This window comes from Arthrobacter sp. NPDC057259, assembly GCF_042668995.1.
GTDB lineage: Bacteria > Actinomycetota > Actinomycetes > Actinomycetales > Micrococcaceae > Arthrobacter.
Genome location: NZ_JBHUYA010000001.1, coordinates 113535 through 225858, shown reverse-complemented (window position 1 = coordinate 225858; position 112324 = coordinate 113535). Strand labels below are relative to the sequence as shown.

The 112324-nt window shown below is 70.4% G+C and carries 101 protein-coding genes and 4 tRNA genes (2 of these 105 only partly in view); 35 read left to right on the top strand and 70 right to left on the bottom strand.

Annotated features, from left to right (window positions below; all coding sequences use genetic code 11):
* Together ACFUCU_RS01035 and ACFUCU_RS01030 are read left to right on the top strand one after the other, a co-directional pair.
* Nucleotides 1-1448, top strand: the 3' portion of a protein-coding gene (locus ACFUCU_RS01035; RefSeq protein WP_377970102.1) for an alpha/beta fold hydrolase. 1228 nt of this gene lie to the left of the window's left edge; the window shows 1448 of its 2676 coding nt (coding positions 1229-2676); its start codon lies off the left edge, out of view; the stop codon is at nucleotides 1446-1448.
* Nucleotides 1445-2473 carry an NAD-dependent epimerase/dehydratase family protein gene (locus ACFUCU_RS01030; RefSeq protein ID WP_377970100.1) on the top strand — a complete coding sequence of 343 codons (1029 nt, stop codon included), beginning with the start codon at nucleotides 1445-1447 and terminating at the stop codon, nucleotides 2471-2473. Before ACFUCU_RS01035 ends, ACFUCU_RS01030 begins: the two co-directional genes overlap by 4 nt.
* Here the strand turns inward: ACFUCU_RS01030 and mutM are convergent.
* From mutM to coaD, 5 genes are all read right to left on the bottom strand, one after another.
* The gene (gene mutM, locus ACFUCU_RS01025; RefSeq protein WP_377970098.1) at nucleotides 2409-3398 is read right to left on the bottom strand and encodes a bifunctional DNA-formamidopyrimidine glycosylase/DNA-(apurinic or apyrimidinic site) lyase; all 990 of its coding nucleotides are present in this window, start codon (nucleotides 3396-3398) and stop codon (nucleotides 2409-2411) included. The two genes, ACFUCU_RS01030 and mutM, sit on opposite strands and share 65 nt — an antisense overlap.
* An 8-nt stretch (nucleotides 3399-3406) precedes the next feature.
* Nucleotides 3407-4156 (bottom strand): ribonuclease III, encoded by a 750-nt coding sequence (gene rnc / locus ACFUCU_RS01020; RefSeq protein WP_377970097.1) that lies wholly within the window; start codon nucleotides 4154-4156, stop codon nucleotides 3407-3409.
* 21 nt (nucleotides 4157-4177) lie between these two features.
* Nucleotides 4178-4381, bottom strand: a complete 204-nt coding sequence (gene rpmF, locus ACFUCU_RS01015; protein ID WP_056738282.1) for a 50S ribosomal protein L32 — start codon at nucleotides 4379-4381, stop codon at nucleotides 4178-4180.
* A 36-nt stretch (nucleotides 4382-4417) separates the two neighbouring features.
* Nucleotides 4418-4942 (bottom strand): DUF177 domain-containing protein, encoded by a 525-nt coding sequence (locus tag ACFUCU_RS01010; protein ID WP_290257876.1) that lies wholly within the window; start codon nucleotides 4940-4942, stop codon nucleotides 4418-4420.
* Nucleotides 4943-5025: 83 nt separating this feature from the next.
* A complete protein-coding gene (gene coaD, locus ACFUCU_RS01005) occupies nucleotides 5026-5505 on the bottom strand; it encodes a pantetheine-phosphate adenylyltransferase (protein ID WP_290257515.1) in 480 nt (159 codons plus the stop codon).
* A gap of 48 nt (nucleotides 5506-5553) precedes the next feature.
* Between coaD and ACFUCU_RS01000 the strand changes: the two genes are divergently transcribed.
* Genes ACFUCU_RS01000 through ACFUCU_RS00990 form a run of 3 tightly spaced genes read left to right on the top strand, consistent with a single transcriptional unit; the run spans nucleotide 5554 to nucleotide 8494 of the window.
* On the top strand, nucleotides 5554-6501 hold the full coding sequence (locus tag ACFUCU_RS01000; RefSeq protein ID WP_377970094.1) for an SDR family NAD(P)-dependent oxidoreductase: 948 nt from the start codon (nucleotides 5554-5556) through the stop codon (nucleotides 6499-6501).
* Nucleotides 6498-7709, top strand: a complete 1212-nt coding sequence (locus tag ACFUCU_RS00995; protein ID WP_377970092.1) for an aminotransferase class I/II-fold pyridoxal phosphate-dependent enzyme — start codon at nucleotides 6498-6500, stop codon at nucleotides 7707-7709. The genes ACFUCU_RS01000 and ACFUCU_RS00995 overlap by 4 nt, the downstream gene beginning before the upstream one ends.
* Complete coding sequence (locus ACFUCU_RS00990) at nucleotides 7706-8494, top strand: spermidine synthase (RefSeq protein ID WP_377970091.1); 789 nt, start codon at nucleotides 7706-7708, stop codon at nucleotides 8492-8494. Before ACFUCU_RS00995 ends, ACFUCU_RS00990 begins: the two co-directional genes overlap by 4 nt.
* A 28-nt stretch (nucleotides 8495-8522) precedes the next feature.
* On the opposite strand, the gene ACFUCU_RS00985 is transcribed toward ACFUCU_RS00990, so the two are convergent.
* Nucleotides 8523-9008, bottom strand: coding sequence for a MarR family winged helix-turn-helix transcriptional regulator (locus ACFUCU_RS00985; protein ID WP_377970090.1), 486 nt, complete (start codon nucleotides 9006-9008; stop codon nucleotides 8523-8525).
* Between the two features lie 230 nt (nucleotides 9009-9238).
* Between ACFUCU_RS00985 and ACFUCU_RS00980 the strand changes: the two genes are divergently transcribed.
* On the top strand, nucleotides 9239-10216 hold the full coding sequence (locus ACFUCU_RS00980; protein ID WP_377970089.1) for an ABC transporter substrate-binding protein: 978 nt from the start codon (nucleotides 9239-9241) through the stop codon (nucleotides 10214-10216).
* A gap of 3 nt (nucleotides 10217-10219) precedes the next feature.
* On the opposite strand, the gene rsmD is transcribed toward ACFUCU_RS00980, so the two are convergent.
* The 4 genes from rsmD to ACFUCU_RS00960 are packed head-to-tail and all read right to left on the bottom strand — an operon-like array spanning nucleotide 10220 to nucleotide 15216.
* A complete protein-coding gene (rsmD, locus tag ACFUCU_RS00975) occupies nucleotides 10220-10822 on the bottom strand; it encodes a 16S rRNA (guanine(966)-N(2))-methyltransferase RsmD (RefSeq protein WP_377970087.1) in 603 nt (200 codons plus the stop codon).
* 18 nt (nucleotides 10823-10840) lie between these two features.
* Nucleotides 10841-13102 (bottom strand): ATP-dependent DNA helicase RecG, encoded by a 2262-nt coding sequence (locus ACFUCU_RS00970; protein ID WP_377970085.1) that lies wholly within the window; start codon nucleotides 13100-13102, stop codon nucleotides 10841-10843.
* A complete protein-coding gene (locus tag ACFUCU_RS00965; RefSeq protein WP_377970083.1) occupies nucleotides 13092-14162 on the bottom strand; it encodes a DAK2 domain-containing protein in 1071 nt (356 codons plus the stop codon). The genes ACFUCU_RS00970 and ACFUCU_RS00965 overlap by 11 nt, the downstream gene beginning before the upstream one ends.
* A 22-nt stretch (nucleotides 14163-14184) precedes the next feature.
* Nucleotides 14185-15216: a thiamine-phosphate kinase gene (locus tag ACFUCU_RS00960; RefSeq protein WP_377970082.1), complete on the bottom strand. Its 1032-nt coding sequence runs from the start codon at nucleotides 15214-15216 to the stop codon at nucleotides 14185-14187.
* Nucleotides 15217-15287: 71 nt separating this feature from the next.
* Between ACFUCU_RS00960 and ACFUCU_RS00955 the strand changes: the two genes are divergently transcribed.
* Complete coding sequence (locus tag ACFUCU_RS00955) at nucleotides 15288-15791, top strand: DUF3515 domain-containing protein (protein WP_290257506.1); 504 nt, start codon at nucleotides 15288-15290, stop codon at nucleotides 15789-15791.
* A gap of 24 nt (nucleotides 15792-15815) precedes the next feature.
* On the opposite strand, the gene ACFUCU_RS00950 is transcribed toward ACFUCU_RS00955, so the two are convergent.
* The 5 genes from ACFUCU_RS00950 to ACFUCU_RS00930 form a co-directional block, all read right to left on the bottom strand.
* The gene (locus tag ACFUCU_RS00950) at nucleotides 15816-16934 is read right to left on the bottom strand and encodes a D-alanine--D-alanine ligase family protein (protein WP_377970780.1); all 1119 of its coding nucleotides are present in this window, start codon (nucleotides 16932-16934) and stop codon (nucleotides 15816-15818) included.
* A gap of 62 nt (nucleotides 16935-16996) precedes the next feature.
* A complete protein-coding gene (locus tag ACFUCU_RS00945; protein WP_377970080.1) occupies nucleotides 16997-18055 on the bottom strand; it encodes an NAD(P)H-dependent glycerol-3-phosphate dehydrogenase in 1059 nt (352 codons plus the stop codon).
* Complete coding sequence (locus ACFUCU_RS00940; RefSeq protein WP_377970078.1) at nucleotides 18052-18876, bottom strand: lysophospholipid acyltransferase family protein; 825 nt, start codon at nucleotides 18874-18876, stop codon at nucleotides 18052-18054. The genes ACFUCU_RS00945 and ACFUCU_RS00940 overlap by 4 nt, the downstream gene beginning before the upstream one ends.
* Nucleotides 18877-18884: 8 nt before the next feature.
* The gene (gene murA, locus ACFUCU_RS00935) at nucleotides 18885-20210 is read right to left on the bottom strand and encodes a UDP-N-acetylglucosamine 1-carboxyvinyltransferase (protein ID WP_290257501.1); all 1326 of its coding nucleotides are present in this window, start codon (nucleotides 20208-20210) and stop codon (nucleotides 18885-18887) included.
* 135 nt (nucleotides 20211-20345) lie between these two features.
* Entirely contained in the window at nucleotides 20346-21758 is a 1413-nt protein-coding gene (locus ACFUCU_RS00930; protein ID WP_377970076.1) for a PLP-dependent aminotransferase family protein, read from the bottom strand.
* On the opposite strand from ACFUCU_RS00930, the gene ACFUCU_RS00925 reads away from it, so the two are divergent.
* Complete coding sequence (locus ACFUCU_RS00925) at nucleotides 21757-22677, top strand: DMT family transporter (protein WP_377970075.1); 921 nt, start codon at nucleotides 21757-21759, stop codon at nucleotides 22675-22677. The genes ACFUCU_RS00930 and ACFUCU_RS00925 overlap by 2 nt on opposite strands.
* A gap of 119 nt (nucleotides 22678-22796) precedes the next feature.
* A complete protein-coding gene (locus ACFUCU_RS00920; protein ID WP_377970074.1) occupies nucleotides 22797-24206 on the top strand; it encodes an HNH endonuclease in 1410 nt (469 codons plus the stop codon).
* Between the two features lie 106 nt (nucleotides 24207-24312).
* On the opposite strand, the gene leuD is transcribed toward ACFUCU_RS00920, so the two are convergent.
* Nucleotides 24313-24915: a 3-isopropylmalate dehydratase small subunit gene (gene leuD, locus ACFUCU_RS00915; RefSeq protein ID WP_377970073.1), complete on the bottom strand. Its 603-nt coding sequence runs from the start codon at nucleotides 24913-24915 to the stop codon at nucleotides 24313-24315.
* A 9-nt stretch (nucleotides 24916-24924) separates the two neighbouring features.
* Nucleotides 24925-26379 (bottom strand): 3-isopropylmalate dehydratase large subunit, encoded by a 1455-nt coding sequence (gene leuC / locus ACFUCU_RS00910; RefSeq protein WP_377970071.1) that lies wholly within the window; start codon nucleotides 26377-26379, stop codon nucleotides 24925-24927.
* A gap of 145 nt (nucleotides 26380-26524) precedes the next feature.
* Between leuC and ACFUCU_RS00905 the strand changes: the two genes are divergently transcribed.
* Together ACFUCU_RS00905 and ACFUCU_RS00900 are read left to right on the top strand one after the other, a co-directional pair.
* Entirely contained in the window at nucleotides 26525-27244 is a 720-nt protein-coding gene (locus ACFUCU_RS00905; protein ID WP_290257495.1) for an IclR family transcriptional regulator, read from the top strand.
* 38 nt (nucleotides 27245-27282) lie between these two features.
* Nucleotides 27283-27834: a DUF1697 domain-containing protein gene (locus ACFUCU_RS00900; RefSeq protein WP_377970069.1), complete on the top strand. Its 552-nt coding sequence runs from the start codon at nucleotides 27283-27285 to the stop codon at nucleotides 27832-27834.
* Here the strand turns inward: ACFUCU_RS00900 and ACFUCU_RS00895 are convergent.
* The 4 genes from ACFUCU_RS00895 to ACFUCU_RS00880 all read right to left on the bottom strand — a co-directional run bounded on the left by ACFUCU_RS00895 (nucleotide 27831) and on the right by ACFUCU_RS00880 (nucleotide 31587).
* Nucleotides 27831-29447, bottom strand: a complete 1617-nt coding sequence (locus tag ACFUCU_RS00895) for a GTPase (protein ID WP_377970068.1) — start codon at nucleotides 29445-29447, stop codon at nucleotides 27831-27833. The genes ACFUCU_RS00900 and ACFUCU_RS00895 overlap by 4 nt on opposite strands.
* Nucleotides 29444-31294 (bottom strand): dynamin family protein, encoded by a 1851-nt coding sequence (locus ACFUCU_RS00890; protein ID WP_377970067.1) that lies wholly within the window; start codon nucleotides 31292-31294, stop codon nucleotides 29444-29446. Before ACFUCU_RS00890 ends, ACFUCU_RS00895 begins: the two co-directional genes overlap by 4 nt.
* Before the next feature lie 40 nt (nucleotides 31295-31334).
* Nucleotides 31335-31407 (bottom strand) — tRNA-Glu (locus ACFUCU_RS00885).
* Between the two features lie 108 nt (nucleotides 31408-31515).
* Nucleotides 31516-31587: transfer RNA gene (locus ACFUCU_RS00880), tRNA-Gln, on the bottom strand.
* Nucleotides 31588-31931: 344 nt separating this feature from the next.
* Here ACFUCU_RS00880 and ACFUCU_RS00875 point away from each other — a divergent pair.
* The gene (locus ACFUCU_RS00875) at nucleotides 31932-33362 is read left to right on the top strand and encodes a hypothetical protein (protein WP_377970065.1); all 1431 of its coding nucleotides are present in this window, start codon (nucleotides 31932-31934) and stop codon (nucleotides 33360-33362) included.
* A 44-nt stretch (nucleotides 33363-33406) separates the two neighbouring features.
* Here the strand turns inward: ACFUCU_RS00875 and ACFUCU_RS00870 are convergent, their stop codons facing one another.
* The 15 genes from ACFUCU_RS00870 to ACFUCU_RS00800 all read right to left on the bottom strand — a co-directional run bounded on the left by ACFUCU_RS00870 (nucleotide 33407) and on the right by ACFUCU_RS00800 (nucleotide 53589).
* On the bottom strand, nucleotides 33407-34153 hold the full coding sequence (locus ACFUCU_RS00870) for an HAD family hydrolase (RefSeq protein ID WP_377970063.1): 747 nt from the start codon (nucleotides 34151-34153) through the stop codon (nucleotides 33407-33409).
* Nucleotides 34154-34155: 2 nt separating this feature from the next.
* Nucleotides 34156-35703, bottom strand: coding sequence for a glutamate--tRNA ligase (gltX, locus tag ACFUCU_RS00865; RefSeq protein ID WP_377970061.1), 1548 nt, complete (start codon nucleotides 35701-35703; stop codon nucleotides 34156-34158).
* A gap of 105 nt (nucleotides 35704-35808) precedes the next feature.
* The gene (locus tag ACFUCU_RS00860; protein WP_290257489.1) at nucleotides 35809-36585 is read right to left on the bottom strand and encodes a fumarylacetoacetate hydrolase family protein; all 777 of its coding nucleotides are present in this window, start codon (nucleotides 36583-36585) and stop codon (nucleotides 35809-35811) included.
* Nucleotides 36586-36595: 10 nt separating this feature from the next.
* Nucleotides 36596-37381 carry an MBL fold metallo-hydrolase gene (locus ACFUCU_RS00855; protein ID WP_364134908.1) on the bottom strand — a complete coding sequence of 262 codons (786 nt, stop codon included), beginning with the start codon at nucleotides 37379-37381 and terminating at the stop codon, nucleotides 36596-36598.
* Between the two features lie 47 nt (nucleotides 37382-37428).
* Nucleotides 37429-38541: a branched-chain amino acid aminotransferase gene (locus ACFUCU_RS00850; protein ID WP_377970060.1), complete on the bottom strand. Its 1113-nt coding sequence runs from the start codon at nucleotides 38539-38541 to the stop codon at nucleotides 37429-37431.
* 96 nt (nucleotides 38542-38637) lie between these two features.
* The gene (locus ACFUCU_RS00845) at nucleotides 38638-39690 is read right to left on the bottom strand and encodes a 3-isopropylmalate dehydrogenase (protein WP_377970059.1); all 1053 of its coding nucleotides are present in this window, start codon (nucleotides 39688-39690) and stop codon (nucleotides 38638-38640) included.
* A 103-nt stretch (nucleotides 39691-39793) separates the two neighbouring features.
* Complete coding sequence (metG, locus tag ACFUCU_RS00840; RefSeq protein WP_377970058.1) at nucleotides 39794-41353, bottom strand: methionine--tRNA ligase; 1560 nt, start codon at nucleotides 41351-41353, stop codon at nucleotides 39794-39796.
* Between the two features lie 9 nt (nucleotides 41354-41362).
* The gene (locus ACFUCU_RS00835) at nucleotides 41363-42133 is read right to left on the bottom strand and encodes an ABC transporter ATP-binding protein (protein ID WP_377970056.1); all 771 of its coding nucleotides are present in this window, start codon (nucleotides 42131-42133) and stop codon (nucleotides 41363-41365) included.
* Complete coding sequence (locus ACFUCU_RS00830) at nucleotides 42130-44919, bottom strand: ABC transporter permease (RefSeq protein ID WP_377970054.1); 2790 nt, start codon at nucleotides 44917-44919, stop codon at nucleotides 42130-42132. The genes ACFUCU_RS00835 and ACFUCU_RS00830 overlap by 4 nt, the downstream gene beginning before the upstream one ends.
* Before the next feature lie 215 nt (nucleotides 44920-45134).
* Entirely contained in the window at nucleotides 45135-46730 is a 1596-nt protein-coding gene (serA, locus tag ACFUCU_RS00825; RefSeq protein WP_377970052.1) for a phosphoglycerate dehydrogenase, read from the bottom strand.
* A 138-nt stretch (nucleotides 46731-46868) separates the two neighbouring features.
* Nucleotides 46869-47894 carry a ketol-acid reductoisomerase gene (gene ilvC / locus ACFUCU_RS00820; RefSeq protein ID WP_290257480.1) on the bottom strand — a complete coding sequence of 342 codons (1026 nt, stop codon included), beginning with the start codon at nucleotides 47892-47894 and terminating at the stop codon, nucleotides 46869-46871.
* 79 nt (nucleotides 47895-47973) lie between these two features.
* The gene (gene ilvN / locus ACFUCU_RS00815; RefSeq protein ID WP_290257479.1) at nucleotides 47974-48486 is read right to left on the bottom strand and encodes an acetolactate synthase small subunit; all 513 of its coding nucleotides are present in this window, start codon (nucleotides 48484-48486) and stop codon (nucleotides 47974-47976) included.
* A gap of 2 nt (nucleotides 48487-48488) precedes the next feature.
* Nucleotides 48489-50390: an acetolactate synthase large subunit gene (locus tag ACFUCU_RS00810; protein WP_377970049.1), complete on the bottom strand. Its 1902-nt coding sequence runs from the start codon at nucleotides 50388-50390 to the stop codon at nucleotides 48489-48491.
* A gap of 412 nt (nucleotides 50391-50802) precedes the next feature.
* Entirely contained in the window at nucleotides 50803-52521 is a 1719-nt protein-coding gene (ilvD, locus tag ACFUCU_RS00805) for a dihydroxy-acid dehydratase (RefSeq protein ID WP_377970047.1), read from the bottom strand.
* A 99-nt stretch (nucleotides 52522-52620) separates the two neighbouring features.
* Complete coding sequence (locus ACFUCU_RS00800; RefSeq protein WP_377970045.1) at nucleotides 52621-53589, bottom strand: LysR family transcriptional regulator; 969 nt, start codon at nucleotides 53587-53589, stop codon at nucleotides 52621-52623.
* A gap of 105 nt (nucleotides 53590-53694) precedes the next feature.
* On the opposite strand from ACFUCU_RS00800, the gene ACFUCU_RS00795 reads away from it, so the two are divergent.
* Together ACFUCU_RS00795 and ACFUCU_RS00790 are read left to right on the top strand one after the other, a co-directional pair.
* Nucleotides 53695-54513, top strand: coding sequence for a hypothetical protein (locus ACFUCU_RS00795; RefSeq protein ID WP_377970044.1), 819 nt, complete (start codon nucleotides 53695-53697; stop codon nucleotides 54511-54513).
* A gap of 256 nt (nucleotides 54514-54769) precedes the next feature.
* Nucleotides 54770-54842 (top strand) — tRNA-Lys (locus ACFUCU_RS00790).
* 128 nt (nucleotides 54843-54970) lie between these two features.
* On the opposite strand, the gene ACFUCU_RS00785 is transcribed toward ACFUCU_RS00790, so the two are convergent.
* The 3 genes from ACFUCU_RS00785 to ACFUCU_RS00775 form a co-directional block, all read right to left on the bottom strand.
* On the bottom strand, nucleotides 54971-55540 hold the full coding sequence (locus ACFUCU_RS00785; RefSeq protein WP_377970042.1) for a hypothetical protein: 570 nt from the start codon (nucleotides 55538-55540) through the stop codon (nucleotides 54971-54973).
* Nucleotides 55541-55559: 19 nt separating this feature from the next.
* Nucleotides 55560-55694 (bottom strand): hypothetical protein, encoded by a 135-nt coding sequence (locus ACFUCU_RS00780; RefSeq protein ID WP_290257472.1) that lies wholly within the window; start codon nucleotides 55692-55694, stop codon nucleotides 55560-55562.
* Between the two features lie 100 nt (nucleotides 55695-55794).
* Nucleotides 55795-56289 carry a MarR family winged helix-turn-helix transcriptional regulator gene (locus ACFUCU_RS00775; protein ID WP_290257470.1) on the bottom strand — a complete coding sequence of 165 codons (495 nt, stop codon included), beginning with the start codon at nucleotides 56287-56289 and terminating at the stop codon, nucleotides 55795-55797.
* Between the two features lie 109 nt (nucleotides 56290-56398).
* Here ACFUCU_RS00775 and bcp point away from each other — a divergent pair, with 109 nt between their 5' ends.
* The 6 genes from bcp to ACFUCU_RS00745 all read left to right on the top strand — a co-directional run bounded on the left by bcp (nucleotide 56399) and on the right by ACFUCU_RS00745 (nucleotide 64722).
* The gene (bcp, locus tag ACFUCU_RS00770) at nucleotides 56399-56872 is read left to right on the top strand and encodes a thioredoxin-dependent thiol peroxidase (protein WP_377970040.1); all 474 of its coding nucleotides are present in this window, start codon (nucleotides 56399-56401) and stop codon (nucleotides 56870-56872) included.
* 54 nt (nucleotides 56873-56926) lie between these two features.
* A tRNA-Leu gene (locus ACFUCU_RS00765) sits at nucleotides 56927-57008 on the top strand.
* A 198-nt stretch (nucleotides 57009-57206) separates the two neighbouring features.
* Complete coding sequence (locus ACFUCU_RS00760; RefSeq protein WP_377970038.1) at nucleotides 57207-57902, top strand: fasciclin domain-containing protein; 696 nt, start codon at nucleotides 57207-57209, stop codon at nucleotides 57900-57902.
* Between the two features lie 274 nt (nucleotides 57903-58176).
* The gene (locus ACFUCU_RS00755; protein WP_377970037.1) at nucleotides 58177-59823 is read left to right on the top strand and encodes an ABC transporter substrate-binding protein; all 1647 of its coding nucleotides are present in this window, start codon (nucleotides 58177-58179) and stop codon (nucleotides 59821-59823) included.
* A gap of 78 nt (nucleotides 59824-59901) precedes the next feature.
* Entirely contained in the window at nucleotides 59902-61404 is a 1503-nt protein-coding gene (locus ACFUCU_RS00750; protein WP_364134866.1) for a malate:quinone oxidoreductase, read from the top strand.
* Between the two features lie 81 nt (nucleotides 61405-61485).
* Nucleotides 61486-64722, top strand: a complete 3237-nt coding sequence (locus tag ACFUCU_RS00745) for an efflux RND transporter permease subunit (protein WP_377970036.1) — start codon at nucleotides 61486-61488, stop codon at nucleotides 64720-64722.
* Here ACFUCU_RS00745 and ACFUCU_RS00740 read toward each other — a convergent pair whose 3' ends face one another.
* Nucleotides 64723-66180: an MFS transporter gene (locus tag ACFUCU_RS00740; RefSeq protein ID WP_377970035.1), complete on the bottom strand. Its 1458-nt coding sequence runs from the start codon at nucleotides 66178-66180 to the stop codon at nucleotides 64723-64725.
* A gap of 197 nt (nucleotides 66181-66377) precedes the next feature.
* Here ACFUCU_RS00740 and ACFUCU_RS00735 point away from each other — a divergent pair, with 197 nt between their 5' ends.
* Nucleotides 66378-67481, top strand: coding sequence for an LLM class flavin-dependent oxidoreductase (locus ACFUCU_RS00735; RefSeq protein ID WP_377970034.1), 1104 nt, complete (start codon nucleotides 66378-66380; stop codon nucleotides 67479-67481).
* Nucleotides 67481-67987, top strand: coding sequence for a MarR family winged helix-turn-helix transcriptional regulator (locus ACFUCU_RS00730; protein WP_377970778.1), 507 nt, complete (start codon nucleotides 67481-67483; stop codon nucleotides 67985-67987). The genes ACFUCU_RS00735 and ACFUCU_RS00730 overlap by 1 nt, the downstream gene beginning before the upstream one ends.
* Here the strand turns inward: ACFUCU_RS00730 and ACFUCU_RS00725 are convergent.
* The 3 genes from ACFUCU_RS00725 to ACFUCU_RS00715 all read right to left on the bottom strand — a co-directional run bounded on the left by ACFUCU_RS00725 (nucleotide 67984) and on the right by ACFUCU_RS00715 (nucleotide 71116).
* On the bottom strand, nucleotides 67984-68790 hold the full coding sequence (locus tag ACFUCU_RS00725; protein WP_377970032.1) for a transglutaminase family protein: 807 nt from the start codon (nucleotides 68788-68790) through the stop codon (nucleotides 67984-67986). The two genes, ACFUCU_RS00730 and ACFUCU_RS00725, sit on opposite strands and share 4 nt — an antisense overlap.
* A gap of 79 nt (nucleotides 68791-68869) precedes the next feature.
* Nucleotides 68870-69697, bottom strand: coding sequence for a hypothetical protein (locus ACFUCU_RS00720; protein ID WP_377970030.1), 828 nt, complete (start codon nucleotides 69695-69697; stop codon nucleotides 68870-68872).
* Nucleotides 69698-69727: 30 nt separating this feature from the next.
* Nucleotides 69728-71116 carry a M20/M25/M40 family metallo-hydrolase gene (locus ACFUCU_RS00715; protein WP_377970029.1) on the bottom strand — a complete coding sequence of 463 codons (1389 nt, stop codon included), beginning with the start codon at nucleotides 71114-71116 and terminating at the stop codon, nucleotides 69728-69730.
* Nucleotides 71117-71298: 182 nt separating this feature from the next.
* Here ACFUCU_RS00715 and ACFUCU_RS00710 point away from each other — a divergent pair, with 182 nt between their 5' ends.
* Together ACFUCU_RS00710 and ACFUCU_RS00705 are read left to right on the top strand one after the other, a co-directional pair.
* Complete coding sequence (locus ACFUCU_RS00710) at nucleotides 71299-71916, top strand: DUF1684 domain-containing protein (RefSeq protein WP_377970776.1); 618 nt, start codon at nucleotides 71299-71301, stop codon at nucleotides 71914-71916.
* Nucleotides 71917-71920: 4 nt separating this feature from the next.
* Nucleotides 71921-72406, top strand: coding sequence for a GtrA family protein (locus ACFUCU_RS00705; RefSeq protein ID WP_290257458.1), 486 nt, complete (start codon nucleotides 71921-71923; stop codon nucleotides 72404-72406).
* Nucleotides 72407-72431: 25 nt separating this feature from the next.
* Here the strand turns inward: ACFUCU_RS00705 and ACFUCU_RS00700 are convergent, their stop codons facing one another.
* The 6 genes from ACFUCU_RS00700 to ACFUCU_RS00675 all read right to left on the bottom strand — a co-directional run bounded on the left by ACFUCU_RS00700 (nucleotide 72432) and on the right by ACFUCU_RS00675 (nucleotide 79063).
* Nucleotides 72432-73586: a cysteine desulfurase family protein gene (locus tag ACFUCU_RS00700; protein WP_377970028.1), complete on the bottom strand. Its 1155-nt coding sequence runs from the start codon at nucleotides 73584-73586 to the stop codon at nucleotides 72432-72434.
* Nucleotides 73583-74608, bottom strand: a complete 1026-nt coding sequence (gene nadC / locus ACFUCU_RS00695) for a carboxylating nicotinate-nucleotide diphosphorylase (protein WP_377970027.1) — start codon at nucleotides 74606-74608, stop codon at nucleotides 73583-73585. Before nadC ends, ACFUCU_RS00700 begins: the two co-directional genes overlap by 4 nt.
* On the bottom strand, nucleotides 74605-76425 hold the full coding sequence (locus tag ACFUCU_RS00690) for an L-aspartate oxidase (RefSeq protein WP_377970025.1): 1821 nt from the start codon (nucleotides 76423-76425) through the stop codon (nucleotides 74605-74607). The genes nadC and ACFUCU_RS00690 overlap by 4 nt, the downstream gene beginning before the upstream one ends.
* Nucleotides 76422-77735: a quinolinate synthase NadA gene (gene nadA, locus ACFUCU_RS00685; protein ID WP_377970024.1), complete on the bottom strand. Its 1314-nt coding sequence runs from the start codon at nucleotides 77733-77735 to the stop codon at nucleotides 76422-76424. The genes ACFUCU_RS00690 and nadA overlap by 4 nt, the downstream gene beginning before the upstream one ends.
* Nucleotides 77732-78442 carry an NUDIX domain-containing protein gene (locus ACFUCU_RS00680; RefSeq protein ID WP_290257453.1) on the bottom strand — a complete coding sequence of 237 codons (711 nt, stop codon included), beginning with the start codon at nucleotides 78440-78442 and terminating at the stop codon, nucleotides 77732-77734. The genes nadA and ACFUCU_RS00680 overlap by 4 nt, the downstream gene beginning before the upstream one ends.
* Before the next feature lie 147 nt (nucleotides 78443-78589).
* Nucleotides 78590-79063, bottom strand: coding sequence for an Lrp/AsnC family transcriptional regulator (locus ACFUCU_RS00675; RefSeq protein ID WP_364134833.1), 474 nt, complete (start codon nucleotides 79061-79063; stop codon nucleotides 78590-78592).
* Between the two features lie 172 nt (nucleotides 79064-79235).
* Here ACFUCU_RS00675 and ACFUCU_RS00670 point away from each other — a divergent pair, with 172 nt between their 5' ends.
* The 5 genes from ACFUCU_RS00670 (at nucleotide 79236) to ACFUCU_RS00650 (ending at nucleotide 83954) form a co-directional block, all read left to right on the top strand.
* A complete protein-coding gene (locus ACFUCU_RS00670; RefSeq protein ID WP_377970022.1) occupies nucleotides 79236-80615 on the top strand; it encodes an amino acid permease in 1380 nt (459 codons plus the stop codon).
* Nucleotides 80616-80741: 126 nt separating this feature from the next.
* Entirely contained in the window at nucleotides 80742-81779 is a 1038-nt protein-coding gene (locus ACFUCU_RS00665) for a thiamine pyrophosphate-dependent enzyme (RefSeq protein ID WP_377970021.1), read from the top strand.
* On the top strand, nucleotides 81772-82800 hold the full coding sequence (locus ACFUCU_RS00660; RefSeq protein WP_364134825.1) for an alpha-ketoacid dehydrogenase subunit beta: 1029 nt from the start codon (nucleotides 81772-81774) through the stop codon (nucleotides 82798-82800). Before ACFUCU_RS00665 ends, ACFUCU_RS00660 begins: the two co-directional genes overlap by 8 nt.
* The gene (locus ACFUCU_RS00655) at nucleotides 82793-83122 is read left to right on the top strand and encodes a biotin/lipoyl-containing protein (RefSeq protein WP_290257447.1); all 330 of its coding nucleotides are present in this window, start codon (nucleotides 82793-82795) and stop codon (nucleotides 83120-83122) included. The genes ACFUCU_RS00660 and ACFUCU_RS00655 overlap by 8 nt, the downstream gene beginning before the upstream one ends.
* 4 nt (nucleotides 83123-83126) lie before the next feature.
* Complete coding sequence (locus ACFUCU_RS00650; protein WP_364134822.1) at nucleotides 83127-83954, top strand: alpha/beta fold hydrolase; 828 nt, start codon at nucleotides 83127-83129, stop codon at nucleotides 83952-83954.
* A 13-nt stretch (nucleotides 83955-83967) separates the two neighbouring features.
* Here the strand turns inward: ACFUCU_RS00650 and ACFUCU_RS00645 are convergent, their stop codons facing one another.
* The 3 genes from ACFUCU_RS00645 to ACFUCU_RS00635 form a co-directional block, all read right to left on the bottom strand.
* Complete coding sequence (locus tag ACFUCU_RS00645) at nucleotides 83968-84483, bottom strand: hypothetical protein (protein ID WP_290257444.1); 516 nt, start codon at nucleotides 84481-84483, stop codon at nucleotides 83968-83970.
* Nucleotides 84480-85838, bottom strand: a complete 1359-nt coding sequence (locus tag ACFUCU_RS00640; RefSeq protein WP_377970018.1) for a WXG100 family type VII secretion target — start codon at nucleotides 85836-85838, stop codon at nucleotides 84480-84482. The genes ACFUCU_RS00645 and ACFUCU_RS00640 overlap by 4 nt, the downstream gene beginning before the upstream one ends.
* A gap of 244 nt (nucleotides 85839-86082) precedes the next feature.
* Nucleotides 86083-87417, bottom strand: a complete 1335-nt coding sequence (locus ACFUCU_RS00635) for an MFS transporter (RefSeq protein ID WP_377970016.1) — start codon at nucleotides 87415-87417, stop codon at nucleotides 86083-86085.
* A gap of 339 nt (nucleotides 87418-87756) precedes the next feature.
* On the opposite strand from ACFUCU_RS00635, the gene ACFUCU_RS00630 reads away from it, so the two are divergent.
* Nucleotides 87757-88470: an IclR family transcriptional regulator gene (locus ACFUCU_RS00630; RefSeq protein ID WP_377970014.1), complete on the top strand. Its 714-nt coding sequence runs from the start codon at nucleotides 87757-87759 to the stop codon at nucleotides 88468-88470.
* A gap of 4 nt (nucleotides 88471-88474) precedes the next feature.
* On the opposite strand, the gene ACFUCU_RS00625 is transcribed toward ACFUCU_RS00630, so the two are convergent.
* From ACFUCU_RS00625 to ACFUCU_RS00610, 4 genes are all read right to left on the bottom strand, one after another.
* Nucleotides 88475-89791, bottom strand: coding sequence for an MFS transporter (locus ACFUCU_RS00625; RefSeq protein ID WP_377970012.1), 1317 nt, complete (start codon nucleotides 89789-89791; stop codon nucleotides 88475-88477).
* 136 nt (nucleotides 89792-89927) lie between these two features.
* Nucleotides 89928-92987 (bottom strand): AAA family ATPase, encoded by a 3060-nt coding sequence (locus ACFUCU_RS00620; RefSeq protein ID WP_377970010.1) that lies wholly within the window; start codon nucleotides 92985-92987, stop codon nucleotides 89928-89930.
* Complete coding sequence (locus ACFUCU_RS00615; protein WP_377970009.1) at nucleotides 92984-94156, bottom strand: exonuclease SbcCD subunit D; 1173 nt, start codon at nucleotides 94154-94156, stop codon at nucleotides 92984-92986. Before ACFUCU_RS00615 ends, ACFUCU_RS00620 begins: the two co-directional genes overlap by 4 nt.
* Before the next feature lie 77 nt (nucleotides 94157-94233).
* A complete protein-coding gene (locus ACFUCU_RS00610) occupies nucleotides 94234-95241 on the bottom strand; it encodes an MIP/aquaporin family protein (RefSeq protein ID WP_377970007.1) in 1008 nt (335 codons plus the stop codon).
* 162 nt (nucleotides 95242-95403) lie between these two features.
* Between ACFUCU_RS00610 and ACFUCU_RS00605 the strand changes: the two genes are divergently transcribed.
* Nucleotides 95404-96444, top strand: coding sequence for an ADP-ribosylglycohydrolase family protein (locus tag ACFUCU_RS00605; protein WP_377970006.1), 1041 nt, complete (start codon nucleotides 95404-95406; stop codon nucleotides 96442-96444).
* Here ACFUCU_RS00605 and ACFUCU_RS00600 read toward each other — a convergent pair.
* Complete coding sequence (locus ACFUCU_RS00600) at nucleotides 96431-97021, bottom strand: DUF4395 domain-containing protein (protein ID WP_377970004.1); 591 nt, start codon at nucleotides 97019-97021, stop codon at nucleotides 96431-96433. The two genes, ACFUCU_RS00605 and ACFUCU_RS00600, sit on opposite strands and share 14 nt — an antisense overlap.
* Before the next feature lie 76 nt (nucleotides 97022-97097).
* Complete coding sequence (locus tag ACFUCU_RS00595; protein ID WP_377970003.1) at nucleotides 97098-98117, bottom strand: exonuclease domain-containing protein; 1020 nt, start codon at nucleotides 98115-98117, stop codon at nucleotides 97098-97100.
* A gap of 68 nt (nucleotides 98118-98185) precedes the next feature.
* Here ACFUCU_RS00595 and ACFUCU_RS00590 point away from each other — a divergent pair, with 68 nt between their 5' ends.
* Nucleotides 98186-98953, top strand: a complete 768-nt coding sequence (locus ACFUCU_RS00590) for a VTT domain-containing protein (RefSeq protein ID WP_290257868.1) — start codon at nucleotides 98186-98188, stop codon at nucleotides 98951-98953.
* A gap of 90 nt (nucleotides 98954-99043) precedes the next feature.
* Here the strand turns inward: ACFUCU_RS00590 and rdgB are convergent, their stop codons facing one another.
* The 7 genes from rdgB to clpS all read right to left on the bottom strand — a co-directional run bounded on the left by rdgB (nucleotide 99044) and on the right by clpS (nucleotide 103861).
* Entirely contained in the window at nucleotides 99044-99694 is a 651-nt protein-coding gene (gene rdgB, locus ACFUCU_RS00585) for an RdgB/HAM1 family non-canonical purine NTP pyrophosphatase (RefSeq protein ID WP_364134790.1), read from the bottom strand.
* Nucleotides 99691-100449, bottom strand: a complete 759-nt coding sequence (rph, locus tag ACFUCU_RS00580; RefSeq protein ID WP_290257430.1) for a ribonuclease PH — start codon at nucleotides 100447-100449, stop codon at nucleotides 99691-99693. The genes rdgB and rph overlap by 4 nt, the downstream gene beginning before the upstream one ends.
* Nucleotides 100450-100482: 33 nt before the next feature.
* Nucleotides 100483-101280, bottom strand: a complete 798-nt coding sequence (locus ACFUCU_RS00575) for an MBL fold metallo-hydrolase (RefSeq protein WP_377970000.1) — start codon at nucleotides 101278-101280, stop codon at nucleotides 100483-100485.
* Nucleotides 101277-102266 (bottom strand): glutamate racemase, encoded by a 990-nt coding sequence (gene murI, locus ACFUCU_RS00570; protein WP_377969998.1) that lies wholly within the window; start codon nucleotides 102264-102266, stop codon nucleotides 101277-101279. Before murI ends, ACFUCU_RS00575 begins: the two co-directional genes overlap by 4 nt.
* Before the next feature lie 71 nt (nucleotides 102267-102337).
* The gene (locus ACFUCU_RS00565; RefSeq protein ID WP_290257427.1) at nucleotides 102338-102892 is read right to left on the bottom strand and encodes a DUF2231 domain-containing protein; all 555 of its coding nucleotides are present in this window, start codon (nucleotides 102890-102892) and stop codon (nucleotides 102338-102340) included.
* Nucleotides 102893-102942: 50 nt separating this feature from the next.
* Nucleotides 102943-103503, bottom strand: a complete 561-nt coding sequence (locus ACFUCU_RS00560; RefSeq protein ID WP_290257426.1) for a DUF2017 domain-containing protein — start codon at nucleotides 103501-103503, stop codon at nucleotides 102943-102945.
* Nucleotides 103496-103861 carry an ATP-dependent Clp protease adapter ClpS gene (gene clpS / locus ACFUCU_RS00555; RefSeq protein WP_290257425.1) on the bottom strand — a complete coding sequence of 122 codons (366 nt, stop codon included), beginning with the start codon at nucleotides 103859-103861 and terminating at the stop codon, nucleotides 103496-103498. The genes ACFUCU_RS00560 and clpS overlap by 8 nt, the downstream gene beginning before the upstream one ends.
* A gap of 239 nt (nucleotides 103862-104100) precedes the next feature.
* Here clpS and ACFUCU_RS00550 point away from each other — a divergent pair, with 239 nt between their 5' ends.
* The 3 genes from ACFUCU_RS00550 (at nucleotide 104101) to ACFUCU_RS00540 (ending at nucleotide 106516) form a co-directional block, all read left to right on the top strand.
* Nucleotides 104101-105429: a nicotinate phosphoribosyltransferase gene (locus ACFUCU_RS00550; protein WP_290257424.1), complete on the top strand. Its 1329-nt coding sequence runs from the start codon at nucleotides 104101-104103 to the stop codon at nucleotides 105427-105429.
* A complete protein-coding gene (locus ACFUCU_RS00545) occupies nucleotides 105430-106068 on the top strand; it encodes an isochorismatase family protein (RefSeq protein WP_377969996.1) in 639 nt (212 codons plus the stop codon).
* Nucleotides 106069-106150: 82 nt separating this feature from the next.
* On the top strand, nucleotides 106151-106516 hold the full coding sequence (locus tag ACFUCU_RS00540; RefSeq protein WP_377969994.1) for a hypothetical protein: 366 nt from the start codon (nucleotides 106151-106153) through the stop codon (nucleotides 106514-106516).
* 115 nt (nucleotides 106517-106631) lie between these two features.
* Here the strand turns inward: ACFUCU_RS00540 and ACFUCU_RS00535 are convergent, their stop codons facing one another.
* The 5 genes from ACFUCU_RS00535 to ACFUCU_RS00515 all read right to left on the bottom strand — a co-directional run.
* Nucleotides 106632-108416: a DEAD/DEAH box helicase gene (locus ACFUCU_RS00535; RefSeq protein WP_377969992.1), complete on the bottom strand. Its 1785-nt coding sequence runs from the start codon at nucleotides 108414-108416 to the stop codon at nucleotides 106632-106634.
* 97 nt (nucleotides 108417-108513) lie between these two features.
* Complete coding sequence (locus tag ACFUCU_RS00530) at nucleotides 108514-108861, bottom strand: DUF3039 domain-containing protein (protein WP_290257420.1); 348 nt, start codon at nucleotides 108859-108861, stop codon at nucleotides 108514-108516.
* A 21-nt stretch (nucleotides 108862-108882) separates the two neighbouring features.
* Complete coding sequence (locus ACFUCU_RS00525; protein WP_377969991.1) at nucleotides 108883-109983, bottom strand: NADH:flavin oxidoreductase/NADH oxidase; 1101 nt, start codon at nucleotides 109981-109983, stop codon at nucleotides 108883-108885.
* The gene (locus tag ACFUCU_RS00520; protein ID WP_377969989.1) at nucleotides 109983-110981 is read right to left on the bottom strand and encodes a co-chaperone YbbN; all 999 of its coding nucleotides are present in this window, start codon (nucleotides 110979-110981) and stop codon (nucleotides 109983-109985) included. The genes ACFUCU_RS00525 and ACFUCU_RS00520 overlap by 1 nt, the downstream gene beginning before the upstream one ends.
* A 34-nt stretch (nucleotides 110982-111015) precedes the next feature.
* Nucleotides 111016-112324, bottom strand: the 3' portion of a protein-coding gene (locus ACFUCU_RS00515; RefSeq protein ID WP_377969987.1) for a hypothetical protein. The gene runs 545 nt beyond the window's last position; 1309 of the gene's 1854 nt are visible here — the last part of the coding sequence; its start codon lies off the right edge, out of view — the gene reads right to left on this strand; its stop codon occupies nucleotides 111016-111018.

The following is a 112324-nucleotide window of genomic DNA, read 5'->3' as shown; positions in this document are numbered from 1 at the left end:
ACGCCTGCCTCCGCGTGGGCGCCGTCGTGGTCGTGGCCGACGCCGGGCTCGGGCTCCGCGGCCTGAGCCGCGCCGTGCGGGGAGCCACCCCGGACGTGCTGATCGGCATCGACAAGGCCCTCGCCGCGGCCGCCGCCCTCGGCTGGGAGGCCCGGCGCTTCAGCGTCCGCGACCTCCCGGCGGCCCGCCGCCGGATCCTCGGCGTCGAAACCTCCCTCGAACGCCTCGGTGACACCGGCGCGGCGGCCGACGCCGGCCTGCCGCCCGTCCCGGCGGCCGACGCCCCCGCCGCCGTGCTGTTCACCTCCGGGTCCACCGGCCCGGCCAAGGGCGTTCAGTACACGCACCGGCAACTCGCCGCCATGCGGGACACCCTCGCCGCCACCCTGGACCTCCGCCCCGGCACACGCCTGGTGGCCGGCTTCGCGCCGTTCGCCCTGCTGGGCCCCGCCCTCGGCGCCGTGTCCGTCACCCCGGACATGGACGTGACCCGGCCCCGCACCCTGACGGCCCGGGCCCTGGCCGATGCGGCCGCCGCGATCGGCGCCACGGTGGTCTTCGCCTCCCCCGCCGCGCTGCGCAACGTCCTGGCCACCCGGGACACCCTCACCCCGGAGGGCCGGCAGGCCCTCGCCGCCGTGGAGCTGCTGCTCTCCGCCGGGGCCCCGGTACCGCGAAGCCTGCTCGAGGACCTTCAGGACCTGGTCCCCGCAGCCGGACTCCACACCCCCTACGGGATGACCGAGGCCCTTCCCGTGACGGACATCAACCTGGCGCAGATCCGGGAGGCCGCGGCCGACGCCGCCTCAGGGACGGTGCCCGGCGCCGGAAACGGCATCTGCGTGGGCCGGGCGGTGCACGGGGCCGAGCTGGCGGTGGCCCCGCTCGCCGCGGACGGCACCGCGCCGGCCAACCGGCCGGTCACGGACGCGGGAGTGACCGGGGAAATCCTGGTCCGCGCCGCGCACGTCAAGGACTCCTACGACCGGCTGTGGCTGACCCAGCGCGAGAGCGCCCGGACGGCGGGCTGGCACCGCACCGGCGACGTCGGGCACCTCGACGCCGCCGGACGGCTCTGGGTGGAGGGCCGGCTGGCGCACGTGGTCACCGCCCCGGGCGGCGTCGTCACACCCGTCGGAGCCGAGCAGGCCATCGAGGCATTGTCCGGGGTCGGACTCGCCGCCGTCGTCGGCGTAGGGCCGGCCGGCACCCAGGCGGTCGCCGCAGTCGTCGAGACCGTTCCGGCCGTCCGCAAGGCGGGACCGGCCGAGCCCGGGCTCGCCGGCCGGGTCCGCGCCGCCGCACGGCGGGCCGGCGTCGAGGTCTCCGCCGTCCTGACCGTCCCGGCCCACCCCACCGACATCCGCCACAACGCCAAGATCGACCGGACCCGGCTGGCCCGCTGGGCGGGCTCCGTGCTGGCCGGCGGCCGGCCCGGCACGCCGTGAGGATACTGGTCACCGGCGCCAGCGGGCTGCTCGGCGGCGCCGTCGCCCGGCTGCTGATGGAGCAGGGCCACGAGGTCACCACTTTCCAGCGCCGGCCCTCCGGGGTTCCGGGAGCCGCGGACCTGCAAGGTTCCGTGACGGACGACGCCGCCATGCGCAGTGCCGTCGCAGGCATGGACGGCGTCATCCACCTCGCCGCGAAGGTCTCCTTCACCGGCCGTCCCGAAGACTTCGATGCGGTCAACATCGCCGGCGCCGCCCGGCTCCTGGCGGCCGCCCGTGACGCCGGCGTGCGGGACCTGGTGTTCGTCTCCTCCCCGTCGGTAGCCAATTCCGGGCAGGCGATCGCGGGGCTCGACGCCGAACCGGCGGACCCGGCCCGGGCGCACGGGGACTACTCCCGCACGAAGGCAGCCGCCGAACTGCTGGCCCTCACCGCGGACGCACCCGGTTTCCGGGTCACCGCCGTGCGGCCGCACATCGTCTGGGGACCCGGCGACACCCAGTTGGTCGAACGGGTCCTGGAACGCGCCGCACAGGGCAGGCTGCCGCTGCTGGACGCCGGCGGCGCCCTGATCGACACGACATACATCGACAACGCGGCGGCCGCCATTGTGGCAGCGCTGCACCGCATGGACCGGGTCCACGGGCTTGCGCTGGTGGTCAGCAACGGCGAGCCACGGCCGGTGGGTGAGCTGCTGGCCGGAATCTGCGCCGCGGGCGGCGTGCCCGCGCCGGCGTGGTCCGTGCCGGGACGTGTGGCCCGGGCCGTGGGGTCACTGGTGGAGAAGGCCTGGCTCCGGTCCGGCCGGGTGGAGGAGCCGCCGATGACCCGGTTCCTGGCCGAGCAGCTGTCCACGGCGCACTGGTTCGACCAGCGCCGGACCCGGGAACTCCTGGACTGGACCCCCGCGGTCAGCCTGGACGAGGGGCTGGCCCGGCTGGCGGCGCACTACGGTGCTACCAGCGGCCGTTCCGCGGACGCGGCTGGCACACCGGGCAGGTGTGCGCCGAGCGGTTCATGAACTGCTCGCGCTTGATCAGGCTGACGATCCCGTTCGCGGCGCAGCGCCGGCACTCCTGGCCCTCCCGGCCGTAGGCGTTCAGGGACCGTTCGAAGTAGCCGGAGGAACCGTTGACGTTCACATAGAGCGAATCGAAGCTGGTGCCGCCGGCGGCCAGGGCGTCGGTCATGACCTGCCGGGCAGCGTCGAGGACGCGTTCGGCGTCGGCGCGGCGCATCCGGTCCGTGGCGCGGGCGTAGTGCAGCTTGGCCAGCCACAGCGCCTCATCCGCGTAGATGTTCCCGATGCCAGAGACCAGGCCCTGGTCCAGCAGGGCGCGTTTCAGACCGGTCCGGCGCGCCCGGAGGCGGCGGTAGAACAGGTCGAAGGAAAAGTGCGGGTCCAGCGGATCGCGGGCGATGTGCGAGGCTTCCTCGGCGATCAGCGGCAGCGGGGTCTCGGCCAGGCCGCCCGGGCCACCGTCCGCGGTGGCGATTAGCGAGGTCAGGAACAGGCCGCCGAAGATCCGCTGGTCCACGAACCTGAGCTGCTCCGGCATGCCCGCCGCCGGGCTGAGCCGCAGCCGGATCTTCAGGTGCTTCTCGTCCGGAACCTCGGCGTCCTGCATCAGGAGCTGCCCGGACATGCCCAGGTGTGCCATCAGGGCGACGTTCGCGGCGCCGCCGGAGGCATCGGCGCCACCGGCCGTTGAGGCGCCGCCGGACGCCTCAGCGGAGGCGTCCGCGAGCGGCAGCCAGAGGAATTTGCCGCGGCGGACCACGTCCAGGACGCGGGCGCCCTGCAGGTTGCCGATGAAGTCAGCGGGGCCGAGGGCGTGCCGGCGGACGGACCGCGGGTCCAGCACCTCGACGCGGGTGATGGTCCGGCCGCGGACCCAGCTCACCAGGCCGCGCCGGACCACCTCAACCTCGGGCAACTCGGGCAAGGGCGTTCCTAGCTGCCGGCCGGGGCGGCGGCGGAATCGCGGCGGCCCGCAACGTCAGCGGCGTCGCCGTCGGACTCCGCGGGGGCGGACAGCCGGCGCCACGCGTCGGCGGCGGCTTCCTGTTCCGCTTCCTTCTTGGAGTTGCCGGTGCCGGTGCCGTAGTCGGTGCCGCCGATGCGCAGCACGGCCTCGAAGGTCCGTGCGTGGTCCGGGCCGGACCCCTCGACGGCGTAGTTGATGGTGCCGAGCTGCCGGCTGGCGGCGAGCTCCTGGATGCTGGTCTTCCAGTCGGTGCCCGCGCCCAGAGCGGCCGCGTCCTTCAGCAGCGGACCCACCAGCCGCATGACCAGCTGCCGGGCCGTCTCCAGGTCATTGGAGAGGTAGGTGGCGCCGATCAGCGCCTCCATGGTGTCCGCGAGGATGGAGGCCTTGTTCTTGCCCTGGGTGAGCTTCTCGCCCTGGCCAAGGTAGATGTAGTCGCCCAAGTTGATGCTGCGGCCGATGCCGGCCAGCGCCCGGGTGCTGACGACGGCGGAGCGCCGCTTGGCCAGGTCACCTTCGGGAAGGTCCGGGTTGTCACGGTAGAGCGCGTCCGTGACCGAGAACCCCAGGATCGAGTCGCCCAGGAATTCGAGCCGCTCGTTGGTGGGGATGCCGCCGTTTTCGTAGGCGTAGGAACGATGGGTCAGAGCAAGACGAAGCGTCCCGGCGTCAATAGAGACACCGAGACGCTTCAGAAGCTCTTCAGTTGAAGACATCTTAGTCAGCCTGTTGGCGGATTAGACGTCTGCGACCTTGCGGCCCTTGTACTCAAGGAACAGCGCGGTGCCAGCCGAGTCGGTAACGACCTTTGCCTGGTGAGGCAGGCTGTAAACAACCTGGCCGTTTTCCACGGTCTTCACCAGGTGGGGGGCGGTTGCCTTCCACTGGGAGCGGCGGGCGCGGGTATTCGAGCGAGACATTTTCCGCTTGGGAACAGCCACGGCTAACTCATTTCTCTCTAGTCCAACACTTACAAATCAGTTTTGCCGGTCAGGCTTAGCCAGGTCGGCTAGGGCAGCCCAGCGAGGATCCAGGACCTCGTGGTGGTGCCCCGGCTCGTCTTCCAGGCGAACTCCGCATTCGGAGCAGAGGCCCTGGCAGTCTTCCCGGCACACCGGCTGGAACGGCAGCATGGTGACAACTGCGTCCCGCAACACCGGTTCAAGATCGATTAGATCGTGCTCGACTCGACGTTGCTCTTCTTCGTCTTCTCCGTCCGAGAATTCAGCATCCTCGTAGAAGAAAAGTTCTTGCACATTGACCTCTTGGTCATACGCAAGGGGATCCAGGCATCGACCGCATTCGCCGGTTACTTCGACGAACGCGGTGCCCGATACCAGAATTCCTTCGTGTACGGCCTCCAGGCGCAGATCCAGCTCGACATCCGAGCCTTCCTGCACACCAATGAGCGCCACGCCGAGATCACCCGGCGCGGGTACATGTTCTTTCAGTGTCCGCATGCTTCCCGGACTGCGTCCGAGGTCCTTGACGTCGAACGCCAGGGGCGAACTTGCATCTCGCTTAATGAGAACTCCTGTAGAACATATGACCGACGTACTATCTTAGCCTGATTCTTCGAGCGGACTCAAACCGCCCCGCCGGACCCCAGACGCCGCAGAACCGACTTCGGCACGAACTCCGAGACGTCGCCGCCGAGGGTGTGGACTTCCTTGATCAGGGTGGAGGACAGGTGCAGGTAGTGCCCCTCGGCGGGGAGGAAGACCGTCTCGACGCCGGTGAGCTGGCGGTTCATGGTGGCCATGGGCAGCTCGTAGTCAAAGTCGGAGGAGGAACGCAGCCCCTTGACGATCGCGGAGGCACCCCGCCGGCGGCAGTACTCGGCCAGCAACCCCTCCCCCACGGGCTCGACCACGATTCCGCGCAGCGAGGCCAGCGTCTCCCGGGCCATGCCGATCCGTTCCTCGAGGGTGAAGCGGTACTTCTTGGCGTAGTTGGTGGAGACCGCGACGATGACCTCATCGAACAGGCTCGCGGCCCGTGCAATGACCTCCAGGTGGCCGTTGTGGATGGGGTCGAAGGAGCCTGGGCACACCGCGCGTCTCATCCTCCGAACCTACCGCATGGGGCTTGCGGGCCGGGATAGCATGGCGGCATGTCAGCATCGAAGAGTTCTTCTTCTGCCGCGCCTGTGTCCGCGCCGTTCAGCGTTTCGGGAGGGACCGTCCTGGTGACCGGTGCCGCGATGGGCATGGGCCGGCTGTACGCCCTGCGCGCTGCCGGAGAGGGTGCCGCCGTCGTCATCCTCTGGGACGTCGACGCCGCGGGCCTGGCCTCGACCGCCGCGGAGGTCACCGCCCTGGGCGCGCGCGCCGTCGTCCGCCAGGTGGACCTGGCCAGCCGGGAGGCAATCGCCGACGCCGCCGCCGAGGCCGCCGCGGAGGGCCCCCTGACCCTGCTGGTCAACAACGCCGGGATTGTCCGCGGCGCCCTGTTCTGGGAGCACGACCCGGCCCGGGACATTGCCCTGACCATGGACATCAACGCCCTCGCCCCGATGTACGTCGCCCACGCCTTCCTGCCGGCGATGATGTCCGACGCCGGCCGTCCGCGCCGCATCCTGAACATCGCCTCCGCGGCCGGCACCGTCTCCAACCCGCGGATGAGTGTCTACGCGGCCTCCAAGTGGGCGGTGATCGGCTGGAGCGACTCGCTGCGGCTCGAACTCGAGCAGCAGGGCTTCGACCACCTCAAGGTCACCACCTTCTGCCCCAGCTACATCTCCACCGGCATGTTCGCCGGCGCCCGCGGACCGCTGTTCACGCCCCTGATGACCCCCGAGGATGCCATCAACCGCGCCTGGAATGCCATGCAGGAGGGCCGGCCGCAGCTGATCGCCCCGGCGACGGCGCAGCTGGGCAAGGTGCTGCGCGGGCTGCTGCCGGTGCGCGCCTGGGACTTCGTGGGCGGCAGGATCTTCGGTATCTACACCACCATGGACAAGTTCACGGGCCGGACCGGTACCCCCTCCGGCACTGCGGCCTGTACCCCCTCCGGCACGGCGGCGAACCAGTCACCGGACACGACGGCGGGCACGCCGTGACGCAGGTCCCGAATCCGGCACCCTGGCAGCGGACGGCCACCGGAGCGAACCTGCTCGGCGCCGACGGGACCTTGGGCGTCACCATCTTCGAGGAAATGACCACCCTGGCGCTCTCCACCGGCGCCATCAACCTGGGCCAGGGCTTCCCGGACGAGGACGGCCCGGCCGAGATCAAGGACGCCGCCCAGGCCGCCATCGCCGCCGGAGCCAACCAGTACGCCCCGGGCAAGGGGATCATCGAGCTGCGCGAGGGCATCTCACTGCACCAGGAACGCTTCTACGGCCTGACCCCGGACCCGCAGACCGAGGTGATCGTCACCACCGGTGCCACGGAGGCGATCGCCGCCGCGCTCCTGGCCCTGGTGGGCCCGGGCGATGAGGTCCTCACCTTCGAACCGTTCTACGACTCCTACGGCGCGATCATCGGCCTTGCCGGCGCCACGCATGTCACCGCGCCGCTGCTGGCCCCGGATTTCATGCCGGACCTGGACGCCCTGGAGGCCGCCTTCAGCGACCGGACCAGGGTGGTGCTGGTGAATAACCCGCACAACCCCACGGGGGCGGTCTTCCCCCGGGAGGTGCTGGAGCGCGTCGTCGCCCTCGCCCGCCGGCACGACGCCGTGATCGTCACCGACGAGGTCTACGAACACCTCACCTTCGGCCCCGCCCACCTTCCCGTCGCCGGGCTGCCCGGCGCCGCGGACCGCACCCTGACCATTTCGTCCGCCGGCAAGACCTTCTCCTTCACCGGCTGGAAGATCGGCTGGATCTCCGGCCCGGAGCAGCTGATCGCGGCCGTGCGCACGGTCAAGCAGTTCCTCAGCTACAGTTCCGGCACCCCGTTCCAGAGTGCGATCGCCCTGGGGCTCGGCCTGCCGGACGAGTTCTACGCGGGCATCGCGGACACCCTGCGGCTGAAGCGGGACATCCTCAGCGAGGGGCTGCGGGCCGCCGGCTTCGACGTCTTCACCCCGCAGGGCACGTACTTCGTCAACGTGGACACCGCGCCGCTGGGCATCACGGACGCCCTGGACCTGGCCCGGCGGCTTCCGGAGCTGGTGGGCGTCGCCGCGATCCCGGTCCCGGTGTTCTGCCACGCCGAGGGCGCCGAACGGACCCGCAGCCTGCTCCGCTTCGCGTTCTGCAAGCGGACGTCGGTGCTCGCCGAGGCCGCGGAGCGCCTGGCGACCCTCCGGGACCGGCTGTGAGCTCCCCGTCCCCGGCAGGCTCGCGGTTCCTGCGCACCACCGGCCAGCATGCCGCGATCGAACGGGACGAGTTCACCGACGGCGGCTACATCCTCAGCATCGGCGGCGCCGAACAGTCGCACGTCAACCTGGCCGAACCGGACGACATCTTCTACGAGTACCTGCGGCGGATCGGGCACATCGTCGACCTCGCCGCGCCATGGGGCGAGCCCGTCACGGCGCTGCACCTGGGCGCCGGCGCCCTCACCCTGGCCCGGTACATCCAGGCGACCCGGCCCGGGTCGGTGCAGTACGCGGTGGAACTCGAACGCGAACTGCTGGACTTCGTGCTGGAGCGGCTGCCCATGCCGGAGGGCACGGAACTGCACACGGTCATCGGCGACGCCCGGGAGGCCCTGGCGACCCTGCCGCCGGAGCTGCGCTTCGACGTCGTCATCCTGGACATCTTCTCCGGCCCCGAGGCACCCGCCCACATCGCCTGCACGGAGTTCTACCGGGAGGCGGCCGCCCGCCTCACCCCGCGCGGGGTGCTGGTGGTCAACGTCGGCGACGAGCCGGGCCTGACCCTGGTCCGCAGCCAGGTGGCCGCGCTGCGCCGGGCCATGGCGGACGTCGCCGCGTTCGCCGAGTCCGGCCTGTTCTCCGGCCGCTACCCCGGCAACATCATCCTCGTCGGCACGCAGGGCCCCTGGCCGGCTCCGTGGACGGCCGCGCTCACCGCCCGCGGGCCGCACCCGGCGAGGGTGCTCACCGGCGTCGAGCTCGACGCGATCGCTGAGGCCTAGGGCCCGAATTGCAAAACCCTTCGGCTGCTCAGCCGAAGGCGATCTTCCGCAGCAGCTCCCTTAATTGGTCCCGCTCGGTGCCGCTGAGGGCGGCCAGGGACGTGTCCTCGGCGTCCCGGACCGCCGCGGCGGCCCGGGCGAACAGGTCCCGGCCGGCGGCGGTGGCCCGGATGACCTTGGAGCGCCGGTCGCGCGGGTCGGCGGCGCGTTCGACCAGGCCGCGGGCCTCCAGTGCATCCACCAGCGAGACGATCTGGCTGGGGTCCAGGCGCAGGAAGCCGGAGAGCTCCCGCTGTGAGGGGTCGGTGCCGCTGCAAGCCAGGGCCAGCACCGAGTAGGAACGCACCTTCAGCTCCAGCGGCGCCAGCAGCGCGTTGGCGTGGCCGATGCCCACCGAACGGGCGCGGGCGGCCAGGAACTCGATCTCGCCGGCCAGGTCGCTGGCCAGCAGGCGGTCCGGAACGGCGGCGGAGCCTTCCCCCTGGTCCGGGTCCGGCGTGAGTGTTGCGGCCACAAATCCTCGCAGTTCTTGGCGGGTGCGCAGCGCGCATGACAGCAGCAACATTACCCGCGGCCCCTGCCACGGTCCTCCGGCGGCGCGCACACGGATCATTGAAAAAATAATGATTGACTTTGTCAATTATGTGGGTTGTCATTTATGTAATCCGGGGTCCGCCGCAAAGGTCGTTTGCGTCCGCCCGGGCCCCGAAGGCCGGATAACTTACCCCAAGGAAGTGGACTGTTATGAAGAGACTGACCTTTGCCGCCGTCTGCGTTGCCGCCGCGGTGCTCCTGACAGCCTGCGGCGGAGGCTCCCCGTCCGGCACCGGCTCCGCGGCGCCGGCCGCAGGGGCGGACGGTCTCCGCAGCATCAGCGTCGGCGTAATCTCGATCGCGCCGTCCGCCGCCGTGCAGATGGGCATCGACGAGGGCATCTTCGCCAAGCACAAGCTCAAGGTCGAGCTGCAGAGCGGGCAGGGCGGCGCGGCGATGCTTCCAGCCGTATCCACCGGCACCATGAACTTCTCCGTCGGCAACCCGCTGTCCGTGCTCCTGGCCAAGAACAAGGGCCTGGACATGAAGATCGTCACCGGATACTCCAACTCCCTGGCCACCGGCGAGGACATCAACGGCGTGGTCGCGAAGGCCAATTCGGGCATCACCTCCGCCAAGGACCTCGCCGGGAAGAAGGTCGCCGTCAACACCATCAACGCCCAGGGCGACCTGACCATCAAGGAGGTCGTCTCCCAGCAGGGCGGCGATCCGAATGCGGTGCAGTTCCTCGAACTGCCCTTCCAGGACATGGGCGCACAGCTGGCGCAGGGCAACGTGGACGCCGTCTGGGTCCCGGAGCCGTTCCTGTCCAAGCTGCTGGCGGACGGCAACAAGCTGGTCACCTACAACAACCAGGCCGCCCTGCCCGGGCTCCCCACCATGGTGACGTTCACCAGCGGCAACTACGCCCAGCAGAACCCCGAGGTGGTTAAGGACTTCAAGGACGCCATGACGGAGACGCTCAGCATGGCCCAGAGCAACCCCGACAAGGTCCGGGCGCTGCTGCCCGCGTTCATGAAGATGCCGGAGAACGTCGCCAAGACCCTGCGCCTGGAGAAGTTCGACGGCGCCGTGGACGAGCCGACGCTGACCAAGCTCGGCGCGCTGATGGCCAAGTACAAGATCGTTCCCTCGGAGCCGGACGTCTCCGGCACCATCCTGAAGTAGCGGCTACTCCCCGGCGTCGCCGGCGGCCTCGTCCGCCGGCACGCCGGGCTCGGCGAACCAGAGCCTGGTCTCGCCGTATTTCTTCTCCGCGAACCGTTCCAGCCCCTCGGGCCAGGACGGCTCCGGCGTGCGGGCTGAACGTTCAACCACGACGACGGCGCCCTCGGCCAGGTGCGGCAGGAGCTTGGCCAGCACGGCGGCCAGGGCGTCCTCCTCGAGCGGGTAGGGCGGGTCCAGGAACACCAGGTCCCAACGGGTTCCCTCCCCCGCCCGTTCCAAAAACGATTCGACCTTGGAGCGGTGCACGGAGACCACCTTGCGCCGCAGCACGGTGTTGATCAGGTCCGCGTTGCGCTGGCAGACCTCGGAGGCCTTGGCGGCGAACTCCACCAGGTCCACGCCGGCGGCACCACGGCTGGCGCTTTCGACGCCGAGGGAGCCCGAGCCGGCGTAGAGGTCCAGCACGCGGGCGTCCGAGATCACCTCGAACGCGTCCAGCCGGGAGAACAGGGCCTCCTTGACCCGGTCCGTGGTGGGCCGGGTCAGTGAGCCCGGAACCCCGGCCAGGGTGGTGCCGCCGGCCGCGCCGGCGATGATCCGGCTCACGGGCGGCTCTCCTCAGTACTAACCGCGTTCAAGGAACGCCTCCTTCTCGGGGTTCAAGTAATCGTCGATGGCGGCGGCCAGCGCCGCGTGGCGGGTCAGCCCCGGGTCCCCGCCGATGATCGCCTGCGCGTCCTGCCGGGCCCGGGCAATGACATCCTCGTGCTCGAGGACCCGCAGCAGCTTCAGGGTGGACCGGCCGCCGGACTGGGACGCGCCCAGGATGTCACCCTCGCGGCGGAGCTTGAGGTCCTCCTGGGAGAGTTCGAACCCGTCGGTGGTGGACGCCACGGCCTCGAGGCGCCGCCGGCTGGGGTGGCCCGGCTCCAAGGTGGTCACCAGCAGGCAGGTCCCGGGCAGGCCGCCGCGGCCCACCCGGCCGCGGAGCTGATGCAGCTGGGAGATGCCGAAGCGGTCCGCGTCCAGGATCACCATGAGGGTGGCGTTGTGCACGTCCACGCCCACCTCGATCACGGTGGTGGAGACCAGCAGCTTGGTCCGGTTGGCGGTGAACGCGGCCATGGTGTCGGACTTCAGCACCGGGTCCTGCCGTCCGTGCAGCGGCGCCACCGGCACCCCGGCGAGGGCCGGTTCGTCCTGCAGCAGTTCGACGACGCCGGTGACGGACGCTAGCTCCCGGGCGCCGCCGCCGGCCAGGTCCGCGTCGCTGGGTTCGGCCTCGCCGGGGCTGAAGTCGCCGTCGTCGTCATCGCCGATCTTGGGGCAGACGACGTAGACCTGGTGCCCGGCGTCGATCTCCTCGCGGGACCGGGACCAGATCCGCTGTGCCCAGGCCGGGTGTTCGGCCAGTCCCACCACGTGGGTGGAGATCGGGGCGCGGCCCGCCGGCAGCTCGTCCAGCACGGAGGTCTCCAGGTCGCCGAAGACGGTCATGGCGACGGTGCGCGGGATGGGTGTGGCGGTCATGACCAGCAGGTGCGGGGGTTTGCTGGCCTTGGAGCGGAGCACGTCGCGTTGTTCGACGCCGAAGCGGTGCTGTTCGTCCACCACGATCATGCCGAGGTCGTAGAAGGAGACGTTCTCACTCAGCAGCGCGTGGGTGCCGATCACGATGCCGGCGGTGCCGGAGGCGGCGTCCAGCATCGCCTGCCGGCGGGCGGCGGTGGGCATGGAACCGGTCAGCAGCGTCACCTGCACCGAGTCGGGGCCGAAGCCGCCCAGCAGCCCGTCGCGCGAGAGCGGGCCCAGGGTCCGCCGGATCGACTCGAAATGCTGGGCGGCGAGGACCTCGGTGGGGGCCAGCAGCGCGGCCTGGCCGCCGGCGTCCACCACCTGCAGCATGGCGCGCAGGGCCACGATCGTCTTGCCGGAGCCCACCTCGCCCTGCAGCAGCCGGTTCATCGGTGAGTCCCCGGCCAGTTCCGCGGCGAGGGTCTTCCCGACGGCGGCCTGGCCGGCGGTCAGGGTGAACGGCAGCTGCCGGTCGAAAGCGGTCAGCAGCCCCTCGGCCACGGGGCGGCGGGCGGTGGCTTCCTCGGCGGCCAGCTGGGAGCGGCGACGGGCGAGGGCGGACTGCAGGACCAGGGCCTCCTGGTAGCGGAAGCGGTCCCGGGCGCGGCGCCAGTCGGCGTGGACCTCCGGGGCGTGGATCAGCCGGTAGGCCTCGGCGACCGGCAGGAACTTTTCCCGGCCGGAGATCGCGGCGGGCAGCGGGTCGGGCAACTCGGTCAGGTCAGCGGTCTCCAGCAGCGTGGCGATGACCTTCTGGATGGACCAGCTGGTCAGCTTTGCCGTGGCCGGGTACACCGGGATGGGCATGGCGGCGAGCTTCTCCGGGTCCATGCCCGGCACGTCCGGGTCCTCGTCCAGGAGCTGGAAGTCGGGGTTGGTCAGGCCCAGGCTCCCGGCGTAGCGGGTGATCCTACCGGAGAAGAGCGCCCGGACACCCGGCTGCAGTTCCGCCCGGGCGCGGAAGCCGTTGAAGAAGCTGACCTTGAGCGTGCCGGGCTGCGCCGTCCCGGCCCGCGGTGCGGCACTTGTCGCACTCCCCGAGCCCGCGTCGTCGGAGATCACGACGTCGGTGATGGAGCCGCGGCGGGCGCGCATCTGCCGGGTGCTGTTGGAGAGCACCCGGGCGATGAGCGTGACTTCCTCATCGAGCGGCACCTCGCTGATGGGGGTCAGCTCGCCACGGGTGACGTAACGGCGCGGGAAGTAGTTCAGCAGGCCGCCAACGGTGGTGATGCCGAGGTGCTTCTCGATGACGGCGGCGGACCGCTTCCCGATCCGGCGGTCCAGGGCGAGGTTCAGCTCAGCGGACATGTCCGTCGGAGTCCGTGCTGCCGCCGCCGGCGCCGGGGACGGCCGCCTCCGCGGGGTCCCGCGGGACGGCGAGGTCGCTGATGCTGGTCTCGGTGGGCTCGCCGAGGGAACGGATGAGGGCGACGGCGGGCGCCGCGTCGGGGACGTGCACGTGGACCCGCCAGCGGTAGGCGCCCTCGGCGTCGGCGTCCTTGCCCACCTGGCTCATGATCACCGACTCGCCGATCTCGTCCAGCCGCTGCCGCATGGTGGCCGCGTCCAGCGGGGAGAGCGAGATGGTGCACATAACCTCCACGCCCTCGTCCCGCGGCATGTCGGCGTGGATGTGGGGGTCCTGCACATCGTAGCCGTGCAGTCCGTCCAGCAGGGCCTCCTGGAGCTCCTCCCCCAGCACGGCCGAGCGGAGGCAGTCGAGGACCAGCAGCATGCCCACGCCGCCGGCGTCCACCACCTTGGCGGTGTGCAGTGCCTCGAGTTGATCCTCGGTGCGGATGACGGCACCCAGCGCGGCCTCGACGGCGGCGTCCAGGGCCAGGCCCAGGGTGTGGTTGCTGTCGTCCCCGCCGTGTTCGGCGTCGACGGCGGCCACGGCGCGGGCGGCGGCCTCCATGACCGAGAGCATGGTTCCGGGAACGGGGTCGCTCAGCGCGGACCAGGCCCGGAGCTGGGCGCGGTTCAGGGCGGCGGCCAGCAGCGGGGAGCTCATCCGGGGGTGGCCGGCCAGCGGCTCGGCGACGGCGCAGAGGAAGACGGCAAACAGGGTCCCGGAGTTGCCGCGGGCCTGCTCAATGGCGGCCTGGCCGGCGCGGGCCAGGAGCGCCCCGACGTCGTGCTGGGCCGGGTCCGGGGCGGCCACGGCGAACGGCTGGCCGCCGGCGGGCAGCTGCGGGAGGGCGGAGGTGTCCGTGGCGACGTCCTGCAGCGCGCGGGCGGCGGCACGGACGGTGAGGTAGAGGTTGGTGCCGGTGTCGCCGTCGGCCACCGGGAAGATATTGATGGCGTTCAGGCGGTCGCTGTGGTTTCCGAGCGTCGTTTCTGCCTTGCCCAACCACCGCTTCATCGCTTGCGCGTTGGCGGCAATCTTAGTCTGCAAAGTGATCCCATCCCACAGTGTCAGCGGGCTTGCCCGCTATGGTCACGGCCGGGCCGTCATTCGTTGCCCGGGCCTTTACCGAGCCTATCGCAGTGAAACCGGGAGGCAGCTGAACGTCGGCGGGAAAGGCCGCCAGCAGCCCGTGGTCCTCCCCGCCGCCCAGGACCCAGTCCAGCGGGTCCGTCCCCAGGAGGGCGGCGGCGTCCTGCAGCGGGGCGGCCAGTTGTTTCAGCGCGGCGGGGTCCAGGTCGAGGACGGCGCCGCTGGCGTCTGCCAGCCTGCCGCCGTCGCGGACCAGGCCGTCGGAAATATCCATCAGCGCGGTGGCCCCGGCGTCGCGGGCGGAGGGCCCGGCGGCGAGCGGGGGCCGCGGCCGGCACTGGGTGTCCAGCAGGGCGCGCTGTTCCCGGGTCAGGCGATCCACCGGGACCTCCGATTCGAGCAGGGCGAGGCCGGCGGCGGCGTGCCCGACGGTGCCGGCGAGGGCGAGCGTGTCCCCGGGCCGGGCGCCGGAGCGCAGCACGGGGGCGCGACCGTCGAGGCTGCCGAGGATGGCGACGGAGACGGAGAGTTCGCGGCCGCGGCCGAGGTCACCGCCGGCGACCGCGCAGCCGCCGGCGCCGAGTCCGCTGATGCCGGCGCTGATGCCGTCCGCGAAGTCCTCCACCCAGCCCACGGTGGTTTCCGGGGGCACGGTCAGGCTGACCACCAGGGAGGTGGCCCGGGCGCCCATGGCGTTGATGTCGCTGAGGTTCTGGGCGGCGGCCTTCCAGCCGACGTCGTAGCCGGTGGTCCGGTAGCCGTTGTTCCATTGCAGCCGGAAGTCCTGGTCCGCCACCTGGGTGTCGATGCTGATCACGGTGCGGCCGTCCGGGGCGGCGACGATCGCGGCGTCGTCCCCGGGGCCCAGCAGCAGGACGTTGGCGTCGCCGGCGTTCAGGCGCGGAAAGATCCGCTGCAGCAGCTGGGACTCGGAGAGGTCGGCCACGGTCAGCGGGGTGGTGTTCACGATGTCAGGCACGTTCCTACGCTACCGTCCGGGTCCGACAGTGACGGTCCGGGCGCCCGCTCCGGCCGGGATAGGCTGGATGGATGCAGCAGCACCGCCAGTCCGGATCCCGTCGCCCCCTCCGCTTCCTGGCCACCGTCGCCGCTGCCGGGCTGGCTTTGAGCGCCTGCTCCCCCGCCGTCGACGTCGCCCCCGCCAAGGATGCGGCCAACCCGGCGTGCGCGCCCATGATGGTGGCGTTGCCGGATTCGATCGGCGACGCAAAGCTCCGCAAGACCAACAGCCAGGGCACCGCCGCGTGGGGGGATCCGTCCCTGCTGGTGCTGCGCTGCGGCGTGAACGTCCCCGGCCCCACCACGGACCGCTGCGTGACCGTCAACGGCGTGGACTGGGTCATCAAGGAGGGCGATCCGGTGTGGACTTTGACCACGTTCGGCCGCGAACCCGCGACGGAAATCCTGATGGACCCCAACAAGATCAGCTCCGCCACGGTCCTCGCGGAGCTGGCGAACGCCGCCGGCAAGGTGAGGTCCACCCGCAACTGCGTCGGCCAGCAGGACCTGCAGAACCTGCCCACCGGCAAGTAGCGGCGGGTAGGCTTTACGGGGCTGCTAGCGCAGGCCGGTTTTGCGGTGCAGGGCCAAGTAGATGAGCTCGTCGATCAGCTCCGCGTAGTCCAGCCCGGAGGCCTTCCACATCTGCGGGTACATGCTCTTGGGCGTGAAGCCGGGCATGGTGTTGATCTCGTTGATGATCAGTTCGCCCTCGGGGGTGTAGAAGAAATCCACTCGGCTCAGGCCCTCGGCGCCGACGGCGTCGAACGCCACGGCGGCGAGCTCGCGGACCCGGGCGATGTCCTCTTCCGGAAGGTCCGCCGGGCAGCTCAGCGAGGCGGCGTCGTCCTCGACGTACTTGGCGTTGAAGTCGTAGAAGTCGTGGCCGCCGCCGGCCACCGAGATCTCGCCCGGCATGGAGGTGCGCGGGGCGTCCGTTCCCCGGCCTTCGAGCACGGCGCACTCGATCTCGCGGCCCACGATCCCGGCCTCGATCACCAGCTTGGGGTCGTGCCCGCGGGCGGTTTCGATCGCGGCGTCCAGGCCGTCCAGGGAGTCGACCTTGGAGATTCCCATCGACGAGCCCGCGCGGGCGGGCTTGACGAAGACCGGGAAGCCGAGGGCGTCGACGCGCTTGCGGACGCTCTCCGGGTCGGTCAGCCACTGGCGGTCCGTGACCGTGATGTAGGGCCCCACGCGCAGGCCGGCGGACTCGAAGACCACCTTCATGTAGTGCTTGTCCATGCCGACGGCGGAGGCCAGAACCCCGGCGCCCACGTAGCGGGTGTCCGAGAGCTCCAGCAGCCCCTGGATGGTGCCGTCCTCGCCGAACGGGCCGTGCAGCAGCGGGAAGACCACGTCCACGGAGCCGAGTTCCTGCGGAACCTGGTTCGGTGCGGCCACGATCAGCTGGTGCTCGCCGCCGATCTCTGCAAGAGTCACGGTCCGCTCCGACGGCGCCACCTCCGGGAGGGAGGACGCGGAGAGGGACCAGTCCCTGGTGTCCCCGGAGGCCAGGACCCACTGGCCCGTCTTGGCGATGCCGATCGGGATGACCTCGTACTTGGCCTTGTCGATCGCGCCCAGGACGCCGGCGGCGGTGACGCAGCTGACGGCGTGTTCGCTGGAGCGGCCGCCGAAGAGCACGGCCACGCGGGGCCGCGCGGAGCCGCTCAGGGCGTCCGAGGTCTGGGCAGCTGAGGTCGGGGCTTCAGGGGTCGGGGTGTTTTCCGGCACTGTCAGTAATCGCCTTCGGGTTTCAGGTCCCGGGACAGCAGCAGCTTTCCCAGTTGGTCTACGTGGAGTTTTCCGGCCAGCACGGCGACGACGGCGGCGGTGATGGGCATCTCGACGCCCAGTTTTCCGGCAAGCTCGTGGACGGCCTGGGCGGACTTGATGCCCTCGGCGGTCTGGGTCATCTCGGCGGTGACCTGGTCCAGGGTGAGTCCGGTGCCGAGCAGCCTGCCGGCGGTGTGGTTGCGGGACAGTGCCGAGGAGCAGGTGGCCACCAGGTCGCCCAGCCCGGCGAGCCCGGCCATGGTGCGGGCCTCACCGCCCAGGGCCAGGGTCAGGCGGGAGGTTTCGGCGAGGCCGCGGGTAATGACGGAGGCCTTGGTGTTGTCGCCCATCTGCTTGCCCTCGCAGATGCCGACGGCCAGGGCGATGATGTTCTTGACGATGCCGCCGATTTCGACGCCGACCACGTCTAAGGTGGTGTAGGGCCGGAAGTAGGGTGCGGTGCAGCTGCGGGCCATCCACCCGGCCGGGGCGGATTCGGTGCAGGCGACGACGGACGCGGTGGGTTCCTCCCGGGCGATTTCCATCGCCAGGTTGGGTCCGGAGACGACGGCGACGCGGCCGGCCGGCAGGTCGAGTTCCTCGCGGATGACCTCACTCATCCGGGAATCGGTGTGCAGTTCCAGTCCCTTCATCAGGGATACCACGAGCGCATCGGGCGCGATCAGGTTCTTCCAGTCGCGAAGCTGGGGCCGCAGGGTCTGCGCCGGAACGGCGAGGATCACCAAGTCGGCGCCGTCCAGGACCTCGGCGACATCGGTGGAGGCGGTGATGCTCCCCGGCAGCAGGATGCCCTTGAGGTACTGCTCGTTGCGGTGTTCGGCGTTGATCTGGTTGACGACGTCGGCCCGGCGGCCCCAGATCCGGATGGTGCGGTCCACGCCGGAGGCCGTGGCCGCGTCGGCGACGACCTTGGCGAAGGTGGTCCCCCAGGAGCCGGCGCCGAGGACGGCGACCCGCCGGGCCGAACCCTCCCAGCTGCGCGCGTGCTCCGCCGTCACGTGGTGCCGCCGTCGTTAGCAGTTCCAGGGGCGCCGCCGTCGGTAGCCGTGGTGGAGGGGCCGGTAGTCGAGGGGCCGGTTCCGCCGCGTTCGACGAACCGGCCGTGGGTGCTTTGGTTGTGCGCCGACGGGTCCCAGCGGACCAGCGGCGGCTGGCCGCCGCGCAGGGTGGCCAGCAGTTCGGTGATGGCGTCCATGATGACGTCGGTGGCCTCGGTCAGCGTGGCGCGGTCCAGCGGCCGGCCCTCGAACGCCCTGAGGTCCACGGGATCGCCGACCAGGACGCGGGAGGTCTTGCGCGGGAAGACGTGGAACCGCTTGGCGTAGCGGGGAAACACCTCGTGGGCGCCCCAGTGGGCCATGGGCACCACGGGGATGCCGGACTCGAGGGCCATCCGGGCGGCCCCGGTGTGCCCCTTCATCGGCCAAAGCTCCGGGTCACGGGTGAGCGTGCCCTCGGGGTAGATGATGATGGCGCCGCCCTCGTTGACCACTTCCCGGGCCACCTGCAGGGACTGGTTGGCGCCCGCCGTCGACCGTTCCACCGGGATCTGCTTGGTGTTGCGGAGCACCGCGCCCACCACCGGAACCTTGAACAGGCTGCCCTTGGCGAGGAAGTGCGGCATGCGCTTCTGGTTGTAGAGCATGTGCCCGATCACCAGCGGATCGATCTCGGTGCAGTGGTTGGGCGCCGCGATGAAACCGCCGGCGGGCAGCTTCTCCAGGCCCTCCCACTTCTTCCGCATCAGCAGGTTCATGATGGGCCGGACGATTCCGGCGACGATCACGAAGGTGGTCTGGCTCTTGGCCGTTTCTTTCATCGGGTCCGCTACCCGGCCGAGGTGATATCGAAATCGGCGCCCAGGCCGGCGAGCTTTTCGGTGAAGCGCTCGTAGCCGCGGTTGATGATGTCGATGCCGGTGACGCGGGAGGTGCCGGTGGCGGCCAGTGCCGCGATCAGGTGGCTGAAGCCGCCGCGCAGGTCGGGAACGTCGATGTCGGTGCCCTTGAGCTGCGTGGGGCCGGAGATGACGGCGGAGTGCAGGAAGTTGCGCTGGCCGAAGCGGCACGGGACGCTGCCCAGGCATTCGCGGTGCACCTGGATGTTGGCGCCCATGCGCACGAGTGCCTCGGTGAAGCCGAAGCGGTTCTCGTAGACGGTTTCGTGCACGATCGAGACGCCCTCGGCCTGGGTGAGCGCGACGATCAGCGGCTGCTGCCAGTCGGTCATGAAGCCGGGGTGGACGTCGGTCTCGAGGACCAGCGGGCTGAGCTTGCCGCCCGGGTGGTAGAAACGGATGCCGTCGTCGCCAATGTCCATGCCGCCGCCCACCTTGCGGTAGGTGTTGAGGAAGGTCATCATGTCCCGCTGGGTGGCCCCCTCGACGAAGATGTCGCCGCGGGTGACGAGGGCGGCGGAGGCCCAGGAGGCGGATTCGTTGCGGTCGGAGAGGGCCCGGTGGTTATAACCACCGAGGTCCTGCACACCCTCGATCCGGATCGTGCGGTCCGTTTGGACGCTGATGATGGCGCCCATCTTCTGCAGCACGGCGATCAGGTCAACGATTTCCGGCTCGGTGGCCGCGCCGGAGAGTTCGGTGATGCCCTCGGCCCGGGTGGCGCTGAGCAGGACCTGCTCGGTGGCGCCGACGGACGGGTAGGGCAGGGCGATCTTGGCACCCTTGAGGCCGTTAGGGGCGGATATGTGGATGCCGCCCGGGCGCTTCTCGACGACGGCGCCGAACTGGCGGAGCACGTTCAGGTGGTAGTCGATCGGGCGGTCGCCGATCTTGCAGCCGCCCAGGTCCGGGATGAAGGCCTCGCCGATCGCGTGGATCAGCGGCCCGCAGAGCAGGATCGGGATGCGCGAGTCACCGGCGTGGGCGTCGATGGCGGTGTGGGAGGCAGTCTTGGCGTTGGTCGGATCCAGGGTCAGGTCCCCGGTGACCGGGTCCTTGTCCACGGTGACGCCGTGCAGCTGGAGCAGGCTAGTGACAACCTCAACGTCCTTGATCTCCGGGACGTTGCGCAGCACGGACGGCTCGTTGCCGAGCAGGGCGGCCACCATCGCCTTGGGGACAAGATTCTTGGCCCCACGGACGGTGACGCGGCCGGTCAGCGGGACGCCTCCGCGGATTGTCAGAACACTACTCATTTACCAGTTTCCTCACGACTACTCGCCCCCAAATCCTTACAAAGGCTCCCGCTAAGTGTAGGAGGTCGCGTTACCGATCTGAAATACGGCACGTTTCGGCGGCGCCGCGTCCCGGCCCGATGGGCAGTTGGCTGACTATCGGCCGTTGCGCTCCAGCGCCTCCCCCAGCACCCGGGCGGCCCGGGGGAACGCCGCCGGGTTCGGGCCGGCATAGTTGAGCCGCAGGAACGGGCCCGAGGCCTCCGCAGGGAACCAGCCGGCGCCGTCGGCGATCACCACGCCGCCGGCCTCGCAGTCCCGGACCAGGCGGTCCATTGCGGTTCCGTCCGGGAGCCGGGCCCAGAGGTTCAGTCCCCCGGCCGGGACGGAGGCCACGTGCGCCGCCGGCGCGTGCTCGCGGAGGCTGTCCAGCAGCAGGTCGCGGCGTGATTTCAGCTGGCTTTTGAGGGCGCGCAGGTGCGTCTGCCACCCCGGCTGGGTGACGACGTCGACGGCGGCGGCCTGAAGCAGGCCGCTGACGTACATGGACTCCGCCAACCGGTCCGCGAGGATCCGCTCCCGGGCGGGACCGCGGGCGACGACGGCGGCCACCCGGACTGCCGGGGAGAGGCTTTTGGTCAGGGACCGGAGGTAGACCACGTGGCCGGATCCGTCACGGGCGGCGAGCGGCGCAGGGTCCGCGGTGATGCCGAAGTCGTGGGCCCAGTCGTCCTCGATCAGAAAGGCCCCGTGGCGTCGCACCACATCCAGCACCTGGTCGCCGAGGTTCCGTGTCCAGTGCGCGCCGGTGGGGTTGGCGAAGCTCGGTTGGGCGTAAAAGGCGCGGGCGCCGGTTTCCTCGAAGGCGCGGGCGAGCTCCTCGACATCGGGCCCGTCCGGCCCGCTCGGCACCGGGATGACCCGTACGCCGGCGCTGGCGGCGGCCAGGATGGCGCCCCAGTAGGTGGGCGACTCCATGAGCAGCGGCTGGCCGGCGCCCACCAGGGCGCGGAAGAGGGAGCTGAGTCCGCTCTGGGATCCCGGGAGGATCACGACGTCGGCCGCGACGGGCGGCGGCACGTCCGGCAGCGACGATGCGCCGAGCTCCTGCGCGAACCAGGCCTGGAGCTCCGGCAACCCGGCCACAGGCGGGCGGGCGACGGCCGCATCGCTCCGGGCGGCGCGGGCCAGGGCCGCGCGGACCAACCGGCCGGGCAGCAGCTCCCGGTCCGGATAGCCGGCGTTGAAGGCGGTGACATCGTTTGGCACGTCGCGCATGGCGGCGGGATTGGGCCGAAGCGCGCCTGGCGCGGGACCCAGGGCCGCTGACTGCCATCCGTAGTCGGAGGGTCGGACCTGGGCGCGGGGACGGACGAAGGTACCCACGCCGGGTCGGCTCTCGATCAGCCCCTGTGCGGCCAGGGACCGGAGCGCAGACTGCACCGTGACGGGACTGGCCTGGTATTCGGCCACGAGCGCCCGCGTGGACGGCAGCCGGGCCCCAGGCGCGGCGGCCGACACCCAGGCCCGGAGGCCATCGGCGATCCGTGAACTGCTATTGTCAGACATGAAGATCAATAGTAGCGCTACTGCCATTATTCCCGCTCCGCTATCGGCCGGGCCGTCCACGGGATACGGATGGGGGCTCCTGGGCGTGGCGGCATTTTCGCTGACCGTACCGATGACCCGGCTGGCCGTGGGCGGGATGTCCCCGCTGTTCATCGGGGCCGGCCGCGCGGTGGTGGCCGCGGTCCTCGCCATGCTGGTCCTGGCGGCCACAGGCCAGCGGCTCCCCTCGCGGCGGCAGTGGCTCCGCCTCGCCGTCGTTGCCGGGGGAATCGTTCTCGGCTTCCCGCTCCTGACGTCCTTTGCCCTCCACACCGCAGCCGCCAGCCACGGCGCGGTGGTGATCGCACTGCTGCCGGCCGCGACGGCCGCCGTCGTCGTGATCCGCACCCGTGCCCGGCAGGGGACCCGATTCTGGGCGGCCACCGCGGCCGGGGCCCTGGCGGCCGCCGCGTTCGGCCTGCTGCAGTCCGGCGGGATCGAGGGGCCGCAGTGGGCAGATCTGCTGCTGCTGGGCGCCGTGGCATCGGCCGCCGTCGGTTATGCGGAGGGCGGACTGCTGGCCCGTGAACTGGGCTCGTGGCAGACGGTGTCCTGGGCGCTGGTTGCTGCTTTCCCGGTCATGGCAGGCCTCACTGTTGTGTCTGTTGTCGCGCAGCCGATAGACGCCGATCCCGGCCAGTGGGCGGCGTTCGGGTATCTGGCCGTGGTCAGCATGTTCCTCGGCTTCTTCGCCTGGTACCGGGGACTGGCGCTGGGCCCGATGGCCAAGGTCAGCCAGATCCAGCTGGTCCAGCCGGTGCTGAGCATCGGCTGGGCCGCGCTGCTCCTGGGCGAACCGGTGGGTTGGCTGACCGTCGCAGGCGGAATGGCCGTCATCCTCTGCGCGGCGCTTGCCGTACGGGCGAGGGTGGGCTCGTAATTGACCTGTTCGGGTGTGTTCCCGGGATGCCGCGGGACGAGCTTCTGTGATCCCGCCCCCATCCGAATGCACCCAACGCCCAATCCTTTGATGTCAGACCCTCGCTGTTGAATGGGTTCATGGAAGGCAGTCGGAAGCTTTTCGAGGATTCAGTAGGCGCGGTCCCGGTGGTGGGGGACGCGGCGGCGATCGTTGATGAGATCCGCGCTTTGGAGGACCGGAAGTCGGCGATCGCGGCCCGGCAGGCACGGTTGGCCGTGGCGCTGGATCTGGTCCGGCGGCGGGAACAGGCCGCTCTTGGCTTGCCCGCGGACCAGCTCGGCGCCGGTGTGGCGGCGGAGGTCGCGTTGGCGCGGCGGGAATCCCCGGTCAAAGGCTCCCGCCTGCTGGGTTTGGCCCGGGCGTTGGTGACCGAGATGCCGCACACCCTCGCCGCCCTCGAGACCGGGCGGCTGAACGAATGGTGCGCCACCCTGCTGGTCCGTGAGACCGCCTGCCTGGACGCCGCCGACCGTGCCGCGGTGGATGAGGAACTCGCCGCCGACACCGGCGCCTTCGACGGCGCCGGCGACCGTGCCATCATCTCCGCCGCCAAAGCCGCCGCTTACCGGCACGACCCGAGATCCGTCACCCAACGCGCAGCCCACGCCGAAACCGAACGCACTGTCAGTCTCCGCCCTGCCCCGGACACCATGTGCTACCTCACCGCCCTGCTCCCCGTCGCCGCCGGAGTCGCCGCCTACGCCGCCCTGACCCGGCACGCCGACACCGCCCGCACCACCGGAGACACCAGCACCCGCAGCCAACTCATGGCCGATGCCCTGGTCGAACGCATCACCGGCACACCCGGCGGGATCACCGGCATCGAAGTCCAACTCGTCATGACCGACCGCACCCTCCTCGCCGGGGACAGTGAACCCGCCAGGCTCGCCGGCTACGGCATCGTCCCGGCCGGATGGGCCAGGAAACTCGTGGTCGGCAAAGGCGACAGCCCAGAGCTCACAACCTGGATCCGCCGGCTCTACACCGCCCCCGGCACCGGTGAACTGACCGGCATGGACTCCCGGGCCCGGCTCTTCCCCACGGGCCTGCGTCGGTTCATCGAAACCCGCGACAACACCTGCCGCACGCCGTATTGCGGCGCACCCATCCGGCACTTGGACCACATCGTTCCCTGGCACCGCGGCGGAGAAACCATAGCGGCCAACGGCGCCGGACTCTGCGAAGCCTGCAACCACACCAAGGAAACCCCCGGCTGGACCGCCCAGCCCGTCGGTAGACCAGAGCCCGGCCACAGGGCAGAACCCGGCGCCAGACCGCCCGACGGACGTCACGCTCTCGAAGTGACGACGCCCAGCGGCCACGTCTATCTCTCTGTCGCACCGCCGATGCCGGAAACCCGCAGCGACGGGCCACGGAGATCGCATGCGGAGGTTCTCCTAGGCGAACTCCTTCTCTGTGGCTCAGAAGCTCAAGCCCACCGCCGCAAGGGACGCCGTCCCAGGAGCCGCGCCCGGTTGCCGTCCTAGCAGGTCACCAGCGAGCCCTTTGAACCACGCCGCCCCCTTAAACCACACCGCCGCCGGGCAAGAGCCCGGCGGCGGTGGAAGCGGCAGCATTCTGCCTGCGACAGAATCAGCCCAGCTTGGCGGGCAGCGTCGTGGGCTTGAATGCCGGCCGCGTGGCCTCGTAGGCGGTGATGTCTTCCTCGTGCTGAAGGGTCAGCCCGATGTCGTCCAGACCTTCCAAGAGGCGCCAGCGGGTGTAGTCGTCGATCTCGAACGGAGCAACGACATTGCCGCACTCGACCGTCTTGGACACCAGGTCCACCCGGACCTCGGTGCCCGGAGCGTTCTCCAGCACCTTCCAGATCAATTCGATGTCGTCCTGCGACAGCTCGGCGGCCAGCAGCCCCTGCTTGCCCGAGTTGCCGCGGAAGATGTCGGCGAACCGGGAGGACAGCACTGCCTTGAAGCCGTAGTCCTTGAGCGCCCACACGGCGTGCTCACGCGAAGACCCTGTCCCGAAGTCCGGCCCGGCCACCAGCACCGATCCCGCGGAGAACGGTTCCTGGTTAAGGATGAAGGACGGTTCCTTGCGCCAGGCGGAGAACAGGGCGTCCTCGAAGCCGGTCCGCGTGATCCGCTTGAGATAGACGGCGGGGATGATCTGGTCCGTGTCGACGTTGCTCTGCCGCAGCGGGACGCCGATGCCGGTGTGGGTGGTGAACTTTTCCATCGTCTCTCCTTAGGCTGCGCTGGAGCGGTGTCCGGCGGACACGGGCTCGGGGTCAAGGTCCGACGGAGAACTCAGGGTGCCGCGCACCGCCGTCGCCGCCGCCACAACGGGCGAGACGAGGTGGGTGCGGCCGCCCTTGCCCTGCCGTCCCTCGAAGTTGCGGTTCGAGGTGGACGCGCAGCGCTCCCCCACTTCCAGTTGGTCCGGGTTCATGCCCAGGCACATCGAGCAGCCGGCGAACCGCCACTCGGCGCCGAAATCCTTGAAGACCTTGTCCAGCCCCTCCGCCTCGGCTTCCAGCCGGACGCGGGCGGAACCGGGGACCACCAGCATGCGGATGTTCGGGTCCTTGGTGCGCCCGCGGATGATGTCCGCCGCGGCCCGCAGGTCCTCCATCCGGGAGTTGGTGCAAGAGCCCAGGAAGACGGTGTCCACCCGGATGTCTTTCATCGGCGTGCCGGCCTCGAGTCCCATGTACTGTAGGGCGCGTTCCGCGGCGGCCTTGGCGTTCTCGTCGCCGAAGTCCGCGGGCGAGGGCACCTTCTCCGACAGGGAAACTCCCTGGCCGGGGTTGGTCCCCCACGTCACGAAGGGCTCCAGTGTGTCGGCGTCGAGGTCCACCTGGGCGTCGAAGACGGCGTCGTCGTCCGTCCGCAGCGTGTTCCAGTACTCAATCGCTGCGTCCCAGTCCGCGCCCTCGGGGGCGTGCGGACGGCCCTGCATGTAGTCGTACGTCGTCTGGTCCGGGGCCACCATGCCGGCGCGGGCCCCGGCCTCGATCGACATGTTGCAGATCGTCATCCGGGCTTCCATGGACAGCGCACGGATCGCCGAGCCGCGGTACTCCAGCACGTAGCCCTGGCCGCCGCCGGTGCCGATCTTCGCGATGACCGCCAGGATGATGTCCTTGGCCGTCACGCCAGGGCGCAACGTGCCCTCGACGTTGATGGCCATGGTCTTGAACGGCTTGAGCGAGAGCGTCTGGGTGGCCATGACGTGCTCCACCTCGGAGGTGCCGATGCCCATCGCGAGCGCACCGAAGGCGCCGTGGGTGGAGGTGTGTGAATCGCCGCAGACCACCGTCATGCCCGGCTGGGTCAGTCCAAGCTGCGGGCCCACCACGTGGACGATTCCCTGTTCGGCGTCGCCCAGGGAGTGCAGGCGCACCCCGAATTCCTTGCAGTTGTTCCGCAGGGTCTCGATCTGCGTGCGGCTGGTTAGGTCGGCGATAGGCTTGTCGATCGCGAGCGTTGGGGTGTTGTGATCCTCGGTGGCGATCGTCAGGTCTGGCCGGCGGAGTTGGCGGCCGGCCAGCCGCAGCCCCTCGAACGCCTGCGGGGAGGTCACCTCGTGCACGAGGTGAAGGTCGATGAAGAGGAGGTCAGGCTGGGCGTTGGCGCCTTCGCCATCCCCCTTGCGCACCACGTGCGCGTCCCAGACTTTCTCGGCCAATGTCTTTCCCACGGCCTGCTCCCTCCACTGCGTTCGCTGCTGCCAGTGCCGCCGGGATCCGCCCGGCGGCGTTGATGTATCCACTGAATCAGCCCGCTGACCGAATAAGCCAGCGCAATGATTTGCATCTCAGATATTGAGACGGCAATATCATTACATGGACAACTCTAGTGGCGTTGGCGTCATCGATAAAGCGGCACACGTACTCGACGCCCTCGAGGCCGGGCCCACCACCCTGGCCCAGCTTGTCGCGGCCACCGGACTGGCCCGCCCCACGGTGCACCGGTTGGCGCTTGCCCTCGTCCACCACCGGCTTGTCAGCCGCGACATCCAGGGCCGCTTCGTCCTCGGCAGCCGCCTGGTGGAACTGGCCTCCGCCGCCGGCGAGGACCGGCTGATCGCCTCCGCCGGCCCGGTCCTGATGCAGTTGCGCGACGCTACGGGCGAGAGCGCCCAGATCTTCCGCCGCCAGGGCGACTGGCGCGTCTGCGTCGCCTCCGCCGAACGTCCCATCGGCCTGCGCGACACCATCCCGGTCGGGACCCAGCTGTCCATGAAGGCTGGCTCGGCCGCCCAGGTGCTCCTGGCCTGGGAGGACCACGACCGCCTGCTCGAGGGCCTGCAGGCCGCACGCTTTACGCCCACCGTCCTGGCCGGAGTACGACGCCGGGGCTGGGCACAGAGCCTCGGCGAACGTGAGCCCGGAGTCGCCTCCGTCTCGGCCCCCGTCCGCGGTCCATCCGGACGCGTCATCGCCGCGGTCTCGATCTCCGGACCCATCGAGCGCCTGACCCGCCAGCCGGGCCGCCTGCATGCCGAGGTGGTCTGCAACGCCGCCCGCACGCTGACCGAGGCGCTACGCAAAACCAACGACTAATCCGCCCCGGCCTCGGCGGCCGGCGCTAGGCTGTGCGGATGAACAGCTATGCGGTCTTCCTGCGCGGGGTCAACGTCGGCGGCATCACCATCAAAATGGCCGAACTGAAGGATGCCCTGAAGCAGCGGCCCTTCGGCTCCGTGAAGACACTGCTGGCCAGCGGGAACGTGGTCCTGACCAGCGACCTGCCCGCGGCCGGGGTGAAGGCCGAGTTCGAGGAGTGCCTGCGCGAAGCTTTCGGCTACGACGCCTGGGTGGTGGTACTGCCCGCCGAACGCCTGGCGGAGCTGGTGGCCGCATACCCGTATCCGCCGGACGACGCCGGCACGCACAGCTACGTCACGCTGTCCTCCGACGCCGGCGTCCTCGCCGAACTGTACGACGCCGGAACCGCACTGGACGGCGTGGAGCTGACCCTGCTGGGCCCCGAGGCGGTGGCGTGGCTTGCCCCGGCCGGCGGCACCCTGGACAGCCCGTTCAGCAAGCTCTCCTCGAAACCGAAGTACAAGTCCTCCACCACCACGCGCAACCTGCGCACCCTGATCAAGGTCCGCGACGCCGCCGCGCAGCTGCAGGGAGGGCGCGTCTAGCCCGCCGCCACCTTTAGTGCGCCGTTGAACGCGGCGAGCCGCCCGGCTTCGAGCTCGACGGGCGCCACCACGAGGTCACGGGCGACGGCGTCGACCGCGGCTTCCAGCCGGCGCCGCGCGGCCCGGGCCCGCGCCCTGGCGGCGATTCCTGCCAGGGTCCGCGCCGCCAGCGCCAACACCACACCCAGCAGCACTCCCCCGGCCACCAGCACCGTGGGCACCGGCCAGCCCTCGACGCGGGGAACCTCCGGAACCGGCAGCTGGAAGTAGCCCAGCCCCGCCAGCACCCCCAGCCACCCCAGACCGGCCACCGCCGCGGCCAGGCCCAGCCAATGCAGGACGTTGAAGACCCGCCACCACCAGGAGCCCCGCCCCGCGGACAGTTCGGTCCCGGCGATCGCCTGGTCGAGCGCGTCGGGCAGCTGTTCCCGGCCCTCCCGGGCGGCGGCGCGGATCGCCGCCCGCCACGGGCCGGGCGCGCCGTCGGAGGCGGCGTCGGCGAAGTCCCGGACCGCGGCGTCCGTCCGCGCACGCTCCGGTGCACCGGCAGGCGGCAGCGAGGTCCGGTTCAGCTGTGGCGGCTCCCCGGTCCGGCGCAGGTTCAGCCTACGCAGGGGGTCAGGCCGGAGCCGGGCGAGCCAGCGGGTCACCGGCCAGCCGGTCCGGCGCGTCGCCTCCAGCCGGTAGGAGGCGGCCACGGCGTCCACCACCAGCGGCACGTTGGCGGCCGTCGCCAGTTCCCGGGACAGGCGTTCCCGGCTGCCGGGACGAACCCCGGCGGCCTCACCCGTCCCGGATGCCTCGGCCAAACGGTTGGCCGCGTGGTCGACGTCGGCAGCCAGCCGCTGGGACAGCGCGCGCCGCTGCATGGCCACCTGACGGATCGCGGCGCGGACCTTGTCCACCCCGGTCCCCACGAGGGCCGAGGCTCCGAGGACCTGCATTGAACCCAGTCCGTCGCGGTGGAGCAGGGACTGGAGGGATTCCAGGACCGGCCGCACGTCGTGTTCCGGCAGCCGGTCCACCTGGTTGAGGACCACCAAAGTCACGGCGGCATGGGTGGCGAGCGGGGCGAGGAAGTCGTTATGCACCGCCGCATCGGCGTACTTCTGCGGGTCGAGTACCCAGACCAGGACGTCCACCAGGCCCGTCAGGCGCTCCGCGATGGCCCGGTTTTCGGCGCGGGTGGAGTCAATGTCGGGCAGGTCCAGCAGGATCAGCCCGGTGGAGTCGTCCGCGAAGCCGGGCACGGCCGCGGCGATATGCCGGTGGCGCACGTCCAGCCAGTCTAAGAGCTGCCCACTGCCTTCCGCGCCCCAGATCCCGGCGAGCGGCTCCGACGTCGTGGGGCGGCGGGCCGCCGCCGTCGCGATGGCCGCGCCGGCCACCGCATTGAACAGCGACGATTTTCCGCTGCCGGTGGCCCCGAAGAAGCCCACCACGGTGTGTTCGGCGGAGAGGGAACGCCGCGAGCTGGCACGCTCCAAGACCTGCAGGACCTCGTCCAAGGTCTCGTCCGGCAGCACCCCGGCCGCCAATTGCCGGGCGTCATCGAGTGCTTCCAGCCGTCGGTCCAGCCGGGATGCCTCCCGGGCCGAGGCGTGGCGGTTCATCCGGCCGCCAGAGCGGTCAGGGCGGCGGCCCGCGCCCGCAGATCTTTGGCCGGGACGACGTCCGGCGCCGCGGCCTCGAGGCGGTCCAGGAACCGCTGCCGCTCGTCGTCGAGGAGGCGCCGGCAGCGTTCCTGCAGTTCGGTGCGGGCGGTCCTGGCCAGCCGGCGCACGGCATCCTCGCCAAAGACCGCCTCCAGGACGCGCTGGCCGATCACGGCCGTTCCGCCGGCGACGCCGATCTCCAAGCCCGTGAGACCGGCAGTCATGGAGAAGACGACGATCATCAGCGCCGCACCGAGCCCGTTGATTCCAAAGGACAGCCAGCGCGCCTGGGTGCGCTTGCCCTGCCCCTCGGTCCGGATCAACTCCATCAGGCTTCCCTGCCAAGCCCGGATCTCGGCCGCGACGGCGTCCGCGAAGCCCGGCGAGGTGCCGGACAGGTCGTCGGTCCCGAGCAGGCGGCGGCCGGCCGGGTCGGAGCGCCAACGCCGGTCCGTCTCCTCCGCGGCATTTGCCGCCTCGTCGAGGATCACCGCCTGCAGGCCGGTCTCGATGGCTGTTTCGACGCGGACCGCCGGGGCCGGTTCGCCCCGGAAGAACGCCCCGACGCGGTCCCGCATCCGGCCGATGTTCTGTTCCATGACGCGGAAGAACTCCCCGGTGCCGACGAAGTCCTGCCACCGGGCGAGCACCTCTCCCCGCAGCAGGGCGCCGTCGCGGGTGGCGGCCTGGATGCGGCCGGCGGCGTCCCCGTAGGCGCTCGAGGCGTCGTGCTCCAGGTGCCGGGCCGCTTCCTGCTGCGCCGACACGGCGTCGGCGGCGGCGGTGAACCTGGCGGCGAGGCCTTTGATGGCGCCGTTGAGGGTCCGCCGGGCGATTGCGGACCTGCCGGCGGCGTCCGCCGCGATTCCGCGCAGCCAGGCAAGCAGCGGCGCCACCGTAGCCGGCGGCAGCATGCCCTCTAGGTCCAGGGGCACCTCCGGGACTATGAACAGCCGCGCCGAGCCCAGGCCCTGGCGCTCGAGCATCGTCCGCAGGTCGGCGGCCACTTCGTCCTCGGCCGCCGGCGGTACGCGGTCCAGCACCACGGCGACGGTGATGTCGCGGGCGGCGGCGTCCAGCAACAGACGCCATGGCACGGCGTCGGCGTAGCGGTTGGCCGTCGTCACGAAGATCCAGAGATCCGCCGCGGCGAGCAGCTGTCCGGCGATCCGGCGGTTCTCATCGGAGACGGAGTCGACGTCGGGGGCATCCAGGACGGCGACGCCGGCCGGAACCGCCGGGTCGCCGGCGAGGACCAGCGAGGTCACCGCGGCAGTCTCCCCGCCGACGGCGGGGATTGAGTCGGCCTGCGCCGGGGGCGGGCCGGCGAGGACGGTGCCGCGGACCCTGCCGAGCGTGGGCAGCACGCGTTGGTCCTCGAACCAGGCGGCGTCGGCCGGGTGGTGCAGGAGGATGGGCTGGCGGGTGGTGGGACGGATCGCCCCGGCGCGGGTGACGGGGTGGCCCACCAGGGCGTTGACCAATGTGGACTTGCCGGCGCCGGTGGATCCGCCGACGACGGCGAGCAGGGGCGCGTCGAGGCTGCGGTAGCGGGGCAGGATGTAGTCATCCAATTGGGCGGCGGCGTTGCGGACGTCGCGGCGGGCGTCTTCCACCCCGGGGAGGTCCAGCGGCAGGACCACGGTGGCCAGGTCGCGGCGGGCGGACTCCAGCAGCTCCACCGCGTTAATCTGCCGTGCGGCGGCCTGCCCTGCGCGGGCTGGAATGGTGCTCTCGTGGTCGCTCACAGCTTCATCATGGCAGGTCGGCGGTCCGGGACGGCCGGGCCGCGGCACTCCGGGCATAAAAAATCCCCCGGAGACCGTAGTCTCCGGGGGAAATTTGTGACCCCAGCGGGATTCGAACCCGCGTTACCGCCGTGAGAGGGCGGCGTACTAGGCCGCTATACGATGGGGCCTTGCACTTTTCCAGCTCGAAGATTGTTTCACATCTTCAGCTGTTCTCCAAATCGGTCGAACCGACTCAGATGCTCCGATTTTCCGCGGAAATCCGCGGATTTTCAGAGCTGGGATACCAGGACTCGAACCTAGAATGACGGTACCAGAAACCGTAGTGTTGCCAATTACACCATATCCCAATGTGACTTTCGGACCGGTTCCGCAGGCCTAAACCCGCGCTCCCGGCGCCTCAGCACGAGTAATTACTTTACCCGAGACTTTTGTCCGGCACAAATCGGCCCGAAGGCCCCGCCGGTACGCCCCCGAAGGCGCTCCTGGCGGCCGACGACTTCGGTCAATCTGCGAAAAACCCTTGCCAATCCGGCGCCGGTAAGTTTACTCTCGGTAAGTTACCAACGAGTAACCAAACCCTCCCCCAATCAAAAAGCAGCATCCCCACGGCCGGAGACGGCTGTTAGCTGCATCACACTGGCGGGGCCGGCAGCGAAGCCGTTGCCGGCTGGATCGTCGAGAGGAACAGAAAGTGCCACAGAGTCGTGTCGCCATCGCTCCGCCCCGTAACCGGGCCCAACAAATCGCCATCGCCGTCCTGGCGCTGCTGCTGATCGCCCTGCTGGGTTTCTACACCCTGGTCACGGGCAAGATCACCGACGGGTCCGCCCGCCTCAACGACGGCGCCGGCCAGGCCGCCGCCGGGGCACAGCAGCTCAAGGACGGCGCGGGGAAGCTCGCCGACGGCGCGGGCCAGGCCGACACCGGCTCCGGCAAGCTCTCGGACGGCGCGGAGAAGATCCACCAGGGCATCGCCGGCAAGCTCGCCCCCGGCGCGGACCAACTGCAGCAGGGCGCGACCCAGCTCTCCGAGGGCGCGGTCAAGATCCAGACGGACGTGGACAATAAGCTCGCCCCCGGCGTCTACCAGGTGGACGACGGCGCCCAGAAGCTGGCGGCGGGTGCTGTCCAACTCTCCGCCGCGCTGACCCCCACGGCCGCCGGCAACGCGGAAAACAACCTGGCCGACGGCGCCACCCAGCTCAACGCCGGAGCCGGCCAGCTGGCCGCCGGCACGGGCCAACTGGCCGCCGGCACGGACCAGCTCGCCGCCGGCACCGACCAGCTCAAGGGCTACCGGGGCGCCAACAACAACCCCGAGGCCGGAACCGGAACGGCTGCCCTGGCCCAGGCGTTGGAGCAGCTGAACGCCGCCGCCAATGATCCGGTCCAGGGCCTGGTGCCGCTGGCCGTGGTCAAGGACAAGATCGCCAAGATCCTCGACGGCGCCCACCGCCTGGACGCCGGCGCCTCGCAACTGCAGGCCGGGGCCGGCCAGCTCCGCAGCGGCGCCGCCCAGCTGAACACCGGCGCCGGGCAGCTCTACGCCGGAACCGGGAAGCTTACCGCCGGCTTCGCCGCTCTGGCGGCCAAGCTCAACAGCCAGGACCCCAACAACCCCGGCGTTGTCCTGGGCACCCGACTGTTGGCGGACGGCACCTCGAAAATCCGGGTGGGCATGGACGGTGTACCCGGTGATCCGGAGCACCCGGGCCTGCTGAAGGCCACGGCCAAGATGACCGACGGCAGCTCCCGGCTCGCGGACGGAACCCTGGCGCTGAACACGGGCATCAAGGGCGATCCCGCGGACCCGGCCAACCCGGGCCTGCTGAACGGGTCCACCGCACTGGCCACCGGCGCCTCCGACCTCCACACCGGCAACAGTAAGCTCGCCGCGGGGTCCACGCAGCTCGCCACCGGCGCCGACAAACTGGCCGACGGCAACGCGCAGATCGCCGCCGGAACCGGCACACTCTTCTCCAGCGCCTCCGCGGTGTCGCCGTCGAGCATGATCAAGAACGACGTCGCCGTGGCCCTGGGCCTGGTGACCCTGCTGGCGCTCGGCGCCGTCGGCGCCTACCTGGCGCTGCGGAACCGGCGGCTCGCCCAGGCTCCGGCCTAAAGGACCGCCCAGGCCAGCCCGCCAGGCCGTCCAAGGACATCAGCTCAGGCGAGCAGGTCCAGCAGCGTGGAGACCTCGCGTCCGGTGAACTCCGGCGCGGGGTCTCCGCCGCGGTTCAGCCACACGCCCACCAGCCCGGCCGCCGTCGCGCCGTCCGTGTCGAGTAGCCGGTTGTCGCCGACGTAGAGCGTCTCGCCCGGGCCGGTACCGAGCAGGCGCACGCCCTCGAGGTAGATGGCGGGGTCCGGCTTCGGGACGCCCACGGTGTCCGTGCCGACCAGCACGCCGATCCGCTCCAGCCCGGCGGCGTTGAGCTTGACCCGCTGGTAATCGTGGACGTTGTTGCTCACGGCACCGTACGGGATCCCCGCGGCGTCCAGGGCGTCCAGCAGCGGAACCACGTCGTCGAAGGCGCGGATGTAGCTGTGCTGCAGGCTCGCGTAGGAGCTGACCCAGTGATGGGCCTGCTCCCCCTCGGCGAGCTCGACGCCGAAGTGCCCCAGTGCGGCGCGGCCGCGGAGCAGGCGCTGCTCGTTGAACGTCAGCTCGCCAGCCAGGTAGCGGTCGTAGTAGTGCGTGGTTTCCTTCGTGAAGATGCGGCCGAACTTCTCCCAGGAGGCCTCATCCAGGCCCGGGAGCAGGTGCTCGCTGACGCCGCGCAGGGCCGCCGTCATGGCGAACTCCAGGTCCACCAGCGTGTCGTCGATATCGAAGAGCACGCCGGTGACGGAGGTGAGACCGGACGCCAGCACGCCGGCCGCCCGGTCCCCGCCCCGCGTGGCGGCATCCATCATCAGCCGCGGAAGGCGCGCAGGCGGGCCAGGGACGAGTCCCGGCCCAGGATGACCATGGACTCGAACAGCGGCGGGGAGATCCGGCGGCCGGAGATGGCGGTGCGGACCGGCCCGAACGCCAGGCGGGGCTTGACGCCGAGGCCCTCGACCAGCGATTCCTTCAGGGCGGCCTGGATGCTCTCCGCGGTCCACTCCTGCAGCGGTTCCAGCGAGGCCAGGGCCGCGTCGAGGACCTCTGTGAGGTTCTCCGGGAGTCCCTTGCGGGCGTCGTCGGCCACGTCCACCGCGTCGTCGGCCTTGAAGAGGAAGGCGAGCATCTCGGGCGCTTCGCCGAGGAGCGAGATGCGCTCCTGGATCAGTGGCGCAGCCTCGGCGAGGATCTCTTCTTCGCGCGCGGTGAGCGTCTCCCCCACCAGGCCGGCGGTCTGCAGGTACGGGACCAGCCGGCCGCGGAAGTCCTCGGCGTCGAGCATACGGATGTGCGTGCCGTTGATGGCCTCGGCCTTCTTGAGGTCGAAGCGGGCCGGGTTGGCCAGCACGTCGTGGACGTCGAAGTTCTCGATCAGCTGCTCCACGGTGAAGATGTCCTCGTCCGCGGAGAGGCTCCAGCCCAGCAGCGAGAGGTAGTTCAGCAGGCCCTCCGGGATGAAGCCTCGGTCACGCAGCAGGAAGAGGTTGGACTGCGGGTCGCGCTTGGAGAGCTTCTTGTTGCCCTCGCCCATGACATAGGGCAGGTGGCCGAACTCGGGCAGGTAGCTGGCCACGCCGATCTCCATCAGCGCACGGAACAGCACCACCTGGCGGGGCGTGGAGGAGAGCAGGTCCTCGCCGCGGAGGACGTGGGTGATGCCCATCAGCGCGTCGTCCACCGGGTTGACCAGGGTGTAGAGCGGCGAACCGTCGGCGCGGACGATCACGTAGTCCGGGATGCTGCCGGCCTTGAAGGTGATCTCGCCGCGGACCATGTCGGTGAAGGTGACATCCTCGTCGGGCATCCGCATCCGCAACACCGGCTGCCGGCCCTCGGCCTGGAACGCGGCGAGCTGTTCCTCGGAGAGGTTCCGGTCGAAGTTGTCGTACCCGAGCTTCGGGTCGCGGCCGGCGGCCCGGTGGCGCGCCTCGACTTCCTCCGGGGAGGAGTAGCACTCGTAGGCGTAGCCGCCGGCGACCAGCTTGGCCACCACGTCCTTGTAGAGGTCCAGGCGCTGGGACTGGCGGTAAGGCTCGTGCGGGCCGCCCACCTCGACGCCCTCTTCCCAGCTGATGCCGAGCCACTTCAGCGCCTCCAGAAGCTGCTGGTAGCTCTCCTCCGAGTCGCGCGCCGCGTCCGTGTCCTCGATGCGGAAGACGAACGTGCCCTTGGTGTGCTTCGCGTGGGCCCAGTTGAACAGGGCGGTGCGGATCAGGCCGACGTGCGGGGTTCCGGTGGGCGAGGGGCAGAACCGGACCCGGACCGGGGTGTCCGCGGTGACTTCGCGGGGGGCTTCACGGTTCGGGTCCGTGGTGGCAGAACTGGAGACGGCGTCGGGCGCGGTGGGAGTAGTCATAGTGGTACCAACTTTACCGCGTGCCCGGTCCCCGTTCCCGCTGTGAAAACGGACAGCCGCACCGTTGTTCCACGGTGCGGCTGTCCGAAATCGGCGCGGGTTTCTTTAGCGGCGGACGATCGGGTTGGAGAGGCGTCCGATGCCCTCGATCTCCACCTCGTAGCGGTCCCCGGCCTGGACGAGGCCGACGCCGGCCGGGGTGCCGGTCATGATGACGTCGCCGGGCAGCAGGGTGAAGGCGTGCGAGACGATCGAGACCAGCTCGCGGACACCGCGGATCATCTGGTTGGTGTTGCCGTCCTGGCGCAGTTCGCCGTTCAGGCGGCCCTGGATCTGCAGGTCCTCGGTGTCCAGTTCGGTTTCGATCCAGGGGCCCAGCGGGGCGGAGGTGTCGAAGCCCTTGGCACGGGCCCACTGCAGGTCGGTCTTCTGGACGTCCCGGGCGGTGAGGTCGTTGCCGCAGGTGTAGCCGAAGACGACGTCGTCCACACGCTCCTCGGGGACGTCCTTGCAGATCCGGCCGATCACGACGCATAGTTCGGCCTCGAAGGAGATCTCCTCGGAGAACTCGGGCAGGACCACGGGGTCGTTCGGGCCCACCACGGAGGTGTTGGGCTTGAGGAACAGCAGCGGCTGGGCGGGCACCTCGTTGCCGAGTTCGTGGGCGTGCTCCACGAAGTTGCGGCCGACGCCGACGACCTTGCTGCGCGGGATGATCGGCGCGAGCAGGCGGACGTCCTCCAGCTGGTGCTTCACGGAGGTCCGTTCGACGCCGTTGAAGAAGGGGTCGCCGTGGATGACAGTGATGACCTCACTGCCAGGCTCGCCTTCGACGATGCCGTAAAGGGGATCAGAATCAACTACAAACCGGGCGATACGCATGCGCCCTAGCCTACCGTCCGCGCAGGTAGTCCAACTGCGCGGCGACGGACAGTTCTGCGGCGGGCCGGACGGAGGGGTCGACGGCGGCGTAGACCGCGTCCGCAACCTCCACGACGCCGGCGTCCCCGCCGAGTTCGGCCAGGGCGGAGCGGATCTGGGAGAGCCGGTCCTGGCGGTGGTCGCGGTAGGCCCGGACGATCGTGTCCAGCGCGGGGAGGATGGGCCCGTGGGCCGGCAGGACCGTCGCCGGGCCGATCCGCTCCAGCCGGTCGAGCGAGTCGAGATAGTCCCCCAGCCGCCCGTCGGGGTAGTCCAGCACCGTGGTCCCGACGCCAAGGACGGTGTCGCCGGTGAGGACCGAGCCGTGTTCGCCGTCGCCGGGCAGATGGAAGCAGACGGAGTCGGAGGTGTGGCCCGGCGTCGCCAGCACCCGGATCTCGACGCCGGCGGCGTGCAGCACCTCACCGTCGGCCAGCGGTTCGGCGCCGTGGCAGTGCGCGGGGTCGGCGGCCCGCACGGGGGCGCCGGTCAGCTCCGCGAACCGGGCGGCCGCTGCCGTGTGGTCGGCGTGGCGGTGGGTGATCAGGATCAGTTCCACCGTCCCGGCCCGGCCGAGCGCGGCCAGATGCTCCTCATCCAGCGGGCCCGGGTCCACCACCACGACGGCGGAGGCCCCCGGGGCCGAGAGCACGTACGAGTTGGTCCCGTGCAGGCTCATCGGCCCCGGGTTGGGCGCCAGATGGAAGGCGGTCAGGTCGGTACTCCGGACCGGGGCCCGGACGTCGTCATGGATCACAGTCCCATCTTCCCACCGCGCCCGCCCGGAGGGCAGGGCCGGAGTGCTTACGCCAGGCGGGTCAGCCAGCCGTGGGTGTCCTCGACCGTGCCGGTCTGGATGCCGAGCAGCTGTTCGCGGATGGCCATGGTGGTCTCGCCGGCCTTGGCGTCCTCGGAGCCGATGAACTCGGTGGCGTCCTTGAGCACGCCGATCGGGGTGATCACGGCGGCGGTGCCGCAGGCGAAGACCTCGGCGATCTCACCGGAGGCCACGCCGTCGCGCCACTCGTCCAGGGTGATCTTCCGTTCGGTGACCTCGCGGCCCATGTCGCGGGCCACCTGGATCACCGAGGAGCGGGTGACGCCCTCCAGGATGGTGCCGGAGAGCGCCGGGGTGACCAGGGAGCCGTCCTTCATCACAAAGAAGACGTTCATGCCTCCGAGTTCCTCGACGGCGTTGTCGTTGAACTGGTCCAGGAAGAGCACCTGCTTGCAGCCGTTGGCCTCGGCCTCCTGCTGGGCGATCAGCGACGCGGCGTAGTTGCCGCCGCACTTGGCGGCACCGGTGCCGCCGCGGCCGGCGCGGGCGTATTCGCGGGAGATCCAGATGGAAACCGGCTTGAGCTCGCCGCCGAAGTAGTTGCCGGCCGGGGAGGCGATCACGCGGAAGGAGACCTCGCGGGCCGCCCGGACGCCCAGGAACGCCTCGGTGGCGATCATGAACGGCCGCAGGTACAGGGCCTCGCCGTCGCCGGAGGGAACCCAGTCACGGTCGACGGAGACCAGTTCGCGGATGGCGGCGAGGAAGTATTCCTCGGGCAGTTCCGGCAGTGCGAGCCGGCGGGCGGACTTGTTCAGCCGGGCGGCGTTGGCCTCGGGCCGGAACGTCCAGACGGAGCCGTCCGCGTGGCGGTAGGCCTTCAGGCCCTCGAAGATTTCCTGGCCGTAGTGCAGGACCGCGGCGGAGGGGTCCAGCATGATCGGACCGTAGGGTTCGATCCGGGCGTCGTGCCAGCCGCCTTTGCCCTCGGCGTCGACGCTATAGTCGACGATCGCGGTGTGGTCGGTGAAGTAGTCGCCGAATCCCGGGTTCGCCAGGATGGCTGCGCGCTCTTCCGCGGACTTCGGGTTCGCCGAGAGCCGCTGCGCGAATTCGACGCCATGGGCAGTCTGGGTCATGGTTCCTCCATGGTCGGCTGCCTGGCGGTGTGAACGTGGTTCATCCTCGGACCACGGCAGCAAATTGGTGAGTCGAAACTAGCTTACGCCCGGGCGTCAGAGGGCGGCCGCGATGGCGTCGCCGATCGCCGCCGTGCTGCGGAAGCTCCCGTCGCGGGCCTCGACGTCGGCGGTCACGGCCGCCTCGATCCGCCGCGCGGCCGCGCCGTAGCCGAGGTGGTCCAGCAGCAGGGCGGCGGAGAGGATCGCGGCGCTCGGGTCGGCCTTCTGCTGGCCGGCGATGTCCGGGGCGGAGCCGTGGACGGGTTCGAACATCGACGGCGCGGTGCGGTCCATATTAATGTTGCCGGACGCGGCCAGGCCGATGCCGCCGGTGATGGCCGCGGCGAGGTCGGTGAGGATGTCGCCAAAGAGGTTGTCGGTGACGATCACGTCGAAGCGGGCAGGGTCCGTGACCATGAAGATGGTGGCGGCGTCCACGTGCAGGTAGTCGTGGCTGACCTCGGGGAACTCCTGGGCGACGGCCTCCACGGTGCGCTTCCAGAGGTGGCCGGCGTAGACCAGCACGTTGTGCTTGTGCACCAGGGTCAGCTTCTTGCGCGGGCGCTCGTTGGCGCGGCGGAAGGCGTCCCGGACCACGCGCTCGACGCCGTGGGCGGTGTTCAGCGAGACCTCGGTGGCGACCTCGTGCGGGGTGCCGCTGCGCAGGGTGCCGCCGTTGCCGACGTACGGGCCCTCGGTACCCTCGCGGACCACGATGAAGTCAACCTCGCCGGGGTTGGCCAGCGGGCTGCCGACGCCGGCGTACAGCTTGGAGGGGCGCAGGTTCACGTAGTGGTCCAGGCTGAAGCGGAGCTTGAGCAACAGTTCGCGCTCGATGATGCCGGACGGGATCCGGGTGTCCCCGGGAGCGGCGCCGACGGCGCCGAAGAGGATGGCGTCGCGGCCGCGCAGGTCCGCCAGGGTCTCCTCGGGCAGGGTCTCCCCCGTGGCCAGCCAGTGCGCGGCGCCGAGGTCGTAGTGGGTCTGCTGCAACACGATGCCCTCGGCCGCGGCGGCCTTCTCGAGCACCTTGAGGGCTTCGGCTACGACCTCGGGGCCGATGCCGTCGCCGGGGATAACGGCCAGGTCGATCGTGGATTCGCTCATACCTTCAGGGTAGTAAGGCCATCCGCATGCTGGGCAATCCGTCTCAAAATACGAACACCCCCGGCGGCGTGCCGGGGGTGTTCGCGGAGTTCGGGCCGGTGGCTCAGGCCTCCGCGGTCTCCTCGTACTTCGGGAAGACCGGAGCCGGCGCGGGCAGGGCGGTGCCGGCCTCGATCGGCGTGGCCAACGCGGCGAAGCTGCGGGCCTCCCCCTCGGGCTGGCCAAGGCTGTCCAGGATGGCGCCGGCCCCCGTCGGCATCACCGGCTGCGCCAGGATGGCGACGTTGCGCAGCACCTCGAGGGTGACGTAGAGGACCGTGTTCATCCGTTCGACGTCGGTCTTCCGCAGCACCCACGGAGCCTGCTCGGCGAAGTAGGCATTGGTGTCGCCCAGGACATTCCAGATGGCCTCCAGCGCGCGGCTGAATTCCTGCTTCTCGAACGCAGCCCGGGCGGTCTCCAGCAGGCCGCGGGCCTGTCCCAGCAGGGCGTCGTCCTCGGCGCTGAAGCCTGCCGGGACGGGGACCTTGCCCTCGCAGTTCTTGGCGACCATGGACAGGGACCGCTGGGCCAGGTTGCCGAAGTTGTTGGCCAGGTCCGCGTTCATCCGGCCCACGATCGCCTCGTGGTTGTAGTTCCCGTCCGCCCCGAAGGGGACTTCCCGCAGGAAGAAGTACCGGACCTGGTCCAGGCCGTACTGAGCGACGAAGTCCGCCGGCGCCACCACGTTGCCGAGCGACTTGGACATCTTGACGCCGTTGTTGTGCAGGAAGCCGTGAATCATGATGCGCTTGGGCAGCTCCAGCCCGGCGGACATCAGGAAGGCGGGCCAATAGATGGCGTGGAACCGGGAGATGTCCTTGCCGATCACGTGCACGTCGGCCGGCCAGTACTTCTTAAAGGATTCGGAGTCGAGGTCCGGGTAGCCGACGCCGGTGAGGTAGTTGGTGAGCGCGTCCACCCACACGTACATGACGTGCCCGTCGCTGCCCGGGACGGGGACGCCCCAGTCGAAGGTGGTCCGGCTGATGGAGAGGTCCTCCAGGCCGCGCTTGACGAAGCTGATGACCTCGTTGAAGCGGGACTGCGGCGCCCCGAACTCGGGGTGTGCCTCGTACAGGGCGAGCAGCTTGTCCTGGTAGGCCGAGAGCCGGAAGAAGTAGCTCTCCTCGGCGGTCCAGGTGACCGGCGTGTCCGTCTCCCGCGAGTAGCGGAGGCCGTCGTCCTTGACCACGGTCTCGTCTTCGCCGTAGTAGGCCTCGTCGCGGACCGAATACCAGCCCTCATAGTTGGACAGGTAAATGTCCCCGTTCGCTTCCATCTTCTTCCAGATGGCCTGCGACGCGGCGTAGTGGTCGGCGTCCGTGGTCCGGATGAAGCGGTCGTAGGAAATGCCGAGGGCCGCATGGGCGGCCTGGTAGATCTCCGCGTTCCGGTCGACCAGTTCCTTGGGCGAAATGCCTTCCTTCTCGGCAGCTTGGGCGATCTTCATCCCGTGCTCGTCGGTCCCGGTAAGGAAGAAGACGTCGTAGCCGTCCAGCCGCTTGAACCGTGCCATCGCATCGGTGGCGATGTATTCGTAGGCGTGGCCGATGTGCGGCACGCCGTTCGGGTAGGTGATGGCTGTGGTGATGTAGAACGGGGGCTTTTCGGAAGACGTCACGGGTTAAACCTAAATCAGTTCGGTGAGGGTATCGCTCTGGCGGACAAGTTCGTGGTCATGTGAAGCGACCAGCACGGCGATGCCGTCCGAGGTGGTGTCCTTGAGGATGCTGATGATGCGGTTGGCCGAGGCCCGGTCCAGGCTGGCGGTCGGTTCGTCCACCACGAGCACCCGGGTGCCCAGGATCAGCGCACGGGCGATCGCCACGCGCTGGCGTTCGCCGCCGGAGAGCTGGGCGGGGCGGTGGCGCATGCGCCGGCCCAGGCCCACCAGGTCCAGGAGGTCCTTGGCCATGTCGCGGCGCTGTTCGACCTCGCCATCCGGGACGGCCGGCAGCAGGACGTTCTCCAGCGCGCTCATGCCGTCGATCAGGGCGCCGCCCTGGTCCACGTAGCCGATCAGCGCGCGGCGGCGGTCGGCGATCTCGTCGTCGCCCATGGTCTCCAGCGAGTCGCCCTCCCAGAACACCCGGCCCGACGTCGGCAGGGTCAGGCCCGCGCCGACGGTGAGGATGCTGGTCTTGCCGGAGCCGGAGCGGCCGGCGACGCAGTGCATCTCGCCGGCGTGCAGGGTCATGTTGAAGTCGTCCACGACGTTGACGGCTTCGGCGCCGTTCTTGCCGCCGCCGTAGTGGATGGTGATGTTGCTCAGCTCCAGCGGCGTGGCGTGGTCCGTCGGCCGCACGATCGTGTTGGCGCGGGTCTTCTGCGCCGCCGCACGGCGGGTGCTGGTGGTCATCCGGTCGTGTGCTTCCCGGTCAAGGTTCAGCTCGTTGGTCATTGGACTACTTTCGTTGCAATCGGGATCCAGCAGAGGACCGCGACCAGGCCGGCGACGGCGGCCCAGAGTGCGGCGTAGGGGGCGAGGATGAGGCCCACGCCCAGGGCACCGAGGACGCCCAGGGGCAGGGCGATGGTTCCCACCATGGCATTTTCGAAGAAGCGGACCTGGCCCAGCATGTCCGGGTTCCAGCCCATCGCCTGCAGCGTGCCCAGGTACTGGCGCTTGGCGGCGAGCTCGAACCGGCCGGTGACCATGGTCAGCAGCAGGCCCACGGCAACCCCGGAGATGCCCAGGATGATGCTGGGCAGGGCGATGCTGGCGGCGGCCACGCCGCTGAGGGCGCTGGCGCCGGCGGCGCGCGGGATGTCGATCAGCAGGGCGGCGAGGCCGCCCACCGCGGCGCCGAAGACGCCGACGGCGATCGCCAGGGAGCCGGTGTTGAACTTGTTGGTGCTCAGCTGCCGGCTGGCGAAGGTCAGGGGGGAGTCGACCGGGATGAGCCGCTCGTCATGCTGGGGTTCCTGGTCGATCACCTCGCGGTGGCGCAGCTGCTGGGCGGCGAAGAAGGCCGCGGCGCAGTAGAGCACCAGGACCGAGGCGGAGACGATCGCGGTGGCGGGGTTCCAGCTGACCAGGCTCAGGATGATCCCGGCGGCGGCCAGCGCCGCGGCGCCGACTCCGAACTCGGCCAGCACCCAGGTGCGGATCCGGCGCTGGGTCCAGCCCATGGCGCGCAGGGTTCCGGCCTCGCGGCGGCGCTTGCGGACGTAGCTGACGGTGGAGGCGCCGGTCAGCAGGGCGGCCCCGCAGAGGGTCAGGAACAGCAGGGTGAGGTTGGTGCCCGAGAGCGAGCCGGTCACGGCGTCGGCCGCGTTCTGCCGCACCCACGACTGGGTGACGGTGCCCAGCGGGGATTCCTTGCCGGCGTCGTCCTTGGAGTAGCCGGGCACGAAGATACTGGCGTCCTCGCGGGCGGAGCCTGCCACCACGGTGGCCTCCAGGCCCATGTCCCGGATCTGGTTGGCGAGCTTCTCGACCTCGGGCTGCGCCTGCTTCCAGGTGCCGTCGACCTTGGCGCGGACCCGCACGGCGTCGATGACGGAGGCGTTCTTATCGTAGCCGCGGGCGGCGGCCAGGCCGTAGTAGTCGGTGATGGCGCCGGCGGACTGGCTCACCAGGCCCGTGGCGCTGAGCGAGGGCTTCAGGGCGGTGGGGGTGGTGTCCTTGCCGGAGCCGTCCTTGGTCAGGGTCATCGGCGTCGGGTCGTAGCCGCCCAGCGGGAGGCGGTTGACGTCGCCGGCGGCCTCCTGGACCTTGGCCGGATCAAAGGTGCCGTAGACCATGGGCAGCGGCGTCGCCGGCTTCTTGCCCGTCTGCAGGTTCTCCCGGTAGGAGCGCTCGTCCACCGGGGTGCGCTGGGTCTGGTCGACGGCGGCACCGTTGGCGCCCTTCTCGGGGAGCCGGTTCACGGTGACCCATTCACCGGGGACGGCGGACTTTTCGACGGCGCCGTTGCCGGCGGTCTGGCCGTCCTTGTACTTGGGCGCGGTGGCGAAGTCGGTGCTCCAGATGGCGGGGTTGTAGAGGCCCTGGCCGAAGCCGCCGGTGTCCCCCATCAGCGAGCTGAGGTCCTTGGAGCCGGGCCAGGCCAGGTCGAACGGGGCCTTCGAGACGAACGGCAGGTAGTCCTTGTCCAGCGACCGGGTCACGGTGCCGACGTCCTTGGTGACGTTGCCGGCGTTGTCGATTTCCTCGATCTTGACCGAGTACTTCAGGTCCAGGGAGGTGCCGGAGCGGACGATCAGCGGGATGGCCTGCGAGTCGGCGGTGAGCTGGCCGGCGTTCTTGGCCTGCTGGTACTGGGTCATCAGGGGCGCCCAGTACTTGAGCTTCACGCCCAGGAAGTCGGGGCCTTCCTTGAGCTGGTCCATGGTGATGCCGCTGGTGAAGAGGCTCTCGAAGTGGCGGCCGATCGCGCCGGCGTCGCGGGCGTCGGCGGGCGGGGCCTTCTCCAGGGGTGCCAGGAAGTCGCCGGCACCACCCAGCAGGGCGCGTTCGGCGACGGGGTCGACGGCGACAACGGACTCGGTGACCTGCGGCGCCAGGGGCAGCGCCACGGAGAGGTTGAAGAGGGTGTGTTCGGAGCCGCCGGCCGGGGCCGGGAACTTGATGCCGGTCTCCCCCGCCGGGCCCGCGATCCGGACGTTCTTGCCGCCGGCGACCTGTTCCTCGACCAGTTTGCCCTTGCCGAGGGTGCCCTCGGCGGTGGTCTTGAACAGCGTCTGTTCGCTGGAGCCGTTGGAGCTGACGGCGCTGGCGGTCACGCGGTACTTCTTGGGGGTGTCGCTCAGGACGGACTGCGCGGCGGGCCACTTGGAGGGGTCCGTGGCGGTGGGGTCACCGGCGGTGCCGGCGAGGCCGGCGTTGTAGCCCAGGTAGTCGGTGGCGTAGAGGCGGGGTGCCTCCAGGTTCTGCGAGACGCGCGAGACCAGGCTGATCGGCGCGGCGACGGAGGTGCCGGAGAGCTTCCGGATGGCGTCGAGCTGGTCGAAGCCGATGCCGCCCTGGCCGGTGGCGATGTCCGGCTGCATCAGCGCTCCGGACGAGCTGGGCTTGGCCTGGACCAGGATGTCGTAGAGGCCGCGCGAGTTCTGGTCGACGGTGCGGTTGAGCGCCGCCTGGGACTGTCCCTGCACGAGGACGGACAGGCACATGGCGACGATCAAAATGGACGCGGTCAGCAAAAGCACTCTGCTTCTGATGAACCTTTGGACGGCGTTCATTGGGCTCCTGAAAGCTGGATTGCGTGCACACGCCGCTGTTCGTGTCCGCGGGTTCTCGGCGCGGATGAGAAGGCTTCCCCTGCCGGGCGTGCAAAAGTAAAGGCCGGTCTGCCGGCCACATCCTGGAATCGGACGTAGCTATTGTACGCAGACCGGCCGGTGGTTCCCGGACGCCTGCGGCGGACGCGCCGCCGCAGGCAAACCGGTAAGGGTGCTTAGTCCTCGAGGTCCACTTCGCGCACCATCTCGGCGCCGATGCCGGCCTTGATGGCGTCGAGGACCTGCTGGGGCACGGAGCTGTCGATGGTCAGCAGGGCGAGCACCTGGCCGCCCTCGGCCTGCCGGGCCACCTGCATGCCGGCGATGTTGATGTTGTTCATGCCGAGGATGTGGCCGATGGTGCCGATCACGCCGGGGCGGTCCGAGTAGGCGACCACCACGAGGTGCTCGCTGATCGGGATTTCGACCTCGAAGCCGTTGATGCCGACCAGCTTCTCGATCTGCTTGGGTCCGGTCAGGGTGCCGGCCACGGAGATCTGGCTGCCGTCGCTGAGCGCCCCGCGCAGGGTCAGGACGTTGCGGTAGGACTCGGTATCCGGGGTGGTGATCAGCCGGACGTTGATGCCGCGCTGCTCGGCGATCACCGGGGCGTTGACGTAGGAGACCTGCTCGGTGACGACGTCGGCGAAGATGCCCTTGAGCGCGGCGAGTTCGAGGACCTTGACGTCCAGTTCGGAGATCTCGCCGGCGACCTCCACGTCGAACTGGGTCAGCGACGCGTGGGTCATGGCGGTGAAGATCCGGCCGAGCTTCTCGATCAGCGGGATGCCGGGGCGCACGTCGGGGGCGATCACGCCGCCGGCAACGTTCACGGCATCGGGGACCAGCTCGCCGGCCAGGGCCTGGCGGACGGACTTGGCCACCGAGACGCCGGCCTTCTCCTGGGCCTCGTCGGTGGAGGCGCCCAGGTGCGGGGTGACCACCACGTTGTCGAGCTTGAAGAACGGCAGGTCGGTGCTTGGCTCCTTGACGAAGACGTCGACGCCGGCGCCGGCGATCTCGCCGGACTCCAGCGCGGTGTAAAGGGCTTCCTCGTCCACCAGGCCGCCGCGGGCGACGTTGACGACGTACGCGGTGGGCTTCATCTTCCCGAACGCGTCGGCGCCGAGCATGCCGACGGTCTCCGGGGTCTTGGGCATGTGGATGGTGATGAAGTCGGACTGGGCCAGCAGCTCGTCCAGGGTCACCAGCTGCACGCCGAGCTGGGCGGCCCGGGCGGAGGTGATGTAGGGGTCGTAGGCGAGGATCTTGGTGTCGAACCCCTTCAGCCGTGCCGCAACCAGGGCGCCGATGCGGCCGAGGCCGATGATGCCGATCTTCTTCTCGAACAGTTCGGTACCGGTGTACTTGGAGCGCTTCCACTCGCCATCCTTGAGCGCCGCGGAGGCCTGCGGGATGTGCCGGGCCAGGCTCAGGATGTGGCCGACGGTCAGTTCCGCGGCGGAGACGATGTTCGACGTCGGGGCGTTGACCACCATGACGCCGGCCTGGGTGGCGGCCTTGATGTCCACGTTGTCGAGTCCGACGCCGGCGCGGGCGATGACCTTGAGGTTCTTTGCCGCGGCGATGGCCTCGGCGTCGACCTGGGTGGCCGAGCGGATCAGGATCGCGTCCACGTCGGCGATCGCCGAGAGCAGCTGGGAACGGTCGGCGCCGTCGGTCTGGCGGATCTCGAAGTCCGGGCCGAGGGCCTCGACTGTGGCGGGCGAAAGTTCCTCGGCGAGGAGTACGACAGGTTTGGTGCTTGTCACCGGTGACCTCTTTAGCTCTCTTGTATTCAGGTGGGGATTTTGGTGAATCGATGGTGCGGGTAAACAGATGGTGCAGGTAAACACAGGGAAAGCCGGACCCCCGTTGCGGGTGTCCGGCTCCCCCTGCCGGTCAGTTCCCTAGCGGGCGACTGATCCTTCGGTGTAGTCGTCTTCGTTCTTGATCCAGGAGAAGAGCTTGCGCAGTTCCCGGCCGGTGGCCTCGATCGGGTGGTCCTCACCCTTCTTGCGAAGGGCCTTGAACTCCGGTGCGCCGGCGTCCTGGTCGTCGATGAAGCGCTTGGCGAAGGTGCCGTCCTGGATGTCCTTGAGGACGGCCTTCATGTTCTCCTTCACCTCGGGGGTGATGACCCGCGGGCCGGAGACGTAGTCGCCGTACTCGGCGGTGTCGGAGACGCTCCAGCGCTGCTTGGCGATGCCGCCCTCGACCATCAGGTCGACGATCAGCTTGAGCTCGTGCAGCACCTCGAAGTAGGCGACCTCGGGCTTGTAGCCGGCCTCGGTCAGGGTCTCGAAGCCGTACATGATCAGCTGCGAGGCGCCGCCGCAGAGGACCGCCTGCTCGCCGAAGAGGTCGGTTTCGGTCTCTTCGGTAAAGGTGGTTTCGATGACGCCGGCGCGGGTGCCGCCGATGGCCTTGGCGTAGGACAGGGCCAGTTCCTTGGCCTTGCCGGACGGGTTCTGCTCGACGGCGATCAGGTCCGGCACGCCGCGGCCGGCCTCGAATTCGCGGCGGACGATGTGGCCCGGGCCCTTCGGGGCGACCAGGGCGACGTCGACATCGGCCGGCGGCTGGATGTAGCCGTAGCGGATGTTGAAGCCGTGGCCAAAGAACAGGGCGTCACCGGCCTGCAGGTTCGGGGCGATGTCCTCGGCGTAGACGTGGCGCTGGACCTGGTCCGGGGTAAGGACCATGATCAGGTCGGCCTCTGCGACGGCGTCGGCGACGTTGAGGACGCGCAGGCCCTCCGCCTCGGCCTTGGCGCGGGACTTCGAACCTTCCTTGAGTCCGACGCGGACGTCAACACCGGAATCGCGCAGGCTGAGGGCGTGTGCGTGGCCCTGGGATCCGTAACCGATCACGGCGACGGTGCGGCCCTGGATGATCGACAGGTCGGCGTCGTCGTCGTAAAACATTTCAGTCACTGGGGTGTCTCCTTATTAATGGATTCGTGGGGTGTTGTCTGTGAATTCGTGTGGCGCTGTGCTGCAGGTGCGGCGCCGCCTACGCGGAGCGCAGGGCCCGGTCGCTCATCGAGCGGGACCCGCGGCCGACGGCCAGGGTGCCGGACTGCACGATTTCGCGGATGCCAAAGGGCTCCAGCACCGAGAGCAATGCCGTGAGCTTGTCGGGGTGGCCGGTGGCCTCGATGACGACCGACTCTGTGGAGACGTCGACCACCGATGCGCGGAAGAGGTCGGCTGCCTGGGTTACCTGCAGCCGGGTTGCGGCGTCCGCCCGTACCTTGACCAGGATGTGGTCGCGCTGTACGGAAGATTCTGGGGTGAGCTCGACGATCTTGATCACGTTGACCAGCTTATTCAGCTGCTTGGTGACCTGTTCGATCAGCTCGCCGTCGGCGTCGACGACGACGGTCATCCGGGAGATGCCGGCGACCTCGGTCGGGCCGACGGCCAGGGAGTTGATGTTGAAGGCGCGCCGGGCGAAGAGGCTGGCCACGCGGGTCAGCACGCCGGGCTTGTCCTCGACCAGGACGGAGAGTGTGTGGCGGGTCATGGTCAGTCCTCTTCTTCCCAGTCCGGGGTCATGTTCCGGGCAACCTGGATCTGGTCGTTGCTCACTCCGGCGGGCACCATCGGCCAGACCATGGAGTTGGGGCTGACGACGAAGTCGATCACCACGGGACGGTCGTTGATTTCCAAGGCCTTCTGGATGGTCGCGTCGATATCCTCGTCGCGTTCGCAGCGCAGGGCCGCGCAGCCGTAGGCGTCGGCGAGCTTGACGAAGTCCGGGATGCGGACGGTGTCGTGGCCGGTGTTGAGGTCCGTGTTGGAGTAACGGCCCTCGTAGAACAGGGTCTGCCACTGGCGGACCATGCCCAAGGAGGAGTTGTTGATGACGGCGACCTTGATGGGGATATTGTTGATCGCGCAGGTGGCCAGTTCCTGGTTGGTCATCTGGAAGCAGCCGTCGCCGTCGATCGCCCAAACCACGCGGTCCGGGTTGCCCACCTTGGCGCCCATCGCCGCGGGCACGGCATAGCCCATGGTGCCGGCGCCGCCGGAGTTCAGCCAGGCGTGCGGGCGCTCGTACTTGATGAACTGCGAGGCCCACATCTGGTGCTGGCCCACGCCGGCCACGTAGACCCCTTCGGGTCCGGTCAGGGCACCGATCCGCTCGATGACCCGCTGCGGGGCGGTCAGGCCGTCCTCGGGTTCGGTCCACCCGAGCGGGTAGGTGTCCTTGAGGTTGTTCAGGAAGGCCCACCAGTTGGCCAGGTCCGGGGTGCCGGAGGCCTCGAACTGCAGCCGCAGGGCTTCGCTCAGTTCGGGGATGATCTCCTTGACCGAACCCACGATCGGCACGTCCGCGGTGCGGTTCTTGGAGATTTCCGCGGGGTCGATGTCCGCGTGGATCACCTTTGCGTTGGGGGCGAAGGAGGAGAGGATGCCGGTGACCCGGTCATCGAAGCGGGCGCCGAGGGTGATCAGCAGGTCCGACTGCTGCAGCGCGGTGACGGCCGAGACCGTGCCGTGCATGCCGGGCATGCCGACGTGCTGCGGGTGGGAGTCGGGGAAAACGCCGCGGGCCATCAGGGTGGTGACCACGGGGGCGCCGGAAAGCTCGGCCAGTTCCCGCAGCTCCGCGGAGGCGTGGGCCTTGACCACACCGCCGCCGACGTACAGGACCGGCTTCTTGGCGGCCGCGATCAGGCGGGCCGCCTCCCGGACCTGCTTGCTGTGGCCGCGGAGCACCGGGCGGTAGCCGGGCAGGTCGATCTTCGGCGGCCAGGAGAAGGTCATCTCTGACTGCTGGGCGTCCTTGGCCACGTCCACCAGGACCGGGCCGGGGCGGCCGGTCGAGGCGAGGTGGAACGCCTCCGCCATCACGTGGGGGATGTCGTTGGCGTCGGTGACCAGGAACGAGTGCTTGGTGATCGGCATGGTGATGCCGACAATGTCGGCTTCCTGGAAGGCATCGGTGCCGATGACTCCGCTGGAGACCTGGCCGGTGATGGCCACCATCGGCACGGAGTCCATGTGGGCATCCATGATGGCGGTAACGAGGTTGGTGGCACCGGGGCCGGAGGTGGCGATGCAGACGCCCACCCGTCCGGTAACCATGGCATAGCCTTGCGCGGCGTGGCCGGCTCCCTGTTCGTGACGGACCAGGACGTGATTCATCCTGGAGGCCATCAAGGGGTCATAGGTGGGCAGGATCGCGCCACCGGGCAAACCGAAAATGTCCTCGACGCCGAGTTCTTCGAGTGCGCGGACGATTGCTTGCGAGCCGGTCATCACCGTCGGGGGTACGACGTTGTTCGGCCCAAGGACGGGAGAGGCAGCAGCATGCTCGACGACGGCGGTGTCGGCCGGTCGTTCGACGCGTTCCGGAGCTTTGTGCGCTCCAGCGGACTTCGTAGCCATCAGCGAGGGGCTGATCGGCGATCCTTTGCTCATCGGACTCTTCCTTAGGTGGATCTTCGGGTGGATCTACAGTGATCGTGTGGTGCTGGCGGAACGGGTGGAACGGAAATAAAAAAACCCCTCAGCCTGCCGGCTCTTCGAGGGGTTTGCGCGTGACGGTTCGTTACCAGTGGAGGCTATGAGGCCACGCGCTTGGTAAGTACGACGGATACACCTGCAGCAATGCCGGCGGTAACGATTGCGGTCATGCGTTCAGTTTTCCCTCTGAGCGAGACGGGTGTCAACGAGGCCGACGCCTGTCTCACTATTTGGACACCATTGTCCACCTGCTGAACGTATTACTCCCCCTCCGCGACCCGACCGCGATAGGCGGAAGGGCTTAATAACTGGGATTCCGAGGGCCCCTCGGGTTCCGGCGCCCAGCGCCGGAACCCCAGGGTAGGAATCACCCGCAGTAGGCGCCGGTGGAGGCGCTGTGGACGAGCTTGGCGTACTTGGCGAGCACGCCCTTGGTGTAGCGGGCCGGGAGCGGCTGCCAGCCTTCCTTGCGGGCTTCCAGCTCGGCGGGCTCGACCAGCAGGTCGAAGGATCGGGCGGCGATGTCGACGCGGATCCGGTCGCCGTCCTTGACGAAGGCGATTGGGCCGCCGTCGACCGCTTCGGGCGCCACGTGGCCGATGCAGAGGCCGGTGGTGCCGCCGGAGAAGCGTCCGTCGGTCAGCAGCAGGACGTCCTTGCCGAGGCCGGCGCCCTTGATGGCGCCGGTGATGGCGAGCATCTCGCGCATGCCCGGGCCGCCCTTGGGGCCCTCGTAGCGGATGACGACGACGTCGCCGGCCTTGATCTCACCCTTATCCAGCGCGTCCAGGGCGCCCTGCTCGCGTTCGAAGACGCGGGCGGTGCCCTCGAAGACGTCGGCGTCGAAGCCGGCGCTCTTGACGACGGCGCCTTCCGGGGCCATCGAGCCGTGCAGGATGGTGATGCCGCCGGTCTTGTGGATCGGGTTGTCCAGGGCGCGGAGGATCTTGCCGTCAACGTCCGGCGGGTTGATAGCGTCCAGGTTCTCCGCGACGGTCTTGCCGGTCACGGTGAGGCAGTCGCCGTGCAGCAGGCCGGCGTCGAGCAGCGCCTTCATGATCACGGGCACGCCGCCGATCCTGTCGACGTCGGTCATGACGTAGCGGCCGAAGGGCTTGAGGTCGCCCAGGTGCGGGATCTTGTCGCCGATGCGGTTGAAGTCGTCCAGGGTCAGCTCGACCTCGGCCTCGCGGGCGATCGCGAGCAGGTGCAGGACCGCGTTGGTGGAACCGCCGAAGGCCATGGTGACGGCGATGGCGTTCTCGAAGGCCTTCTTGGTCATGATGTCGCGGGCCGTGATGCCGAGGCGGAGCAGGTTCACCACGGCCTCGCCGGACTTGCGCGCGAAGTCGTCGCGGCGGCGGTCGGCCGAGGGCGGGGCCGCGGAACCGGGGAGGGACATGCCCAGGGCCTCGCCGATGCAGGCCATGGTGTTGGCGGTGTACATGCCGCCGCAGGCACCTTCGCCCGGGCAGATGGCCTTTTCGATGCGCGTCAGGTCCTCCATGCTCATCTTGCCGGCGGCGCAGGCGCCCACGGCTTCGAAGGCATCGATGAGGGTGACTTCCTTTTCCGAGCCGTCCTCGAGCTTGACCCAGCCGGGCATGATCGAGCCGGCGTAGAGGAAGACGCTGGCGAGGTCCAGGCGGGCCGCCGCCATCAGCATGCCGGGGAGGGACTTGTCGCAGCCGGCCAGCAGGACGGAGCCGTCGATCCGCTCGGCCTGCATGACGGTTTCGACGGAGTCGGCGATGACTTCGCGGGAGACCAGGGAGAAGTGCATGCCCTCGTGGCCCATGGAGATGCCGTCCGAGACGGAAATGGTGCCGAACTGCATCGGGAAGCCGCCGCCGGCGTGGACGCCTTCCTTGGCGCCCTGGGCCAGCCGGTTCAGGGAGAGGTTGCAGGGGGTGATTTCGTTCCACGAACTGGCGACGCCCACCTGCGGCTTGGCGAAGTCGTCGTCGCCCATGCCGACGGCTCGGAACATGCCGCGGGCCGGGGCTGCGTGGATGCCATCGGTGACGACGCGGCTGCGGGGCTTGATGTCCGGTGTGGCTGCTGCTGCTTCGGTGTCCTGGCTCATGGCTCAAAGTCTATGGGTCCGGCGAGGATGCCAACGAGCCGCCCGGCCGGATTAAGCGGCAATTCCGGAATATTTCCGCCCCCACGGCGGACTCACGTCCTAGACTGCGGAAGCCGCCGCATGACCCGCAGGTTTTCCGTGATCTCCGCCACGCAGTTCCGGCGCCAACGCCACCGCCCGCGCCTCGGCCTGCAACAGGGCGATCACTTCCTGGATGGTGGTGCGTGCCGCGGCCTCGGGGCGGGCCAGCACCACGATGCTGCGGCTCGCCTTCACGCCCCGGAGGGGGCGCAGCACGAAGCCGCGGCCCTGGTTCTTCAGGGCCGTGTAGCGCGGCAGCAGGCTGAGCCCGTGCCCGGCACTGACCAGGGCCTCGAGGACGCGCAAATCCGGGTAGAGCTGGGCCCTCAGCGCCGGGGAGTCTGCCTGCATCTCGATCTGGCGCAGCACGGTATCGAAGGGGAAGCCGTCCGGCACGCCCATCCACGGGCAGCCGATGACGTCCTGGGCACTGAGGCTGGCCTTGGCCGCGAGCGGATGCCCCGCGGGAACCGCAACGTCCAGCGGCTCGTCGAGGAGCGGGACCACCTCCAGGCCCTGCCTGGCGAAGACCTCGGGGCCGTCCACGCTGTGCGCGAGGACGACGTCGTAGTCGGCGGCCAGGGCGGCGAAGCCTGCGACGCCGGGGTCCTCGAAGTGGGCCTCGAAGCGCAGCCCGTCGATCTCGCGGACCCGATGCAGCAGGCCGGGCAGGAACATTTCCGCGGCGCTGGGGAAGAACGCCGCGCTCACCCGTGTCTGCCAGCCGCGGCGGTAGGTGTCGATGGTGGCCTCGGCCCGGGCCATGGCGGTAGACACTTCGGCCGCGGCGCCGGCCATCGCCAGGCCGGCCTCGGTCAGGCGGACGCCCCGCCCGGACTTCTCGACCAGCACCACCCCGAGTTCCTCCTGCAGCGTTTTCAGCTGCTGGGAGACGGCAGACGGGGTGACCTGCATGGCCTCCGCGGTGGCCCCGACGGTGCCGCGGTCCGCCAGTTCGCGGAGGATCCGCAGCCTCTTGAAGTCCATGAGCCGAGGCTACACGGGCCGTCCGGGCGTTGCTGGACACCCGCGAGGGCCGGACGTAACGTCAAGCACACGGCAACCCTGCCGCCCGACCCGAAGGATCCGGCCATGGATTGGATTATCTGGCTCATTGTCATCGTGCTGATCGTCGCGGTGGTGTGGACGCTCCTGAACCGCAACAGCCGACGGACCGGCGGCACCCAGGCTTCCGGCACGCAGTCCGCCGGTGCACCGGCCGCCGGCAGCACGCCGCGGGCAGCCGAGCGGGAGCCCGTTGCTCCGGCAGCCGCGGCGCCTGTCCCCGAGCCCGCGCCGGCCGCCAAGCCCGCACCGTCCGCCAAGCCCGCACCGTCCGCAGCACCGGCCGCCGCCTCAGAACCCACCGCCGCACCTGAGCCCGCTACCCAGACAGCCCCTGCTGAGGCTGCCCCCGCGGAAGCCCAAGCCGCGCCGGTGCACCACCCGGAGTACACCGGACCGCACGCGCCCACTCTCCCGGGGGCGGAGTCCGCGGCGGCCGAGGCCGCAGAAGCGGAGACCCTGCAGGCGGCGGCATCCTCCGCCGCGGTCGAGGGCTCGGCCAGCCACTCCGCTCCCCCGGCCCAGGAGCAGGTGCACGAATCGGCGACCGAACCCGCTCACGAACCGGCGCCTGCTCCCAGCCACGAGCCGATGCCGGAACCGATGCCCGAACCGGAGCCCGCCGGCCACCTTGCCGCCGAGCAGCCTTACGGCGTCGGCTCGGCCGCACCGGCCGCCGACGGCAGCGGCCCGGCCGACTTCACCGTCAAGGGTGACGCGGAAACCATGACCTACTTCGAGGAGACCAGCCAGGGCTACGAGGAGACCCGGGCCGGGGTGTGGTTCGAGTCGGCCGCGCACGCAGAGGCGGCCGGTTTCCGCCCGCCCCGCCGCGTCAGGCTCTGACGCTTCCGGACTGTGACTCACTTCACACTTTGCAACGCCGGCCCGCCGCCCCTCCCGGCATCCGTTCAGGGCAGGGCGGGCGGGCCCCCGAGGCCCGGAAATCCGCGGAATTGCGGGGTTGCCGCGCATCGTCCCGCCCGCCTGGACAACCTCCCGGGCCCCGATTTCGCACTCCGGCAAATCTCGTGTAGAGTTTCATGTCGTTGCGGAGAACACCGCGGGAAATAAACAGCCCGGGGGAACGAAAACAACAGCTGCACCTCTAGCTCAACTGGCAGAGCAATTGACTCTTAATCAATGGGTTCCGGGTTCGAGTCCCGGGGGGTGCACACGAAAAGAAGCCGCTCCAACACCGATGAAAGTCGGAGTTGGAGCGGCTTTTTTGTGTCTGCGCGGATTTCGGGCGGCAAGGTGGATTACCCGAAGGCAGGGAGCCGCTGCGGCGAGGGGGTTCCGGTCAGCGCAGCCGGAGGCGGCGGGCGCGCAGTCCCAGGGCAGCTGATGCCGAGACCAGGACGCCGCCGCCGGCCAGCAGAGCAGCCCCCAGCCCCATGGTGCCCCGCTCCCCCGGTTCCGGCGCGTCCGTGGCGCCTCCGCCCGACGGAGCGTCCGCCGGGAGGGTAGGGGCGGCGGGCTGCGGCGGAACGGAAGCGGAGGGCGCCCGGGAAGGGGACGCAGGGCTCGTGGGTGTGGCAGGCGCCGTCGTTGCCGGCGGCACACCGGAGGCGGCCGGGGCGGCCCGGTCCGCCGGGGAAACCGGTGCCGGGGCCACGGGAGCGGGAACGGCCGGGGCTGGTGCAGGGGCCACGGGGGCTGTGGTGGGGGCAGGCGCCGGGCCGGCGGTGGCCGTGGGCCTGGGACTGGACGGTGCCGTCGGCTGGCAGGGCCCGAGGGGCAACACGATCACGGGTGCGCAGGTCTCGGCCTTCGCCGGTGCCGCGGAGATCGTGAGGGCCAGGACCGTGGCGGCCAGAGTCGCGGCAACGGCTCCCGGGGAGGGGCGGCGCGCACAGCGGTGATCGGTCATGGCAATTTCCGGCGCGGGCTCAGCCGCGGACGCGGAGCGCCGGGTGGAAGAGCAGGGGCAGGACCAACTGGACGGGATCTGCGCCCACGGGCTCGTCGAGCAGCTCATTGATCGAGGTCTGCCCTTCCAGCTCCGGCGGGTGCGACGTGTCCATGGCACACAACCCTATGCGAGGTCGACCGGCACCCCGGGGCGTGACACGCAGTTCGCGCCGTGCTCCCGGGGGCAGGACGGTGCCGGCCGGAAAGGACAGGCTAGGAGAGGGTGCCTGCGTCCGCCGACACCTTGGGTGCAGGGGCGTCGACAATGTCCTTCGCGTCCTCGGTGGAGGAGATGCGGTTTGCAAGTTCACGCACCACGGCCTGCAGCTCGTGGCGAAGGGTATCCGGGTCGATGGACGCGGCGGCGAGCACGGAGCGTTCCATGTCCGCGGCGGCGACGACGGCCTCCCGGCCGCGGTCGGTCAGCGTCACCACGTGGCTGCGCCGGTCAGAGACGCTGCGCTCACGGGAGATGTGGCCGTGCGCCTCGAGGCGGCTGAGGGTCTTGCCCATCGTCTGAGCCTGGACACGCACCAGCTGTGCCAGCTGCGCCTGGGTCATGGGGCCATGGACGGAGAGCACTTCCATCGCGATGACCCCCGCGTGGGTAAGGCCGATTGCTCCCAGCTTTTCATTCCAGGAGTGCTCAACCAGGCGTGCTGCCGTGGACAAAAGGCGGCCAGTGGGCCAGCGATCCAAATCGGGCATAGTAAGCAGTATACCGAATCCCTGATTCGTCGTCGGTTTAGGCGCTCACTAAGCTGGGGTTCCGTCCGTCACATCCGCTCTCCGGAGCGTCCCAGAACAGGAGCCCACCGTGGCAGAACGACTCGTCCCCGGCGACAGCGCGCCCGATTTCAGCCTCCAGGATTCCACCGGCCGCACCGTGGGCCTCAAGGACTTCAAGGGCCGCAGCACCGTCGTCTACTTCTACCCGGCGGCCGCGACCCCGGGCTGCACCAAGCAGGCCTGCGATTTCAGGGACTCCCTCGCTTCGCTCTCCGCCGCCGGCTACGACGTCGTCGGCATCTCCCCCGACCCCGTCGCCAAACTCGCCACGTTCGCCGAGAATGAGGGCCTGACCTTCCCCCTGCTGTCAGATCCGGACCACAAGGTCGCCGAGGCTTACGCCGCCTGGGGCGAGAAGAAAAACTACGGCAAGACCTACGACGGGCTGATCCGCTCCACCGTGGTGGTGGGACCGGACGGCAAGGTGGCCCTGGCCCAGTACAACGTCCGCGCCACGGGCCACGTGGCAAAACTGCGGCGGGACCTCAAGCTCGATCTGTAGAATGGTCCCTGGCGTCCGACGCCGGATCCCCGGATCCGCCGACGACGGCGCCGCGCGCGAGTGGTGAAATTGGCAGACACGCAGGATTTAGGTTCCTGTGCCTTCGGGCGTGGGGGTTCAAGTCCCCCCTTGCGCACCTTGGAAAACCCCGGTCTCTGGCCGGGGTTTTCCCGTTTTTAAAATATTTCTGCAATCCCACCCATCCCCCCGGCCCCATCGCCCGAATCTTCAGTGAGACACCAACCAAGGGTCGGTGCCCGCCAGTCGAACAACAGCAGCACCGGAACAACCCTCCGTTGCACGCATTACCTCGGCACAACTAAGGAGATTCACAATGCAGACCATCAAGCGCACCACGCTCGCCGTTTCCGGCATCGCCGCCGTCGCCATGCTGAGCCTGACCGCCTGCGGCGGATCCACCACCGGCTCCTCCAGCTCGTCGGCCCCGGCTGCGGCCCCGTCCGCGTCGAGCATGGCAGCCTCCCCCTCCATGAGCGCCTCGCCGTCGATGAGCGCCTCTGCCGGCGCCATGGACCCGGCCGCCGACCTGGTCGGCTCCGGCTGCGCCGCCTACGCCGCCCAGGTCCCCAGCGGTGCGGGCTCCGTGTCCGGCATGGCTCTCGACCCGGTAGCCACCGCAGCCTCCAACAACCCGATCCTCACCACGCTGACCGCCGCCGTCTCCGGCAAGCTCAACCCCAAGGTCAACCTGGTGGACACCCTGAACGGCAGCGAGTTCACCGTCTTCGCCCCGACCGATGACGCCTTCAAGAAGATCGACGCGGCCACGATCGACAAGCTCAAGACGGACGACGCCCTGCTGAGCAAGATCCTGACCTACCACGTTGTTCCGGGCAAGATCTCCCCGGACCAGATCGTGGGCACCCACAAGACGGTTGAGGGCGGCTCGGTCACCGTGACCGGCAGCAAGGACGCCCTGATGGTCGACGGCGCCAACGTCGTCTGCGGCGGTGTCAAGACCGCCAACGCCACCGTGTACATGGTCGACTCCGTGCTGATGCCGAAGTAACCACCACCAACCTCCCTTTCCGGGTCCGGCTTGACTCCCCGGACCCGACCGGAGAAAACGGAGGCCCGCACCATCGGTGCGGGCCTTCGCCGTGCCCGGGGCGTTCATGACGGCCGGGCCGGGGCCGGGCCGGGGCCGCGCCGGAGTCTGCGGGAGTCTGCGGCACGGCACCGTCCACTAGAATGGGGCTCACTCCGCAGCCGGCGGCCCCATCGTTTCCCGAGGTGATTCTTCAGTGCCCAGCAGGACCGCGCCCATCAGAGGACCGCGCAGGATGCGCCGCCTCGTCGCAGGCCTGGGCGCGCTGCTGCTCCTGGCTCCCGTTGCTGCCTGCACGGGCGCGCCCGGGCCGGTGCCGTCGTCGTCGGCCGCCGCCGGCACCGGACCCACCGAAACCTTTACCTTCGGCACCGCGTCCCGCCCGCTGGGACTGGACCCGGCGCTGGTCTCCGACGTCGACTCGTACCGCATCACCCGGCAGATCCTCGAGGGCCTGGTGGGCGTTGACCAAAACAGCGGCAAGCCCACGCCGCTGCTGGCCACCGAGTGGAAGACCAGCGACGACGGCCGCACCTATACCTTCAAGCTCCGCGACGGTGTCACCTTCCAGGACGGCACCCCCTTCGACGGTCCCGCGGTGTGCACGAACTTCAACCGCTGGTTCAACTTCTCCGAGGCGCTGCGGAAACAGGCCCCCGGGACCTCGTTCAAGGGCGTCTTCAAGGCCAACGCGGACCAGGCCTCGCTCTCCATCTACAAGGGCTGCACCCCGCTCGCGGGCGGCAACGTCGAGATCGACCTGACCCAGCCCTTCACCGGCTTCCTGCAGGCGCTGACCCTCCCCGCCTTCGCCATGTCCTCGCCGAAGGCCCTCGCGGCGCAGTCCGCGGACGTGCTGAACCAGACCCGGGACGGCCAGCCGGTCTCCGCCTACGCGCTCAAGCCGGTGGGAACCGGCCCGTACGTGTTCACGTCCTGGGACAACGACACCGTCACGCTTTCCAGCAACAAGAACTACTGGGGTGACAGGGGCCAGATCGCCACAATCAACTTCGTCACCTACGACCACCCGCAGACCCGGATGCAGGCGCTGCTGGACGGCAAGATCGACGCCTACGACTCCGTCACCGTGGGTAACTTCGACCAGCTGGTCAAGCGCGGCAAGCAGATCATCCAGCGCGACCCGTTCTCCGTCATGTACCTGGGCATGAACCAGGACATCCCGGCCCTGCAGGACCTGAAGGTGCGTCAGGCGATCGAGATGGCCCTGGACAAGGACACCCTGATCCGGAAGTTCTTCATCGACAACACGTCCTCGGCCTCCCAGTTCGTGCCGCCGAAGCTCAGCGGTTTCAACAACAACGCCCCGTCGCTGGGCCACGACCCGGCCAAGGCCAAGGAGCTGCTGGCCCAGTCCACGTACAAGGGCGAGGAGCTGAAGTTCTACTACCCGCTGAACGTCACCCGGCCGTACCTGCCGACGCCGGAGAAGGTCTACGCCGAGATCAGCCGAGAGCTGATCGCCGTCGGCCTGAACATCAAGCCCGTCCCGGTGGACTGGTCCGACGGCTACCTGCAAAAGGTCACCTCCCCCGGGGACCACGCCCTGCACCTGCTCGGCTGGAACGGTTCCTACGCGGACCCGGACAACTTCGTCGGCCCGCTCTTCGGCGAGAAGAACGGCGAGTTCGGCTACCAGGACCCGCAGGTGTTCTCCAAGATCGCCCGGGCCCGCGGCCTGCCGGACGGCAAGGACCGCACCGGGCAGTACCAGACCATCAACGCGCAGATCGCCGCGTCGGTGCCGGCCGTGCCGATCGCCTTCCCGATCTCCGCGCTGGCGCTCTCCGACCGGGTGGTGAAGTACCCGGCGTCGCCGGTGCTCAACGAAGTTTTCACGAAGGTGGTCCTCAAGTCTTGACGTGCCGGGCCAATTTCAGTTAGTGGGCCGTGCGGGGATATTCTGTGACAGCCAGAGCCGCTGCTACCGGAGACTGATGTGACCTTCATTTCCAAGACCCAACACGCCGACGTCGTCCTGATTGGCGGCGGCATCATGAGCGCCACGCTCGGTGCCTTCCTCAAGCAGCTCGAGCCGAACTGGACGATCTCGCTGTTCGAGCGGCTGGACCGCCCGGGCCTGGAAAGCTCCGATCCCTGGAACAACGCCGGTACCGGCCACGCCGCCCTCTGCGAACTGAACTACTCCCCCGCCGCCAAAGACGGCTCGGTGGATCCGTCCAAGGCGCTGCACATCAATGAACAGTTCCAGCTCTCCCGCCAGTTCTGGTCCCACCTGGTCACCAACTCCCTGATCGGCTCCCCCAAGGGCTTCATCAACACCGTCCCGCACATGAGCTTCGTGGTGGGCGAGGAGAACACCAAGTTCCTGCGGACCCGTTACGAGGCGCTCAAGCCGAACCCGCTGTTCCGCTCCATGGAGTACTCCGAGGACCAGGCGCAGATCGCCAAGTGGGCGCCGCTGATCATCAAGGGCCGCGACCCGAAGCAGCGCGTGGCCGCGACCCGCGCCGCCGAAGGCACCGACGTCGACTTCGGCGCCCTGACCCGTGAGCTCACCGGCTACCTGGGCAACAACGGCGTGGAGATCAACTACGGCCACGACGTCACCGGCATCAGCCGCGCCGCCGACGGCGGCTGGGACCTGTCCCTGAAGCACCCGCGCTCCGGTGAGCGCGGGTCCATCCACGCCAAGTTCGTCTTCGTCGGCGCCGGCGGCGGCGCCCTGCACCTGCTGCAGGCCTCCGGCATCCCCGAGAGCAAGGGCTACGGCGGTTTCCCCGTCTCCGGCCAATTCTTCCGCTGCACCGACGAGTCCCTGGCCGCCCAGCACAGCGCCAAGGTCTACGGCCAGGCCTCCGTGGGCGCCCCGCCGATGTCCGTCCCGCACCTGGACACCCGCTACGTCAACGGCAAGCGCTCCCTGCTCTTCGGCCCGTACGCCGGCTTCTCCACCAACTTCCTGAAGAACGGCTCCTACCTGGACCTGCCGCTGTCCATCCGCCCCTCCAACATCATCCCGATGCTGGCCGTGGCCAAGGACAACATGGACCTCACGGCCTACCTGGTCAAGGAAGTCGCCAAGCGCCACGGCGCCAAGGTTGAGGCCCTGCGCGAGTACTACCCCGAGGCCAAGGACGGCGACTGGGAGCTCATCACCGCCGGCCAGCGCGTGCAGATCATCAAGAAGGACCCGAAGAAGGGCGGCGTGCTGCAGTTCGGCACCGAGGTCATCGCGGGCCGCGACGGCAGCATCGGCGCCCTGCTGGGTGCCTCCCCGGGTGCTTCCACCGCCGTGCCGATCATGATCGAACTGCTGCAGAAGGCCTTCCCGAAGGACTTCAAGGGCTGGCAGGGCAAGCTCAAGGAGATGATGCCGGGCTACGGCGTCAAGCTCAACGAGAACCCGGAGCTCGCCGCGCAGCTCGAGGCCGACACGGCCAAGGTCCTGCAGCTCGAAACGGTCCCGGCCTCCCGCTGAAACTCTGCCGGGTTGCGGCACGTTTAGTCCCTTGAGGCGTCCCGTCCGGTACGGCGTCCGTAGACCCACAGGAGTTCATGAATGTTCCGGCTGGCCAGGCTCTCGCTCGGAAACCGGGCGCTGATCGCGCTGATCACCGTCTTCGCCTCGGTCTTCGGGGTGATCACCATGACCTCACTGAAGCAGGAGCTCATCCCCTCGATCGAGTTCCCGCAGATCACGGTGATCACCTCTATGCCGGGCGCCTCGCCCGAGGTCGTGGACAAGCAGGTGAGCGGTCCGCTGGAGACCGCCCTGCGTGGCGTCGAGGGCCTGGAGTCGACGTCGTCCACCTCGCGCAACGGCGTTTCGCAGATCACCCTGGCGTTCACCTACGGCTCCAACCTGGACCGGGCCCGGAACCAGATCGACCGTGCCATCTCCAACGCCAAGCAGGCGCTGCCCAAGGATGTCCAGCCGCAGGCGATCGCCGGCAGCATCAGTGACTTCCCGATTGTGTACCTGGCGGTCTCCTCGGACAAGCCGCTCAGTGAGCTCAACACCGACCTCGCCCGGCTGAGCGTGCCGCGGCTGCAGAAGATCGACGGCGTCCGCGGCGCCGAGGTCACCGGTGGCGCCACCGAGCACATCCAGATCCAGCCGAAGCCCGAGGCGATGGCGGCCGCCGGCACCTCCATCCAGGCGATCAGCGACGCCCTGAAGAACAACGGCAGCCTGGTCCCGGCCGGCAGCATCCAGGACCAGGGCAAGACCCTCTCCCTGCAGATCGGCAGCCCGGTGGACTCCGTGGACGCCATCAAGGCCCTGCCGCTGGGCGGGGCGCGCAACGCCGCCACGATCGGCAGCGTCGCCGACGTCTCGATCGCCGAGGACGCCCGCACCTCCATCACCCGCACCAACGGCAAGGAGACCCTGGCGGTCTCCGTCACCAAGAAGCCCGAAGGCGACACCGTGGGCATCTCACACGCGGTCAAGGACGCCATCCCGCAGCTCGAGGCGGAACTGGGGTCCAACGCAAAGTTCACCCCTGTCTTCGACCAGGCGCCGTTCATCGAGAAGTCCATCAAGGACCTCACCACCGAGGGCCTGCTGGGCCTGGGCTTCGCCGTCGGCATCATCCTCTTGTTCCTGCTCTCGGTCCGCTCCACCCTGGTCACGGCCGTCTCGATTCCGCTCTCGCTCCTGATCACGTTCATCGGGCTGAAGGCCACCGGCTACTCGCTGAACATCCTGACCCTGGGCGCGCTGACCATCGCGATCGGCCGCGTGGTGGACGACTCGATCGTGGTGATCGAGAACATCAAGCGGCACCTCAGCTATGGCGAGGCGAAGATCACCGCGATCCTCACCTCGATCCGCGAGGTGGCCGGGGCGATCACGGCCTCGACCCTGACCACGGTGGCGGTCTTCCTGCCGATCGCGTTCGTGGCGGGCCTGGCCGGGGAGCTGTTCCGTCCCTTCGCGCTGACGGTCACGATCGCGCTGATCTCCTCGCTGCTGGTCTCCCTGACGATCGTGCCGGTACTGGCCTACTGGTTCCTGCGCAGCCCCCGGTCCCGTGACACAACAGCACGTGACGACGCCGTCGGGAACACCGACGCCGCCGAAGCGGCCGCGAAGGCGCACGACGCCGAGCGGCGCAGCCTGCTGCAGCGCGGCTACCTCCCGGTGCTCACCAAGACCCAGCGCCACCCCGTCATCACGCTCATCGCCTCCGTCCTGGTCCTGGGCGGCACCGTCGCCATGACCCCGCTGCTGGCCACCGACCTGCTGGGCAGCTCCGGCCAGAACAGCCTGACCGTGAGCCAGGCACTGCCCGCAGGCACCAGCCTGGACCAGGGCAACGCGGCCGCCGTCAAGGTCGAGGACGTGCTCCGCGGCATCGACGGGATCAAGAACGTCCAGGTCACCACGGGCAACGCCCAGACCGGTTTCTCCGCCCTGCAGTCCACCGGCGCCGCCAACTCCACCTTCACCGTGGTCACCGACGAAAAGGCGGACCAGAAGAAGCTGCAGGACACCGTTCGGACCCGGCTGGCCGCAATTTCCGACGCCGGCAAGATCACCGTCGGCTCCCAGCAGGGCGGCTTCGGGACGACGTCGACCGTGGACATCACACTCAAGGCCGCCGGTTCTGCCGACCTTCAGGCGGCCAGCGACACGATGGTCAAGGCCATGGACGGCGTCCCCGGCTCCTCGGAGGTCAGCACCAACCTCGCCGCCAGCCAGCCCGTGGTCCAGGTCAAGGTGGACCGCGCCAAGGCCACCGCGGCCGGCCTGAACGAACAGCAGGTCGGCGCCGTCCTCGCCTCCACCATCAGCCCGGTCCCGGCCGGCACGGTCCGGATCGGCACCAACGACTACCCGGTCCGGATCGGCGAGGGAACGAAGTTCAGCAGCATCGGCGCGGTCCGCGACCTGCAGCTGCCGACCGCGCGCGGACCCGTGCCGCTGTCCTCCATCGCCTCCGTGGAGCAGGCCGACGTGCCGGTCTCCATCACCGCCAGCAACGGGCAGCGGACCGCGCGCGTCTCCGTGACCCCCTCCGGCGGGAACCTCGGGGCCGTCAGCACCGAGGTGCAGGCCCGGCTGAAGACGGTCCAGCTGCCGCCGGGCGTCACCGCGGAAATCGGCGGCGCCACGACCCAGCAGGCCGAGTCCTTCGGCCAGCTGGGCCTGGCCCTGCTGGCGGCGATCGCGATCGTGTACGTGATCATGGTGGCCACCTTCAAGTCGCTGGTGCAGCCGCTGATCCTCCTGGTGTCGATTCCGTTCGCGGCGACCGGTGCGATTGCCCTGCTGCTGATCACCAAGGTCCCGCTGGGCCTGCCGTCACTGATCGGCATGCTGATGCTGGTGGGCATCGTGGTCACCAACGCGATCGTGCTGATCGACCTGATTAACCAGTACCGTCAGCCGCGGAACGGCGAACCCGGCATGAACGTCGCCGACGCCATCACCCACGGCGCCCGACAGCGTCTGCGCCCCATCCTGATGACGGCCCTGGCCACGGTCTTCGCACTGACCCCGATGGCCCTCGGCCTGACCGGCGGCGGCGGGTTCATCTCCCAGCCGCTCGCCGTCGTCGTCATCGGCGGCCTGATTTCCTCCACCGCCCTGACCCTGATCCTGGTGCCGGTGCTGTACCGGCTGGTCGAGGGACGGCGGGAGCGGAAGGCCCTGGAGCGCGACGGCGGCGCGCCGACAAGTGGACGCCACGCCCGGCCCGCGGCTCCCGCTGGCCGGAACGGGGACGCCGCAGAGGATGCAACCGCGACTTCCGATGACCCGGACGCGGCCCCGGCGTTCCGCAACTAGTCAGGTGCGGGCGTTGGCGGGGCCGACGGCTGCTTCCGGAGCCGGGTCCGAGAACGCCAGGCGGGGCACCAGGGCCAGGGCCGCCGCCGCGGCCAGACCGGTGACGCCGCAGATCGCCCAGACCAGCAGGTAGCCGGCCAACGGGGCCGCGGTCTGCCCCGCGTCGGCACCTCCGACCCCGGCGTCGGCCGCGGCGTGGCTGAGCAGGGCGATGCCGAACACCGCCGAGGCGAAGGCTCCGCCCATGGTCTTGGTGGTGTTAGTCAGCCCTGTGGCCATGGCGGTCCGGTTCAACGGGGCCGCAGCCGCCGCGGCCGAGGGCAGCGCGGCCACCAGCGCGCCGGAGCCGACGCCGGCGATGGCCATGTTCACGAGCGTCTCGGCCAGGCTGGAGTGCAGCGGCAGGAACAGCAGGTAGCCGATGCCCACCAGCGCCGCGGCCCCCACGAGGGTCAGGCGCGGGGTCAGCCGCCGGGTCACCAGCGGATACAGCAGGGCCCCGGCGAGCAGCGCCAGCACGTACACCCCGATGATGATCGAGACCTGGCCGGAGCGCAGCCCCAGCCCGTAGCCGTAGGTCCCCGGATCGGTGCGGGCGAAGGTGGACAGCGGGGCCTGGGCGCCGAGGACCGAGACGCCGAAGAGTCCGGCCGTGAGCTGCACGGGCCACATCGCCGGGGACCGGAGCATCCGGATGTCCACCAGCGGGTCCTCTTTGCGCAGCTCCACCCGCACGAACGGGACGAACACCGCGACGCCGGCGGCCAGCACCGCCCACACCCACCAGGCACCGGGACCGTTCAGCCGGACCAGGGTCAGGCCGGAGGTGACGAGCAGCAGGCCGACGGCGAGCAACGCCAGGCCCTGCGTGTCCACCCAGCCCGCGGCGCGCCCGGCGGACTCCGGGACCCCGAAGCGGATCACAAACCAGCAGGCGGTGACGGCGAACGCCGGCACGGTCAGCACCAGCGGCAGCTGGCCGGCCAACGCCTCGGCGAGCGCCCCGGAGGCGAGGGCGCCGGCGATCACGCCGAACTCCAGCGCCCCCACCAGCACGCCGGCCGCCCGGCGGGTGAGGGCGGCGCCGTCGGGCCGTCCATGCACCCGGCTGAAGACCAGGGCGATCTCCAGCGGCAGCCAGACCACGTAGAACCCCTGCAGCGACCAGGCGGCGAGGAAGGTCCAGAAGTCCGGCGCGAACGCCACCGCCCAGGACGCGGCGGCGGTGAGCGCGGTGGAAACCAGCAGGATCCGCCGGTGCCCGTAGAGGTCGCCCAGCTTCGCCAGCACCGGGACGGCCAGGGCGCTGACGGTCAGCTGCGCCGCCTCGAACCAGTTGACGTCCGCGTCGTGGATGCCCAGGTGGCGGGCGATGTCCGTGAGGATGGGCGTGTAGTACCCCTGCAGGATGCCGCTGGTGAGTTCCACCAGGCAGAGGAACGCGATGATCCGGCGCATGCGGGCCTTCCGTACGGGCTGGACCCGGGGCGGCCAGCAGATTGATTGCATCCTAGGTCCCGGCGCGGCCGGCGGCGGCGAAGGTCCGGGAATACCCGCGCGTGGCGGCTGTTATACCGGTCGATAGATGCAAATGCATGTAAATCGGTTACACTTGGAGCAGGACCCCGGAAGCCTCCGGAACGGAAAGGATCATCATGCAGATCGGCGTATTCAGCGTCAGCGACATCACCACCGACCCCACCACGGGCCGGACCCCCACCGAGCACGAGCGCATCAAGGCCTCGGTGGCGATCGCGAAGAAGGTCGAGGAGATCGGCATGGATGTCTATGCCATCGGCGAGCACCACAACCGGCCGTTCTTCTCCTCCTCCCCCACCACCACGCTGGCCTACATCGCCGCGCAGACGGAGCGGATCATCCTCTCCACCGCCACCACCCTGATCACCACGAACGACCCGGTGAAGATCGCCGAGGACTTCGCGATGCTCCAGCACCTGGCCGACGGCCGCGTGGACCTGGTGCTGGGCCGCGGCAACACCGCGCCCGTCTACCCCTGGTTCGGCAAGAACATCCAGGACGGCATCGAACTCGCGATCGAGAACTACTCCCTCCTGCGCAAGCTCTGGGACGAGGACACGGTCAACTGGTCCGGCAAGCACCGCACCCCGCTGCAGAACTTCACCTCCACGCCGCGCCCGCTCGACGGCGTCGCCCCCTTCGTCTGGCACGGCTCCATCCGCACCCCGCAGATCCCCGAAGTCGCCGCGTACTACGGTGACGGCTTCTTCGCCAACAACATCTTCTGGCCCAAGGAGCACTACCAGCAGCTGATCGGCCTCTACCGGGAACGCTACGAGCACTACGGCCACGGCGCGGCGGACCAGGCGATCGTGGGCCTCGGCGGCCAGTTCTTCATGCGGAAGAATTCCCAGGACGCGGTCAAGGAGTTCCGTCCCTACTTCGACAACGCCCCGGTCTACGGCCATGGCCCCTCCCTCGAGGACTTCACCTCGCAGACCCCGCTGACGGTCGGCAGCCCGCAGGAAGTCATCGAGAAGACCCTGACGTTCCGCGAGTACTTCGGCGACTACCAGCGCCAGCTCTTCCTGATCGACCACGCCGGCCTGCCGCTGAAGACCGTCCTGGAGCAGCTGGACCTGTTTGGCGAGGAGGTGCTGCCGGTGCTGCGCAAGGAATATGCAGAGAAGACCCCGGCCCACGTCCCGGCGCCGCCCACCCACGCCGGCCGCGTCGCCGCGCAGTTGGCGGCCCACCAGGCCGCCCCGCAGGAGGCATGATGGCCGCGGGGGCGCCCGGCTCGGGGACCGGCACCGGCACAGCTACCGGCACCTCCCCGGCGCCGACAGTCCGGCTGGCGGCCCAGGCCTGGGAGTCGCTGTTCCGGGCGCAGGTAGCCGTCATGCGGCGCCTGCAGGGCGGCCCGGCGTTCCGCGACCTGGCCGTCAATGAGTACGACGTGCTGTTCACCCTCTCGGGCTGCCCCACGGGCTGGCTGCGGCAGAACGAACTGAACGACCACGTGCTGCTGAGCCAGTCCAGCCTGAGCCGGCTGGTGGAGCGGCTGGAGAAGCGGGGGCTGGTGGAACGGCGGCCGGCCCCCGACGACGGCCGCGGCGTCCTGGTCCGGCTCACCGACGCCGGCCGGGACCTGCAGAAGCAGATCGGCCGCGAGCACGTGCGGGACATTGCCGCCCTGGTGGGCCCGGCCCTGACCGCCGAGGAGCAGCAGGAGCTGCTGCGGCTGACGGACAAGCTGCGGGCCTCGGTGCAGGCCCGCAGCTAGCGGATGGTCACCAGCGCCGCCGGGTCCTCCTCCGGCAGGTCCCCGGTTACCGTGGCGGTGACCTTGAGTTCCTTCAGGGACAGGCTGCCGCCGACGGTGGAGAGGAAGGCCGTGTCCGAGGAGTCCCGGCCGGCGGTGATCCGCAGCATGCTCTCCCGCGGCGCCAGGCCGGTCGGGTCGATCACGTGCCACGCGCCGTCGACGTGGGCCTCCGCGACGGCGTGGAAGTCCATGGGGCTCAGCCCGGGGGCGTAGACGGCCGCGAGCCGTGCCGGGACGTTCTTGGAGCGCAGCAGGGCAATGGCCAGGTGGGCGAAGTCGCGGCAGACGCCGCGCCGGTGCAGCAGGGTTTCGACGGCGCCGTCGGTGCCGCGCGAGGAGCCGCTGACGTAGCGCAGCTCGTTGAAGACCCAGTCGCGGACGGCGTGCAGCAGTTCCGGACCCTGCAGGCCGCCGAACTCGGCGTAGGCCGTCGGCAGCAGCCGGTCGGATTCGGCGTAGCGGCTGGGCCGCACGTAGCGGATCAGTTCCATCAGCCCCGGCGCCTCGGGGTCCGCGGCGCCGGTGACGGTGGCGTCGTATTCCACCAGCACCTCGGTGGGCTCGGCGAACTCCATGCAGTGGAACCGGCCGCCGTGGTGGTCGGCGAGCTCGGTCAGGGGAACCTCGGCGCCGTCGGCGGTAACGGAGAGTTCCTCGTCAAAGCCGGTATAGCCGGGGTTGCGCGCCACAGCCACGGCCATGGCGACCTTGGTGCCGGCCACGGTCTTGAAGGCCATGCGGGCGGACACGATGCGTTCCATAATTCTCCGGGGGTGCGGGCGGGGCGCGTGCGCCTGCCGCCGGGGGTTCCCTGGCTGCCGTGGGGCCGGCGCGGCAGGGCTACTGTGTGATCCTCAGCGACATTAGCATCCGCTGGACATTGGCGAACTCGGACCCCTCGTTGACGTAGGCGTCGGCCTGGGCCAGCGTGTCGAACGCTTTGGCCGGGGCCACCCGCTGGTCCGGGGCGAAGGCCGTGAGCTCGCCCAGGTCGCCGAAGGAGATGTCGCCCTTGCCCTCGGGCCCTCGGACCACGTTCTGCAGGGCGCAGGCCTTGCCCCCGGTGCCGCCGACGATGTTGGTGATGCCGTAGGAGCCGAAATACTTGTAGCCCTGGATCACGCGGTAGACCACGTGCGGATCGATCATCCCGTCGCCGGAGGCATGCGGCAGCTCCACCGGCACGCTGCTGACCACGATGTAGGGCTTGGCGGCGTCGGGGGCGCAGGAGGCCGGCGTCCGCGGCGGCAGTCCCGTCTGCAGGGTGGCGAGGTAGCGGCCGGCGGCGTCCTTGACCTCGACCTTGACCGCGCCGGGGAGGCTGCCCTGGGCCGGGGTCTGTGACTGGGCGATCCACTCCTGCGGCAGCTCGAAGCTGACCGACTTGGCCGGATCGGTGTAGGTCTTCCAGGCCGCCGCCGTGGCGCCGGCAGACGCCGTGGCCGTCGACGTTGACCCCGGTGACGCGGTTCCCGGCGAGCCGGAGCCCGACGGCGTTGCGCCGCCGGAGGGTTGCGACGTCGCCGTCCCGCCGGCGTCGGCCGTCCACTGCGGTGCGGCGGGTCCGCCGGAGCACCCCGCGAGCGCGCCGGTGCCGAGCACCAGCGCCGCGACCAGCCCCACAGGCAGCCCAACCTGTCCACCGGTCCGCAGCCTCATCCGCATCATGCTGCCAGCGTAGTGCGGTCCCGGCGCCGCTCAGAGCTTCCGGAGCAGCGTTTCGTAGAAGCGGACGCCGCGGCCCAGGGCGTCGAGGGAGATCTTCTCGTCGACGGCGTGGATGGAGGCACGGTCCGCCCGGTCCATGGCGAACGGCGCGAACCGGTAAACCGCCTCGCAGATTCCGGTGAAGCGGCGGGAGTCGGTGCCGCCCATCATGATGTACGGGGTGACGATCGCCTCCGGGTAGGCCGTGCCGATGCACTCCGTCAGCAGCTCCCACGCCGGGCCGTAGCTCGCGGAGACCGGGGAGGGTTCGTTGCCCTCCACCACCCGCAGCTCCACCTTCGGGTCGCGGATGATCCGGCGGAGGCGCTCCACCGTCCCGGCCACGGTCTCCCCGACGGCCACGCGGATGTTTGCGTTGGCGGCGGCGGTGGCGGCCAGGACGTTGGCGCCGGCGCTGCCCCGCAGCGTAGTGATGGCGACGGTGGTCCGGGTCATGGCGTTGGTCTCGCCGCCGAGCCGGCCGAACAGCCAGGTCAGGGGCGTGCGCAGGCGCTCCACGTGGGCGAACGCCAGCCGCAGCGGGAGGGGCGCGTGCGGGCCGAAGCGGCGCAGCATCTCGGCGGTGACGTCCGACAGGTGCTGCGGGAACGGGTGGTTCTCGATCCGGGTGATGGCCCGGGCCAGGCGGGCGGTGGCGCCCATCCGGGGCGGCGTGGAGGCGTGGCCGCCGAGGTCCCGGGTGAGCAGTTCGACGTCCAGGATCCCCTTTTCGGCCACCCCGACGACGGCGGCCGGGCGGGTAACGCCCGGGAAAGCGCCGCCGGCCACGGCGCCGCCCTCGTCCAGCACCAGTGCGGGCCGGACACCCCGTTCGGCCAGCAGCTCCGCGGCGGCGGCCGCGCTGTCCCCGGCGGTTTCCTCGTTGTCGCCGAAGGAGAAGTAGACGTCCCGGGCGGGCACGAACCCGTCGGCCAGCAGCGCCTCCGCGGCGGATAGGATCACCGCGAGCTGGCCCTTGTCGTCCAGGGTGCCGCGGCCCCAGAGGTGCGTGCCGTCGTTGTGGCCGGAGAACGGCGGGTGGGTCCAGGCCGCCTCGTCCCCGGCGGGAACGACGTCGTAGTGGGCCATCAGCACCGCCGGCCCCTCCAGTCCGCCGGCCGTACCGGTTGTGGCGGGGGCCGTGTTGTCGGTGGGGCTGCTGGTGCGGGGGACGCCGGCCCAGCGGAACAGCAGGGCGCGGCCGTTGACCCGTTCCACGTCCATGGCCGCGTACACCCCCGGGAACAGCCCGGGCAGCGCAGCCAGGAACGCCTCGAATTCGGCCTCGTCGGTCCCGCCCCGGGCACGGGAGGAGACGGTCCGGAAGCTGACCAGCGTGGCGAGGGCATCCGCGGCGGCGGCTGTGTCGGTGCAGTGCATGCGCGCCAGTCTAGGCACGGCCGGCCCCGGACCGCCGGAGGCGTCACCGCGCGCGGGGACCGCGGCGCAAACAGGGTTAGGCTGGAGGGATGTCGGAACAGGATCTTGAGGGTACGGATAAGGACGTCCAGTCGGATGCGGCTGCCGGGACGGAGGCCGACAGCGGGGACGACGTCCTGCAGATGTCCGCGCTCGACATCGCCGACTGGCGGCTCCGGACCTTCGACCTCTACGCCACCGTCCGGAAAATCGCCGCGGACAGCCCCGCCGAGGCGCACGCCTACTGGCGCCACACCCGCGACCGGATGTTCGGTACCCACCCCGCCTCGCCCCTGACCCGGGCCGCGAAGGCCGAATTCTCCGGCCTTAAGACTGCCGACTACGACCCGATCTACCGCTTCCACGTCCCGATCACCCCGGAAGGGGCGGGACGTGAGATGAACGTCGAAACCGGCACCGACGGCGTCGTCCGCTTTGTCCGGCTCGGCACCTTCGACCTGCCCGAGATCGGCCAGCTGGCCGTCTGGAAGCACCAGGGCTACGGCGGCGGCATCTTCGTGCCGTTCCGCGACGCCACCGCGGGACAGCCCGGCGGCAGCTACGGGGCCGGACGCTACCTGATCGACACGATCAAGGGCGCGTTCCACGGGGTGACCGGATCCGGTCCGGACGCCAGCTTCGTCCTGGACTTCAACTTCGCGTACAACCCGTCCTGCGCCTACAACGAGGCCTGGGCCTGCCCGCTGCCCGGCCCGTCCAACCGGCTGGCGGTCGAGCTGCCGGCCGGGGAGCTCTACTAGCCGGATGGAACCCCAACTCCAGGCCGACCCGCCCGGGGCCCCCGCTCCCCCGGTCACCCGCGCGCCCCGGCGCCGCGGGCTGCTGCGGTACCCGGTGGTGCGGCAGCTGCTGCGGTTCACCGGCGTCGGCGTGGTGTGCACGGTGACGTCGCTGGCGCTCTTCGCGCTGCTGCGGCCGTGGATCGGACCGCAGCCGGCCAACGCCGCGGCGCTGATCCTGACCTCCCTGATGAACACGGCACTGAACCGGCGGCTGACGTTCAAGATCACGGACACCCACCGGATGCGCCGCGACCACCTCAACGGCCTGATCGTGATCCTGGTGGCGTTGCTCATCACCGGCGGCAGCCTGGGCATCCTGCACTGGGTCAAGCCGGACGCCACCGTGGCCGAGGAGCTCTGGACCACCACGCTCTCCGGCTTCCTCGCCACCGCCGTGCGGTTCACCATGCTGCGGCACTGGATCTTCCGGCGGGCCCGGCACCGCTAAGGCCCTTCGCCAATATAGCCCGGCGTTACGCCCCGAGGGACCGCACGCTGCCGACCGCCCCGCGGACCGCGGCGGCCGCCTGGTCCAGCTCGGCGGCGGTGATGCCGGCGTCGAAACTGAACCGGACCGCCGTCTGCGCCACCGCTGCGGGGATCCCCATCGCCACCAGCACCGGGGAGGGCTCATCGGACCCGGCGGCGCAGGCCGAGCCGCTGGAACACACCACGCCCCGGCGCTCCAGCTCCAGCAGCACCGACTCGCCGCTGGTGCCGGGGAAGCAGAACGACGCCACGGAGGGCAGCCGCTCGGCCGGGTGCCCGGTCAGGACCGCACCCGGCACATTGGCGAGGACCGCGGCGATGAACCCGTCCCGCAGCGCCGCCACCCGGGCGGCACGCCCGGCCTGGTCCTGCGCCGCGAGCGTCAGCGCCGTCGCCAGCGCCACCGCGGCGGCCACGTTTCCGGTCCCGGAGCGGCGGCCGCGTTCCTGGCCGCCGCCGTGGACCAGCGGCTCCAGCCTGGTCCGGCCGCGCACCACCAGGGCACCGCAGCCCTTGGGCGCGCCGAGCTTGTGCCCGGACACCGAGAGCGCGGCCACGCCCAGCGCCGCCGCGTCGAGCGGCAACCAGCCGGTGGCCTGCACCGCGTCGGTGTGCAGCGGGACGCCCGCGTCGGCGGCCACGCCGGCCAGCCGGGCCACGGGCTGGACGGTTCCCACCTCGTTGTTGGCGTACATGACGCTGGCGACGGCGGTCTCCGGGCGCAGCGCCGCGGCAAAGGCATCCTCCGTGACCTGTCCGTAGCGGTCCACCGGGATCACGTCCACCGCGAAGCCGTGCACGCGTTCGAGGTAGCGGGCGGATTCGGTCACGGCGGGATGTTCGACGGCGCTGATGGCCACCCTGTCCAGTCGGGGATCCGCAGCACGGCGGGCCAGCGCGATGCCCTTGACTGCCAGGTTGTCCGCCTCCGTGCCGCCCGAGGTGAACACCACTTCGCCTGGCCGGCAGCCCAGGACCCGGGCCGCCGCCGCCCGGGCGTCCGCGAGGGCCGCCGCGGCCGCCTCCCCCAGCGAGTGGTGGCTGGAGGGGTTGCCGAACTCCCCGCTCAGGTGGGGCCACATGGCCGCCAGCACCTCCCGGCGGACCGGGGTGGTGGCGGCCGCGTCGAGGAAGATCACGGCGTCCCCTGGGCTCCCGGGTCGGGCTGCGGAGTGGTGCCGGAGCCGGCGTCGGTGTCCAGGTCAGTGTCCAGATCGGTGCCCGGTTCAAAGTCCAGTTCAATATCCAGCCCCAGGTCCAGGGCGGCGACGCTGTGGGTGAGGGCACCGATGGAGATCACGTCCACGCCCGTGGCCGCGATCGAGGCGACGGTGCCCAGGTTGACGTTGCCGCTGGCCTCCACCCGGGCGCGCCCGGCCACCAGGTCGACTCCGTCGGCCAGCTCCATCAGGGAGAAGTTGTCCAGCATGATGGTGTCCACCCCGGCGGCAAGCACCGGTTCGATCTGCTCCATGGTGTCCACCTCCACCTCGAAGTGGGTGGTGTGGCCCAGCCGGGCCCTGGCCTCCCGCAGCACGGCGGTCAGCCTGGCCGGGTCTCCCCCGGTGAGCACGGCCAGGTGGTTGTCCTTGGCCAGGACGGCGTCCGAGAGCCCCGCCCGGTGGTTGCTGCCGCCCCCGCACCGCACGGCGTAACGTTCCAGCACGCGCAGTCCCGGCGTGGTCTTGCGGGTGTCGGTGATGCGGGCCCGGGTGCCGGCCACGAGGGCGACGTACTCGGCGGTTTTGGTGGCGATCGCACTCATCCGCTGCACCAGGTTCAGGGCCACCCGTTCGGCCAGCAGCACGCCGCGGGCGTCACCGGTGACCCTGGCCAGGGGCGTGCCCGCGTCGAAGCGCTCCCCGTCGATGAGCAACAGGGTCACGACGGCGTCCGCGTCGGCGAGTTTCATGGCCGCCGCGAAGACCTGGCCGCCGCTGAAGACCCCGGGCACGCGGGCGGCCAGCACCGCCGTCGCGCGGGTCCCGGCGGGGATGAGCGTCTGGGAGGTGATGTCCCCGTAAGGGGCGTCCTCCGCGAGCGCGGCGCACAGGACGGCTTCGACGGCGGCGGCCGGCAGGGTCCCGGCCACGGCTGCGGGAGCGACGGCGGGGCTCGCGGCCGGGCGGGTGCTGCGAGTGGCCGGGGCGGGTGCTGTCATGACGTGATCCTTTGCTTGGAACGGGTGGCGTGCCGCGGGCCGTGGGCGGGCTGCGGGAGGTGGAGGGACCGGGACTCCGGGGTGTGCGGGACGGCCGCCGCGGCCTCCGGGTCCGCCCGGAAGTGTGCGCCCACCGAGCCGGTGCGGCGCCGGGCCGCCTCGACGAGGAGGGTGGCGGCCAGCAGCAGGTTGCGGTCCTCGTGCCCGGCCTGGTCCGCGCTCTCCGATACGGCCTCCGGCCGGAGGTCTGACGCCCAGGCGGCGAGCCGGGCCGCGGCCGCATCGAGCCCGGCGCCCGTGCGCGAGACCCCGGCGGTCCGGGTCATAAGCCGCCCCAGGGCGTCCCGGGAAAACGTCCCGGGCCAAGTCTCTATACAGCCCTCGGGAAAAGCCGGTGTGGAGCCTCCCGATTCCGCGTCGCGCGACAGCGCTGCGGAAGCGTGCGTCAAGGCGAGGCCGCCCGCGGCCGTGGGCTCACACGATCCGGGTTCCCTGACCGAGCTTGCGAGGTTAGGGCGATCGTGGGGAGCACGCGGAGCAGTGCTGTGGTGCGACGGCTCAGCTCCGAGGAAGTCCTCAACGGCCCGGCGCCCGAACACCAGCCCCTCCAGCAGGGAGTTGCTGGCCAGCCGGTTGGCCCCGTGCACCCCGGTGCAGGCAACCTCCCCGGCGGCGTAGAGCCCCGGGACGCTGGTGCGCCCGGCGAGGTCGGTGGCGACGCCGCCCATCCAGTAGTGCGCCGCCGGCGAGACGGGAACGGTCTCCGCCGTCCAGTCGTAGCCGGCCGCACGCGTGCCCGCGCTGATGGTGGGGAACCTTCGTGCCAGGTAGCCGGCGCCCCGGGCGGCCTCGATCCCGCGCGCGTCAAGGTGGACGGCGGTTCCGGCGTCGGCGCCGGTGGCGGCGAGGTGCAGGGCGATGCTGCGGGAGACGACGTCGCGCGGTGCCAGTTCGGCGTCGGGGTGGTAGTCCGGCAGGAAGCGGCGGCCGGCGGCGTCGCGGAGCACGGCGCCCTCGCCGCGTACGGCCTCGGAGACCAGCAGGGCGGGCGGTCCGTCGGGGGTGTCGGCGGTGGCCAGGGTGGTGGGGTGGAACTGGTAGAACTCCAGGTCCCGCACGGCGGCACCGGCGCGCCAAGCCAAGGCCAGCCCGTCGGCGGTGGCGACCCGCGGGTTGGTGGTGCGGGAGAACATCCGGCCCGCCCCGCCGGTGGCCAGCAGCACGGAGTCGGCGTCCAGGCGGTGCCGCCGCCCGCCGGCGAGGTAGGCGACGCCGTTCACTGCCCCGGCGTCCTGGCCGCCGGCATCAGGGCCGGTCAGCAGCGCGGTGGCGAAGGCCCCGGTGAGGACCCGCAGCCGGCCGCGGGCTGCCTGTTCCAGCACGGCGGCACCGAGGGCGTGGGAAATCCGGGCGCCCGTGGCGTCGCCGCCGGCGTGCAGGATCCGGGCGGCGGAGTGGGCCGCCTCGAGACCCAGCGCGGGCCCGCCGGTGGCCGCGGCGTCGAACTCCACGCCGAAGCGGCGCAGCCCCGCGATGTCCCGGACCGCCTCGGTGCAAAGCACTCGGACGGCCTCGGGGTCGCACAGTCCTGCGCCGGCGGCGAGGGTGTCGGCGATGTGGGCGGAGACCGAGTCCCCGGGGGCCGCTTCCCCGGGGCCCAGAACGGCGGAGATCCCGCCCTGGGCGTAGCCGGTGTTGCCGTCCCCGAGCGTCCCCTTGGTCAGCAGCACCGCCTCGACGCCGGGCGCCTCGGCCGCGAGCAGCGCGGCGTACAGCCCGGCGATGCCGCTGCCGACAATGACCAGGCACCTGGTCACGGCCGCGCCGCCAGCATGCGTTCCAGTGCCACCCGGGCCGGGGCGGCGACGTCGTCGGCCACGGTGATCCGGTTGACCACCTCGCCGCGGACCAGGGCCTCCAGCACCCAGGCAAGGTAGCCGGGGTGGATGCGGTACATCGTGGAGCAGGGGCAGATCACCGGGTCCAGGCAGAAAATCGTGTGCTGCGGGTACTCCGCGGCCAGCCGGTTGACCAGGTTAATCTCGGTGCCGACGGCGAAGACCGTGGGCTCGGTGGCGGCCGCGATGGCCTTCCGTATGAAGTCGGTGGAGCCGGCGGCGTCCGCGGCATCGACCACCGGCATCGGGCACTCCGGGTGCACGATCACCTGCACGTCCGGGTACTCGGCCCGCGCCTTCTCGATCTGCGCGACGGTGAAGCGCTTGTGCACCGAGCAGAAGCCGTGCCAGAGGATCACGCGGGAGTCCTGCAGCGTCTGCTCGTCGTTGCCGCCCAGGTCCTTGCGCGGATTCCACATCGGCATCTGCTCCGGCGGCACGCCCATGGCCTTGGCGGTGTTGCGGCCCAGGTGCTGGTCGGGGAAGAACAGCACCCGCTGGCCGCGCTCGAACGCCCATTCCAGTACCGTGGCGGCGTTCGAGGAGGTGCAGACGATGCCGCCGTGCTCGCCGCAGAAGCCCTTGAGTGCGGCCGAGGAGTTCATGTAGGTGACCGGGATGACGGGGACCCGGCCGTCGGCGTCGGGTTCGGTACCGAAGAGTTCCTCCAGCTGCTCCCAGCACTCGGTGACCGAGTCGATGTCCGCCATGTCCGCCATCGAGCAGCCCGCGGCGAGGTTGGGCAGGATCACGGCCTGCTCCGGGGCGGAGAGGATGTCCGCGGTTTCGGCCATGAAGTGCACGCCGCAGAAGACGATTGCCTCCGCCTCGGGCCGGGTCAGCGCCGCGTTGGCCAGCTGGAAGGAGTCGCCCACGAAGTCGGCGTATGCGACCACCTCGTCGCGCTGGTAGAAGTGGCCCAGGATCACGGCCCGGTCCCCCAGCGCCACCTTGGCGGCGCGGATCCGGGCGTCGAGTTCGGCGTCGGTGGCCCGCTTGTACTCCTCCGGCAGCTGCCCCTGCCGGGGGGTCGACGGAGGGGCCACGTCCGCTGCGGAGGCGCCCGGACCGTACGCCGGGACGCCGGCCAGGGCCTCGGCCAGGTCGAAGTCCCAGGGACCGCTGGCCAGCGCAGGGCTGCAGGTGGATGCCGCGGCCGGACTGCCTGATGCCTGGCCTGTGGCCGCCTCCCGGGTGATCAGCTGGATCGCCGTGTTGACGCTGCTCATGGTGTGCTCCTGTGGTCGGGATCGAGGCCGGGGCGGCCGGTGTAACGGTAGAGGCGGGGCGGGCGGTGTTTGCCGCCCTGGAGGTATTCGTCGGTTTCTTCTATTTCCGGGGCCGCTTTGATCTGGCGGCGGAAATTCGCGGGATCCAGTTCGCGGTCCAGGACGGCCTCGTAGACCTCGCGCAACTGGGCGAGGGTGAAGTACTCGCCGAGGAAGTGGTAGGCGATGGGGCCGTATTCGAGCTTGTTGCGCAGCCGCCACAGCGCGTAGTCGACGATCGCATTGTGGTCGAAGGCCAGCTGGCCGGGCCGGTCCGCCCTCACCCAGCGGACGTTCTCCGACTCGTCGGCGAGCGCCGCCTCGGTGGGGCGCACCAGCGCCCAGTAGACGATCGAGACCACGCGCTGGGTGGGTGAGCGGTGCAGGCCGCCGAAGGCGTAGAGCTGTTCGAGGTAGCTGGGCGCCAGGCCGGTGGTCTCGCGCAGGTTCCGGGACGCGGCGTCCTGCAAGGATTCGTCGTGGCTGAGCGGGCCGCCCGGGAGCGCCCACAGCCCCCTGTACGGTTCGCGGATCCGCCGCACCAGCGGGATCCAGAGGGTGGGCCGGCCCGAGGACTCGCTTGGCCGGAGGGCGAAGATCACCGTGGAAATGGCCAACGACGGCGGCGCGAGGCGGCGCTCGCTGACATTGGCCGGTGAGGTGTACATGGTGGTCTGCCCCCGCGGTTCGGGGTCCGGGGCCGGTGGCGGGCGCCGGCCGGACGGCTCCGGCCCGACTGCCGGAGTAGTTATAGTCAGATTGACTAGAACTGATTCTACGCCGACGCCGGCGGGGCACCAAATGGTGACGGGGCGCTACTGCGGGCGGGCCGCGGACTCCAGCAGCGGCAGCGTCCTGCCCTCGAAGTGGGTGTTGAGCACGATCACCGACGAGGAGCGCAGCACGGTCCGCGTGGCGATCATGGCATCCAGGACCCGCTGCAGGTCCGGGTTGGAGCGGGCGGCGATCCGGGCCATCAGGTCCGAACTGCCGGAGACGGTGTGGATCTCGATCAGTTCCGGGATCTGCGCCAGCGCCTCCACGACGGCGTCGTGGCCCAGGTCCTGGTTGATGGTCAGCGAGCAGAACGCCACCACGGGGTAGCCGAACCGGGCGGGGTCCGGCTGCGGCACCCAGGAGCCGATCACCCCGGACTCCTGCATGCGGTCCAGCCGGGACTGCACGGTCGCCCGGGCCACCTTCAGCACGCGGGAGGCCTCCAGCACCGAGGAGCGTGGGGAGTCGGTGAAGAATCGGACAATTTTGGCATCGAGCGCGTCGACGGTCATGGCGGATTCCTCGATTTCGGGCGAAGCAGAAGTACAAACAGCAGAATAACGGCCGGTTTGGAAAGCAAACTGCCACCATAATCTCACGCCGGTGGTTCTTCGGCGCCGCGGACGGGCGGTAAATTCAAATGGTCCCAAAAGGACATCCCACCACGCAGAGAAGGTCCGCCAGATGACAACGAAGTCCGCCGCGACGGAACCCGGCCGCGAGCTCGGCCACACCATGCTGCCCCGGCAGCTGACCATGATGGGCCTCGGCAGTGCGATCGGCGCCGGGCTGTTCCTCGGCTCCGGGGCGGGCGTCCAGGCCGCCGGCCCCGCCGTCCTGCTCTCCTACCTGGTGGCCGGGACGCTGATCGTCATCGTGATGTGGGCCCTCGGCGAGATGGCCGCGGCGAATCCCGTCAGCGGGGCGTTCTCCGTCTACGCCCAGCGCGCCCTCGGCAACACCGCCGGCGCCACCGTCGGCTGGCTCTGGTGGCTGCAGCTGGTGGTGGTGATCGCCGCCGAGGCCCTCGGCGCGGCGGGCCTGCTCTTCACCGTCTGGCCGGTAGTGCCGGTCTGGGCCCTGTCGCTGATCTTCATGGCGGTGTTCACCGCCATCAACCTCGCCGGCGTGAAGAACTTCGGCGAGTTCGAGTTCTGGTTCGCCATCCTCAAGGTAGCCGCGATCGTCATCTTCCTGATCATCGGTGCCGCCCTGATCCTCGGGCTGCTGCCGGACGTGCCGGGCCCCGGGCTGTCGGTTATCACCGCCGACTTCGCGCCCGCGGGCCTGGGCGGCATCGCCACGGCCCTGTTCGTGGTGATCTTTGCCTTCGGCGGCACCGAGATCGTCAGCGTCGCCGCCGCCGAGACCAGGGATCCGGAGCGCAGCGTGCGCCACGCGATCCGGACCGTGGTCTGGCGCATCCTGGTCTTTTACATCGGCTCGGTCTTCGTGATCGCCGCGGTCCTGCCCTCGACGTCGGAGGCGCTGAAGTCCCCCTTCGCCGGGGTCCTGGACGCCGCCCGGATTCCCGGGGCGGGCGCCGCGATCACCCTGGTGGCCGTCGTCGCCCTCCTGTCGGCGCTGAACGCGAACCTCTACGGCGCGTCCCGGATGGCCTTCTCGCTCTCCCAGCGCGGGGAGGCGCCGCGGGTACTGTCCCGGCTGAACGCAGCCCGCGTCCCGGTGGTGGCGGTGGCGGTCTCGGTGGCCTTCGGCTTCGTGGCCGCCGTACTGGAGCTGCTCTTCCCGGACCGGATCCTGCCGGCGCTCTTCCAGCTGGTGGGATCGACCTGCCTGGTGGTCTGGGGCTCGGCCCTGGTCTCCCAGCTGGTGCTGCGCCGGCGGGCCGACCGGGAGGGGACAGCGCTGCCGCTGCGGATGAAGGGGTTCCCGGTGCTGACGATTGTCGGCCTGGTGCTGCTGGCGCTGATCTTCGCCGTCGGGTTCAGCAGCCCGGAGAGCAGCAAGCAGCTGGTCAGCACCCTGATCCTGGTGGCCGCCATCGCCGCGGCCTGTTGGGCCGGGGCCCGGTTCGGCAGGACCCGCCGGATAGACGGCTGACCCGACCGGGGCGCAGCTATACAAGCTGCTACCCATGGATGCGTAGACGCCGGCAGCTTTTGGCAGATTGGCCAGCGTGTTGTGGGCTGATTGCCCAACGCCTAGCCCGTGACTAGGGTCACAGCCATGGATACACTCCCGCTTGCGGTGTCCGGCGACGACGCCGCACCGCTCACCCCCGACCAGCTGCGCGAGCTGTACACGCTGATGGCGTCCGTCCGGCACTTGGACACCTCCGCCATCGCGTGGCAGCGCCAGGGCATCATTCCCGGCTACGCGCCCGAACTCGGCCAGGAGGCGGCCCAGGTGGGCAGCGCCTACGCCGTGGACACCAGCCGCGATTTCGTCTTCCCCACCTACCGGGAGATGGGCGTGGCCCGGACCATGGGCGTGGACATGGTGGGCTACATGTCCACCCATAAGGCCACCTGGCACGGCGGCCTCTACAACCCGCTGGAATCCCGGCTCGCCCCGATCCAGGCCGTCGTGGCCGGCTCTGTCCTGCACGCCGTCGGCTGGGCCCACGGCCAGACCCTGGAGAACACCGGCGGCGTGGCCATGACCTACTTCGGCGACGGCGCCTCCTCCCAGGGCGACGTGCACGAGGCGCTAAACTTCGCCGCCGTCATGAAGGCTCCCGTGGTCTTCTTCGTGCAGAACAACGGCTGGGCCATCTCCGTGCCCACCGAACGCCAGGTTGCCGGCGGCTCCGTCGCCGCCCGGGCGGCCGGCTACGGCATGCCGGCGCTGCAGGTGGACGGTAACGACGTCGTCGCCGTCGTTGAGGCGACCCGCCGCGCCTTCGCCCACGCCCGCGCCGGGCACGGCCCGGTGCTGATCGAAGCCATGACCTACCGGCGCGGACCGCACTCGACCTCGGACGATCCGGGACGCTACCGCTCGCTCGATGAGGAGCGCGACGGCGCCGGCGCCGACCCGCTGGAGCGGCTGAAGCAGCGGTTGCTGGCCGAGGGGATCGCCGACGAGGCGTTCTTCGCGGAGGCCCTCGCCGCCGCCAAGGCCGAGGAGGAAGCCATCCGCACCGGCATCCAGGCGCTCGGGTCCCGGCCCGGTGCGGAAATGTTTGACCTGGTCTTCCAGGAACCCACCCCGGCCCTGCAGGCGCAGGCGGCCAACTGGCGCGAGGAGTCCGAACATGTCTAGCCCGACCCTGGAAAGCGGCACCGCCACCACCGCGGCCGCCACGGTCACGATGTCCATGCAGCAGGCCCTGAACCGGGCGCTGGACGAGGTGCTGGCCGAGAATCCGAAGGCGGTGATCTTCGGCGAGGACTGCGGCCGGCTGGGCGGGGTCTTCCGGATCACCGACGGGCTGCAGGCCAGGCACGGCGCGCAGCGGGTCTTTGACACCCCGTTGGCCGAGTCGGGCATCCTCGGGATGTCGGTGGGCCTGGCCATGGCCGGCTTCCACCCCATCCCCGAGGTCCAGTTCGACGGCTTCGCCTACCCGGCAATCAACCAGATCGTCTGCCAGATCGCCCGGATGAACTACCGCAGCCGCGGCACGCTGCCGATGCCGATCACCCTCCGCGTGCCCAGCTTCGGCGGCATCCGCGCACCCGAACACCACGGCGAGAGCCTGGAGGCGCTTTTCGCCCACGTGCCCGGGCTCAAGGTGGTCTCGCCGTCGAACCCGCACGAGGCCTACCACCTGCTCAAGCACGCCGCCACCCGGCCGGACCCGGTGATCTTCATGGAACCGAAGTCCCGCTACTGGCAGAAGGGCGAGGTGGATACCGCCAATCCCGGCTCGCCGGAGGGCGCCAAGGTGATGCGCGAGGGCCGGCACCTGACCCTGGTGGCCTGGGGCGCGATGGTGGCCCGCTGCCTGCAGGTGGCCGAGCTCGCCGCCGAGGACGGGATCGAGATCGAGGTCCTGGACCTGCGCTGGCTCAAGCCGATCGACGCCGCCGCGCTGGCCGCCTCGGTGGGCAAGACGCGCCGCGCCGTCGTGGTGCACGAGGCGCCGCTGACCTCCGGCCTGGGCGCCGAGGTGGCCCAGCTGATCACGCAGGCCTGCTTCGACACCCTCAAGGCGCCGGTGGAACGCGTCACCGGCTTCGACGTCCCGTACCCCTCCGGGGACCTGGAGGACGAATACATCCCGAACATTGACCGGATCCTCTTCGGCATCCAGCGAGTATTGGAGTACAAACGTGGCTGAACTTTCCTTCCCCCTGCCGGACCTGGGCGAGGGCCTGATCGAGGCGACCGTGCTGGAATGGCTCGTCGCCCCCGGCGACCAGGTGGAACGCAACCAGCCCCTGGTGGAGGTTGAAACCACCAAGTCCGCGGTCGAATTGCCCAGCCCCCAGGCGGGTAAGGTAGTGCGTATTCACGGCGGACCAGGTGAGAAGATCAACGTCGGCGAGCCGCTGATCGTGTTCGAGGTGCCGGATGACACCGCCGGCATCGTGGGCACGGTCCCGAAGGAAGAGGCACCGAAGCGCCGGGTCCGCCTGAGCGCCGTACTTGATGAGGACTGAGGCCATGAGCGGCAGGCACACCGGGGAACAGCACCAGCACACGGTCGAGGGCACCGACCCCCAGCTGTACGTCAACGTGGTCGACCCGCAGGACGACGCCGGCCTCCGCCCTGTGCTGCTACTGCACGGCTTCTCCTCCTCCTCCAAGCTGAACTGGGAGGACACGGGCTGGATCACCGCCCTCACGCAGGCCGGCCGCCGCGTGATCGCCGTCGACCTTCCCGGCCACGGCCGCAGCGGCGCACCGGAGGACCGGGATTCCTACTCCCCCAGCCGGATCCGCGCCGACCTGCTCCAGATCGCGTTCGACGCCGGCGCGCGGCCCCTGCGCGACGGCGACCCGGCGTCCGGCCTGGACGTGATCGGCTACTCGCTGGGGTCCCGGCTGGCCTGGGAATTCGGCGCCACCCAGCACGAGCTGGTGCACCGCCTGGTCCTGGGCGGCCCCAACGTGGCGGACCCCCTGGCCGCGTTCGACCTGCCCGCCGCGCAGCGTTACCTGGCGGACGGAACCCCGATCGCCGACGACTCCACCGCGGGGCTGCTGAAGATGGCCCAGCTGCTGCCGAGCAACAACATCTTCGCGCTGCTGTCCCTGATCGAGGCGATCAAGGACGAACCCTTCGACCCGGCCGAGGCGGTCCCGCCGATGCCGATGCTGCTGGTGGCCGGTGAGAAGGACGAGCGGGCGGCGTCCATGCCCGAACTGGCCGCGCTGGGCAGCAAGGCCGGGGCCCTGGTGGAGCAGCTGGTCCTACCGGGCCGCAACCACACCAACGCCGTGACCAGCCGGGCCTTCAAGCAGGGGGCCATCGAGTTCCTCGGCGTCTAGGACCTGGCCCCGCTCAGTAGTCGGTCCCGGGGTCGGGCTTGCCCTCCATCTGGAAGCACGCCGACGAGGAGAGTGTGTAGAGCGCGTTCCGCTGCGGGTTGAACTCGATCGAATGCCGGAACCCCTCCCGGCTGACGATCACGAGTTCGGGGATCCCGTTGACGCTGGTCTTTTCCTCCACTGTCCAGCCTTCCTTGCCGGACCACGCGGCCTTGATCTGCTGCAGCAGCCCGGCGCCGTCCGCCTCCGGGGTGAGGACCAGATCCATCGTTCCCGGCCAGTAGTAGCTGTTGGCGTCACATTCGAAAAGGGCGCGGGAGGTCTCCGTCTGGGTCGTCGTCGCGATCTCCGCGGGGGGGACGACCGCCATCAGTTCCTGCTGCTGGCTGCGGGTTGACTGCTTCGCGGTGGTGAGGTCCATGCTGGGGCTCCCTGGATCGGCGGCGGGTGCACAGGCGGCCAGGATGGCAGCCAGGCAGGTAAGGGTCACGGCGGTGGACAGCCGGCGGGCGACCGTGGCGGGGCTCATCGCCGGCCGCCGAAAATGAGTTTGGCGACGTCCTCGCGGGCAGCCCGGTTCCGCGCGTCCTGGGCGTTGGCAATCAGGCTGTGGTTGTCGATCTTGGCCATCGGATCCGTGGTGATCTTCACCGGGCCGAGGACGATGTTCCGCGCCGGGTCATCGTAGATGTGCTTGGTGAAGGCCGGATCGGCCAGCGGGTACTTATCCCCCACCAGGCCGAGGCCCTGGGCGGTGGCCAGCGCGTCGAAATCGTAGGCGAAGTGATCATAGGCGGTGCCGGGATCGGCCTTCCATCCCTCCGGCATCCAGGCTCCGGACAACGAAATCTGCCGGTCGTAGTGGGTACCGTACATTTCGGAGGATGCCACGGCGGCCTCGCCCCAGCTGTGGGACACCGCGACGGTGCGGGCGCCGGAAGGGTTCTGGTCCGCCAGGCCCGACTCAAAGGCGGCCAGTTTCCGTCCGGCCGCCTCGCCGAAGGCCTTGTCCGCCGACTGCCGGAAGGTCCCGTCCTGCGGGAACTCGCTGTTCTTGTAGACGAAGGCCGCCGTCCGGCCGGTGGGATCGGACTGCTGCAGGTACGCGGCCATCTTCTGGGCGCTGCCGGCGTAGAAGTCGCCGGCCGTCGCGAACGTGCCGGGCACATAGGTCAGGACCGTTGTGGTGCTGCCGTCATAGTCGCCGATCATCTGAATGAGGTTACCTTTCGAGGGGTCGTACGCCGCCAGGCGGATGTTCCCCTTGACCGTGTTCCTCAGGTATTGAGCCTCCTCCGTCGAACCCCTTCCCTCCCGCTCCAGCTCCGCCAGGCGCGTGCCGGCGGCGACGCGGTTCGCCTCGATCCTGGTGTCGACCGGCAGGCCGTCCGTGTTGCCGGCCGCGTAGGGGTAGAGCCGGAGAAAGTCGGCCCGGCCGGCCGCGTCCAGGCCGGCCCACCACCTGCCGACCTGGTGCGGCGTGAGTGCGGAGAGCGCAGCGGGCGTGAGCAGCACCGACGGCGGCGCGCCGGCCGGGGCGGTTGACGGCGGGACGGTCGACGGCGTGGACCCGCCGGACGGGGACCCTCCGGAGGGAGCCGGGGCCCCGGCTGCGGCACTGGCGCTCTCCTGCTGGTCGGCGTGGGCGGTGAGTTCGCGCTGCATCTGCTCCAGCCCCGCCACCGCCCGGGCCAGGGACTGCGCGTGGACGCGGTCCCATTCCGACCGGAAGGCCCCGGCGTCGTGCCCCTGCCAGTAGGCGGACCCGGCGATCTCCGCGCCAAGGCGGCGCTGCAGGGCACCCACGCTGCCCGCCCCGCTGCCTGCGCGCGCGGCCAGGCTGCGCAGCTGCGCCGCGTCGGCGCCATAGAAGGTCCCGGCCACTCAATCCCCCGTCAGTCCGCATCATGGATACGCGTCGGGCCGCCTCCGGCAGCCCACCGCGTCAGACTACCGGGATTTTTCCATTTGATGGATGGATAGTGCTCCCCATCGGTCCGGCGCGGCAGCCGCCGTCGTGCGTCCTGGCCGCCAAAAGCGGCGCGGGGCCACATGCTGCCCGCCCGGCGGTACCGGATGAGCGCATGTGACCCCGCGCGGTGCGGTGCTGCCTGCCGGCAGCCGCGGCCTAGTGGTGGCTGCTGACGCCCAGCGGGCGTCCCTTGGTTTCCTTGGCCAGCACGACGCCGACGGCGGAGATGACGCAGAGGATCATGATGTAGATCCCGATCGAGCCGGTCCACTTGGTGCCCTGCAGCAGTGCCTCGGCGATGGTGGCCGCAAAGGCGCCGCCCAGGATCGCGCCGAAGGCGTAGCCGATGGAGATGCCCGAGTAGCGGACGTTGGCCGGGAACATTTCGGCGTACATCGCGGACATCGGACCGTAGGACAGGCCCAGGCCCACCGTGAGGACGAACAGGGCGATGCCGTAGAGCATGATGTCCTTGGTGTCGATCAGCGCGAACATCGGGATCATCCATGCGAAGACGATCGCGTAGCCGATCAGGAAGGTCTTGACCCGGCCGATCTTGTCCGAGAGCCAGCCGCCGACCAGGGTGAAGATGAGCCAGCCGAAGGACGCCAGCGTGGTGGCCAGCAGGATCTGCGGGGTGGGCATCTTCAGGGTCTTGGTGGCGTAGGAGATGAAGAAGGCGATCAGCAGGTAGCCGGCGGCGTTGTTGCCGATGAAGATCAGCGTCGAGTAGAGGACGGCCTTCTTGTGCTTGCGGATCAGCTCGCCCAGCGGCGCCTTGCTTTCCTCCTTGCGCTCCTGCATCTCCTTGAAGACCGGGCTTTCGGCCACGGCACGGCGGATCAGGTAGCCGACGACGATCAGCACGATCGAGAGCAGGAACGGCACCCGCCAGCCCCAGCTGGCGAAGTCTTCCTTGGACATGCCGGTGTTGAGGAAGTAGAGCAGGCCGGTGGCGAGGATCATGCCGACCGGGACACCGATCTGCGGGTAAGCGCCGAAGAGTCCGCGGCGGCCGACCGGGGCGTGTTCGACGGCCATCAGGGCCGCGCCGCCCCATTCGCCGCCGGCGGAGAAGCCCTGGATGACGCGCAGCAGGATCAGCAGGACCGGGGCCCAGAAACCGATCTGTGCGTAGGTGGGCAGCACGCCGATCAGGGCGGTGGCTGCGCCCATCATCACCAGGGTGAAGACGAGCATGGCCTTGCGGCCGAGACGGTCGCCGAGGTGGCCGGCGATAATCGCGCCGAGGGGACGGAACAGGAAGCTAATGCCGATCAACGCGAACGAGAGGATCTGGGCCAGGCCCGGGTTGGAGGCGTTGAGCGGGGCGAGGAAGAGCGGGGACAGCAGCGTTGCTGTGAGTTGGGCGAAGATGAAGAAGTCGTACCACTCGATGGTGGTACCGACCAGCGTCCCGGCGAGGACCTTGCGTTCCTCATGTTTAGTGCTGGGGCCCGCCGCTGAATCGACGGTTGAAGTTGCGGTCATTGGAACTCCGTTGCTGGGGCAGAGGTACTGCCAGTGGGTGCTAAGTGTTGCGATGCCTACCGATTTACTGATCGAACGGTCAGTTAGTATCGTGAGCCTACTACAAAAGTTGTGATAAGGCACACATTTTCGGTTGATGACGAACCGATGTCGGTTTGGTGTGCTGTTCTATATTTGAACTTGATGTTCATATATGGAACACTGCTGTCACACGCTACTGCACTGTGACCCCGCGCACAAGGGGCGCCCGTCCGGCACGCCGTTACGGTCCCCTGCCGCCGTCGCGTCGCAGGAGCGGGCCGTGCGAACTTAGGAGCCGTGCAAATTTAGGATGGGCACATGACCCCCAACGCCGGCGTCCAGGCGCCCCCGTCCCAGACCCTCTCCCGCGGCATCCGCGCGCTGGAGATCCTCGCGGACGCCCCGGAACCCATGACCATCGCGGAACTGGCCGTTGCCATGGGAGTCCACCGCTCGGTGGCCTACCGGATCCTGCGGACCCTTGAGGACCACTCCCTGCTGGTCCGCGACGACGCCGGACGGGTTCAGCCCGGGCCGGGGCTGGCCGTCCTGGCGCGCGGGGTGTCCCGCAACCTGCAGACGGCGGCCCTGCCGGAACTGACCCAGCTGGCCAACGCCCTGGCCATGAGTGCCTTTCTGGCGGTCTGGGACCGGGAGGACTGCGTCACGCTGGTCACCGTCGATCCGCGCCACGCCGGCCCCGCCGTCGTCCAGCACCCGGGATCGCGGCACCCGATCAACGCCGGCGCCCCCGGGATCGCCATCCAGTCCGCCTACACGGAGGAGGAATGGCGTGCCCTGGCACCGGCAGTGCCGTACCGGGCCGAGGCCGCCACGGCCCGCCGGCTTGGCTACGCCGCCAGCCACGACGAGGTCATCCCGGGCGTCTCGTCCCTGGCCGTCCCGGTGCGCGTGCCCGGCGGGCGGCCGGCGGCCCTGGCCGTGGTGTACCTCAGGGCCGCCCAGGATCCCGCCGCGGTGGCCGCGGCCCTCGCCGCCGGCGCCGCCCGGATCGAGGCCCAGCTGGGCTGAGCCCCTAGGGCCGCCGGCGAAGGACGACGGCGGCGGCTGCTCCCAGCAGGAACAGGGCACCGGCCGCGCAGACCGGCACGATGAACGCCGTGGAGTAGCCGGCGGTCTGCGCCAGCTGGCCGGCCACGGAGGAGCCGATGGCCGTGCCGGCGACAATCCCGCTGGCCAGCGCGGTCATGACGGTCCCAAGCCGTCCCGCCGGCGCCACCAGGCCGCCGATGCCGAAGACTGTGACCATCAGCGGTCCCACCGGCAGGCCGAGTACCAGCAGCACCACGATCATCGGCGGCAGGGAATCGGGCAGCAAGAGCAGCGGCGCGAGGGCCGTCATCAGGCCCGCGCAGGCAAGCCACCGGGCGCGGAGCCCGATCCGCCGCGGCCAGTACGCCACGGACAGGGCGGCCGCGGCGGAGCTCAGGCCCATCACCGCGTAGAGCAGGCCGGCCAGTTCGGAGCCGGCGAACCCGGCGGAGAAGGAACTCAGCGAGGTCTGGGTGGCGCCGAAGAAGGTCCCCATGCAGACCATGGCCAGCACCGGTACGGCAATCGCGACGGCGGCCCGGAGCCGGGCGGCGGTGGAGGCCGGTGCCGCGGGGGCGGGGATCCCGGCCTCCTGCGTTCTGCGGGTGCGGGGCACGGCGAGGTGCGTGGGGTGGACGGCGAAGGCCGGGACCAGTGCCAGGGTCAGGACCGCGGCGATGGCCAGGGGCAGCCACGGGCTGAGCAGGCTGGCGATGATGCCCACGAGCGCGGGGCCGAGCACAAAGGTGATCTCGTCGGCGGTGCTCTCGTAGGACAGTGCCGTGTCGAGGTCCCCGGGCCGGCCGGACCGGCCGGAGGTCAGGGCCATCCAGCGGACGCGGGCCAGCGGTCCCACCTGCGGGCAACTGGCGCCGGCGATCAGGGCAGCGGCCAGGACCGGCACGGCGGCGGCGAGGTCACGGGCGTCGGGCACCAGGTAGGCGGCGAGGATCAGGGCGGTCACGGCGGCGGCGTTCAGCAGGGCGGCGACGATCAGGACGCGCCGCTGGCCAAGCCGGTCAGCGAGCGCGCCGAAGACGGGGGCGCCGGCCGCGGACCCGATCCCGACGGCGCCTGCCGCGGCACCGCCGACGGCGTAGGAGCCCGTGACCGCGGTGACGAGGGTGAGCGCCCCGACGGTGAGCATCGCCAGGGGCAGGCGGGCGGCAAGGCCCAGGGGGATGAAGCCGCGCCCGGCGAGAACGGGGAGCCGGGCGAACCGGCCGCCGCGCTCCTGCTTCTGGGCCGGGGCGGAGACATCCGGGGACGCGTGAGGCGTCGATGAGGCTGAGGGGTTCATGGTTTCCGGGTTCGCTAAGAGGTGCGCATCGTCCCCCCTCCCGATGCGCGCGACCCGGTGACCGTCCCAGTATATCGGGCGGCACGTGCCGTGGCCTCCCCCGGGACGGCGTTCGAAGGGCAACTCCCGGCCGGACCTAGGCGGGCACCTCGTCGGAGATGTGCAGGGTCGATCCGTTCCGGCCCTTCACAACCTGCAGCTGGGTAGTGATCCGCTGCTTCATCTCGGCGACGTGGCTGACAAGGCCCACCACCCGGCCGCCGTCCCGGAGACCCTCGAGGGCATCCATGACCTGTTCCAGGGACTGCTCGTCCAGGCTGCCGAAGCCCTCGTCCACGAAGAGCGTCTCGATGTCCACGCCGCCTGATTCCATCTGCACCACGTCGGCCAGTCCGAGGGCGAGCGACAGCGACGCCATGAAGGATTCGCCGCCGGAAAGGGTGGCGGTATCCCGCCGCTGGCCAGTCCAGAGGTCCACGACTTCCAGACCGAGGCCGGACTTCTGCCCGCGGGAGGCCTTCGCGTCGGTGTGCTGGAGCGTGTACCGGCCGTCGCTCATGCCGATCAGCCGCTCGGAGGCCGCGTCGGCCACCTGCTCCAGCCGGGCGGCCAGAACGTAGCTGTTCAGGCTCATGCGGTAGCTGTTGTCGCCGCCGCCTCGGGCAGCCTCGGCCACAGCGGTGAGCAGCGCCGCCCGCTCCCGCGGTTCCCGGCTGGCTTCGGCCAGTTCGCTGTAGCGGGAGCGGAGCGCGGCCAGGGTCCGTGCCGAGGAGGCGGCCAGACCGGCGGACACCCCGGCTTCCCGGGCCGAGTCCAGCGCCGCGGCGGACTCGGACCTGAGCTGTTCGAGGGCACCGGCGGGGACCGGTCCTTGGTCGGCGAGTTCCGCGGCGGCCAGGACCAGGTCCTCCCCCGCGAACAGTTCCTCGAGGCGCGCGGTTTCGTCCCGTCCGGCACGGACCGCGGCTTCCAGGTTGGCGGCTTCCCGGGCGGACAGCAGCATCTCCCGTGCGGCGTTGGCGGAGTCGAAGCCGGCGGCGGGCAGGGCCTGCTCCAGCCGCTCCCGGGCCTCCGCTGTCCGGGCTTGTGCCTGCGCCAGGCTGACGGCGGCCGCGTCGGCGTCTTCGAGGAGGGCAACGGCCGAGTCCACGGCGGCGATGCGGCCGGCCAGTCCGGGGTGCCCGCTTCGGAGGCCCAGCAGGGTGGCGTCGAGCTCGGCGGCCTGGGTGTCCACCTCGACCACGGCGGTACGGGTCCGGGCCAGCTCGGCGGCGGAATCCTCCTCCGCGTCCTCGAGGGCGGAGATCTCCTCGTCCAGCCCCTCGCAGCGGTTCCGGGCGGCTTCGAGGTCTGCAGCAGCCTTCGTGGCCTCCGCGGCCCGTTCCCGGGCGCGCCCGGCATCGCTCAGCGCGTCCTCGAGGGCCGCGTCCCCGCCCTGGGCGGCGAGGACGGCCAGGTGTTGGCGGGCGTCGGCGAGTTCGCGGTCGAGGTCCGCGAGCACCGCTTCGGCCGCCTCGGCGGCGGCCTGGGCTGCCTGCTCGGCGTCGGCTATGGTCAGCGCGGAGGCCGCCAGCGGTGCCGGCGCGGGGTGGTCGGGGCTGCCGCAGACAGCGCAGGGCTCCCCCGGGTGCAGCTGTGCGGCCAGTTCGGCGGCGGCGTTGGCCAGGCGCTCCTCGCGGAGGTCAAGCCAGGCCTGGCGGCGGTCCTGGTGGGTGTCGCGGGCCACGCGGCGCCGCTCGGCCAGCCGGTCGCAGTCCTCCGCGGCCGCGGCGTGCCGCTTCACGACGGCCACGAGTTCGTCGGCCGCGTCGGCTTCCTTGACCCGAAGCTGGAGGTCGGCCGCCGCCTCTTCGAGCGGGGCCAGGGCGTGCCGGAACCCGAGGGCGTCCGCCCGGAGCGCTTCCAGCCGCGCCGCGGTGGCCGTGCCGGTGTCGGTGAGCCGTTCGACGTCCCGGTGCAGGCCCGCGGAGCGCGTGCGCAGGGCGGCGAGCCGTTCTTCGTCCGGCATCCGTTCTGCCAGGACGGCCCGGAGGCTGCGCAGTCGGGTGACGCCGGAGCGGAGCGCGGCGGGGTCGGGCCCGCCCTGGTCCGGGGCCAGGCCGGGCAGCGCCGCCAGTTCGGGATCGGTGGCAGCTGCGGCGTGCAGGACGGTGGCCGCAGCCTGGGCAGCTTCCCCGGCACGGTCCTCGGCGGCGGTGGCGCCGTCGAGGGTGTCGAGGTGTCCGCCCAGGACTTCCGCCTTACGGTGCCGGGCAAGCCGCTCTTCGGCGGTGCGCAGGTCCGGGGCAGCCGCCTCGGCCAGCTCCCGCCGCTGCCGGGCGGCCGTGAGGCGGGCCTGGCGGGCGGCCCGGGCCGCGAGAGATTCCGCACGGGCGGACAGGTCGGCGGCGGCGGCGTCGGCGTCCCCGGCGGCGGCGCGGCGGGCAGCGCCGGCCGCTTCCGCCTCGCGGCCGTACCAGTCCAGCAGCGCGGCGGGGTCGTCCTGCGAAACGTCTTCCGAACCGCCGTCGGGGTCGATCCCCAGCCCGGCGGCTTCGGTGCCGGCCCGGGCGACGAGCAGCGCCAGCTCGCCGTTGAGGGTCTCTACCTCGGCCCGGGCGGCTGCCGCCTTCCGGCCGAGCTCCTGTTCGACGGCCTCAAACCGCTGGGTCCCGAACAGGCTCTGCAGGAGGGCCAGGCGGTCCGCGGCCTTGGACCGCAGGAACGCGGCGAAGTCCCCCTGCGGAAGCATGACCACCCGGGTGAACTGGTCCCGGTCCATGCCCAGGAGGGCCGTGATCTCGGCCCCGGCCTCGTCGTTGCGGCCCGACTTTTCCACCCAGGTGCCGTCCACCCGCTCCCGGAGCAGGGTGTTCGCCTTTTGCTCGGTGAAGCCGTTCTTGCCCCGGGCGCTGGGCTTGTTCCAGGCCGGGGTGCGGGAGACCTCGAAGTGCCGCCCCTTGGCCGAGAATTCGCAGGTGACCCGCGGTTCGGCTCCCGCCTCGGCGTGGTCGCTTCGGAGCCGCTTGCCCTCCTGCCGGGCCCCGGGAACGGAGCCGTAGAGGGCGAAGCAGATGGCGTCGAGGACGCTGGTTTTACCGGCGCCGGTGGCACCGTTGAGCAGGAACAGACCATGGGCGCTGAGCCGGTCGAAGTCGATTTCTTCCGTGCCGGCGAAGGGGCCGAACGCGGAGATTTCCAGGCGGTGGATCCTCATCGGGATACCCCTTCCAGCCGGACCGCTTCGAGTGCCTCGGCAAGGACGGCCGCCTCGGCCTCGGCCGCGCTCCGGCCGCGGACGTGTTCCAGGAAGCCGCAGCAGACAGAGAGGTCGTCGACGGCGGAGGCGAGCCGGCTGCTGTAGCTGGTCTTGGGCGCGTCCTTGGCACCCTCGGGGTCGAAGCCGAGCACGAGGGTATCCGGGAAGCGGGCGCGCAGCCGTTCCATGGCCTGGGCGGGGCGTTGGGCGTCCGTCAGCGTCACCTGGCAGTACGCCGCCTCGGCCCACACCAGCCCGTCGTCGGCGAGCAGCTCCTCGAGCGTCCCGCGGAGCACCGCCAGTTCTCGCGGGGCTTCCCAGTGCACCTCCGTGACGCTGTCCACACCGTCGGCCGTGATGTCCACCAGCCAGCCGCCCTTGCGGTGACGGGCCTCGGAGAAGGAGTAGGCCAGGGGCGATCCGGAGTAGCGGACCGCCGGGGACAGTTCCTGGCGGCCGTGCAGGTGGCCGAGTGCCACGTAGGAGAACCCGTCGAACAGATCCAGCGGCACCGCACCGACGCCGCCGATGCTCAGGTCGCGCTCACTGTCGGAGCTGATCCCGCCGCTGGCGAAGGTGTGGGCCAGCACAACGGAGTGGACCGTGCGCCCGGCGGACCGGGCGGCGAGGTCGGCGCGGACCAGGGTCGTGGCGGCACGGGTGACCTCGAAGTGGCTGGCCGTGTCCACGCCGAGGGCGCCGGCGACCAGCCGGGGTTCCAGCCAGGGGATGCCGTAGATCGCAAGTTGCGGGCCGGCGTCGTCGCCGTTGAGGGGCAGCAGCAGGGGCGTGGCGAGGTCGTCGAGCCTGGTCCGCAGGTGCACGCCGCCGCGTTCCAGCAGCCGGGAAGCGAAGCCGAGCCGGATGGCGGAGTCGTGGTTGCCGCTGGTCAGCACCACCGCGGCGCCGGCGTCGGTCAGCCGCACCAGGGCGTCGTCCAGGAGACCGACGACGTCGACGCCGGGCAGCGCACGGTCGTATACGTCGCCCGCGATGAGGACGACGTCGACCTTTTGGTCGCGGACGAAGGCGACCAGCTGGTCGACAAAGGACCGCTGCGCGTCAAGCATTCCGACGCCGTGGAACGACCGGCCCAGATGCCAGTCCGAGGTGTGCAATAACCGCATATAACTACGCTAACGGCTGGCACTGACACTCAAGCGCAGGCCCGGCGTCGAGGCCATGTATCGGTGTGTGAGAACGCTTACGGGGTGCGCTTGTCGAAGAAGTCGCGGGCCTCGTCGGCGCGGGCAGGGGCAGCCTTCGCCGGGGCTGTGGGTGCGGTCTCCACGACGTCGACGTCGCTACCCTCGGCTTCCGGATCGGCGGCATCCACGCCCGCTACCTGCCGATCCTCAACCTCCGGGTCCACGATGTTTGGGTCCCCGGCCACGGCAGTGGAATCGGCGGCCACGGCGTCGGGGGCGACGACGGCAGCCTGGGAGAATCCGCGGAAGACCAGGCCGGCAACGGCCGCGCCCACCAGCGGGGCCACCCAGAAGAGCCAGAGCTGGCCCAGGGCATCCGGGCTGCTAAAGATCGCGGAGGCGGTGGCACGGGCCGGGTTGAAGGGGGTGTTGCCGATGCTTTGTCCCAGCTGCAGCAGGCCGGCGTAGCTCAGGCCCACGGCGTAGGGCGCGGCGGTGCGGGCGGGGTTGCGGCCGGCGCTGGTGCCGAGGAAGACCGCCACCAGCAGGGCCGCGCCGAGCACCTCCACCAGGAGGACGCCGGGCATCGGGGCCTGGATGATCGAGCGTGAGTCGAAGCCGGCGGCAACCGTGTCGAAGGCGCTTTGGGTGCCGTTGAGCTTGGGCACCGTGCGCAGCACGCCGAAGAGGGCCAGGGCACCGAGCAGGGCACCCACCAACTGCGCCGCCACGTACGCGGCACCCTCAACCAGCCGGGTCCGGCCGGCAATTATATGGCCCACCGTGACGGCGGGGTTGAAGTGGCCGCCACTGAGGTACCCGAAGGCAAGCATGGCGGCGGTAAGGCCCAGGCCGGCGGCCAGCGGGGCCGGAAGCGGGTTGTACTGCGGCACCGCGAACATCGGGACGCCGAGTCCGATCACGACCGCCAGCAGCGTCCCCAGGCCCTCGGCGGACAACCGGGCCAGCAGCCCGGGCTGTCCGACGGCGGGCTGAAAAGCAGCCGGTGCCTGGTCGGAGGGCGGAACGGCGGCGGGCCGGGCATCGGGCGCGGGGTGTGTCATCTCGTGGGGTTTCCTTCGCTTCGGGTCGGGTGCCGCCAGCAGTCTTCCAGCGAAGTCTGGACGTTCGCTGGATCCGGGCCGCACGACCGGCCTCGTTCGACGGCCACGGCAAACGCGGCAACCGCGTCAGGCACGGGGGTCCGGGACGGTAAATTTGAAACCATGAACGAGCAGCCCCCGGTCCCGTCGCACGAATCCCGCATCCACGGCTGCCTGCTGGGCGGTGCCCTCGGTGACACGCTGGGCGCCTCCGGCGGCAGCGCCGCCGGAACGGACGGAACCGGCGTCCTCTCCGGCCGCACCCGGATGACCCTCTATACGGTGGACGGCCTGTTGGAGGCACTGGAGTGGGCCAATTCGGGGGTGGCAGCGGACGCGAACGCCTGCCTCTGGTTGGCCTACCTGCGCTGGCTGGGCACCCAGGGGATGTCGCTGCCGGAGGAGGCCCCGTTCCAGCCGCCGCGTTGGATTGACGCTCACGGCCTGCCGCGGGAGTCCCGCTCCCCCGACCCGGATTCCGTCGCCGCCCTGGTCACCGGCGAGATGGGGACGGTGCAGCGGCCGATGAACCCGGACTCACGCGGCGGCGGCGCCCTGCTCCGCTCGGCGCCTTTCGGCCTGGTGCCCCACCTGGACGCCGCTGCCGTCTACAAGCTCAGCGCTGACGCGGCGGCACTCACTCACGGGCACCCCTCCGCCCGGCAGAGCGCCGGGGTCCTGAGCCTCACCATCCGGGCCCTGGCCCTGGGCGCGGGCCTGGCGGAGGCCGCCGGCGAGGCGGTCACCCATCTGGCAGGGGCCCCGCTCCCCCGCGGCGAGGACGCCGACACCGGCGTGCTGGAAACGCTCACCGCGGTACTCCGGGCACCGGAAATCTCTGCCGCCTCCGCCGGCGGCGCGGACGCCGCGGGCCTCCTCGCCGTCGCACTGTCGGCGGTTTTGATGACGGCGCCGGACGCCACGCACGACGGCAACGACCCGGAGACGGGCCGGACCCACTTCCGGGCGGCCGTCACCGCGGCGGCTGAGCGGGCGGACGATGCCGCCGGCGCGGCCGCCCTCGCCGGTTACCTCGTGGGCGCCCACTACGGAGCGGCGGCCCTCCCGGCGGACTGGCTGGCGGAACTGGAAGCCCCGGAACCGGAGGCCGTGGCACTGGTGAAGGGCATGGCCGAGCGGCTGGCGGCGGTTACCGGCGCCTGAACGAGACGTTGTTGCAGGCCTCGCAGACATCGGCCGGGATGAGTCCCCGGCGCTGCAGCAGGCCGAAGATGGCGCAGCCCAGGCAGAAGCCGGCGAACGCCTCGAGCGAGGCCGCCACGATCAGCAGGCCCAGGAGGACCCAGGCGGCGTGCGCCAGGCCCGTGGCGAAGAGGATGGCCGCCGTCGTCGAGAGTGCGGCGCCGATGCCCTGGGCGAAGCGCTTGGGCGGCCCGGGGACCAACCGCTTCCGGCCGAGCGCCGGTGTGAGCACCTTGACCGAGAGGATGCCGAAGGGCGAGATCCGCGGCCCGAAGAGCACCCGCAGCCAGAAGCCGACGGCGACGACGGCCAGGCCCCAGCCGGAGCCCGTGAGCAGGGTCGCCACGGACAGCAGCACCACGAGCGCCGCCGTGATGCGGGCGGAGTATTCGTTGACCGGATTGGGGAAGGCGAAGACCCTGCCCCAATCCACTCCGCCGCGGGCGGGAGGCACGGTGACGAGGTTGGCCTGAGCAGTGTCGAAGCTGACCGGGCCCCGGGAGGCCGGGCGGGCAGGTGAAGAGATCAGTTTGCTCATCATTTAAAGCTAAGAGCCCCGGGCGCGGGGCCGAAATGAATGTTGCGTCATGTGAAGCCGGCCGGAACAGATCCCCTCAGACCGCCCGGGCCGCGGGGGCGGAGTGGCCGCCCACCATCTGCAGGAATTCACCCTCGGACAGGACCTCGATGCGCTGCCCGCGCTGATGCAGCTCCAGCACGCGCCGGGCCTTGCCAGTCAGCCGGCCGGAGCGCAGGTCCGCCGCGACAAAGCCGTCGCCCACCACGAGCACCGTGGTGCGCCCGGTCACCCGGCTCTCCGGTGCTGCGCCCAGCTCGGCCGAGCGCACCTTGGCCTCCTGCCTCGGGATGGCCAGTTCGCCGGTGAAGACCACGGTCTGGCCGAAGAGCGGGTGCCCCGGTTCGGCCAGCGGGTTCGGCGGCGGGTTTTCACCCTCCTCCGGCCAACCGGCGCGGTACGGGCGGGTCACTGCCGGGCCCTGTCCGGCGGCGAGCGCCTCCAGCGCCGACTGGCTGGCCTTGGACAGCGGGTCGCGCCGCGGGTCGAAGGCCGGCTGCCGGGACACGGTGAGCCCCAGGGACAGGTAGAGTTCGGCGATGCTGGCGGCGCCGTTGCGGGCCGCGATGTCGATCAGGATCCCGGCGCAGGCACGGGCGTCCTCGGCGGCGTCGTGGTGGTTGACCAGCGGCACGCCCGCCTCTTCCGCCGCGAAGGGCAGGGAGTTGGAGACCAGCGAATAGCAGCGGCGGGAGAGCATCACGGTGCAGACGTAGTCGTAGGCCGGCCCCGGCAGGCCGGAGACCTCGAGGCCGGACCGGATGACGCCCAGGTCGAAGGCCGCGTTGTGAGCGGCCAGGATGTCCTCGCCGATGAATGCGCCGATCTCCGGGAAGAGCTCACCGAAGCGGGGCCGGCCGGCGACGTGCTCGGGCCGGATGCCGTGGATGCGCACGTTGTGGTGGTCGAAGATGTCGTGGCCGGCGGGAGGACGCATCAGCCAGGACGCCTCCTCCACCACGACGCCGTTGCGGACCTTGCTCAGGCCGACCGAGCAGGCGGAGCCCCGGAACCCGTTCGCCGTCTCGAAGTCGATCGCCGTAAAGTCCAAAGCCACGCCCCGTACTTTACCGCCGGAACCGGCAGCCCCTTCTCCAGTACGCTTGGAGGGTGAACCCAAATACCCTGCACGACCTCGCCGTGTCCACCCTCGGCGGCGCCGGCCCGGTCCAGCCGCACATGGCCTCGTTCCTGCCCGATTGGCTCAACCCCCAGGTCTTCCTGGCCGATCCCGCTCTGGCCCCCTGGGTCGTCCTGCTGGTCTGCGGCATCATCTTCGCCGAGACCGGCCTGCTGGTCGGTTTCTTCCTGCCGGGTGATTCCATGCTGTTCACCGCGGGCCTGCTGGTCGCCACGGGCACCATCCAGTTCAACATCTGGGCGTTCGCCGCCCTGATCGTGGTCTCCGCGATCATCGGCAACCAGGCGGGATACCTGATCGGCTCCAAGGCCGGCCCGGCCATCTTCAACAAGCCGGACTCCAAGCTCTTCAAGCGCGAGAACGTCGAGAGCGCCCACGCCTTCTTCGAAAAGCACGGCGGCAAGGCCCTGATCCTGGCCCGTTTCGTTCCCATCATCCGCACCTTCGTCCCCGTGATCGTGGGCGTGGCGCAGATGAGCAAGCGCAAGTTCTTCCTCTACAACGTCATCGGCGCGGCGCTGTGGGGCGGCGGCGTGACGCTGCTGGGCTACCTGCTGGGCGACACCGTGCCGTGGGTCCGCGACAACCTGGACATCATCTTCATCGTGATCGTCCTGGTCTCCGTGGTGCCGATCGCCATTGAGGTCATCCGCGGCATGATCGCCAAGCGCCAGGCCGCGAAGTACGGCACCGACGTCGTCGATGAATTCATCGAGGAGCACGAGCCCGAGGAAGAGCGCAAGACGCCCTGACCCGCGCCGCAGCCTGAACCGTCACAACGCACAAAGGATGGCGCCCCACCAAGGTGGGGCGCCATCCTCTTTTGTGCTGCTGAAACGCGGCTACCGTCCGGCCAGTGCCTCCACGATCGCCGGCAGCAGCGCGCGGAAGGCGTGCCCGCGGTGGCTGATGGCGTTCTTCTCCTCCGGGCTGAGCTCGGCGCAGCTGCGGTCCAGCCCGCTCGGCTGCAGCACCGGATCGTAGCCGAAGCCGCCGGCGCCGCGCGGCTCGCGCAGCAGGGTGCCCTCCAGCTGGCCGTACTCCACTACCTCACGTCCCTCCCCCGCCGCCGACGCGGGAACGGCCAGCGCGGCGGCGCAGACGAACGCGGCGCCGCGGAAGCCGTCCGGGACGTCGGAGAGCTGGTTCAGCAGCAGTTCGAGGTTCGCGGCGTCGTCGCCGTGCCGGCCGGCCCAGCGGGCGGAGAAGATCCCCGGCGCCCCGCCGAGCACGTCCACGGCCAGGCCGGAGTCGTCCGCAATCGACACCAGCCCGGTGGCCTCCGCCACGGCGCGGGCCTTCAGCAGCGAGTTCTCGGCGAAAGTCACGCCGGATTCGACGACGTCGGGAGCCCCCACGGCGCCGGCGTCCACCACCTGCGTGTCCACGTCCAGGCCCGGGATCTGCCCCCGGAGCAGCTCCCGGAGCTCCCGGAGCTTGCCCTGGTTGTGGGTGGCGAGAACGAGGACAGGTGCGGCTGCCTCGCCGCTCACGGGGCCTCGGCCAGGGTCTCGCGCTGGATCGCGGCGAGCTGTTCGGTGCCCAGCAGGGCCAGGTCCAGCAGCTTGTTCAGCTCGTCCCGGTCGAACGGGGCGCCCTCGGCGGTGCCCTGGACCTCGACGAACTTGCCGGAGCCGGTCACCACCACGTTCATGTCGGTCTCGGCGCGGACGTCCTCGACGTAGGGCAGATCCAGCATCGGAATGCCGTCGATGATGCCCACCGAGACGGCGGCGATGGTGTCAGTCAGCGGCTCGGCGTTGCGGGCGATCAGCTTGTTCTCCCGGGCGTAGCGGATCGCCTCGGCGAGGGCGACGTAGGCGCCGGTGATCGCCGCGGTGCGGGTACCGCCGTCGGCCTGGAGCACGTCGCAGTCCAGCACGATGGTGTTCTCGCCCAGGGCCTTAGTGTCGATGATGGAGCGGAGGGAGCGGCCGATCAGGCGGGAGATCTCGTGGGTGCGGCCGCCGATCTTGCCCTTGACGGATTCGCGGGCGGAGCGGGTGTTCGTGGCCCGGGGCAGCATGGCGTACTCGGCGGTGACCCAGCCGCGGCCCTCGCCTTTGAGCCAGCGGGGCACGCCCTCGGTCAGCGAGGCGGTGCACAGCACCCGGGTGTTGCCGAATTCGATCAGCGCGGAGCCTTCGGCCTGGTTGGACCAGCCGCGGGTGATGCTGATGGGGCGGAGCTGGTCCGGGGTCCGGCCGTCGGCGCGGAGAACGGGGGCAGTGGGAGCTTCGGAAGTCATGCCCCCTAGCTTATCGACAGCCGGGCGGCCCGGTCAGACGGTGTAGTGCACCCCGGCGACGGCGACGGCGACGTGCGGTCCGAAGACCTCCTTCGCCTCCGCCATCACGGTCGTGTGCGAGGTCCAGACCGGGATGTGCGTGAGCAGCAGCCGGCGGGCGCCGGCGGCGACGGCGGCCTCGCCGGCGCGCTTGCCGGTCAGGTGCACGTCCTTGATGCCGTCGTCGCGGCCCTCCTCGAAGGCCGCCTCGCAGAGGAACAGGTCCGCGTCGCGCGCGGCATCCTCGAGCCCGGTGCAGGAGTCGGTGTCGCCGGAGTAGCTGAGCACCCGGGTCACCGGGTTGCCGTCCTTGTCCGGCTCGGTGACCTCCACGCGCAGGGCGTAGGCCTCCTCGACGGGGTGGTTGACCGCGTACGGGGTGATGGTGAAGGGCCCCATCGTCACCGGGCAGCGTTCGGCCCAGTTGCTGAAGTCGAATTCCTCGTGCATCCCCGGGTCGAGGTCCAGCCCGTAGGCCGTGGCCATCCGATCCGCCGTCGCCGCCGGCCCCCAGACGGGGATCCGCCCCCGGCCCCAACCGCCCGGCTTCCAGCGCACCGCCACGTGCAGGCCGCAGAGGTCCATGCAGTGGTCGGGATGCAGGTGGGTGAGGAAGATGCCGTCGATGTCCTCGAGGTCGGTGTAGCGCTGGACGGCGCCGAGCGCCCCGCTGCCGAGGTCCAGCACCACCTTCCAGCGCCGCTCGCCGTCGTCGGCGGTCAGCAGGTAGCACGACGCCGGCGAGCCGGGGCCGGGGAACGAGCCGGTGCACCCGACGATGGTGAGCTTCACAGGTCGCTGGTCCGCGGCGGGGAGATCTGCGCGGCGGAGGAGACGAAGTTGGAGATCCGGGGCCGGCCGACGGCGGCCTGGGCGGCGGCGATCATCTCCGGGGTGATGCGGGCCAGGCTGCCGGTGGGGTACTGCGCCGCGACGTGGTCCACGTGCCGGACGCTGAGCACCTCCGGGCCCAGGAAGCGGCGCGCCAGGTGTTCGAACTGCGCGGCGTCCCCGGTGGCGATGAAGTTGTGTTCCGGGGCGGTGCTGCCGGCGCGTTCCAGCCCGCGGGAGGCCAGGGCCCGGTAGACGTCCTTGGCGGTTTCCTCGGCGCTGGAGACGAGCGTGACGTCCTCGCCCATGACGAAGGAGATCACGCCGGTCAGCAGCGGGTAGTGCGTGCAGCCGAGCACCACGGTGTCCACCTTGGCGGCGATCAGCGGGGCGAGGTATTCGCGGGCCACGGCCAGCAGCTCGGGGCCGGTGGTGATGCCGGCCTCGACGTAGGGCACGAAGGCCGGGCACGCCGCGGAGGTGATCTGCAGGTCCGGCGCCGCGGCGAAGGTGTCCTCGTAGGCGCGGGAGCCGACCGTAGCGGAGGTGCCGATGACGCCGACGCGGCCGGTGCGGGTGGCGGAGACGGCCCGGCGGACCGCGGGCTGGATGACCTCGATGACGGGGATGCCGTAGCGGGCGGTGTAGCGTTCGCGGGCGTCGCGGAGCACGGCGGCGGAGGCGGAGTTGCAGGCGATGGTCAGGAGCTTGACCCCGGAGTCGACCAGTTCGTCCATGACGCCAAGGGCGTTGGCGCGGACCTCGGCGATCGGCAACGGGCCGTAGGGGCCGTGCGCGGTGTCGCCGACGTACAGGATGGACTCGTTGGGCAGCTGGTCGATGATGGAGCGTGCCACCGTGAGGCCGCCGACGCCGGAGTCGAAAACGCCGATGGGGCGTTCGGCCAGTGCCGAGGTCTCGGGGTCCGTGCTCGATGCTGAAGTCATGGTTCTACGAGAATAGGGCTTCGCCCCGGGCCGGACCATGACATTGTGTCGAGCAACTCGTGTGCAATGGATCACACGGCGGCGGCGGAACGGCGGGCGGTGCCGCGGTTCAACGCCAGGTGGCCGCCGAGGAATCCCGCGGCCGCGGCCACCGCATTACCGGCCAGGCCCAGCCGGACCCCGGCCGCGTGCCGGCCTCGCAGCCGGGCGATCAGCGAGCCCAGGAAGAGAAAGGTTGCGGCGTCGGTGCCGAGGGCGTGGACGGCGCCGATCCGGTGCTCCTCCCCCTCCGTCTCGGACCAGTCCGCGGCACCGGCAAACGCCGTCGGAACCGCCGCCGCGAGGCCCGCGGCGGTCAGCACCGTGGCCGCAGGCCGGGAGGCAGGACCGCCGGCTATATCCAGGATCGCGGCGCTGAGCCAGCAGCCCAGGGTGACGTCGGTGAGCATCGGGTGGACCGAGTGGCCGAGGGTTCCGCTGTGCAGCGGGGTGCGCCGCGCCCAGTCGATGACCGGCCCGTAGATCGCCTCCTGCGCGGCGCCGATCCGGCCGGCCGCGGCACTGCGGCCCAGGGCCCCGGTGAGGCGCTCCGGGAGGGAAAATTCGTCGCGGGAAAGTCCGTCCACGGCGGATCACGCTACGCCGCGGGCTGGGGGGGTGTACAGGGCCGGGCGGCCTAGGCCTCGAGGGAGGCCAGCATTGCCTGGACGAGGGATTCCTGCAGCCAGGTGGTGAAGTTGTAGACCAGGGCCAGATAGCTTTCGACGTCTTCGGCCTGGGACCAGTCCTGCATCCGGTGGACGTGTTCGGCGTCGGCGTCGTCGCGGATGTCGAGGCGCTCGGCGAGGACCAGGCGGACGTCGTTGAGCGCGGTGGACCAGTGCCGGGCGTCGGCGGGGGTCAGCACCAGTTCTTCCTTGTCGAGGCCCAGCGAGGCGGCTTTCAGGGCGCCGATCTTGCTCTCCCGCAGCGAGCGTTCCGTGTACCGGCGGAACTCCAGGGAGGCCTCGGCGTCGTTCTTGGAGACGTTGGGCAGCAGCCGGCGCAGGGCGCGGTCGGAGGGTTCACGCGCCTCCGTGTCCAACCCCACGAGGGCCGCGAGTGGATCCTCATTGGCGCGTTCGTGCGGCTCCAGCATGGAGATGACGTCGTCGAAGAGGCTGCGCAGCAGGTCGCGCTCGGCCGGTTCGAGGTAGCCGGTGATGCCCTTGAGGCCGTATTTGAATGCTTTAGCCACGTTTTCCCTTGCCCTTGCCCGATCCGTTGCCGGGGCCGCCGCTGGCCTTCTCCACGGTGGCCCACAGGCCGTAGCCGTGCATGGCCACCGCGTGCTGTTCGACCTGCTCCTTGCTGCCGTGCGCCACGATGGAGCGGCCCTTCTTGTGGACCTCCAGCATGAGCTTGGTGGCCTTGGCCTCGGAGTAGCCGAAGTAGCTGCGGAAAACGTAGCTGACGTAGCTCATCAGGTTCACGGGATCGTTCCAGATCACGAGGTTCCAGGGGATGTCCGGGGCCGTCAGGACGTCGGTGGACGTCGCCGTTCCGGTGTGGGTGCCGGCCTCGGTATCGGGGCCAAGCGCAACGCTGAGGGTCATTGGTCCATTCTATGGCGATGAAGGAGCCCGGCTGGAGCCGGTGGGTGGGCCCCCGACGGCGAGGGCCCCGCGTCGAAGCGGAGCGAGACGAGGGAGCCGGTGGGTGGGCCCCCGACGGCGAGGGCCCCGCGTCGAAGCGGAGCGAGACGAGGGAGCCGGTCGGGTGGGCCCCCGACGGCGAGGGCCCCGCGTCGAAGCGGAGCGAGACGAGGGAGCCGGTGGGGACTAGAGTAAATTTCGTGAGCACCTCCGCCGGCTGGGACCACCCCCGCACGTCCTTGTACACCGACCATTACGAGCTGACCATGCTTCAGGCCGCCCTGCACTCGGGCGCGGCCCACCGCAAGTCGGTGTTCGAGGCCTTCGCCCGCCGGCTGCCCGAGGGCCGCCGCTATGGCATCGTCGCCGGTACCGGCCGCCTGCTGGAGGGCATCGCGAACTTCCGCTTCGGCCCCGGGGAAATCGACTTCCTGCGCAGCACCGGCGTGGTCAACGAACAAACCCTGGAGTACCTCGCGGACTTCTCCTTCTCCGGCGACATCTGGGGCTATGCCGAGGGCGACGCGTACTTTCCCAACTCCCCCATCCTGATCGTCGAGTCGACCTTCGCCGAGGCCTGCGTCCTGGAAACCTACATCCTCTCGATCCTCAACCACGACTCCGCCATCGCCTCCGCTGCGTCCCGGATGATCACCGCTGCCGGCACCCGGCCGTGCGTGGAGATGGGCTCCCGCCGCACCCAGGAGGAATCCGCCGTCGCCGCCGCCCGCGCCGCCGTGATCGCCGGCTTCGCCAGCACCTCCAACCTGGAGGCCGGCCGCCGCTACGGCATCAAGACCGTCGGCACCGCGGCCCACTCCTTCACCCTGCTGCACGACACCGAACGGGACGCCTTCGAAGCCCAGCTGGCCTCCATGGGAGCGGGCACGGCGCTGCTGGTGGACACCTACGACGTCGAGGCCGCCGTGCGCACCGCCGTCGACCTCGCCGGGGACAAGCTCGGCGCCGTCCGGCTGGACTCCGGCGACCTGGTGGCCCAGGCCCAGTGGGTACGCCAGCTCCTCGATGACCTCGGCAACGTCAACACCCGCATCATCGTCACCTCCGACCTCGACGAGTTCGCCATCGCCGCCCTGCAGTCCGCCCCGGTGGATTCCTACGGCGTCGGCACCTCCCTGGTCACCGGATCCGGCGCGCCGACGGCAAGCCTGGTCTACAAGCTCGTCAGCCGCACCAACGACGACGGCGAGTTCGTCGCGGTCGCGAAGGCGGCGAAGAACAAGGCGAGCAAGGGCGGCCGCAAGTACGCGCTGCGCCGCCTCAACGACCGCGGCATCGCGACCCAGGAGATCGTCGGCATCGGCCACCGGCCCGAGGACGACGGCAACGACCGCCAGCTGCTGCAGCAGTTCATCAAGAACGGCGAGCTGCTTCCCGGCTGGACCGGTCCGGAGGGCGTGGTGCGGGCCCGCGACCGGCACGCCGCCTCCATGGCCGAACTGCCGCCCGTGGTCAACCGGCTGCAGCGCGGCGAACCGGCCATCCCCACCGTCTACGAGGAGGACTGAATGTCCCGCGCCCTGATCATTGTCGACGTACAAAACGACTTCTGCGAGGGCGGTTCCCTGGCCGTTGAGGGCGGGGCGGCACTGGCCGCGGAGATCAGCGAATACGTCGACGCCCACCACGGGCAGTTCGACCACGTCGTGGCCACCCAGGACTGGCACGTCGATCCAGGCGCGCACTTCTCGGACGCGCCCGACTTTGTTGAGAGCTGGCCGCGGCACTGCGTCGCCGGCACCCGCGGGGCGGAGCTGCACCCGGACCTGGACACCGAATACATCCAGGCGTATTTCCGCAAGGGCCAGTACACGGCCGCCTACTCCGGTTTCGAGGGCCTGCTGGCCCCGGACGACGCCGTACCCACCGGAGACCGGACGCCCGGCGCGCTGCCGGTGGCCGGCCCAGCCGGCGGCCAGGACGCGGACGAGGACGCGATCGGGCTGGACGACTGGCTGCAGAGCCACGACGTCGAAGAGGTTGTGGTCGTGGGGATCGCCGCCGACTACTGCGTTAAGGCCACGGCCCTGGACGCGGTCCAGGCCGGCTACACCGTCACCGTCCCGCGCAGCCTGACCGTGGGCATCGCCGACGACCTCGAGGACGCCTTCGCCGAGATGGAACTCGGCGGCGTGGAGCTGGACTGAGATCGCGGCCCCGGCGCCGCGCACAGTAGACTCGGAATCCTTGCCAGTAACGTCGGAACAGTAAATCCCGGAGTACATCATCATGAAGAAGACCCTGACCGTCCTGCTCGCTGCCGGGACCATCCTCGGAGCGGCCGCCTGCTCGGCCCCGAAGATGAGCACCGCCGAGACCTGCGACCGGATCAAGACGATCACCAGCTCCCCGTCCTCCAGCTCGGACAAGTTCGGCATGACCCGCCTGGCAAACCAGATCCGCCCGATCCAGGCCACCGCCTCCGAGGAACTGCAGGCACCGCTGCAGTCGATCGTTGATTACCTGGACGAGGCCGCCAAGAAGGACCCGGACCAGGGCAAGCTCGACGAGCTCAAGGGCAAGTACACCTCGGCCGGCCAGACCTTCTCCCAGGCCTGCGGCGGCGGCGCCCAGTCCGGCCAGCCGAACCAGTAGCCGCACCCCGAACGACACGAAAAAGGGACCGGATCACTCCGGTCCCTTTTTCGTGCCGTGGCTTCCGGGCGCACCGGGGGCCCCGGGCGCGCACCGGGCCCCGCGGTGCGTGCGGCTACTTCCGGCCGATGAACCAGTCCTGCAGCTTCCGCAGCCGGCTCTGCAGCTGTTCCTCATTGGCCTGGGCGACGGGCGGGCCGCCGCACACCGTGCGCAGCTTGGTGTGGATGACCCCGTGCGGAGTGCCGGTCCGGGCGGACCAGGCGGCGACGTTCTTGGCCAGTTCGGTGCGCAGATCCATCAGCATCCGGTGGTCCGGGACCGCCGGCACCGGCTCTGAGGCCGCCGCCTGGGGGGCCCGCTTGTTCTTGCGGCTGAGCTGTTCGTGCTGGCGCTGGCGCAGCAGCGTGCCCACCTGTTCGGCGTCGAGCAGGCCGGGAATGCCGAGGAAGTCCAGCTCGTCCTCGGAGCCGACCTCGCCGCCCGTGCCGAATTCGCCGCCGTCGAACAGCACCCGGTCGAAGGACGCTTGGGAATCCAGCGCCTCGAACTTGCCCTTCATCAGCGTGTCCGAGGCCTTCTCCTCACGGTTCGCCTCGTCCATCAGCGAATCCTCGGGGTTGAACAGCCCGTCCGCGTCTTCCCTCTCCGGACGGTCCAGGGCGTGGTCCCGCTCGGCCTCCATCGAGTTAGCCAGCGCCATCAGCTGCGGCACCGAGGGCAGGAACACCGACGCCGTTTCGCCGCGCTTGCGGGCACGCACGAAGCGGCCCACGGCCTGGGCGAAGAACAGCGGGGTGGAGGTCGACGTCGCGTACACGCCCACCGAGAGGCGCGGCACGTCGACGCCTTCGGAGACCATCCGCACCGCGACCATCCAGCGCTTCTCCCCGGCGGAGAACTCCTCGATCTTGGAGGAGGCCTTGGCGTCGTCGGAGAGGATCACGGTGGGTGACTCCCCCGTGATCCGCTTCAGCTGCCCGGCGTAGGCCCGGGCGTCCTCGTGGTCGGTGGCGATGACCAGGCCGCCGGCGTCGGGCACCGTGCGCCGGACCTCGCTCAGGCGCTTGTCCGCCCCGGCCAGCACGGCCGGGATCCATTCGCCCGCCGGGTTCAGCGCGGTGCGCCACGCCTGGGAGGTGATGTCCTTGGTGACGGCGGCTTCGCCGAGGGAGGCGGCCATCTCGTCGCCCGCGCTGGTGCGCCAGCGCATCTGGCCGGAGTAGGCCATGAACATCACCGGACGGACCACGTGGTCGCGCAGCGCCTTGCCGTAGCCGTAGGTGTAGTCGGCCTTGGAGCGGCGGATGCCGTCGCGGTCCTCCGCGTACTCGACGAACGGGATCGGGGAGGTGTCCGAGCGGAATGGGGTACCGGTCAGGGACAGCCGGCGCGCGGCCGGGTCGAAGGCCTCGCGGAGCCCGTCGCCCCAGGAGAGCGCCTCGCCGCCGTGGTGGATCTCATCCAGGATCACCAGGGTGCGGGCGGCCTCGGTCTTGGCCCGGTGCAGCATGGGCTTGCTGGCCACCTGCGCGTACGTGACGGCGACGCCGATGAAGCCGCGGCCGTGCTGGCCGTCGGCGTTCTTGAAGTTCGGGTCGATGGCGATGCCGACCTTCGCGGCGGCGTCGGCCCACTGGCGTTTGAGGTGGTCCGTGGGCGCCACGATGGTCACGCGGTTGACCACGCCCGAATCGATCAGCATGGAGGCCACCCGGAGGGCGAAGGTGGTCTTACCGGCCCCGGGGGTTGCGACGGCAAGGAAGTCCCGGGGGTTGGTGGCGAAATAGTTATCCAGCGCCTCCTGCTGCCAGGCTCGCAGTTTCGGCGCGGTTCCCCACGCGGCCCGCTCGGGATAGGCGGGCGGCAGCACGGGACCGCCGAACAGTGTTTCCGTCACTTAGCGGGCCTCCCGTCCATACGTGTCTGTTGGTTCGGGAAAAGCCCCACTAAGCACAAAAACACCAATCTTTTTCGGTTGAACCGGATGCCACGCCCTACTTGCCGGAGCCGCCGTCGTCACCGCCGGGGCGCAGCCCCTCGTAAACCTCTTTGCATTCGGGGCACACGGGGAACTTCTTCGGATCCCGTCCGGGGGTCCAGACCTTGCCGCAGAGGGCAATGACGGGTTCCCCGGAGAGGGCCGATTCCATGATCTTTTCCTTGCGGACGTAATGCGCGAAGCGCTCCCGGTCTCCCGGTTCCACTTCCTGGCGCAGTTCCTCACGCTCGATCGTCGCCGTCGACGTCCCGGCGCCGGAAAGCTCGCGCATCGGGTCGTTGTCGAGGTCGTTGTCCAGGGCGTTCTGGGGGGCCGTCGTCAGGGGTTCCGTCATGCTGGTCATGGCTTCCATCTTAGCCGCTGGCTAGAACGTCCGCCGGGGCATGGCCCGTTCGTACTGCGGCGGCCAGGCCAGCTCGTGGCCCAGTTCGAAGGCCGCGCGCAGCCACCAGTGCGGGTCGCGGAGCGCCGCGCGGGCGATCAGCACGCCGTCTGCCTGGCCGGTCGCCACGGCGTGTTCCGCCTGGCCGGCGGAGGTGAGCAATCCCACCGTGCCGGTTTTGACGCCGGCCTCGCGTCGGATCTTGGCGCTGAAGCCGGTCTGGTAGCCGGGACCCACCGGAATCGTCTGGTGCGCTACGGCGCCGCCGCTGGAGACGTCCACCAGGTCCACGCCGCGCTCGGAGGCGGCGCGGGCGAGCCGGACGGAAGCCTCGGCGTCGACGCCGCCCTCGGCCCAGTCCGAGGCGGAGATCCTCAGCAACAGCGGCATCGAGTCAGGAATGACCTCGCGCACCGCGTCCACCACGGCCAGCATGAGCCGGTTCCGGCCCGCCTCGTCGCCGCCCCATTCGTCGGTGCGGTCGTTGATCAGCGGGCTCTGGAACTGGTGGAGCAGGTAACCGTGCGCACCGTGGATTTCGATGGTGTCGAAGCCCACCTCCACTGCCCGCCGGGCGGAGGCAACGAAGTCGGCGATCACGCCCTCGATCTCGGCCCCGGTCATGGCCGAGGGCGGCGCGTAGCCGTCGAAGGCACCGGTGCCCGGGCCCACCGGGTCCCAGCCGCCCTCGGCGGCAGGGACGGTGCCGGTCTTGCCGGAGAACGGCCAGTAGCTGGAGGCCTTGCGGCCGGCGTGCGAGAGCTGGGTGCCGATCTTGGTCTCCGCGGTGCCGTGCCGGTGCACAAAGTCCACGATCCTGGTCCAGGACTCGGCCTGGGCGTCGTTGTAAAGGCCGGCGTCCCGCGGGCTGATCCGCCCGGCGGGGTTGACGGCGGCCGCCTCGGTGAGGATCAGGGCCGCTCCCCCGGTGGCGAACGATCCGAGGTGCATCAGGTGCCAGTCGGTGGGGACGCCCTCTGCGGTCTCGGGTTCGCAGCTGTACTGGCACATCGGCGAGACCCAGCCGCGGTGCTCGAGCCGCAGGGAGCGCAGGGTCAGCGGGCTGAAGAGTGCGGACGCCATTAGAACAGCACCCGGGCCAGGTTCTGGCGGGCCTTGGCCACGCGCTCGTCGGTGGCGCCGACGACGTCGAAGAGTTCCAGCAGGCGCACCCGGGCGGTCTCCCGCTCCGGTCCGAAGTTCCGGCCGATGAAGGCCACCACCCGGCCCAGGCCGTCCTCCACGTGCCCGCCGGCGACGTCGAGATCGGCGACGGCCAGCTGTGCGTCCAGGTTGTCCGGTTCCTCCGCGGCCTTGGCACGGACGGCGTCGGCGTCCTCGGTGGACAGGGCCTGCAGGCGTCCCATCAGCTCCACCTGGGCCAGGCCCACCTTGGCGTCGGCGTCGGCGGGCATCTCGGTGAGGGCCTGGCGGTACGCGGCGGCCGCACCGTCGAAGTCACCTGCCTCGATCGCGTCGAAGGCCTTCTGGTGCAACGGGGGCAGCGGCGGGGCCTCGGCCTCCGCGGCGGCCGGACCGCCGCCGATCCGGCCGGTGACGCCGTTGGCGGCGGCCACCTTGAGGAGTTCATCGAAGAGGCTGCGGACCTGCTGCTCGTCGGCGCCACCCTGGAAGAGCGGCACGGGCTGGCCCTTCACCACGGCGACGGCCGTGGGAACGGCCTGCACCTGGAACGCCTGGGCCAGTTGCGGGAAGGCCTCGATATCGGCGGCGCCGAGAACCAGGCGGCCCTCGTAACTGGTGACAATCTGCTCCAGGGCGTCCACCAGATCCCCGGACCCGGGTGAGTAGGAGGCCCACATGGCGATGACGACGGGCACCCGGGCGGAGAGGTCCACCAGGTCCTGGAAGTTGGCCTCGGTGACGTTGACGCGCAACGGGGCGGCGCCGCCGCCCGCTGGCTGCTGGGCGGATCCGGGCTGGGCGGCTCCGGCGTGCGTGGACCCCGGTCCGGCGGGCGGCGCGGGGCGTTGCTTCAGCGAGGAAAGATCGACGGCGCCCCGCAGGTTGATCGGGTTTGCGGCTGCGGGCGGGACCGGGCGGGATGCGGGCGAAGTCATGGAACCACTCTATCGACTCCGCCCGCGGCCGGGACTACTTGAAGCTCGCCCCGACCAGGCCGCGGGTGGCGGCCACCAGCTTCATCGGATCCTTGGACCCCGCCGGCGGCACGTAGACCGCCACGGACTCGGCGAAGTTCAGGACCATGCCGGTGCTGGTCTCCTTGCCGCCGGCCAGGGCCGCGGCGTCGTCCCCGATGGTCAGCTTGTCGCCGGAGTTCTTCGGCGTGCCGTCGAAACCGAAGTTGAGCCGGCCCAGGACCAGGGCCCCGCCGTCGGCGGTGCGGAACACCACGGTGTCCTCGGGAACGGCCTTGTGGGTGAAGGCAAAGTTTCCGTTGGCACCGGACTTCACCACGTCGGCCTGGTAGGCCAGGGTGTCGGCGATGTACGGCGAGGACTGGCCCTCGGCGAGCTTGTCCTTGAAGGCCGAGTCGGCGTTGGTCAGGCGGTCGCCCAGGCCAGCGAGGGCCTCCTGGCCGCTGTAGAGCAGGCCGGACTTGTCGTCGGCGCCCAGCGTCTCCGTGCCGCCGCGGTTGATCGCGGGGAAGGTGGTTCCCGGCTGCAGCGGCGTGGCACCCACCAGCTTGTAGTTCTCGCGCGGGGACGCCTGGACCAGCGTCAGCAGCTGCGGGACCACGTTGCCGTCGCCCTGGGTGACTGCCATGACGGAGCGGGGCCAGTCTCGCTTGGAGCTCACCACGGTGGTCAGCAGCTTGGTGGCGCGCACGGGCATCCGGGATTCGTAGCTGCCCACCTGCGAGCGGATTTTGTAGTTCTGCGTGCGGACCTCGAGTTCGGTCCCGCCGACGCGCGGGGCGAGCTTGGCCGCGTCCTTGGCGGCGTCACCGGCGTCCGTGGCCGCGGAGACCTGTTCCAGGATCCGGCGGAACTGGGCATCCAGCAGGATCGGGGTCCCGCCGGCGGAGGGGGCGGCCGTGCCGGTGCTTCCGCTCGGGGCGGGCGACGGCGACTGGCTGGCCTGGGCGGCAACGCCCGTGCCGGCGACTGCGGTGGCGGTCAGCAGGGCCACGGCCGCACCCGCGGCGCGGCGGCGCGTGGACAGGGTTGCGGCCCGGGGGGCCTGTCCGGTGTCCCCGTCGGCCGGGGTGGAGCCGGCCTCGCGGGCCTTGGCCCGGTCGGCGGCGCGGGCCCGGGCCCGGCGTGCGAAGGCGCTGCCGGCGGTGGCCTCCTTGGCCTCGACATCGCCGGAGCCGGAGTTATCGGAGCCGCCATCGCCGGAACCGCCGTCGCCCGGGGTGCCGGAGCGCGGCGCGCCCTGCCTGGGCTTCAGCACCAGCAGCGCGACGCCGCCGACTACCAGCAGCCCGCCGATAACCATC

Excerpts from the sequence above, each read along its gene's own strand:
- ACFUCU_RS00735 (WP_377970034.1), top strand. The coding sequence starts at position 66,378 with ATGCAGATCGGCGTATTCAGCGTCAGCGACATCACCACCGACCCCACC.
- ACFUCU_RS00890 (WP_377970067.1), bottom strand. The coding sequence starts at position 31,294 with ATGCCCGGAGTGCCGCGGCCCGGCCGTCCCGGACCGCCGACCTGCCAT.
- ACFUCU_RS00775 (WP_290257470.1), bottom strand. The coding sequence starts at position 56,289 with ATGCCCGATTTGGATCGCTGGCCCACTGGCCGCCTTTTGTCCACGGCA.
- ACFUCU_RS00610 (WP_377970007.1), bottom strand. The coding sequence starts at position 95,241 with ATGACACACCCCGCGCCCGATGCCCGGCCCGCCGCCGTTCCGCCCTCC.
- rnc (WP_377970097.1), bottom strand. The coding sequence starts at position 4,156 with ATGTCTTCAACTGAAGAGCTTCTGAAGCGTCTCGGTGTCTCTATTGAC.
- ACFUCU_RS00760 (WP_377970038.1), top strand. The coding sequence starts at position 57,207 with ATGCAGACCATCAAGCGCACCACGCTCGCCGTTTCCGGCATCGCCGCC.
- ACFUCU_RS00780 (WP_290257472.1), bottom strand. The coding sequence starts at position 55,694 with ATGGACACGTCGCACCCGCCGGAGCTGGAAGGGCAGACCTCGATCAAT.
- ACFUCU_RS00800 (WP_377970045.1), bottom strand. The coding sequence starts at position 53,589 with ATGGACTTCAAGAGGCTGCGGATCCTCCGCGAACTGGCGGACCGCGGC.
- murA (WP_290257501.1), bottom strand. The coding sequence starts at position 20,210 with ATGAGTAGTGTTCTGACAATCCGCGGAGGCGTCCCGCTGACCGGCCGC.
- nadC (WP_377970027.1), bottom strand. The coding sequence starts at position 74,608 with ATGACAGCACCCGCCCCGGCCACTCGCAGCACCCGCCCGGCCGCGAGC.
- ACFUCU_RS00600 (WP_377970004.1), bottom strand. The coding sequence starts at position 97,021 with ATGAGCAAACTGATCTCTTCACCTGCCCGCCCGGCCTCCCGGGGCCCG.
- ACFUCU_RS00520 (WP_377969989.1), bottom strand. The coding sequence starts at position 110,981 with ATGACTTCGCCCGCATCCCGCCCGGTCCCGCCCGCAGCCGCAAACCCG.
- ACFUCU_RS00650 (WP_364134822.1), top strand. The coding sequence starts at position 83,127 with ATGAGCGGCAGGCACACCGGGGAACAGCACCAGCACACGGTCGAGGGC.
- ACFUCU_RS00740 (WP_377970035.1), bottom strand. The coding sequence starts at position 66,180 with ATGCGCCGGATCATCGCGTTCCTCTGCCTGGTGGAACTCACCAGCGGC.
- rph (WP_290257430.1), bottom strand. The coding sequence starts at position 100,449 with ATGACTTCCGAAGCTCCCACTGCCCCCGTTCTCCGCGCCGACGGCCGG.
- gltX (WP_377970061.1), bottom strand. The coding sequence starts at position 35,703 with ATGACTACTCCCACCGCGCCCGACGCCGTCTCCAGTTCTGCCACCACG.
- ACFUCU_RS00870 (WP_377970063.1), bottom strand. The coding sequence starts at position 34,153 with ATGGATGCCGCCACGCGGGGCGGGGACCGGGCGGCCGGCGTGCTGGCG.
- ACFUCU_RS00645 (WP_290257444.1), bottom strand. The coding sequence starts at position 84,483 with ATGAGCCCCGCCACGGTCGCCCGCCGGCTGTCCACCGCCGTGACCCTT.
- ACFUCU_RS00925 (WP_377970075.1), top strand. The coding sequence starts at position 21,757 with ATGAAGATCAATAGTAGCGCTACTGCCATTATTCCCGCTCCGCTATCG.
- ACFUCU_RS00605 (WP_377970006.1), top strand. The coding sequence starts at position 95,404 with ATGAACGAGCAGCCCCCGGTCCCGTCGCACGAATCCCGCATCCACGGC.
- ACFUCU_RS00940 (WP_377970078.1), bottom strand. The coding sequence starts at position 18,876 with ATGAAAGAAACGGCCAAGAGCCAGACCACCTTCGTGATCGTCGCCGGA.
- ACFUCU_RS01000 (WP_377970094.1), top strand. The coding sequence starts at position 5,554 with ATGTCAGCATCGAAGAGTTCTTCTTCTGCCGCGCCTGTGTCCGCGCCG.
- ACFUCU_RS00530 (WP_290257420.1), bottom strand. The coding sequence starts at position 108,861 with ATGACCAGCATGACGGAACCCCTGACGACGGCCCCCCAGAACGCCCTG.
- ACFUCU_RS00900 (WP_377970069.1), top strand. The coding sequence starts at position 27,283 with ATGAACAGCTATGCGGTCTTCCTGCGCGGGGTCAACGTCGGCGGCATC.
- ACFUCU_RS00615 (WP_377970009.1), bottom strand. The coding sequence starts at position 94,156 with ATGCGGTTATTGCACACCTCGGACTGGCATCTGGGCCGGTCGTTCCAC.
- murI (WP_377969998.1), bottom strand. The coding sequence starts at position 102,266 with ATGACTTCAGCATCGAGCACGGACCCCGAGACCTCGGCACTGGCCGAA.
- ACFUCU_RS00905 (WP_290257495.1), top strand. The coding sequence starts at position 26,525 with ATGGACAACTCTAGTGGCGTTGGCGTCATCGATAAAGCGGCACACGTA.
- ACFUCU_RS00630 (WP_377970014.1), top strand. The coding sequence starts at position 87,757 with ATGACCCCCAACGCCGGCGTCCAGGCGCCCCCGTCCCAGACCCTCTCC.
- ACFUCU_RS00785 (WP_377970042.1), bottom strand. The coding sequence starts at position 55,540 with ATGACCGATCACCGCTGTGCGCGCCGCCCCTCCCCGGGAGCCGTTGCC.
- ACFUCU_RS00675 (WP_364134833.1), bottom strand. The coding sequence starts at position 79,063 with ATGACCGTCGACGCGCTCGATGCCAAAATTGTCCGATTCTTCACCGAC.
- ACFUCU_RS00635 (WP_377970016.1), bottom strand. The coding sequence starts at position 87,417 with ATGACCGCAACTTCAACCGTCGATTCAGCGGCGGGCCCCAGCACTAAA.
- ACFUCU_RS00620 (WP_377970010.1), bottom strand. The coding sequence starts at position 92,987 with ATGAGGATCCACCGCCTGGAAATCTCCGCGTTCGGCCCCTTCGCCGGC.
- ACFUCU_RS00525 (WP_377969991.1), bottom strand. The coding sequence starts at position 109,983 with ATGGCGTCCGCACTCTTCAGCCCGCTGACCCTGCGCTCCCTGCGGCTC.
- ACFUCU_RS00795 (WP_377970044.1), top strand. The coding sequence starts at position 53,695 with ATGGATTGGATTATCTGGCTCATTGTCATCGTGCTGATCGTCGCGGTG.
- ACFUCU_RS00895 (WP_377970068.1), bottom strand. The coding sequence starts at position 29,447 with ATGAACCGCCACGCCTCGGCCCGGGAGGCATCCCGGCTGGACCGACGG.
- coaD (WP_290257515.1), bottom strand. The coding sequence starts at position 5,505 with ATGAGACGCGCGGTGTGCCCAGGCTCCTTCGACCCCATCCACAACGGC.
- ACFUCU_RS00810 (WP_377970049.1), bottom strand. The coding sequence starts at position 50,390 with ATGAGCAAAGGATCGCCGATCAGCCCCTCGCTGATGGCTACGAAGTCC.
- ACFUCU_RS00705 (WP_290257458.1), top strand. The coding sequence starts at position 71,921 with ATGGAACCCCAACTCCAGGCCGACCCGCCCGGGGCCCCCGCTCCCCCG.
- ACFUCU_RS00545 (WP_377969996.1), top strand. The coding sequence starts at position 105,430 with ATGTCCCGCGCCCTGATCATTGTCGACGTACAAAACGACTTCTGCGAG.
- ACFUCU_RS00745 (WP_377970036.1), top strand. The coding sequence starts at position 61,486 with ATGTTCCGGCTGGCCAGGCTCTCGCTCGGAAACCGGGCGCTGATCGCG.
- ACFUCU_RS00930 (WP_377970076.1), bottom strand. The coding sequence starts at position 21,758 with ATGTCTGACAATAGCAGTTCACGGATCGCCGATGGCCTCCGGGCCTGG.
- ACFUCU_RS00670 (WP_377970022.1), top strand. The coding sequence starts at position 79,236 with ATGACAACGAAGTCCGCCGCGACGGAACCCGGCCGCGAGCTCGGCCAC.
- ACFUCU_RS00625 (WP_377970012.1), bottom strand. The coding sequence starts at position 89,791 with ATGAACCCCTCAGCCTCATCGACGCCTCACGCGTCCCCGGATGTCTCC.
- ACFUCU_RS00725 (WP_377970032.1), bottom strand. The coding sequence starts at position 68,790 with ATGGAACGCATCGTGTCCGCCCGCATGGCCTTCAAGACCGTGGCCGGC.
- ACFUCU_RS00860 (WP_290257489.1), bottom strand. The coding sequence starts at position 36,585 with ATGCGTATCGCCCGGTTTGTAGTTGATTCTGATCCCCTTTACGGCATC.
- ACFUCU_RS00730 (WP_377970778.1), top strand. The coding sequence starts at position 67,481 with ATGGCCGCGGGGGCGCCCGGCTCGGGGACCGGCACCGGCACAGCTACC.
- ACFUCU_RS00665 (WP_377970021.1), top strand. The coding sequence starts at position 80,742 with ATGGATACACTCCCGCTTGCGGTGTCCGGCGACGACGCCGCACCGCTC.
- ACFUCU_RS00660 (WP_364134825.1), top strand. The coding sequence starts at position 81,772 with ATGTCTAGCCCGACCCTGGAAAGCGGCACCGCCACCACCGCGGCCGCC.
- ilvD (WP_377970047.1), bottom strand. The coding sequence starts at position 52,521 with ATGAGCCAGGACACCGAAGCAGCAGCAGCCACACCGGACATCAAGCCC.
- nadA (WP_377970024.1), bottom strand. The coding sequence starts at position 77,735 with ATGAGCAGCGTCAACACGGCGATCCAGCTGATCACCCGGGAGGCGGCC.
- ACFUCU_RS00970 (WP_377970085.1), bottom strand. The coding sequence starts at position 13,102 with ATGTCCGCTGAGCTGAACCTCGCCCTGGACCGCCGGATCGGGAAGCGG.
- ACFUCU_RS00830 (WP_377970054.1), bottom strand. The coding sequence starts at position 44,919 with ATGAACGCCGTCCAAAGGTTCATCAGAAGCAGAGTGCTTTTGCTGACC.
- ilvN (WP_290257479.1), bottom strand. The coding sequence starts at position 48,486 with ATGACCCGCCACACACTCTCCGTCCTGGTCGAGGACAAGCCCGGCGTG.
- ACFUCU_RS00755 (WP_377970037.1), top strand. The coding sequence starts at position 58,177 with ATGCGCCGCCTCGTCGCAGGCCTGGGCGCGCTGCTGCTCCTGGCTCCC.
- ACFUCU_RS00680 (WP_290257453.1), bottom strand. The coding sequence starts at position 78,442 with ATGTACACCTCACCGGCCAATGTCAGCGAGCGCCGCCTCGCGCCGCCG.
- ACFUCU_RS00920 (WP_377970074.1), top strand. The coding sequence starts at position 22,797 with ATGGAAGGCAGTCGGAAGCTTTTCGAGGATTCAGTAGGCGCGGTCCCG.
- ACFUCU_RS00715 (WP_377970029.1), bottom strand. The coding sequence starts at position 71,116 with ATGCACTGCACCGACACAGCCGCCGCCGCGGATGCCCTCGCCACGCTG.
- clpS (WP_290257425.1), bottom strand. The coding sequence starts at position 103,861 with ATGACCCTCAGCGTTGCGCTTGGCCCCGATACCGAGGCCGGCACCCAC.
- ACFUCU_RS00980 (WP_377970089.1), top strand. The coding sequence starts at position 9,239 with ATGAAGAGACTGACCTTTGCCGCCGTCTGCGTTGCCGCCGCGGTGCTC.
- ACFUCU_RS00965 (WP_377970083.1), bottom strand. The coding sequence starts at position 14,162 with ATGAAGCGGTGGTTGGGCAAGGCAGAAACGACGCTCGGAAACCACAGC.
- ACFUCU_RS00720 (WP_377970030.1), bottom strand. The coding sequence starts at position 69,697 with ATGATGCGGATGAGGCTGCGGACCGGTGGACAGGTTGGGCTGCCTGTG.
- ACFUCU_RS00850 (WP_377970060.1), bottom strand. The coding sequence starts at position 38,541 with ATGACCCAGACTGCCCATGGCGTCGAATTCGCGCAGCGGCTCTCGGCG.
- leuD (WP_377970073.1), bottom strand. The coding sequence starts at position 24,915 with ATGGAAAAGTTCACCACCCACACCGGCATCGGCGTCCCGCTGCGGCAG.
- ACFUCU_RS00710 (WP_377970776.1), top strand. The coding sequence starts at position 71,299 with ATGTCCGCGCTCGACATCGCCGACTGGCGGCTCCGGACCTTCGACCTC.
- ACFUCU_RS00835 (WP_377970056.1), bottom strand. The coding sequence starts at position 42,133 with ATGACCAACGAGCTGAACCTTGACCGGGAAGCACACGACCGGATGACC.
- ACFUCU_RS00955 (WP_290257506.1), top strand. The coding sequence starts at position 15,288 with ATGCAGCAGCACCGCCAGTCCGGATCCCGTCGCCCCCTCCGCTTCCTG.
- ACFUCU_RS00845 (WP_377970059.1), bottom strand. The coding sequence starts at position 39,690 with ATGAGCGAATCCACGATCGACCTGGCCGTTATCCCCGGCGACGGCATC.
- ACFUCU_RS00540 (WP_377969994.1), top strand. The coding sequence starts at position 106,151 with ATGAAGAAGACCCTGACCGTCCTGCTCGCTGCCGGGACCATCCTCGGA.